The organism is Lentimonas sp. CC4 (assembly GCF_902728235.1).
Classification (GTDB): Bacteria; Verrucomicrobiota; Verrucomicrobiia; order Opitutales; family Coraliomargaritaceae; genus Lentimonas.
On record NZ_CACVBO010000001.1, the window covers coordinates 230,686 to 346,028 of the forward strand.

The 115,343-nt window shown below is 52.6% G+C and carries 102 protein-coding genes (2 of these 102 only partly in view); 53 read left to right on the plus strand and 49 right to left on the minus strand.

Annotated elements, in window-relative coordinates; genetic code table 11:
* The 9 genes from GZZ87_RS01010 to GZZ87_RS01050 form a co-directional block, all read left to right on the plus strand.
* Positions 1–55 carry the end of a ferritin gene (locus GZZ87_RS01010; protein WP_162027135.1) on the plus strand. Its footprint begins 440 nt before the window's first position, so only the last 55 of its 495 coding nucleotides appear in the window; its start codon lies beyond the left edge, outside the window; the stop codon is at positions 53–55.
* A gap of 77 nt (positions 56–132) precedes the next feature.
* The gene (locus GZZ87_RS01015; RefSeq protein WP_162027136.1) at positions 133–441 is read left to right on the plus strand and encodes a (2Fe-2S) ferredoxin domain-containing protein; all 309 of its coding nucleotides are present in this window, start codon (positions 133–135) and stop codon (positions 439–441) included.
* A gap of 133 nt (positions 442–574) precedes the next feature.
* A complete protein-coding gene (locus GZZ87_RS01020; RefSeq protein ID WP_162027137.1) occupies positions 575–1,705 on the plus strand; it encodes a homocitrate synthase in 1,131 nt (376 codons plus the stop codon).
* A gap of 80 nt (positions 1,706–1,785) precedes the next feature.
* The gene (locus tag GZZ87_RS01025) at positions 1,786–3,381 is read left to right on the plus strand and encodes a sigma 54-interacting transcriptional regulator (RefSeq protein WP_244648137.1); all 1,596 of its coding nucleotides are present in this window, start codon (positions 1,786–1,788) and stop codon (positions 3,379–3,381) included.
* On the plus strand, positions 3,381–3,761 hold the full coding sequence (locus GZZ87_RS01030) for a pyridoxamine 5'-phosphate oxidase family protein (RefSeq protein ID WP_162027138.1): 381 nt from the start codon (positions 3,381–3,383) through the stop codon (positions 3,759–3,761). The genes GZZ87_RS01025 and GZZ87_RS01030 overlap by 1 nt, the downstream gene beginning before the upstream one ends.
* Before the next feature lie 18 nt (positions 3,762–3,779).
* Positions 3,780–4,037, plus strand: coding sequence for a YecH family metal-binding protein (locus GZZ87_RS01035; RefSeq protein ID WP_162027139.1), 258 nt, complete (start codon positions 3,780–3,782; stop codon positions 4,035–4,037).
* Between the two features lie 298 nt (positions 4,038–4,335).
* On the plus strand, positions 4,336–5,241 hold the full coding sequence (locus tag GZZ87_RS01040) for a Dyp-type peroxidase (protein ID WP_162027140.1): 906 nt from the start codon (positions 4,336–4,338) through the stop codon (positions 5,239–5,241).
* Between the two features lie 113 nt (positions 5,242–5,354).
* Positions 5,355–6,413, plus strand: coding sequence for a peptidase M42 (locus GZZ87_RS01045; protein ID WP_162027141.1), 1,059 nt, complete (start codon positions 5,355–5,357; stop codon positions 6,411–6,413).
* Positions 6,414–6,489: 76 nt separating this feature from the next.
* The gene (locus tag GZZ87_RS01050) at positions 6,490–7,323 is read left to right on the plus strand and encodes an NAD(P)-dependent oxidoreductase (RefSeq protein ID WP_162027142.1); all 834 of its coding nucleotides are present in this window, start codon (positions 6,490–6,492) and stop codon (positions 7,321–7,323) included.
* 42 nt (positions 7,324–7,365) lie between these two features.
* On the opposite strand, the gene GZZ87_RS01055 is transcribed toward GZZ87_RS01050, so the two are convergent.
* The 3 genes from GZZ87_RS01055 to lpxK form a co-directional block, all read right to left on the minus strand.
* A complete protein-coding gene (locus GZZ87_RS01055; protein WP_244648138.1) occupies positions 7,366–8,490 on the minus strand; it encodes an AI-2E family transporter in 1,125 nt (374 codons plus the stop codon).
* Between the two features lie 264 nt (positions 8,491–8,754).
* The gene (locus GZZ87_RS01060; RefSeq protein WP_162027143.1) at positions 8,755–9,972 is read right to left on the minus strand and encodes a nucleoside monophosphate kinase; all 1,218 of its coding nucleotides are present in this window, start codon (positions 9,970–9,972) and stop codon (positions 8,755–8,757) included.
* A gap of 93 nt (positions 9,973–10,065) precedes the next feature.
* Positions 10,066–11,295: a tetraacyldisaccharide 4'-kinase gene (lpxK, locus tag GZZ87_RS01065; RefSeq protein WP_162027144.1), complete on the minus strand. Its 1,230-nt coding sequence runs from the start codon at positions 11,293–11,295 to the stop codon at positions 10,066–10,068.
* A gap of 387 nt (positions 11,296–11,682) precedes the next feature.
* Here lpxK and topB point away from each other — a divergent pair, with 387 nt between their 5' ends.
* The 4 genes from topB to GZZ87_RS01085 all read left to right on the plus strand — a co-directional run bounded on the left by topB (position 11,683) and on the right by GZZ87_RS01085 (position 17,266).
* Positions 11,683–14,244 carry a DNA topoisomerase III gene (gene topB / locus GZZ87_RS01070; protein WP_162027145.1) on the plus strand — a complete coding sequence of 854 codons (2,562 nt, stop codon included), beginning with the start codon at positions 11,683–11,685 and terminating at the stop codon, positions 14,242–14,244.
* 43 nt (positions 14,245–14,287) lie between these two features.
* Positions 14,288–15,433 carry a phosphoserine transaminase gene (locus GZZ87_RS01075; protein ID WP_162027146.1) on the plus strand — a complete coding sequence of 382 codons (1,146 nt, stop codon included), beginning with the start codon at positions 14,288–14,290 and terminating at the stop codon, positions 15,431–15,433.
* A gap of 304 nt (positions 15,434–15,737) precedes the next feature.
* Positions 15,738–15,977, plus strand: coding sequence for a hypothetical protein (locus tag GZZ87_RS01080; RefSeq protein WP_162027147.1), 240 nt, complete (start codon positions 15,738–15,740; stop codon positions 15,975–15,977).
* A gap of 239 nt (positions 15,978–16,216) precedes the next feature.
* A complete protein-coding gene (locus GZZ87_RS01085; RefSeq protein ID WP_162027148.1) occupies positions 16,217–17,266 on the plus strand; it encodes a mechanosensitive ion channel domain-containing protein in 1,050 nt (349 codons plus the stop codon).
* Positions 17,267–17,437: 171 nt separating this feature from the next.
* On the opposite strand, the gene GZZ87_RS01090 is transcribed toward GZZ87_RS01085, so the two are convergent.
* From GZZ87_RS01090 to GZZ87_RS01140, 11 genes are all read right to left on the minus strand, one after another.
* The gene (locus tag GZZ87_RS01090; RefSeq protein WP_162027149.1) at positions 17,438–17,674 is read right to left on the minus strand and encodes a DUF1059 domain-containing protein; all 237 of its coding nucleotides are present in this window, start codon (positions 17,672–17,674) and stop codon (positions 17,438–17,440) included.
* Positions 17,675–17,964: 290 nt separating this feature from the next.
* Entirely contained in the window at positions 17,965–20,136 is a 2,172-nt protein-coding gene (locus GZZ87_RS01095) for a hypothetical protein (RefSeq protein ID WP_162027150.1), read from the minus strand.
* Between the two features lie 93 nt (positions 20,137–20,229).
* On the minus strand, positions 20,230–20,859 hold the full coding sequence (locus GZZ87_RS01100; protein ID WP_162027151.1) for a hypothetical protein: 630 nt from the start codon (positions 20,857–20,859) through the stop codon (positions 20,230–20,232).
* A gap of 142 nt (positions 20,860–21,001) precedes the next feature.
* Positions 21,002–21,724, minus strand: a complete 723-nt coding sequence (locus GZZ87_RS01105; protein WP_162027152.1) for an NYN domain-containing protein — start codon at positions 21,722–21,724, stop codon at positions 21,002–21,004.
* Between the two features lie 215 nt (positions 21,725–21,939).
* Complete coding sequence (locus GZZ87_RS01110; protein ID WP_162027153.1) at positions 21,940–22,746, minus strand: hypothetical protein; 807 nt, start codon at positions 22,744–22,746, stop codon at positions 21,940–21,942.
* Positions 22,747–22,762: 16 nt separating this feature from the next.
* Complete coding sequence (locus GZZ87_RS01115) at positions 22,763–23,284, minus strand: phosphatidylglycerophosphatase A (protein ID WP_244648139.1); 522 nt, start codon at positions 23,282–23,284, stop codon at positions 22,763–22,765.
* Positions 23,277–23,891, minus strand: coding sequence for a CDP-diacylglycerol--glycerol-3-phosphate 3-phosphatidyltransferase (pgsA, locus tag GZZ87_RS01120; RefSeq protein WP_162027155.1), 615 nt, complete (start codon positions 23,889–23,891; stop codon positions 23,277–23,279). The genes GZZ87_RS01115 and pgsA overlap by 8 nt, the downstream gene beginning before the upstream one ends.
* Positions 23,892–23,972: 81 nt before the next feature.
* A complete protein-coding gene (locus GZZ87_RS01125) occupies positions 23,973–24,686 on the minus strand; it encodes a hypothetical protein (protein WP_162027156.1) in 714 nt (237 codons plus the stop codon).
* A 2-nt stretch (positions 24,687–24,688) separates the two neighbouring features.
* Entirely contained in the window at positions 24,689–26,914 is a 2,226-nt protein-coding gene (locus GZZ87_RS01130; protein ID WP_162027157.1) for a hypothetical protein, read from the minus strand.
* Positions 26,915–26,973: 59 nt separating this feature from the next.
* Entirely contained in the window at positions 26,974–27,678 is a 705-nt protein-coding gene (locus tag GZZ87_RS01135) for a prepilin-type N-terminal cleavage/methylation domain-containing protein (protein ID WP_162027158.1), read from the minus strand.
* A gap of 1 nt (position 27,679) precedes the next feature.
* On the minus strand, positions 27,680–28,276 hold the full coding sequence (locus GZZ87_RS01140; protein ID WP_162027159.1) for a prepilin-type N-terminal cleavage/methylation domain-containing protein: 597 nt from the start codon (positions 28,274–28,276) through the stop codon (positions 27,680–27,682).
* 342 nt (positions 28,277–28,618) lie between these two features.
* On the opposite strand from GZZ87_RS01140, the gene coaD reads away from it, so the two are divergent.
* From coaD to GZZ87_RS01175, 7 genes are all read left to right on the plus strand, one after another.
* Positions 28,619–29,104 carry a pantetheine-phosphate adenylyltransferase gene (gene coaD / locus GZZ87_RS01145; protein ID WP_162027160.1) on the plus strand — a complete coding sequence of 162 codons (486 nt, stop codon included), beginning with the start codon at positions 28,619–28,621 and terminating at the stop codon, positions 29,102–29,104.
* A 156-nt stretch (positions 29,105–29,260) separates the two neighbouring features.
* Positions 29,261–30,613: an MFS transporter gene (locus GZZ87_RS01150; protein WP_162027161.1), complete on the plus strand. Its 1,353-nt coding sequence runs from the start codon at positions 29,261–29,263 to the stop codon at positions 30,611–30,613.
* Positions 30,614–30,766: 153 nt separating this feature from the next.
* Positions 30,767–31,798, plus strand: coding sequence for a class II fructose-bisphosphate aldolase (gene fbaA, locus GZZ87_RS01155; RefSeq protein ID WP_162027162.1), 1,032 nt, complete (start codon positions 30,767–30,769; stop codon positions 31,796–31,798).
* A gap of 554 nt (positions 31,799–32,352) precedes the next feature.
* Positions 32,353–33,492 carry an NAD(P) transhydrogenase subunit alpha gene (locus GZZ87_RS01160; RefSeq protein WP_162027163.1) on the plus strand — a complete coding sequence of 380 codons (1,140 nt, stop codon included), beginning with the start codon at positions 32,353–32,355 and terminating at the stop codon, positions 33,490–33,492.
* 110 nt (positions 33,493–33,602) lie between these two features.
* Positions 33,603–33,881: an NAD(P) transhydrogenase subunit alpha gene (locus tag GZZ87_RS01165; protein WP_162027164.1), complete on the plus strand. Its 279-nt coding sequence runs from the start codon at positions 33,603–33,605 to the stop codon at positions 33,879–33,881.
* Positions 33,882–33,929: 48 nt separating this feature from the next.
* Positions 33,930–35,363: an NAD(P)(+) transhydrogenase (Re/Si-specific) subunit beta gene (locus tag GZZ87_RS01170; protein WP_162027165.1), complete on the plus strand. Its 1,434-nt coding sequence runs from the start codon at positions 33,930–33,932 to the stop codon at positions 35,361–35,363.
* 293 nt (positions 35,364–35,656) lie between these two features.
* Positions 35,657–36,019, plus strand: coding sequence for an energy transducer TonB (locus tag GZZ87_RS01175; RefSeq protein WP_162027166.1), 363 nt, complete (start codon positions 35,657–35,659; stop codon positions 36,017–36,019).
* 129 nt (positions 36,020–36,148) lie between these two features.
* On the opposite strand, the gene GZZ87_RS01180 is transcribed toward GZZ87_RS01175, so the two are convergent.
* The gene (locus GZZ87_RS01180) at positions 36,149–36,715 is read right to left on the minus strand and encodes an iron-sulfur cluster assembly protein (RefSeq protein WP_162027167.1); all 567 of its coding nucleotides are present in this window, start codon (positions 36,713–36,715) and stop codon (positions 36,149–36,151) included.
* Between the two features lie 179 nt (positions 36,716–36,894).
* Here GZZ87_RS01180 and GZZ87_RS01185 point away from each other — a divergent pair, with 179 nt between their 5' ends.
* Positions 36,895–38,184: a hypothetical protein gene (locus tag GZZ87_RS01185; RefSeq protein WP_162027168.1), complete on the plus strand. Its 1,290-nt coding sequence runs from the start codon at positions 36,895–36,897 to the stop codon at positions 38,182–38,184.
* A gap of 68 nt (positions 38,185–38,252) precedes the next feature.
* The gene (locus GZZ87_RS01190) at positions 38,253–39,452 is read left to right on the plus strand and encodes a saccharopine dehydrogenase family protein (RefSeq protein WP_162027169.1); all 1,200 of its coding nucleotides are present in this window, start codon (positions 38,253–38,255) and stop codon (positions 39,450–39,452) included.
* A gap of 181 nt (positions 39,453–39,633) precedes the next feature.
* Here GZZ87_RS01190 and GZZ87_RS01195 read toward each other — a convergent pair whose 3' ends face one another.
* The 10 genes from GZZ87_RS01195 to GZZ87_RS01240 form a co-directional block, all read right to left on the minus strand.
* On the minus strand, positions 39,634–40,914 hold the full coding sequence (locus GZZ87_RS01195; protein WP_162027170.1) for a GTP-binding protein: 1,281 nt from the start codon (positions 40,912–40,914) through the stop codon (positions 39,634–39,636).
* A gap of 94 nt (positions 40,915–41,008) precedes the next feature.
* On the minus strand, positions 41,009–41,917 hold the full coding sequence (cysD, locus tag GZZ87_RS01200) for a sulfate adenylyltransferase subunit CysD (RefSeq protein ID WP_162027171.1): 909 nt from the start codon (positions 41,915–41,917) through the stop codon (positions 41,009–41,011).
* Between the two features lie 33 nt (positions 41,918–41,950).
* Complete coding sequence (gene cysC, locus GZZ87_RS01205; RefSeq protein ID WP_162027172.1) at positions 41,951–42,571, minus strand: adenylyl-sulfate kinase; 621 nt, start codon at positions 42,569–42,571, stop codon at positions 41,951–41,953.
* 121 nt (positions 42,572–42,692) lie between these two features.
* On the minus strand, positions 42,693–44,339 hold the full coding sequence (locus GZZ87_RS01210; protein ID WP_162027173.1) for a TIGR03790 family protein: 1,647 nt from the start codon (positions 44,337–44,339) through the stop codon (positions 42,693–42,695).
* A gap of 4 nt (positions 44,340–44,343) precedes the next feature.
* Complete coding sequence (locus GZZ87_RS01215; RefSeq protein ID WP_162027174.1) at positions 44,344–45,333, minus strand: N-acetylmuramoyl-L-alanine amidase; 990 nt, start codon at positions 45,331–45,333, stop codon at positions 44,344–44,346.
* Between the two features lie 44 nt (positions 45,334–45,377).
* On the minus strand, positions 45,378–46,037 hold the full coding sequence (gene infC, locus GZZ87_RS01220) for a translation initiation factor IF-3 (RefSeq protein WP_162027175.1): 660 nt from the start codon (positions 46,035–46,037) through the stop codon (positions 45,378–45,380).
* Between the two features lie 212 nt (positions 46,038–46,249).
* Entirely contained in the window at positions 46,250–46,627 is a 378-nt protein-coding gene (locus GZZ87_RS01225) for an iron-sulfur cluster assembly accessory protein (protein WP_162027176.1), read from the minus strand.
* A gap of 90 nt (positions 46,628–46,717) precedes the next feature.
* Positions 46,718–47,656, minus strand: a complete 939-nt coding sequence (pdxA, locus tag GZZ87_RS01230; protein WP_162027177.1) for a 4-hydroxythreonine-4-phosphate dehydrogenase PdxA — start codon at positions 47,654–47,656, stop codon at positions 46,718–46,720.
* A gap of 24 nt (positions 47,657–47,680) precedes the next feature.
* Complete coding sequence (gene lpxA / locus GZZ87_RS01235) at positions 47,681–48,475, minus strand: acyl-ACP--UDP-N-acetylglucosamine O-acyltransferase (RefSeq protein ID WP_162027178.1); 795 nt, start codon at positions 48,473–48,475, stop codon at positions 47,681–47,683.
* A gap of 96 nt (positions 48,476–48,571) precedes the next feature.
* Positions 48,572–49,171, minus strand: coding sequence for a hypothetical protein (locus GZZ87_RS01240; protein ID WP_162027179.1), 600 nt, complete (start codon positions 49,169–49,171; stop codon positions 48,572–48,574).
* Between the two features lie 216 nt (positions 49,172–49,387).
* Here GZZ87_RS01240 and GZZ87_RS01245 point away from each other — a divergent pair, with 216 nt between their 5' ends.
* The gene (locus tag GZZ87_RS01245) at positions 49,388–49,900 is read left to right on the plus strand and encodes a hypothetical protein (RefSeq protein ID WP_162027180.1); all 513 of its coding nucleotides are present in this window, start codon (positions 49,388–49,390) and stop codon (positions 49,898–49,900) included.
* Between the two features lie 197 nt (positions 49,901–50,097).
* On the plus strand, positions 50,098–50,325 hold the full coding sequence (locus tag GZZ87_RS01250; RefSeq protein ID WP_162027181.1) for an addiction module antidote protein, HigA family: 228 nt from the start codon (positions 50,098–50,100) through the stop codon (positions 50,323–50,325).
* A gap of 526 nt (positions 50,326–50,851) precedes the next feature.
* On the opposite strand, the gene GZZ87_RS01255 is transcribed toward GZZ87_RS01250, so the two are convergent.
* Positions 50,852–52,039 carry a DUF2851 family protein gene (locus GZZ87_RS01255; protein ID WP_162027182.1) on the minus strand — a complete coding sequence of 396 codons (1,188 nt, stop codon included), beginning with the start codon at positions 52,037–52,039 and terminating at the stop codon, positions 50,852–50,854.
* Positions 52,040–52,344: 305 nt separating this feature from the next.
* Positions 52,345–52,830, minus strand: a complete 486-nt coding sequence (locus GZZ87_RS01260; RefSeq protein ID WP_162027183.1) for an NYN domain-containing protein — start codon at positions 52,828–52,830, stop codon at positions 52,345–52,347.
* Positions 52,831–52,990: 160 nt separating this feature from the next.
* Between GZZ87_RS01260 and GZZ87_RS01265 the strand changes: the two genes are divergently transcribed.
* Both GZZ87_RS01265 and GZZ87_RS01270 read left to right on the plus strand, forming a co-directional pair.
* Positions 52,991–53,824 (plus strand): NAD(+)/NADH kinase, encoded by an 834-nt coding sequence (locus tag GZZ87_RS01265; protein ID WP_162027184.1) that lies wholly within the window; start codon positions 52,991–52,993, stop codon positions 53,822–53,824.
* 208 nt (positions 53,825–54,032) lie between these two features.
* Positions 54,033–55,412: an HD domain-containing protein gene (locus GZZ87_RS01270; RefSeq protein WP_244648141.1), complete on the plus strand. Its 1,380-nt coding sequence runs from the start codon at positions 54,033–54,035 to the stop codon at positions 55,410–55,412.
* Between the two features lie 142 nt (positions 55,413–55,554).
* Here the strand turns inward: GZZ87_RS01270 and GZZ87_RS01275 are convergent, their stop codons facing one another.
* The 4 genes from GZZ87_RS01275 to GZZ87_RS01295 form a co-directional block, all read right to left on the minus strand.
* Positions 55,555–56,046 carry a hypothetical protein gene (locus GZZ87_RS01275; RefSeq protein WP_162027186.1) on the minus strand — a complete coding sequence of 164 codons (492 nt, stop codon included), beginning with the start codon at positions 56,044–56,046 and terminating at the stop codon, positions 55,555–55,557.
* A gap of 222 nt (positions 56,047–56,268) precedes the next feature.
* Positions 56,269–57,450: a lipid-A-disaccharide synthase gene (gene lpxB, locus GZZ87_RS01285; protein ID WP_162027188.1), complete on the minus strand. Its 1,182-nt coding sequence runs from the start codon at positions 57,448–57,450 to the stop codon at positions 56,269–56,271.
* A 179-nt stretch (positions 57,451–57,629) separates the two neighbouring features.
* Entirely contained in the window at positions 57,630–58,559 is a 930-nt protein-coding gene (locus GZZ87_RS01290) for a Gfo/Idh/MocA family oxidoreductase (RefSeq protein ID WP_162027189.1), read from the minus strand.
* Positions 58,560–58,689: 130 nt separating this feature from the next.
* On the minus strand, positions 58,690–59,241 hold the full coding sequence (locus GZZ87_RS01295) for a shikimate kinase (protein ID WP_244648142.1): 552 nt from the start codon (positions 59,239–59,241) through the stop codon (positions 58,690–58,692).
* Between the two features lie 109 nt (positions 59,242–59,350).
* Here GZZ87_RS01295 and GZZ87_RS01300 point away from each other — a divergent pair, with 109 nt between their 5' ends.
* The 10 genes from GZZ87_RS01300 to GZZ87_RS01345 all read left to right on the plus strand — a co-directional run bounded on the left by GZZ87_RS01300 (position 59,351) and on the right by GZZ87_RS01345 (position 72,502).
* Entirely contained in the window at positions 59,351–59,794 is a 444-nt protein-coding gene (locus tag GZZ87_RS01300; protein WP_162027191.1) for a bifunctional nuclease family protein, read from the plus strand.
* A gap of 50 nt (positions 59,795–59,844) precedes the next feature.
* Positions 59,845–60,216 carry a GxxExxY protein gene (locus GZZ87_RS01305; RefSeq protein WP_162027192.1) on the plus strand — a complete coding sequence of 124 codons (372 nt, stop codon included), beginning with the start codon at positions 59,845–59,847 and terminating at the stop codon, positions 60,214–60,216.
* Positions 60,217–60,263: 47 nt separating this feature from the next.
* A complete protein-coding gene (locus GZZ87_RS01310) occupies positions 60,264–61,334 on the plus strand; it encodes a tRNA-dihydrouridine synthase family protein (RefSeq protein ID WP_162027193.1) in 1,071 nt (356 codons plus the stop codon).
* Between the two features lie 224 nt (positions 61,335–61,558).
* Positions 61,559–62,752, plus strand: coding sequence for an ADP-forming succinate--CoA ligase subunit beta (gene sucC / locus GZZ87_RS01315; protein WP_162027194.1), 1,194 nt, complete (start codon positions 61,559–61,561; stop codon positions 62,750–62,752).
* Positions 62,753–62,788: 36 nt separating this feature from the next.
* Complete coding sequence (sucD, locus tag GZZ87_RS01320; protein ID WP_162027195.1) at positions 62,789–63,673, plus strand: succinate--CoA ligase subunit alpha; 885 nt, start codon at positions 62,789–62,791, stop codon at positions 63,671–63,673.
* Positions 63,674–64,517: 844 nt separating this feature from the next.
* Positions 64,518–66,671, plus strand: a complete 2,154-nt coding sequence (locus GZZ87_RS01325; RefSeq protein ID WP_162028126.1) for an ATP-dependent Clp protease ATP-binding subunit — start codon at positions 64,518–64,520, stop codon at positions 66,669–66,671.
* Positions 66,672–66,727: 56 nt separating this feature from the next.
* The gene (locus GZZ87_RS01330; RefSeq protein WP_162028125.1) at positions 66,728–66,898 is read left to right on the plus strand and encodes a hypothetical protein; all 171 of its coding nucleotides are present in this window, start codon (positions 66,728–66,730) and stop codon (positions 66,896–66,898) included.
* Between the two features lie 369 nt (positions 66,899–67,267).
* A complete protein-coding gene (locus GZZ87_RS01335; RefSeq protein WP_162028124.1) occupies positions 67,268–69,451 on the plus strand; it encodes a DUF1549 domain-containing protein in 2,184 nt (727 codons plus the stop codon).
* 149 nt (positions 69,452–69,600) lie between these two features.
* A complete protein-coding gene (locus tag GZZ87_RS01340) occupies positions 69,601–70,881 on the plus strand; it encodes a DUF1501 domain-containing protein (RefSeq protein ID WP_162028123.1) in 1,281 nt (426 codons plus the stop codon).
* Between the two features lie 97 nt (positions 70,882–70,978).
* Positions 70,979–72,502, plus strand: a complete 1,524-nt coding sequence (locus GZZ87_RS01345) for a c-type cytochrome domain-containing protein (RefSeq protein WP_162028122.1) — start codon at positions 70,979–70,981, stop codon at positions 72,500–72,502.
* A 386-nt stretch (positions 72,503–72,888) separates the two neighbouring features.
* Here GZZ87_RS01345 and GZZ87_RS01350 read toward each other — a convergent pair whose 3' ends face one another.
* Both GZZ87_RS01350 and GZZ87_RS01355 read right to left on the minus strand, forming a co-directional pair.
* Positions 72,889–74,013, minus strand: a complete 1,125-nt coding sequence (locus tag GZZ87_RS01350) for a hypothetical protein (RefSeq protein WP_162028121.1) — start codon at positions 74,011–74,013, stop codon at positions 72,889–72,891.
* Between the two features lie 258 nt (positions 74,014–74,271).
* A complete protein-coding gene (locus GZZ87_RS01355; RefSeq protein ID WP_162028120.1) occupies positions 74,272–75,405 on the minus strand; it encodes a substrate-binding domain-containing protein in 1,134 nt (377 codons plus the stop codon).
* A 138-nt stretch (positions 75,406–75,543) separates the two neighbouring features.
* Here GZZ87_RS01355 and xylA point away from each other — a divergent pair, with 138 nt between their 5' ends.
* Both xylA and GZZ87_RS01365 read left to right on the plus strand, forming a co-directional pair.
* A complete protein-coding gene (gene xylA / locus GZZ87_RS01360) occupies positions 75,544–76,848 on the plus strand; it encodes a xylose isomerase (protein ID WP_162028119.1) in 1,305 nt (434 codons plus the stop codon).
* A 150-nt stretch (positions 76,849–76,998) separates the two neighbouring features.
* Positions 76,999–78,543 (plus strand): FGGY family carbohydrate kinase, encoded by a 1,545-nt coding sequence (locus GZZ87_RS01365; RefSeq protein WP_162028118.1) that lies wholly within the window; start codon positions 76,999–77,001, stop codon positions 78,541–78,543.
* 199 nt (positions 78,544–78,742) lie between these two features.
* On the opposite strand, the gene mgtE is transcribed toward GZZ87_RS01365, so the two are convergent.
* The 10 genes from mgtE to GZZ87_RS01415 all read right to left on the minus strand — a co-directional run bounded on the left by mgtE (position 78,743) and on the right by GZZ87_RS01415 (position 88,227).
* A complete protein-coding gene (gene mgtE / locus GZZ87_RS01370) occupies positions 78,743–80,119 on the minus strand; it encodes a magnesium transporter (protein ID WP_162028117.1) in 1,377 nt (458 codons plus the stop codon).
* Positions 80,120–80,209: 90 nt separating this feature from the next.
* Positions 80,210–80,569, minus strand: coding sequence for a hypothetical protein (locus tag GZZ87_RS01375; protein ID WP_162028116.1), 360 nt, complete (start codon positions 80,567–80,569; stop codon positions 80,210–80,212).
* Positions 80,570–80,626: 57 nt separating this feature from the next.
* Positions 80,627–81,286: a GNAT family N-acetyltransferase gene (locus GZZ87_RS01380; protein WP_348534029.1), complete on the minus strand. Its 660-nt coding sequence runs from the start codon at positions 81,284–81,286 to the stop codon at positions 80,627–80,629.
* Positions 81,287–81,460: 174 nt separating this feature from the next.
* Positions 81,461–82,177 (minus strand): adenylate/guanylate cyclase domain-containing protein, encoded by a 717-nt coding sequence (locus GZZ87_RS01385; RefSeq protein ID WP_162028114.1) that lies wholly within the window; start codon positions 82,175–82,177, stop codon positions 81,461–81,463.
* Complete coding sequence (locus GZZ87_RS01390) at positions 82,178–82,654, minus strand: Pycsar system effector family protein (protein ID WP_162028113.1); 477 nt, start codon at positions 82,652–82,654, stop codon at positions 82,178–82,180.
* A 76-nt stretch (positions 82,655–82,730) separates the two neighbouring features.
* Positions 82,731–83,510, minus strand: coding sequence for a hypothetical protein (locus tag GZZ87_RS01395; RefSeq protein ID WP_162028112.1), 780 nt, complete (start codon positions 83,508–83,510; stop codon positions 82,731–82,733).
* 427 nt (positions 83,511–83,937) lie between these two features.
* A complete protein-coding gene (gene trpA, locus GZZ87_RS01400; protein ID WP_162028111.1) occupies positions 83,938–84,750 on the minus strand; it encodes a tryptophan synthase subunit alpha in 813 nt (270 codons plus the stop codon).
* A 116-nt stretch (positions 84,751–84,866) separates the two neighbouring features.
* Positions 84,867–86,225, minus strand: coding sequence for a PTS sugar transporter subunit IIA (locus GZZ87_RS01405; protein ID WP_162028110.1), 1,359 nt, complete (start codon positions 86,223–86,225; stop codon positions 84,867–84,869).
* Positions 86,226–86,364: 139 nt separating this feature from the next.
* Positions 86,365–86,739 (minus strand): NADH-quinone oxidoreductase subunit A, encoded by a 375-nt coding sequence (locus GZZ87_RS01410; protein ID WP_162028109.1) that lies wholly within the window; start codon positions 86,737–86,739, stop codon positions 86,365–86,367.
* Positions 86,740–87,159: 420 nt separating this feature from the next.
* Positions 87,160–88,227 carry a DUF362 domain-containing protein gene (locus GZZ87_RS01415; protein ID WP_162028108.1) on the minus strand — a complete coding sequence of 356 codons (1,068 nt, stop codon included), beginning with the start codon at positions 88,225–88,227 and terminating at the stop codon, positions 87,160–87,162.
* Positions 88,228–88,372: 145 nt separating this feature from the next.
* Here GZZ87_RS01415 and GZZ87_RS01420 point away from each other — a divergent pair, with 145 nt between their 5' ends.
* From GZZ87_RS01420 to GZZ87_RS01440, 5 genes are all read left to right on the plus strand, one after another.
* The gene (locus GZZ87_RS01420) at positions 88,373–90,073 is read left to right on the plus strand and encodes a tetratricopeptide repeat protein (RefSeq protein ID WP_162028107.1); all 1,701 of its coding nucleotides are present in this window, start codon (positions 88,373–88,375) and stop codon (positions 90,071–90,073) included.
* Positions 90,074–90,150: 77 nt separating this feature from the next.
* The gene (gene dnaG, locus GZZ87_RS01425) at positions 90,151–91,983 is read left to right on the plus strand and encodes a DNA primase (protein WP_162028106.1); all 1,833 of its coding nucleotides are present in this window, start codon (positions 90,151–90,153) and stop codon (positions 91,981–91,983) included.
* 37 nt (positions 91,984–92,020) lie between these two features.
* Complete coding sequence (gene rpoD, locus GZZ87_RS01430) at positions 92,021–93,865, plus strand: RNA polymerase sigma factor RpoD (protein ID WP_162028105.1); 1,845 nt, start codon at positions 92,021–92,023, stop codon at positions 93,863–93,865.
* Positions 93,866–93,904: 39 nt separating this feature from the next.
* Entirely contained in the window at positions 93,905–94,309 is a 405-nt protein-coding gene (locus tag GZZ87_RS01435; RefSeq protein ID WP_162028104.1) for a hypothetical protein, read from the plus strand.
* Positions 94,310–94,332: 23 nt separating this feature from the next.
* The gene (locus tag GZZ87_RS01440; RefSeq protein ID WP_162028103.1) at positions 94,333–94,641 is read left to right on the plus strand and encodes a twin-arginine translocase TatA/TatE family subunit; all 309 of its coding nucleotides are present in this window, start codon (positions 94,333–94,335) and stop codon (positions 94,639–94,641) included.
* Between the two features lie 392 nt (positions 94,642–95,033).
* Here the strand turns inward: GZZ87_RS01440 and GZZ87_RS01445 are convergent, their stop codons facing one another.
* Positions 95,034–95,708, minus strand: a complete 675-nt coding sequence (locus GZZ87_RS01445) for a spermine synthase (protein ID WP_162028102.1) — start codon at positions 95,706–95,708, stop codon at positions 95,034–95,036.
* Between the two features lie 57 nt (positions 95,709–95,765).
* Complete coding sequence (locus GZZ87_RS01450) at positions 95,766–96,785, minus strand: pseudouridine synthase (protein ID WP_162028101.1); 1,020 nt, start codon at positions 96,783–96,785, stop codon at positions 95,766–95,768.
* Between the two features lie 169 nt (positions 96,786–96,954).
* Here GZZ87_RS01450 and GZZ87_RS01455 point away from each other — a divergent pair, with 169 nt between their 5' ends.
* The 8 genes from GZZ87_RS01455 (at position 96,955) to GZZ87_RS01490 (ending at position 105,821) form a co-directional block, all read left to right on the plus strand.
* The gene (locus tag GZZ87_RS01455) at positions 96,955–98,208 is read left to right on the plus strand and encodes an NAD(P)/FAD-dependent oxidoreductase (RefSeq protein WP_162028100.1); all 1,254 of its coding nucleotides are present in this window, start codon (positions 96,955–96,957) and stop codon (positions 98,206–98,208) included.
* A gap of 50 nt (positions 98,209–98,258) precedes the next feature.
* Positions 98,259–99,863, plus strand: coding sequence for an adenine deaminase (gene ade / locus GZZ87_RS01460; protein WP_162028099.1), 1,605 nt, complete (start codon positions 98,259–98,261; stop codon positions 99,861–99,863).
* Positions 99,864–99,879: 16 nt separating this feature from the next.
* Entirely contained in the window at positions 99,880–101,274 is a 1,395-nt protein-coding gene (locus GZZ87_RS01465; RefSeq protein WP_162028098.1) for a hypothetical protein, read from the plus strand.
* Positions 101,275–101,323: 49 nt separating this feature from the next.
* Positions 101,324–102,481: a PatB family C-S lyase gene (locus GZZ87_RS01470; RefSeq protein WP_162028097.1), complete on the plus strand. Its 1,158-nt coding sequence runs from the start codon at positions 101,324–101,326 to the stop codon at positions 102,479–102,481.
* A 10-nt stretch (positions 102,482–102,491) separates the two neighbouring features.
* Positions 102,492–102,866, plus strand: coding sequence for a S4 domain-containing protein (locus tag GZZ87_RS01475; protein ID WP_162028096.1), 375 nt, complete (start codon positions 102,492–102,494; stop codon positions 102,864–102,866).
* Between the two features lie 132 nt (positions 102,867–102,998).
* A complete protein-coding gene (locus tag GZZ87_RS01480) occupies positions 102,999–103,664 on the plus strand; it encodes a hypothetical protein (protein ID WP_162086484.1) in 666 nt (221 codons plus the stop codon).
* Between the two features lie 218 nt (positions 103,665–103,882).
* Positions 103,883–105,313: an ATP-binding protein gene (locus GZZ87_RS01485; protein ID WP_162028094.1), complete on the plus strand. Its 1,431-nt coding sequence runs from the start codon at positions 103,883–103,885 to the stop codon at positions 105,311–105,313.
* A 61-nt stretch (positions 105,314–105,374) separates the two neighbouring features.
* Entirely contained in the window at positions 105,375–105,821 is a 447-nt protein-coding gene (locus GZZ87_RS01490; protein WP_162028093.1) for a UPF0158 family protein, read from the plus strand.
* 270 nt (positions 105,822–106,091) lie between these two features.
* Here GZZ87_RS01490 and GZZ87_RS01495 read toward each other — a convergent pair whose 3' ends face one another.
* Positions 106,092–106,589, minus strand: a complete 498-nt coding sequence (locus GZZ87_RS01495; RefSeq protein ID WP_162028092.1) for a PEP-CTERM sorting domain-containing protein — start codon at positions 106,587–106,589, stop codon at positions 106,092–106,094.
* Between the two features lie 1,591 nt (positions 106,590–108,180).
* On the minus strand, positions 108,181–108,822 hold the full coding sequence (locus GZZ87_RS01505) for a DUF1080 domain-containing protein (protein ID WP_162028091.1): 642 nt from the start codon (positions 108,820–108,822) through the stop codon (positions 108,181–108,183).
* Positions 108,823–108,937: 115 nt separating this feature from the next.
* Between GZZ87_RS01505 and GZZ87_RS01510 the strand changes: the two genes are divergently transcribed.
* On the plus strand, positions 108,938–109,978 hold the full coding sequence (locus tag GZZ87_RS01510) for an RHS repeat-associated core domain-containing protein (RefSeq protein ID WP_162028090.1): 1,041 nt from the start codon (positions 108,938–108,940) through the stop codon (positions 109,976–109,978).
* Between the two features lie 1,118 nt (positions 109,979–111,096).
* On the opposite strand, the gene GZZ87_RS01515 is transcribed toward GZZ87_RS01510, so the two are convergent.
* Positions 111,097–112,230, minus strand: coding sequence for a DUF4143 domain-containing protein (locus tag GZZ87_RS01515; protein WP_162028089.1), 1,134 nt, complete (start codon positions 112,228–112,230; stop codon positions 111,097–111,099).
* Between the two features lie 178 nt (positions 112,231–112,408).
* Positions 112,409–113,506 carry a ribosome small subunit-dependent GTPase A gene (gene rsgA / locus GZZ87_RS01520; RefSeq protein ID WP_162028088.1) on the minus strand — a complete coding sequence of 366 codons (1,098 nt, stop codon included), beginning with the start codon at positions 113,504–113,506 and terminating at the stop codon, positions 112,409–112,411.
* A 214-nt stretch (positions 113,507–113,720) separates the two neighbouring features.
* Here rsgA and GZZ87_RS01525 point away from each other — a divergent pair, with 214 nt between their 5' ends.
* A protein-coding gene (locus GZZ87_RS01525) for a hypothetical protein (protein ID WP_162028087.1) crosses the window boundary here: on the plus strand, positions 113,721–115,343 show its 5' portion. Its footprint extends 102 nt past the window's final position; the window shows 1,623 of its 1,725 coding nt (coding positions 1–1,623); its start codon is at positions 113,721–113,723; its stop codon lies off the right edge, out of view.

The following is a 115,343-nucleotide window of genomic DNA, read 5'->3' on the forward strand; positions in this document are numbered from 1 at the left end:
CGGTGCCCTGCTCTACCTCGATCGCCATATCTGTAAGGAACTGGGCGCTGACTGAAAAGCTGAAATTTTGAAACACTGAAAGCGGAAATCATAACAATCTTAATCCTAATTCGTAATTCGTAATTAAACATAATGAACACACCATCACATCATCTATTCGTCTGTGGCAGCTTCCGTGGAAACGGTGAGCCCAATGGCATCTGCCACAAAAAGGAATCCATCGGCCTGCTTTCTTACCTACAAGGCGAGGTGCAAGACCGCATGCTCGAAGGCGTCGAAGTCGCTGCCACTGGCTGCATGAACATGTGCGAGAAAGGCCCCGTCCTGATCGATTATCCAACTGGCACCTGGTATGCCAACGTCACCGAAGACATCATCGACGACATCCTCGACGCCATTGAAGACGGCGACGGGATCGCCGCCGAACATGTCATGGCCTGATGAACTGATCGAACTTCGAACGTCCAACTTCGAACGCTGAAGAAGGGCACACGACAAACGAATAGCAAGTAACTGACTACATCCACAACTCAACATTCGAAGTTCAACGTTCGACGTTCACCCACTCCCGATCATGCATCCAGTCCACCTAATTGATACGACTCTACGCGATGGCGAACAAAGCGCTGGCGTTGTTTTTTCTCGTCAGGAGAAATTAACCATCGCGCATATGCTCTCCGAAGTGGGCATACGTGAGATCGAGGCAGGTATTCCAGCAATGGGAGACAATGAGATCAGCGACATCAAAGCGATCGCCGATCAAAACTTGCCACTGCGTCTACTGACGTGGTCACGTGCCCGCAAAGAAGACATTGACTTGGCAGCTAAATCTGGGGCGGATGCCATTCACATCTCCTTTCCAGTGTCCGACATTCACCTAAACGCATGGGGAAAGACTCGCGGTTGGGTGCTAGATGAGATGGGAACCATCGTCACCCATGCGAAGCAATATTTCAGCAGTATCAGTATTGGAGCTCAAGATGCCTCGCGCACCAAAATCACCGACTTAATGATCTTCGCCGCCCGCGCACGCTCGCTCGGCATCCAACGTATACGATTGGCGGATACGGTTGGCGTATTAACACCACTGAAGACCTATCACATGATATCCGCGTTGCGCGAAGGCCTGCCGACCATGGAATGGGAAATCCATGCACACAACGACTTCGGCATGGCTGTGGGGAATACCGTCGCTGCGATTGAGGCTGGTTGCCAGAACGCAAGTGTCACAGTCAACGGCCTCGGAGAGCGCGCCGGCAATGCCGCGTTGGAAGAAGTCATGATCGCACTACGCTTTGGCCTAGATTCAAAAAACACATGGAACACACATGGCCTTGCCAAATTAAGTGACACCGTAGCACTCGCCTCAGACCGTAGCATTGCGGATTGCAAGCCTGTCGTAGGCGAGCGGGTGTTTAGGCATGAATCGGGGATTCACTGCACGGCTCTGATGCGGGATCGTCGCACCTATGAGGCCTTTAGCCCCGCAGAAGTCGGCAGACCTGAAATGAGTTTTACGATCGGACGCCATAGCAGTCGCCCAGTGGTAGAAGCCTTCCTCAAACAGCATCGCCTCTACCTGCCACACACATTTGAATGGGGGCCTTTCATCGAAGAAATCCGCACCCTCTCCCAAGAGCGCAAACGCCCACTCGATCTAGAAGACATCAAAGGGCTACACAAAAAACACAGCAGCTACTGCTGACTCCTATAAATCCGGCTAATAGTAACGCACAAAAAACACGCATTATCCACAGTAGGAACTCGTTCTGCTGAACATCTAGTATGGATTTTACACCACTGATTGATGATAACATGCGCGGCTGCCAAGGGATCTCCCGCAGCCAGCTGGCACATTGTGGGGTTGAAACGAACTTAAGCATGCTGCTCAACATCTCGCACATGTTGGAGAGTAGCATCAAACTTGAAGATGTGTTACGCCCGGTCATGAACCACGTGTCCGAGACCTTAAAGCTGCGCCGTTGCACGATCAGCATACTCAATCCCAACGATGGTAAGTTACAACTGGAGGAAACCATCAGCCACACCAAAGAGATCAAGAACGACGAATACTTACACCGTCACGCCGCAGTCTTTCAGGAAACGATCCAGAAAGACACCTGCATGATCATCCCAGACATCTCGAACGAGATCGACATGCAGAGTGAAGAACGAGCTCTCAAGGAGAACGAGCGCATTGCCCTTATTTGTATGCCAATAAAGTCAGGCCCCGAGACATTCGGCTTACTGACTGTAGAAAAACGTGCACATCGGAAATCTAGCTTACAATCCTCCACTCAAATCTTAACACTGATCACACGCGTCATTGCGCAAGCACTGAACTTTAGGTTACGCATCTCAGAACGTTTTAATGCACTGGAAGAGGAGAACGAGCGTCTACTGAAACAAATCAGCACGAAGAGCAAGAATCCCGCAGGCATCATTGGTAATTCCAGTGCAATGCACTCGGTCTATTCCAACATTTCACAAGTCGCGCCCACCAATGCGACCGTCCTAATTCGTGGCGAGAGTGGTGTCGGTAAGGAACTCGTTGCCAAAGCGCTGCATCAACAAAGCGAACGCGCCGACAAGCCCTTCATCAAATTCAACTGCGCGGCCCTCTCCGATTCAATCATTGAGAGTGAGTTATTTGGCCACGAGAAAGGGTCCTTCACTGGCGCACACGCATTACGCAAAGGCCGCTTCGAAGAGGCCGATGGCGGCACCATTTTTCTAGACGAAATCGGCGACATCTCACCATCCGTCCAAGTCAAATTGTTGCGCGTCATCCAAGAGCGTGAATTCGAACGAGTCGGCGGAAACTCATCCATCAAAGTCGACGTGCGCATCATCACCGCGACGAGTCGCGACTTGGAGTCTATGGTCGAAGCCCAACGTTTCCGCTCAGATTTATATTACCGACTCAACGTATTCCCTATATATGTGCCCGCCCTACGCGAGCGTCGCTCCGACACCCTTGCACTGGCTGATTTCTTTTTGGAAAGATTCAGCAGTCAAAACGGCAAACATCTCAATCGGATTTCCTCTGCGGCAATCGACCTACTGCACAGCTATCATTGGCCGGGCAACGTGCGTGAGCTAGAAAATGTGATCGAACGAGCGGCTATTCTAGCCGCGGGCAGTTCCATCGAAGCCATGCACTTGCCACCGACATTACAGAAACGTAGCGACCAAGAAACCATCACACAAAATGGATCGCTTCAATCTGCAATCAGCGCGGTCGAACGCGAGATGATCGTCAATACCTTGAAGGAGCATAAGGGCAACCTCGCACGTGCTGCGCGCCAACTCGACATCTCCGAACGCATCATAGGGCTGCGCGTGAAAAAATATCAGATCAATCCAGCACTCTTTAAATAATGAACATTCCAGACACCTTTTGGGCTGCCTTTGAACAACGCAAAGACCCTAGCATTCTTTGCACAGTCGATCGCGACGGCACTCCCAACTCAATTTATGTCGGCGTGATGCGTCGCGTCGATGAACACATCGAGATCGTCGATAGCGCATTTTCTAAAACAAGAGACAATCTGCTGCGTGGATCGAGCTGCTCCTTCCTATTCATCACGGAGGAGTTCGTAGCCTATCAACTCAAATGTCAGCCGATCTACACGGATACCGATGAAGCGCTTACTGCAGCCAAAGAATGGATGCCAACCACCTACACGCCCAAGGCAGTCTTAACACTACAGATCCAGTCCATCTACACGGGTGCCCAATGCATCTATCCCACTCACTAACAATCACTATATAAAACAATGAACTCAACAGCATCAGACATCCACGGACACAAAGTCATCGAAATGATGATTGCCTCAGGCGATCAGTATAGCACCGAGCGCCTACAAGCCGCGATCGACGAAACATTCGGCGCTGAGAGTAAATTCTGCACCTGCGAAGAAGATCATTTATCATCCAAAGAACTCATTGAGTTGCTATGGACAAAAGGGAAATTCATCGGAACGAAAGACGCCTTCACGTTTGATACGGAGCACAAATCCGACTGCCACGGCTGAGGGGCCGCAGTATAATTGGTAAAAAGCGTAGTCGAGCTCAGTTACGACTGATCCGTAATTTACACCATTGGAATTCACAATAATTGTGATGTTTGCTCAACCAATTCGGGAGGGACGAGCTCCGCCTCGTCCTGCGCTGTGTGGGTGCGGAGGTTCTGTGCTGAGGTTCGGCTGACGGCGCAGAGGCCGTCCCTCCCCAAGCAGCCCACGCATTCAACCTCACACCGCACCGACAACCGAATCAAATCGCCGTTTACAAAATCCTCACTCACATCAAATTACGGTTCACCCCACTCCTATGAACATAGAATCCATCCCACAAGCGGCTATTTTCAACCCACGCTGCAGCCACTCTCATAACCTGGAATACCAGGTCGCCCCAGGCACTACGGTAGCGGCTCTTAAAGGTGCACTCAAAGAAGTGCTCTCCAATAAGCCCAAGGAGGTTGAATTACTGATCGCCTTTGGCAAAGCGACATGGACACAGCTCCACCCCAATATCAGCCCCGCGGATTTGCAGGACTTTCAAACCCTTAGCGGAAAAAACAATCACAGTATTCCAAGCACTCAATGTGATCTATATTTGTGGATACAGGCGCACGACCTAACCGTGCTCGCGGAAGCGCTCACAGCCATTCAAGCAGCACTGGAACCGATTGCCACACTCAGCCTAGAAGTCGCAGGGTTCGTAAATGCCGAATGCAGAGATGTCACTGGATTTGTCGACGGCACTGGCAATCCCAAAGAAGACCAAAGAGCTGCAGCCGCCATTATTCCAAACGGCGAACCTGGCGCAGGCGGCTCCTATTTGCTGGCTCAAAAGTGGAACCATAAAATGAAGCGTTTCCATGGCCTCTCGACGCACGAACAAGAGCAAACGATTGGACGAACCAAAGCCACGGACATCGAACTCGAAGGCGAGCAGATGCCACCCAACTCACATGTCAGCCGAACCGACGTCAAAGTGGACGGCAAGGCGATGAAAATTTGGCGACGCAGTTCCCCCTTTGCATCCGCCAAGGAACAAGGGCTGTATTTCCTCGGATTCTCCTGTGAGATCGAGCGATTCGACATTCAGCTCAAACGCATGCTAGGCCTCTCCGAAGACAACATTTCAGATCGCCTCATCGAATTCTCCGTTGCCGTCTCAAGCTCCTATTTGTTTGCCCCATCCATCGGCGACCTCGCGACTGCAATCAGCTGATCAAGCAAAGTCCTAAAAAAACGCCGGCGAACTGAACCAAAAACACATCGAGCGCTTTTCGAGTGCATTCCGGCCCAAAAGCACCACATTGCTGATTTCCACCCATCAGCACTATGACCTCAGCAAGTAAAGACAGCTTAGACGAATTCTTAGAAATATTGCGCCATCTGGTGCGTGAGCCCTCAGTGGTCGGTTCGGAAGATTCCTTTTTTCGCGTATTGCGCCGTGAATTAGACGAAGTGGATGTCAAAATTGAATACCACCTCGGCTTGCTAGTCGCCAAAGGCAGTGCGCCCAACGATTTGATTATTTCAGCGCATGTCGATCGCAACGGCTTGATCTGCACGGGGCCGAACGAATTTCAATACGCCGCATTTATATCCGGCAATCGTGGCGAGCTGACCGGCGACTCGATCTCCGAGCAAATGATCGCCAACGTCGCTGACCGCTTCACCAGCCAACGCGTGCAAGCACACCTCCCGTATGTCGGCACTTACCTCGGACAAGGAACGATCTCCAACGGCTACCTCTGCCCGAAGCGAAAGAATCTGATCTTCGAATTAGATGGCCTCAATTTCCTACAGCCAGGCAGCTGTATTTCCTTCGTTGATCGGCTACAAGTGACCGACACGCACCTCTCTGCTCAGCTTGACAATGTCCTGAGCGTTGCACTCATCATTTATTTATTCCGTAAAGGATTCAAAGGCACCGCTCTGTTTACCGCTCAAGAAGAAGCAGGCCGCAGCTGGCGCTATGCGCTCGCTTGGTTTCAACGGAATAACATCAAAACAAATCGGCTGCTAGTGCTAGACACGAGCCCCTACCCGACTCCACAAGCCGCAGCCGAACAAGACGTCGTGCTACGCAATAAAGATGCCAGCGCAGCATTCGCCCCTTGCTTCACCGCTGAAGTTGCGGACCGCTGTCAGCAATTAGGCATTCGCACCAGCTACAAAGACGCATGGATCGAACAGCAAAACCTCGACAATAACCGCCCGGCCCCCATGTCTCTGGGCCGCACGGAACTAGGCCGTCTCATCGCAGCCACCGAAGGTAACATCAGCGGCACCACCCTACAAATTCCAACCACCGGCTATCACACAGCCAACGAAACTGCATCTCTAAATTCCGTCCGTGCCATCATACAACTTCTGAGCAGCTATATCCATTAGGCGACCGCGTAAACGAAAGCGACAGGAGTGTCGCTTCTACGCTGGAAAACTGTGGGCACTCCGTTACGCTGCAGGCATGAATTCAGAATCACTCGCAGTCATTGGCCTTGGCATCATCGGATCCATCTGGGCGGAACACTATAAAACGGACGGTTGCTTAGTCGCGTCGTGGAATCGCACGCCGAAGCCTGAGCTCGATCTGATGCAGGCAACGCTGGCGGAGTGCGCAGAACGCGCGACGCTGTTACAAATCTGCCTGTATGATGCGGCGTCGGTCGAGTCGGTGCTCGATCAACTGGAACCGTTCCTCACTGACACGCATTGCGTGATTCAGTCTTCGACCATCGACAGCGCGAGCGCGGAGCGCATTGCCGCACGTGTGCGCGCCACCGGTGCGAGCTATGTCGAATCCCCCTTCACAGGTAGCAAGCCAGCCGCCGAAGTGCGCAAGACGGTATTCTTTATGGGCGGCGAACCGGAGGATATCAAACGCGTGCAACCACCCCTGGCACAGATCTCCGCTCAACAATTCCATATCGGCTCGCCCGCTCAAGCGGCGACGATCAAGTTGGCGATGAATCTACAAATCGCAGTGATGACAGAAGCGCTCTGCGAGAGTATCACGATGAGTCGCGATGCAGGCATTGAGGACGACACATTCTTTGAGGTGATGAAGCAGAACGTCGCATGGTCAGGGCTTGCAGAACTCAAGGAGCCGAAACTACGCGACGCAGATTTCGCGCCTCAGTTTTCGGTCAAGAACATGCACAAGGATATGCGTCTGGCGCAGCAAAGTAGCAAGGGTGAGCTGCCGATCCTAAAGCAAGTTTGCGAGTGCCTGAATCAAACCGAAGCCGCCGGCCACGGTGATGACGACTTCATCTCGCTGATTAAAGTGTTGAAGAGCTAAGCAGCAAATAACACCTCTGCGTCATCGTTGGACGCATGCCGATCACGCCTCCTCGGAGGCAGGAACCGATGACGCATGCAGCTCTTCAGCGTGCGGATCTTCGTCGACCCAGCCCATGAAGACTTGATAGCCGACAGCCAATAACACTGCACCGATAAACAAACCGATAAAACCGGCAGTAATCATACCGCCCAAAGCACCAATCAAAATAACTGGCATCGGCGCATCGACACCGCGCCCGAGCAGCATCGGTTTGAGCACATTATCCGCGAGTGCTGCGACGATGAAGAAAATCGTGAAGACCACATTCATCACCGAAGAGGCATCACCGACCATCCACATGTAGGCAATAATTGGAACAGCCAACAGCAGCGCAGGGAGTTGTAAAATACCAAAGATCAGCACGATCAATGTCAGCACACCCGCTGCTGGAATGTCCGCAAAGATAAAGCCCACACCAAAGAGCAGCGACTGAATCACTGCCACACCCAGCACGCCAACTGCAACTGATCGCACCGTCGCGGTGCACAACTTACGCATACTCTCGCCCTTCTCAGGTCCGCAAGCACGACGATAAATCTTTTTCAGTCCCGCGATACCGGAGTCACCAAAGGCCATCATCACTGAGGCCACGACGAAGGCGGCAAAAAGTTTAAGCATCGAACTGGCACCACTCACTGCAAAACCAAGCCCATCCTTACTGTATTTGACCAGTAAGTCGTGGTTACTCTTAATTAACTCAGGTAAATTGGTCGCTGCGGCATCCCATGCTTGATACACACGCTCGCCCACAACTGGCCATTCTGCCACCGATTCCTTGGGAGGATCGATCTCATAGGTCTGAGTGACCAAGGCATTGTGCGCATGCTGCGCACGTGCCAGAACTGCATTGGCAACGAAAAACATCGGCACACCAAAGCCCACCATCAATAGGATCACCATGATTGTCGAAGCTCTGCCTTGCTTGCACTTAAAGGTCTTCACAAACTTCTGGTGCACTGGGTAGAGCGCAACTGCCATAATCAAGGCCCACAACATAATGCCAGTAAACGGTGCAAACACTCTGGCGCACAGCACCACAATAAAGGCAATTAGGCTAAAACGTATCAAGACCTCCATAAAGGTCTTCGCATTGATCATTCGGGTCGATTCGGCAGTATCGCTCATAGTTGTATATGTAAGGGTAGTATTAAGTCAGATGACACATACTAAGCGCACATAACGCAGTAAGTCTAGGGCACAGAGTGGATTTCTTCGACTATGACTTTCACAGCCGTCTGATGCGGAGAATTCCCAAAGTGATAAAGGCGCTACTGAGTTTTAGAGCGCAACGATGATGTAGCGGTGCCTGTGGCAGCTGAAAAACAGACAAGAATGTCTGTATCACTTATCACTCTCTCACTACCACTCTCACTATTCGGCGTAGCCGAATTAGCGCCCGCGACGGATCTCGGAGCCCTTGAACTGCACGCGCACGCGGCAAACACGTTTGATGCGGTTCTTGATCTTAAAGGTCTTCGGATCGATCGACTCAGGCACTTCCTCGCGACGGACGTCTACAATCGCATGGTAACCACGCTCAGAGAAAATATCGATCAACATGGCAAGCGCCACTGTATCATCAAATAACCGATCCTCGGTATTCACCACAGCCATGCCTGAAATCGCATGACGTTGAACGATCGGCATAAAGTCGCGGTTAATCGTATCCACAACATGCGAGAAGAGATCATTCTGGCGCTGCTCATAGGAGTCGAGACGATCAACGAGATCCTGACGTGCATGCTTCGAGAGCGTGCTGGCGATCGGAATCGATGAGAGACGGTCGTAAGTGGCTTCGTCGAGTTCGAGTGAGCCCTGATAGCGCAGCTCCTTATCGATACGTCCACGGACTTCTTCGATCGTGCCATGCGCATTGATAAAGTGGTAGAAGAAGATCTCACGTAGATCCTTGAGTGCGCCGTAAGTCTTTTCCTTAAAAGTGCGGTAGCGATTGAGCGCTGCTTCTGGGTCGAGGTCGGTCGCACGGAGTTCCATCAACTCGCCATCACCGGACTCCTTGACCTTTTCATTATGAATACGAGCCTGCTCTCCACGATAAATTTGACGGCGCACGCTCTCTTTCTCGTCTACGAATAGCACGACGATATGGAAGTGTGGCTTTTTGAAATACTCGGAATAGAGGGTCGCGGCATACTTATTACGCAACGCTACAAGCTTGGTGAACAGTAACTTCACGCACTCCACCTGCACCTTTGTGCGTGGAAAGCCATCGACCACCGCCCCGGATTTATACACCGGCTCCAGCAACTTACGTAGGATAATTTCGATCACCTCGCGGTCACCCACCAACATCCCCGCATCAATCTTCTTACGCGCTTCAGGGCTTTCCAGCAGCGAACTGACGACCACCGGCGGCGCAGTCAAATCGCGGAAGTTCATAATGAAATTGGTATTCGTGCCCTTACCTGCGCCAGGCGCACCATTCAGCCAGAAAATTTCCTTCGGAAAACGTAAGTTCTCTTCGCCGATCTCATCAACGAGCATCGTCCAAACGGATTGGAAGATAATCTGCGCGTCTTTGACCTCGAGGTCTTGTATATCCTTGGATGCGATTTCCGGAGCTGCGCCGGCGGGTGAAGAAGCCATGGTGGTAGTAGGTAATGTTAGTCTAAAAGGAAGCTATTGAGCAGTGGCGAAGAGATGGCTCGGACTCAAGCATCTTCCATGCCTCGACAACACTTAATTAATCGTATTCAACGGCGGACGTGTCATTTGCTCTGGGGTATTGCGCGGCAAGCAAATACGGGCAGCCGCTCCCTCGAAGTCCTCTTCCCCTGATAGAATGTCGATTTCGAGGCGAAGAAAATAGATCGGAATGGTCGGTTTGATGTCCTCAAATAGGCGCACGGCGTCTTTCTCCGTGGTCACAATCATATCGAGTTTCGCCTCGGCTGCCTGATCATAGACATGCTGAATCTCGGCACGCGAAAAACGGTGATGGTCAAGAAAGCGGTGGTTCTCGCGAATCTCCGCTCCATAGCCGCGCAGCATATTCTCGAAGCTCTCTGGCGAAGCGATACCGCTAAAGGCTGAAATGCGTGCGCCCTGGAGTGTCTCGAGCGGTAGTTGCTCACCCGTGTCCACGCATTGCAAAAATTGCGGCTGGTGCGAGCATTCGATGATTTCCGCGTCGGGGTTATGCTCGCGAATCAGCTCCAACAACGCCTCGTCTTGATGACCGTCGGACTTCGTAAGGAAGATATAGCTCGCACGTGACAGATGCTTAATCGGCTCGCGCAAGATACCACGCGGCAACAGGTGCTGATTACCGAACGGGTTGGTCTTATCAACGAGCAACAGGTTTAAACGACCTTTGAGCGGCAAGTATTGAAAGCCATCATCGAGGATCAGCGTATCACAGCCGAAGCGGCGAATGGCAAACGAGCCCGCCTTCACACGGTTTTTATCGCAGAGCACCACCACCCCCGGAAGGTTCGATGCGAGCATAAACGGCTCATCTCCAGCTACTTCCGAGTCAAGCAGGACATTCTTACCATCGCTGACGATCTTCGGCGGATCTTCTTCCCCGTGTGTGAGCTTACGCCACATTTTTTTAAGCAATGGCTCTTTCTTACTCTTATAACCACGGCTGAGAATGGCCACTTTACGGCCGCGCTCCGTCAGCGTGCGCGCAAATTTCTCCACCACAGGCGTCTTCCCCGTGCCACCGACGGTCAAATTCCCCACCACCACAACTAGGCAACCAAGTGGCTTATTGCGGAGAATGCGGTGCTCGTAGAGATACCAGCGTAGTTGCACGACAAAACTAAAGATAAACGAGAGCCCATAGAGGAACGAACCGAAAATCTCCGCGGCACGCCCATGCTGCCGATCGTAGATCACATCCGCAGTGAATTGCGCAAAGTCATTGCCCTTGCGCGCTAGGTCTTCGCGGAATTTACGTAACATGAAAAAGAGTGAAAGTGATGAATGTGATAAGTGAAAGGTCTCTCAAAAATTAGAAACAGGATTGACGCCAGTTTTAATCGCCTGTTTTACCGAAAACCTAGCGATCCCCGTTTAACAAAGTCAAAGTAATGCGGGAAGAGATTGAGATCGCCAAACTCCATTTCCCTCGACACACGATAATTTTACGCCTTTTTCCAACTGATGAATATTCGCATCCTATACATGTTACCCCTCCACAACTGGATTTTCGGTTGCTTAGCGGCATGTATGTGTTTCCCGGATGCGCAAGCGATCAGCCATCGATAACCCCACTATATAGTCCATTTTTCCAGAGCCTTCGTCTTATACGAAGGCTCACCTCTTTAAAGACAGACAGTCACAGATCACATGAAATATTTAATCATTGCCGAAAAACCCTCCGTCGCCACTGACCTCTCCAAAGCACTCGCCAAGCACCTAGGCAAGTTTGAGAAAAAGGGCAAATCCCGCGATGCACAGTATTTCGAGAATGAAAACGCCGCGATCACTTCGGCAGTCGGCCACCTCGTCGAGCTGAAGATGCCAACTGGCCCCAACGGTAAAAACCTGCCCTGGAACTTCAAAGTGCTGCCAGCGATCCCGAAGAAATTCGAACTCCAGCCCATCGAACAGACACATAATCGCCTCAAGCACGTCCTTAGCTTGGCGAAAAAGAAGGAATTCGACGTCATCATCAACGCATGTGACGCCGGCCGTGAAGGTGAGCTCATCTTCCAATACATCATGGACATCGGTAAGATCCAAAAGCCCGTCAAGCGCCTATGGATGCAATCGATGACGACTGGGGCAATTCTCGAAGCATGGGATAACCTACGCGACGGCGCAGAGATGGCCAACCTCGCAGACGCCGCGAAGTGCCGCTCTGAGTCCGACTGGCTCGTCGGCCTCAACTCCACTCGCGCCCTCACCTGCTTCCGCTCACGTCACGGTGGATTCAACATCACAGCGGCAGGCCGTGTGCAAACCCCGACACTCGCCATCCTCGCCAAACGCGAGCGCGAGATCAAAGCCTTCGTCTCCGAAGACTACTGGGAAATCCACGCCGAGTTCGCCGTTGCCAAGGGCGAATACCCCGGCAAATGGATCGACACCACTTTCAAGAAGAACAAGGAGCAGCCGCATGGCCGTGCCGAACGCGTCTGGGACAAAGCCACTGCGCAGACCATCCACGACCGCTGCCAAGGCAAGACCGGCACCGTCACCGAGGAAACTAAGCCGAGCAAACAAATCGCGCCACAGCTCTACGATTTGACCACGCTCCAGCGTGAAGCCCCCTTCACGGCCAAGAACACACTCGGGCTCGCCCAAGCACTTTACGAGCGTCACAAGATGCTCACTTACCCGAGAACGGACTCTCGCTACCTGCCCGAAGACTACATGAGCAAGGTTTACGAGACCCTCCGCGACCTCGCTAGCTCCGGCCACGCCACCGCAAAATGGGCAGCCGATGCGATTGAGAACGACCGCGTGCAATTCACCAAGCGCGTGTTCAACAACGCCAAAGTCTCTGATCACTTTGCGATCATCCCAACTGGCCGTGTTGTTAAGCTCAACGAGCAGGAATCCAAGCTTTACGACATGGTCGTCAAACGCTTCGTCGCCGTGTTCTTCCCACACGCCGAATTCGAAGTCACCAAGCGCCTCACCACCATCAACCATGGTGCCGAAGCCGACACGTTCCTGACCAATGGTAAAACGCTGGTCAAACCTGGCTACCTCGCTGTGTATGGCCGCGTCCCCGGCGTTGCTGCCGAGAAGGACGAGCTCGTCGGTGTCGCTCAAGGCGAAAACGCCCGCACGGAGACGATCGAAGTGCTCGACAAAGAAACCAAGCCACCGGCCCGCTACACGGAGTCGACTCTGTTGGCTGCGATGGAAGGCGCCGGTAAAACAATCGACGACGACGAATTACGCGAAGCCATGTCCGAGCGCGGACTCGGCACTCCCGCCACACGTGCGGCGACGATTGAAGGCCTGCTGCGCCAGAAATACATCGCCCGCGAAGGTCGCGACCTCAACGTCAGCGGCAAAGGCCTGCGATTGATCGAACTCTGCGAAGAGATGGAGATCAAAGCGCTCAGCTCCGCATCGATGACCGGCGACTGGGAAGCCAAGCTTAACAAGATGGAGCGCGGCGAATTCCAACGCGCCGAGTTCATGCAAGAGATTGCCACGTTCACCGAAGACGTCGTCGGCAAAGCCCGCGCTCGCATGGAAATGCTGGTCAACCGCACCTTCCCAGATTTGGAATGCGCCTGCCCTGCCTGTGGAGCTCCGCGCCTCAAGCAAACCGATGCCACTTACGAGTGTCGCGAAGAAGAATGCGACTTCCGTATTTCCAAGCATATCGCTGGCCGCAAGCTCACCGAGGAAGAAGCCATTCAACTCTTCACCACGAAAGCATTGCCAGAGATGGAAGGTTTCGTATCACGCTTCAACAAACCGTTCAGCGCCGCTCTAGAGCTTGTGCAAAACGTCACGAAGACGGGCAAGATCGGCAAGTGGAAGACCAACTTCGTATTCGACGACGATCTCGACTCCGCCGATGAGCTGACCGACGACCAGTTGATCAAGACGCTCACGCTACAAAACGGGCTCGAAGCGAAATTCTACGGCACTGAAAAGGCCTACCACGTGCCCGAGTTCAAGCCAAAGGATTCTCCCGACGGCTTCCGCCTCGGCAAGGTGATCCTACAAAAGGAACTCGATCCTGAAGCAGTGGAAAAGCTCTTCACCGAAGGTAAAACACCCTTGCTCGACGGCTTCATCTCAAAGCGCACCAAGCGCCCCTTCAAAGCGCACCTCACCCTCGACTTCGAAAAGGGTAAGATCGGCTTCGAATTTGCGCCACGTCCTGCGAAGAAGGCAGCTAAAAAGGCTGCTAAGAAAACAGCCAAAGCCGCCGAGTAAGGTAGCAATCAGTCATTATTCATCATTCATTAGCCATTAAACAATGAAACCAACAGTCAAACCAGCACGTCCTTATTTCTCATCCGGCCCTTGCAGCAAGCGCCCCGGTTGGTCGCTTGAAGCGCTCAACGAAGCACTTGTCGGCCGTTCTCACCGCGCAAAGCCAGCGAAGGCGCGCATCGAAGAAGTCATCGACAAGTCCGCATCCATCCTCGGCCTACCCGAAGGTTATGTCTGCGGCATCGTCCCTGCATCCGACACCGGTGCGATGGAAATGGCAATGTGGTCACTCCTCGGCGCTCGTGGCGTTGATATGTGCGCATGGGAGTCCTTCGGCTCCGGTTGGGTGACTGACGTGCTCAAGCAGCTCAAGCTCGACAACGTCAACAAGCACGAAGCCGACTACGGCAAACTGCCAGACTTCAGCAAAGTTGATTTCAACAACGACGTCATCTTCACTTACAACGGCACCACTTCAGGCGTCAAAGTCCCCAACCTCGACTGGATCCCAGCCGACCGTGCAGGCCTCACGATTTGCGACGCGACCTCTGCGGTCTTCGCAATGGACATCGACTACACGAAGTTGGACGTCGTGACATGGTCATGGCAAAAAGTCATGGGTGGCGAAGGGGCACACGGAATGATCGTGCTCAGCCCACGCGCGATTGAGCGTCTCGAAAGCTACACACCCGCATGGCCACTGCCTAAGATCTTCCGCCTGACAAAGGGTGGCAAGCTCATCAAGGGCATCTTCAGCGGTGCAACGATCAACACCGTCTCCATGCTCGCCATCGAAGACGCAGTGGACGGCCTACGCTGGGCAGAAAGCATCGGCGGCCTACCGAAGCTGATCGAACGCTCCGAAGCCAACCTCGCAGCACTGTCTGCATGGGTCGAGAAGACCGATTGGATCGAGTTCCTCGCCGAAGAGCCAGCCACCGTGTCCAACACATCGATCTGCCTCAAGATCACAGCAGACTGGTATCAAGCCCTTCCAGCCGACGAGCAAGCCGCCAAGGCGAAGCAACTCGTCAGCCTGCTCGACAAAGAAGGCGTCGGTTACGATTTCGGCAGCTACCGCGACGCACCCGACGGTCTCCGCATCTGGGGTGGCGCAACGGTGGACACCGCCGACATCGAAGCCCTCCTGCCATGGCTCGACTGGGCCTTCGAAGAGATCCAGGGCTAGTAGATGCCGAAGCGGCATGAACGTTGAACGTCAAACGCTCAACATCGAACGCTGAATCATTTAAAACGAAAGGACGCTCCACATGGAGCGTCCTTTTTTTTGTGTGCGTATGGCCTTCAACTGAGAATTCGGGAGGGATGGCCTCCGCTCTTGCCGCGTTCTACGCTGCCGTCTGCAGAGCCTAAGCACTCAACCAAAGCACCGACACACCGCACGGACGAGGCGGAGCCTGATCTTTACCCATAAGTTTGTGTCTTCTTGTTTTCGCTATGAACCCGGTTCTTTGAGCTCCTCCCAGATACAAATGCATCACTGCCAGCCCATCGAAGGCAAAGATCCCACCGTCAACATCAAGACCCGCAAGCTCTCCCTATCACGTAACTTATCACTCATGTGCCGACAAGCTGGCTATGATTGGACAGTCGAAAACGGCGTCATCATGATAGCCACTCCAGGCAGCGGCGAAGAACTGCAGACTCAGATTATTCCCATTAGCTCAACCACCTCTCGGCGCCTGACTGCGATTCAAGGTGTGATTCGTTAGGACTAAACGCGATGACGCGTAAAATTAAGAGCGTAGCAGTCACATCAGCAATTTACTAGGTCAGTAATATTTATGAGTCAGCCTCCTTGCAAAGTAGCGCCGCGTGGCAATCGAATACGTGCCAGTGTTGTCGCTGCGGCGAGCAAGCTCGCGCCCTACGGTTACCTTTGAACCTTCCCCTTACAATCCACACTGCGATCTAGTCTTGTCGCCACAGCATTCTAAGGCATCCTGTGCGCATGACTTTATTCCTCAAAGTGCTAGAACTGATTGGCCCACTCGCGGCGACGTTCCTCAGCGCAGTGCTGATACTGATTGCCACGGACAAGTTGATGCGTGCCCGTGCCCACTCGCGCCAGGTTCAGAACAACTTCGCGCGGCACATCACAATCATCTCAATAAGCGTCGTGAGTTTAATCGCGGTGATTCTAGCGCTGCCAATCCACGACGAAATGAAGGGGCAGCTCTTCAGCCTAATCAGTGTCGCACTCACCGTGGTCGTCGCCCTCTCGTCTACCACCATTGTGTCCAATGCCATGGCAGGCATCATGTCCCGAACGATTGGCAGTTTTAAGGTTGGGGATTTCGTTAAATCCGAAGAGCACTTTGGCCGTATTACCGAACGTGGCCTATTACACACTGAGATTCAAACTGAAGACCGCGATCTCATGACTGTGCCCAATCTCTATTTAATGACCAATCCCTTCCGAGTCGTGCAGAACTCTGGCACAGTGGTCTCCGCCACTGTTTCGCTTGGCTACGATATCGATCACAGCGAAATCGAACCCAAACTCATCGAAGCTGCCAATGCCGTAGAACTGGAAGAGCCCTTTGTCAGAATACTAGAACTAGGCGACTTCTCCGTCTCTTATCGCGTCGGGGGCTTTTTATCCGAGGTTACCAAGCTCGTCAGCACACGCTCCAAACTGAACAAAGCCGTGCTCGATTCGCTGCACAAGGGGGACATTGAAATCGCCTCTCCGAATATCATGGCGCAGCGTCCAATCACCGATGGGAAAAAATTCATTCCCAAAAGAACCAAAGGTCAGCAGCCCAGAGTCAAAAATATCGACGCGCCCGACGAGCGCATATTCGACAAAGCCGAGCGTGCTGCCGAAAAGGAGCGCCTCAGCGCAGAGCACGACCAGATTAGCCACGAGCTTGAAGTGATGGAGAAAGAAGCCAAAGACGACGAGACCGAGCCACTCGCAGTCACGATGCATCGTCGCCGTTTGAAAGCGATCGAACGCAAGCTAGAGTTGATGGTATCAGTCGAAGCTGAAACGTAGGGGCGTTGGCCTTCGGGAGGGACGGCCTCTGCACTTGCAGCGTTCTACGCTGCCGTCAGCCGCGCCTCAGCACCAGCACACCGCAAGACGAGGCAGAGCTCGTCCCTCCCGAATGGATTGAGCAAAAAATCACAATTCTTGATGCGCGGCTGGTAAACAACCTTCCTCGGCTTAATCTTCGGGCAAAGCTTCGAATTCGACTCGTCGCGCTTCCATCCATTCATTGAGCGCTTCGGGGGACTGCATGAGCTGCATCATCTGACCGATCGCTGCCATGTGGGCAGCATCCTGCTGCTGAAACATTTCCATGCCGTGCGCTTTACTGAGCTCAGTCAGTTCCTCAAAAGAATTTGCGTGAAACGCCACGTCGCACGCGCCACCCAGTTGTTTGCAAGTCATTGTTTTCATGACACTGTCCTTTGTTTGAATCGCGCCATTTGCAAATGAATAATGACCTCGGGTAATGTTGAATCCCTAAACTACGGAATGGCACGAACTTAGGCTTAAATAGAATGAATGTAGCGGTGCTGCTGGCCGTTTCGACAGGCTCAAGGCTCAGAGCTCGTCGAGGGGCGGCACCCGCGGGGGCAGGACGCGTTACAGAACGATGTGTGCTGTTGGCCTTTGCGCGGTCTTCGCAAGCAAAGCCCCTACGCTAGAATAGCGATTCCGCAGTGTCAGCCGCAACACTAGCTCTATTAATTGTGACTACCGAAATGCAGTTTGACTGATCGAGTGCCGACCATGCCATTGGAATCCTTTGCGATCAGATCAAACTGAACCGTGTCCTCTAACCGTGCGGTCGGGACACCACCGAGCACCCAACGTTCTGAATTCGCGGGGTCTTGGCGGATCATCAACCATTCGGGAGCATCCGCAGAGGCTGTGATCGCAGTGATCGGGTCACCTTCAGGATCCCAGAGATCTTTGCCTACTAGCAACTCATGCTGATATTGACGGCCTGCTATTGCATCAGGCAGCACGGTATAGGCTCTCGCCCAATTTGGGGTGCCGGGCGATTCATGCACCGCTAAATAATCGTCGAGCGCTTTTAACAACTCGTATGACCACCCTCGAAGCGTCCAATTCCTATTGTATTTCGAGTTGGCCGAGCCATCCCAAGTCATGATGCCTCCTGCCTGCATGGCTTCTAAATTCCATTGCAAGAAGTCTTCGGTTTCCCAAGCCAACTTTCCGCCAGACTTCCAGCCAGTCGTCGCCAACTTTGAGTGCAGATTGCCAACAATCAGGTCATCCCACTCCCATTGACCACCGGCAAAGACGTAGCCATTGGTCTCAGTCATCTTCTGCACATGTTTATAGTTTCTGCCGAATTGCCCGCCCTTCTTATCGCCATGACTATTATTGCCACCAAAGCCATGCCCGAAGGTGAAGTCATCGTAATGCGTCGGAGTCGCAAAAGGATAGCTCTTAGACTTCACGGTGCTTCGTCCATTATTGAACGCGATCGCGATCTCAGGATTGCCCGCATGCACCGCCTTCGCAAAGGCTTGATAGATCCGTTGCTCTTCAACCACACCGCTACCCGGATTATCACCTGCTTGGTTGATGTCCGTTGCTGAATCAAAAATCCAGGCATCAATGAGATCACCGTAACGCAGCGCATAATCCTTCAGCACAATCTCCGTATAGCAGAACATGTATTTACGATTTGGGAACTTTTCCGACGCATCCACATACTGCTGCTTCTTTCGATCCCAAACCCCGGTATGGAACGGCTGGCTATTTACAAAGGCCACGACCTTTGGGTTTGTATCGCAAAAGTCCTTCCAACGCTGAGCAATGACCTCCCACTCCTTGCTGTTACTGCCATTAAAATTCTCACAATTCGCATACGCCTTCACTTTAAACCCAGCAGCCTTGATCGCTAACATCTTCTCTCGAATCGGGTCGTTTTCAGGCTCAGGTTTGGTTAGATCGCCCCAGCGTGGCACACAGAGATTGATCGGCTTACCTTTCTCATCGAGATCACCTCCCCATAGATATTCGAGTATCCGATGAGGCGCCCAGTGTGAGGCCGACAGCACCGCACCATCAGTCAGCCGCACTTGCACGGTATCCAAGGTCTTCAGATCCTGAATCTTATCTAAGCCCATGCCACCGCTCCATGTGCCTCTTGAAGAAGCGGCGCGTTCACCCTGCGCATACGCGGTTTCCAATTTGATGAATTGAAGGATTTTTCGGTTGCCGGCACCCCCTTGGCCGTAAACTACGACATGATAACTTTGACTCAGATCGATCCCTTCAACCAGCACACCGGAATCTTCGTAGACTCCATCGATACGGTAGCACCAATACCCACCCTTTTCGATTTCCAGAGTGACTGTCGTGGCCGCCCCTCCCACAAATTGAGCTCGTGTGCCTGACTGATCCAATTGCTCGTTACTGGAGCCGTTACTGAAATGAATCCCCTGCCCTGCAGTTCCGCTGTCTGCGATCACATTCAGACCAATGCCATAGACACTGGAGTTTGCCCTGAAGGGATTCAACCCATCATAGCTGGCGAGACCACTGTCGCTACGAATCAATCCGATCGATAGATCATGCCCACCAGCTCCCCTGAGGCTGTCTGTAAAGTAACGAACCGTAAGTTTAAATCCGGTGTCACTTTGAAAGCTATCCTTTGAAAAAAGAATCGCTCGATCGGAATCGCCGACTCCTGTGGACCGATATACCGCATTCCCGTCATCAGCCCAACTATGAGACTGAATAGACCGACTGACAGCACCGCCTCCGACACCTTTATTGGTGGTCAGACCATCCTGATCAAAAGTATCGTGATAAAGAATTTCTGCATTTAGATTAGAAGCTAAAAGCAGGAATACCAAAGCGGAAGTAAAACGAAGCATTGGGTTATATTTGCAGTATTAAAATCAAGAATAGCAAGTAGAGCGCCCTACCAAGACTCACACATACCGAGTCTTCCAAGCGCTCGAGTGCCCCTAGTCATGCTTCACACGTGCTTCGGCAGCTGCCGTATCTTGCTGTGTCACTGAATCGGCTTTAGCCGTATCCAGCATCGTGCCACGCGACGCTCTATGCGCATCTTGATCTGCGGTATCTTCAGACACGCGAGCTTCCGCTGCTGCCGAATCCCGCTGTGTCTCTGCATCCACAGCAGCTGTATCCAGCATCGTGCCAAGCGCTTCCTTATGCGTATCTCGATCTGCCAAAGCCGTATCTTTAGCCACGCGTGCTTCCGCTGCGGCCGAGTCCCGATCTGCCAAAGCCGTATCTTCAGCCACGCGTGCTTCCGCTGCGGCCGAGTCTCGCTGTGTCACTGCATCCACAGCAGCTGTATCCAGCATCGTGCCAAGCGCTTCCTTATGCGTCTCTCGATCTGCCAAGGCGGTATCTTCAGACACGCGTGCCTCCGCTGCTGCCGAATCTCGCTGTGTCGCCGCCTTCGCGGCAGCTGTATCTGCCACAGTGCCACGCGACTCACGAGCAGCTTCAGCCTGCTCAAATGAAGACGAACTCTCCTCAGCAACCAATTTATCAAAATCGTCTTGCTGGGCAACAGCAACAGTCGTGGCCAGCGCAAGGGGGAGTAAAAAAAGAGATCGTTTCATAGAAAAAAGAATTAGGGTGATTAGGGGTCAAAAATGACGTTAAAGAACTTGCACCAAAAACTGTATTCTATGCGAGTCAGAAAATAGTGTTGTTTGAGCAACAGTTAAAAATGGTCGAACGCTGCCCGCAGCAGCAGTCAGTTCAAGTTTTCAAGCGCACGCGGTAGCTGATCTGATTATTCTGCTGCGCCGTCTTGACTTCAAACGTATCAAGAGCGCCAAACAGATCACGCAAACGAGCAAACCCATAAGTGCGATGATCAAAGGGGCCTTGATTAGAGATATGCGACCCCACAGGCGCGAGGTCAGCCCAGCCATCGTGATCCGCTAGAGTCTCGACGGCCGTGATGAGCGTCTGCATCAACTTCGTATTCTCTTTAAGTTCCGCAGCGGAGACCTTATAGCTTTTGCGACGCGCCTTAGCTGCGGCATCTTCGTCGAGATAAAGAAATTTGGTGCATCCGTTGATAAAGGGAGCCGGCGTATTTTGGCCCCCAAAACCAATGACTTTCTTACCCTCAGCTCGTAGCCGCATGATGAGTGGCGTGAAGTCGCAGTCCGACGAAGCAATCGCAAACGTCTGCACCTCTTTCGTGTAGAGTATGTCCATCGCGTCGATCACTAACGCGATGTCGGTTCCGTTTTTACCCTTCACCATGTCGAACAGTTGAATCGGCTGAATCGCATGATCATGCAGCACCTTCTCCCAACCGTGTAATGCACGCTTCGTCCAGTTCCCATACGCACGGCGGATGTTCACAACCCCGTAACTGGCAAGCTCTTCAATGATAAAATTGATCTTTTCCGCCGGCGAATTGTCGGCATCGATCAGTAGGCAAATGGTATCTTTAGTCGTAGAACACATAGCAATCAATGGGGTGAGTCAGATCCTTCACACTGTCATGCACACAATCGCGATGAATAGCAAATACCATACGCACAAAGAAAACACGCTCGGCGCTGCGCGCAGAAGCGCGTGCTACACCCAGAAAACGAAAACAACTGCCCTGCCGGTTGTGGCACATGCGTCTCGTAGAGAGCAGGTTTGCATACGGCTAGCATACCGTAAACACACCCAGACTACGCCCCCCCTCGACAGGTATCGCAGATACAAACGGCAGCACCATCAACGGTCTTATAGCGAAAGTGCCGCTCGGGATGCGTCTGATCAGTGGCACCGCATTCGCTGCAGGTGTGAAAGGCCGTATTGTCGCGCTCGACCTTCTCTTTGGCAAAGGCCTTACGACGCTGACGACTCACCACTGAATTCGACAAGTCCTTCCGGAAGAACAGGTAGAAATTAACCAACGGGCCGAGTATCGCGATACGATCCCCCCATGACGGTGCTCCCAAAAATGAGAATGCCGTCAGCCCGACCGCAAGCCATGCCAACCACTTCACTTTCACTGGTAAGATCAGCATAATCGCAAATTCCACATTCGGATGGTTCACGGCAAAGGCCAGAAACACACTCAAATAGAGAAAATCAGGAAAGATAACAATCGTCGTAGCAGGCGAAACAAATTGCCCAACAAAGGCGGCTAGAATCGTAAAACCGACCCCGCAGAGTAGATACACGTTCAAACGAAACGCCCCCCAGATCTGCTCCAGCGCCGAACTCATCATCCAGAAAAGATACCAGAAAAATGCTAAAAAGAGCGCACTCATTGCCCCTCCCGCAATGTTCGGCGGCGAAATCAAAAAGGAGAATAAGCGCCACACTTCACCTCCCAACACCGCCTTTGGAATCAGCGGCAGCGTCCCAAACGAAACCTGCCCGCCCAACACCAGCGCATACACGACCAATTGGGCGATAATGATATACAGCACCACATTTGGCACCGCCCAATGTCCAAAGCGCTTCTCTAGCTTATCTAAAAACGTCATGAGCAATAAACTACCCTTAGAAAAAGAAGTGCAGGATCAAATGCAGCACGACACAGGACGCAAGACCTGCAGCGAGATCGTCCACCACGCAGCCGAGGCCACCGGGGAGATTCTGCAATTTCGAAATGCCAAAGGGCTTAGCGATATCAAAGATCCGGAAGAGCACGAAGCCAGCGAACAATACTGGCCAGCCACCATGCTCGGCGACTAATCCATCTGGTCCATTCATCCCGAGGAACACCAACGGCACAGCGATCAACTCATCGAGAATAATCATGCCAGGGTCACGCATTTGCAGACGGCGCTCGGCGGTATCACAAATCGCAACTGCCAAATAGGTGAACAGCAGCATCAATACGAGGTAACTCAGCGGCGTGGCATGGTGAAACAGCACGGCATACAGGCCGATACCCGCCACACTACCAACCGTGCCGGGGCCTTTTTTCACCAAGCCCAGCGGGCCCAATGTTGCCAGATTCACCACCACGGGTGTGGAGATAAAGCGCGTCCAAGGAAAATAGCGTTCTATATTATTCACCTTTATTTTCATCCTCCCCGATGAATACCGACCAATACTTGATCATATACTTCGTGCCAGATGAAATCGTCAACCACGCAGCCAACACAAAGCAAAGCACGCCCGCCCAGTGAAGAATCCCATCAAACGTATACCCGAAGATTGCAGGAAATAAATTCGGCATATCTTTGCGGATCGCAATCGCCAGCAACAGCAAGATTGCGGAAGTAATCTGAAAGACCGTCTTATTCTTACCAGACTTCTCTGCGGCCAAAATGATCCCAGAACTGGCTGCCACCAAGCGCAAACCAGTGATCAAAAACTCGCGGCTCAAGATCAGCAGTAATAGAAACAGCGACCATAGCCCCGGCAACTCGCCCATCACCACCATGGTAATAAACAAGCCCACCATGAAGACCTTGTCGGTGAGTGCATCCATGAGCTTGCCGAAATTGGAGACGATGCCCTGTTTACGCGCGTAGTAGCCATCCGCCCAATCGGTAATTGCACCGATCACAAACAGCACAAAGGCCACAGTGCTAGCCCCAGTAACAGGTAAATACAAGAGAGCCACCACCGCAAAGATGATCGGAATACGAGATAGCGTGAGAAGGTTCGGTAAATTCACAGCACGCAGGCTGGCGAATCCGACCGCGGTGGGCTAGCTCAAAATGACGCGGGTTTTCAAACACTCCCCGCCGAATTGCCGCTAATCCTCCTTGGATATATAAAAATCCTTCAGATAGCTCATAAACGATTGATACAAACTAGCGTGATACTGTGTGGGCGCTCGAAAGATAATATGCAGGTCCACAGAATCAAGCTGAAGGAATAACTCATTCACAGTCAACTGAATCTCGTCTTCGGTGCCAGAGTTCTCAGTCATCTCATACTCCACTACATAATAGTGACTCCCCCAAATCGACGGATACACCTCTCTCTTGTTGGAAAAAACCACTTTACCGTTTTCATCCAAAATTTCTCTCCCTTTATTGACTGTGGGCAGTAAAAATTGAATCGAACCATCCTCATTAAACTTGAAGCGCACACCTTCATTCGCAGGGTTCGACTGCGCAGCCACGAGTAACTCTGGAAGCGCATCTACCCACCCAGGAGACTCCCCACCCCTAGGATACACACGAAGATCTCCTCCAATATATCTCTTACGCCCGAGATTAAAATTCGCAACTGCCCCATTTTCAACTCGGGGCAGATACCACATATTATTAATTCCCGAAGAAAGGGAAAAGTCTCGAGTCGACACCACGACTGTCTCAGCCATGAAGCCGTCCATCATTTCACTATCGACTCGAACTGAAACTGGCAACGTTGGCACCTGGCCTGGAATGACCAGCGACTTCAACGGCAGTGCAGAAGCCTCCCCAAAAATGAATAAGGCACAAATAATAGACAAAAATTTCATATCTATAGATCGTCTAAGCTCTGTATGGCTGCATCATATTCTGACTTCGTAATATTCGAAAAATTGATTCTACGAAAATTCCGAATAACAGGAGTGCCTGGAGGAAAACGGCCTTCACTAAATAATGTATTGTAGCCCCAATCGCGAGTGGGCGGCACATAATAGTCATTAAAATTACTAGGCGCTCCGTCTGGGCGCACCTCACTCTCAAACAGCGAAACCAAGGAACCACGAATAGTCACAGTTCGGCTCGAGCCCCAATACTCTAAAAATCGAGGTAAGTTAATGACTCCCAAACTATTCGGCCGACTGGCATCAGTCGTCGGATAAGAAGCACCCGACGGAAGCGCATTCGGAGTCCCAGTCACCAGTGCTGCTGCAATTTCGATGTAAGAACTCGCAGGTCGGTCACTCTCAATATTACTTCGACCGTCAACATTCGAGTTCGCTCGATTTGAAGGCCAATCGTCGGAAAGCAATGTAATCGAATCTGCAAGAATCGCAGCTGGCTGTTCAGAACTGTCATCGGGCTCAGTCGAATCACTCGTATGAGGCGACCCATCCGCATTATAAGAGCCAACCAGATAGGTGGGCGCATTCGTAGCAAGGGTAAATCCTGGCTCTGCAACATTCGTTGGCTCTGGAACTTCCTTCGCATCGATTAACATCAGCGCCATTTCAATCGTATCTGCCTCCGAGTCGACAGCTGGCACGATATGATAATCATTGGTTGCAGTGCCGTAGTCATATACTCCGTCTGTGGTCGATAGCGAAGTGGGAAACTCGACATAAACAACGCCATTCCACTGACTCTCGACATCAAAAGTGCCATCGAAACCAGTTCCCGAATTATCCTTACTGTCAATGTAGTGTTTTAAGCGTTCCATATCTAAAGCGACAGTGTCCACACCTCGATTTTCGCGGTGATCGTAGAGTCCGCCGATTACGCTATCGGTAGTAACCTCTCGAGTGCCAGTAACCGTCTCCTTGTTTTTGCCCTTACCAGTCGTGTAAGTGTAGGTTTCAGTAGTAGTAACGACATCATTATTATAATACTCAGGTCTATTATTCTCAATCGAGGTGAAGCTCGAATCGGGATCGCCAATCAAGTCGGCAGGCAAAGTCACTTCAGTATAGGTAACATCTCCATTACTATCGAGCACCACAGGACTCAATGCATTCGAAGAATTTGAACGAACGGGCGCATATCCTTTCAGAACTCCACCAGGCTCAAGCTTAATCACGAGTCCAGCCTTATAAGCCATCTTCTGATTGCGCACGCTTTCGTTTTTTCGATCCGCATGCCCAGATGGTAATAGAGGCTCAATCAGCGCATACGCACTATTGTCTCTTTCGTTCTCTGCGGTGTTCGGATCATCAGGCGTATACTCATTAAACGCGACAACGCTCTGCGGCTTAACTCCCATCGAAACATCCTGAACAAAGCCATTCCAGCGATCTGTCGAATCCTCCAGCCAATCCGAAGAATCAGAATCAAGCGCACTGCCACCTTGTATCATTTTAGCAAGCGTCAAGGGATCGAAACTACTAGGAAAATAGACATCACCTGAGTTGTCATTACGAAAGATCTCCTGAGCCGAGGTCACTTTCCCCTTGAAAACCAAATCATATCCTGAATTCGCTCCCACTTCAAGGTTACCATTCGTATGAACAGGCCCGACCACATCCGTATCGTAACCGGGATTGAATTCTAAGTCTGAATTATAAAAAATAGCATTCGTAAACAACGGAGCATCTCGGACAACAAAAGTCTCATTTAAATAAACCGTAACATCCCCGCCTCCATTCGCTGCCACGGTTGCTTTACTATAGAGTTCTACCGCACGCGCAAAAACGATTTTTCCCGCCAATTCATCATATTCGTAAAGCAGATCGACCGGGCTAATATATTCCCAATCGCCAGAGGGGAGCACCCCAGCGCGTAACTCCAGAGAGCTAATATCGATGTTAGTATCAGCAAAGAAAGCTGCGGCAGAATCAGGAATCACCAATGGGCTATTACCTGGTTGCAACTCATCATCGGTAAACGATGTTTTCATCTCCAACTGATCTGCCAACTGCGCCACTCCATATTCCAAAAGCGCTTCTGCCGTGGACTCTGCTTGCAATCGAGCCACATGCCGCTCTGTAATTCGAGCCGAATTAGACGTGGTGCTGAGCAATGAAAAAGCAATCATCGCGACTGCAGTCGCGAGGAGCAAAACCATGAGAAGGACTGAACCTCGCTTCGAGTTCCTGTGTGTGTATTTAGTCTGCCTCATAAGAATTAGCCTCGTGGTGATACCGTGAAATTATAAGTTCCGCCTGACGTTTTATTCGGCAGATCGTAAATAATCTCGCTATTTACAATGATGCTCCGCCCCAACAAATTATAAAATAAATCATCCCCAACTAATCCTCGAGCGCTTTGAACTAACACAGCATGATCATCCGCTGCATCTTCAGCCGGAATCAAGTCCTCAACACTTTCCCCCTGCAGACTCACATCGATATCGATATCAAATTTTTTAAACTCTTCTCCTTGACCGTCACTACTGTCATCCAAGTAATAGCCAACTAAGCGCTCAATCGGTGCAGGATTGAGATCTAACGGAGTGGGGTCTTCGCCATTATAGACAAAAACGCATAAACTTCCCGATTCTCCGGCCTGCATGCGGTAATTAGAACTTAAATAGCTACCTGACGGAGCCCTAAAACTCCCATCAATATCATGCCCTTCATCGGAGTAAGTCTTGTAGATGACAAAGCTGTTTGCATTACGCGCATCACTGCTTAGCTCGTTGGTAACCTTGCGAATTGAATTTTCGATATCCAAATTATTCGTGACACCTAGAGAGATCTTAAATGTATCAACGAAAAAGACGATAGCCATACCCATGACTGCAACTCCAATGGACATCGCAATCATAATTTCAACTAAGGTAAATCCCCCTTGCTGCTGACTTTTGTGATCTAACTTCAGTGCTTTCATTTTAGTAGATATTGACCAGCGACTTAACAATGCAGATTTGCCCACTCAGCCAAGCAGCTTCGCTAGAATGGTCGGCTGCGGTTGGCGAGTAACTATAATTAATAGTGACCTCGAGAGCTCGGAGTGCATTTGAACCACTATTTAAACTCTCAGCATCAATCGTAAAGCGCATGGGCATCGTCTTTGTTGCAGCTAGGCTATCACGATCGACATCCATCACAATCAAGCTTTCATTTTCCACACCGAAAGCGAACGAGTCTTCAATAGTAACAACATTGCTATCACCCAGTGATGTTGAATACAGGGAAAACGTGTCACTATCCTCAAGCGCCTCGTTCAGAGTATCATAGGAATAAGCCATAATCTGCTCGGCATACCCGAGTGCAATACTGTGCGCAGTCGATTTACTAATCACACTATCCGAAATCTTTAATGATTGAATTAAAGCGGCCGTGAGGCCCAGCGACATCATCGAAAAGACTACGACCGCAAACATCACTTCCACCAAAGTGAATCCAGAAAGGCCCTGGCCTACCTTCACTTGAAACTCGCGGGCTCTATGGCACGCCCCCTCCTCAATTTCTATTAACGATTTCACAAAAAACTCCTAACGTAAACTTAACATAAAAAAAACAGGCAAAAGGCTTACGCTTTTCCGATAAAGACTTCAAGGAATTTACCTAAAAAATATACTAATACCCTCAAGTAGCAGAGGTTATTAAACATGAGATATAAAGTCACATCGCCTCAAACATGAGCCACTGCGTTGCAGCCGACCAAGATGTCGAATACCGAGAAAAAATTCACATAATCCACGCACCGATCAGGAGGTGGGAGATCCATCCGCGAAGAATGGAGTTGCCCACCCCCTTCGATCGAAACGTGAACACCGTTAAAAGTTGGACTTATTGTAATATATGCACTCAATCCGCCCCTTATCATGAAAATTGCAATCTATCCGGGCTCCTTTGATCCAGTCACCAATGGCCACCTCGATGTCATCAATCGCGGACGCCACATCTTCGACAAGGTCGTAGTCGCAGTCGCGCGAAATGTGGGTAAAGACCCGATGTTTACGCCACAAGAGCGCGTCGATCTGATTAAAGAGAACGTGCAGAATCGCCCGAATATCGAAGTCATCGCCTTTGATGGCCTGATCGTAGATCTAGCCGAAGAACTCAACGCAGTCGCACTCATCCGCGGGATGCGCGCGGTGTCCGACTTTGAGCACGAATTCCAAATGGCACAGATGAACCGTCACTTAGACGATAAGATCGAAACGATCTTCCTCATGCCAAACGAGCGCTACTTCTTCACCAGCTCGAATCTAGTCAAGCAAGTCTTCAAATTTACGGATCGCGAACGACACCTCATACCAGCCAACGTGCACGCCGCCCTCTCCATAAAATGCGGGCACACTAAATAAACTTAAATTCAGAAGAAATAGTCCTTGGTTATAAAGCGCTTCGAGCGTCGCCAGCCATCGCCAATTGCTCGCACTATATATATGCCGCAGAAAGCATTGATACCCAGCCTCTAACTCCTGCCTTCTAGCTTCTAACTACTCTTTTAAAGATAAACTATGTCAGCCGAGACCGAACTACCCACGGATCCCGCTCAAAGTAAACGAACACTCGGAATCATCTTTCTGACCCTGTTCATCGATCTTGTCGGTTTTTCCATCATCTTTCCTCTGTTTCCAGCCATGCTGGACTACTACCTACCCAATGGCGCAGGCGACGGCAGCCTTCTGGGGCAATTAATCGCACCGCTGGCCGCTTGGGCGGAGCGAAGTGGCTCAGGCGATCCGCGCTTTATGACGGCCGTGCTGTTTGGCGGCATCCTTGGTTCGCTCTACTCGATCCTACAATTTATTTGCGCCCCCCTCTGGGGTGCCTACTCCGATCGTGTCGGTCGCCGCAAAGTGCTGCTGATCACGATTGCCGGCCTAGCGCTCAGCTATGCTGCATGGTTCTTCGCCGCATCTTTCTGGGTGCTCGTGCTCGCTCGCGTGCTCGGCGGTGCAATGGGCGGCAACCTCTCCGTGGCGACTGCAGCCGTCGCCGACAGCACCACACGCGAAAAGCGCTCGAGTGGACTCGCAATCATCGGCATCGCATTTGGCCTCGGCTTTATCGTTGGCCCAGGAATCGGCGGCCTATTTGCTAAGATTAATCTAGTGGAGCACTTCCCCGCTCTGGAGCAATTCGGCGTCAATCCATTCTCAGTGCCGGCACTCGTCAGCTTCGCACTCGCGCTGACCAATCTCATCTGGGTCGCACGTAGCTTTAAGGAAACACTGCCCCCAGAAAAGCGCGGAAAAGTCGCCCCCGAGCGCAAAGGCATCCCGATCTTCCGCCTTTTTAAAATCCCATCAGCCGCTACACGCCGCACGAACCTGGTCTATCTGATCTACATGCTGGCCTTCAGCGGCATGGAATTCACCCTCACCTTCCTAGCGGTCGAACGCTTCCAATTCTCTCCAGCACAAAACGGCGGCATGTTCGTATTCATCGGCTTCGTGCTCATCCTCGTGCAAGGCGGCATCGTGCGTCGCCTAGCCGGCCCAGTCGGAGAGAAACGCCTCGCAGTGGCAGGTATCGCCTGCGGCATCGCAGCCTTTCTGGCGCTAGCAATTGCTCTCAACCTTGGCCTATTCTTTGGCGCACTCGCACTCATGGCCTTCTCCATCGGCCTCGCATCGCCAACGCTCAGCGCACTGGTCTCACTCTACACGAAAGAAGAGGAACAAGGCGCAGCAATCGGAGTATTCCGCTCCGCTGGCTCGCTCGCACGCGCAATCGGGCCACTCGTGGCTGCCCTAGTCTACTTCGCATACGGGTCGAAAAGCGCCTATCTATTTGGAGCAGTCGTCGTCATCGTGCCCTTCATCCTCGCACTAAAACTGCCGAAGCCCAATAAGGACAGTCACTAGGCCAAACCGCATTCTTACCGAAATAGGCCGAACTGCATTCTACTGTTGTAAAACTAACGAACAGCATAAAGATGACTGTCTTCTAATAGGAGTCACTCATCTCATTAGCTCTCCTTAAGTTAAAAAGACACAACACAACACACACTAATAATCATGCCAGTAGCAACACCTATACAATACGCAGCAATGCTCGACGCAGCCCAAAAGGGCAACTACGCCTATCCGGCAGTGAACGTCACATCGATCACTACGATCAATGCTGCTCTCAAATCCTTCGCTGACGCAAAGTCCGACGGTATCATCCAAGTTTCCACAGGTGGCGGTCAGTTCGCTTCTGGTCTTGAAGTCAACGACGCCGCATTCGGCGCAATCGTTCTTGCAGAAGCAACACACTTGCTTGCTGAGAAATACGACGTGCTCGTAGCGCTCCACACAGACCACTGCCACCCTGAGAAGGTTGAAGGTTTCCTCAAGCCACTTCTTGCAGCTTCCCGCAAGCGCATCGCAGAAGGCAAGGGCCCCCTCTTCCAATCCCACATGTTCGACGGTTCTGTTGTAGAGCTCGACGAAAACCTTAAGATCTCCAAGGAGCTTCTTAAAGAGTGTGCTGAACTCGACATCATCCTCGAAGTTGAAGCAGGTTGCGTAGGCGGCGAAGAAGACGGCCACGACACATCTGGCCTTCCAGCAGAAAAGCTCTACACCACACCAGAAGACATGGTCGAAGTTTACGAAGCACTCCAGCCACTCGGCCGCTTCCTCTTCGCAGCAACTTTCGGTAACGTGCACGGCGCCTACAAGCCAGGTTCGGTTAAGCTTAAGCCAACCATCCTTCGCGATGGCCAAAAGGCAGTGACAGACAAGCACGGCGAAGCAGCACTCATGGATCTCGTCTTCCACGGCGGTTCCGGCTCTGAGCTCAGCGACATCCGCGAAACTCTCGGCTACGGTGTCGTGAAGATGAACATCGACACAGACACACAGTATGCATTCACACGCCCAATCGTCACTCACATCTGCGGCAACATCGAAGGTGTGCTCAAGATCGACGGCGAAGTTGGCAACAAGAAGAACTACGACCCACGCGGCTACCTGAAGAAGGGTGAAGCAAGCATGGCAGCACGTCTTGTTCAAGCTGCAGAAGATCTTTGCTCCAACGGCAAGACCATCTTCGGCACTGTCTAAGATCGTCTAGATTCTTACTTTTCAAGCCGGATTCCGCTCAGCGGAGTCCGGTTTTTTTTGGTTCATCGTCGATTACCCAGAGCAGACTCGTTGGACAGTGAATCACTGAGATGGAACGAAGCTCAATTGCGTTGTGACACGGGCTTCTCGGAGAGAGCCTGTTTTGCATTGTCGAAGCCATCCTCTGCTGCCATTCGACCAGCACATGGTTACAAAGCAGAAGAAGAAGCTTTATTGTCGCCACACTATGCGGTTCATCCTTAAAAGAGTAGTTAGAAGTCAGCAGGCAGAAGTTAGGAGCTGATGATCAGCGCCTTATGCAGATGTTGCTGTTCGTCAAATTAGCGACGGCATTCTTAATCCTAAGCGACTCACCACCAAAGACTAACTTGCTACGGCAGACCTCCGCCTGACTCCTTGCTTCTCACCCCTAAATATAGGTTCATCCAAAATGCGCTGCGACTTACCCTGTTTAACTTGCACAATACGATTAATTTCACTTAGTCAAAACGCGCACTAAATAAGTATTACTTAACGACATAACATCACGTCCTATGAAGCGAATATTTGCTCCTCTCGAAAAAAAACCGTCCGAAACACGCGCCGCACTCTCGCCGGTGAGCGTAAAAAAACTCTGCGATTTAGGCCTAGAAGTGTCCGTAGAAAAGGGAATTGGATTAAAATCCGACTATTCTGATAAAGAATATGAAATAGCTGGCGCGAAAATCGTGGCCGACATGAGCACAGGTTATGCCGAAGCCGACATCATCGCTCGCGTGCGTAAACCTGAGCCATCCGAAATGGAAGGCATCAAGCCCGGCACACTACACATCAGCTTCCTTGATCCCTTTAACGAAACTGCACTGATCGGCGACCTAGCGAAGCGCAACATCTCGGCCATCAGTATGGAAATGATTCCACGCTCCACACTCGCGCAAAAGATGGATGCCCTCTCCTCTCAAGCGAATCTCGCAGGCTACGCCGCTGTGACGATGGCGACCGACCGCATGACGAAGATCCTGCCGATGATGATGACTCCATCAGGCACGATCTCTCCCGCACGTTTCTTCATCATCGGCGTCGGCGTCGCTGGCCTACAGGCGATCGCAACCGCAAAACGTCTCGGCGCACGTGTCGAAGCCTTTGACACACGCCCCGTCGTGGAAGAGCAGGTTAAATCACTCGGCGCAAAGTTCGTCAAAGTCGACCTCGGTGAAATGGGACAAACCGACCAAGGCTACGCCAAAGAGCTCACCCCCGAGCAACTTGAGAAGCAACGCCAGGAAATGGCAAAAGCCTGCGCCCGTGCCGATGTGGTGATCACCACCGCGAAACTCTTTGGCCGCAAGGCACCGCTGATCCTCAACAACGAAGTGCTCGACCAAATGCAACCCGGCAGCATTTTAATCGACCTCGCAGTCGAGTCTGGCGGCAACGTCGAAGGCTCCAAGGTCGGCGAAGAAGTCGTTACCAAGAACGGCGTCCGTATTATCGGCCCCGAAAACCTCGAAGGTTATTACCCGAAGGATGCCACACTCATGCTGGCCTCGAACTTCTACAACCTCATCGAACACTTCTGGGACGCCGAGGCGAAAGACTTCAAATACGACGCTGAGGACGAAATCCTCAACGGCTGCCTCATCACTAAAGACGGCGCCATCGTGCACGAACGCTTTAAGAACGTCGAACGCTGAACGTCGAACTTTCAACATTGAATCAACCACAATTCGAAGTTCAGCGTTCAACGTTGGATGTTCGAAGTTCCCCATCATTCTTAATTTCTAATTCTTAATTCTTAATTCTCATGGAACTCATCCTTCTCCTCTTCATCTTCGTGCTCTCGGCCTTCCTCGGCTTTGAACTCATTGCGAAAGTCCCCTCGCAGCTCCACACGCCCCTCATGTCCGGCTCGAACGCGATCTCTGGTATCACCGTCGTCGGCGCGATACTGGCCGTCAATACCAGCTCCGACTCACTTTCCGTTTGGCTAGGCTTCGCTGCCATCGTGCTCGCCACAGTCAACGTCGTAGGCGGCTACATGGTCACCGACCGCATGCTCGGCATGTTCAAGAAAAAGAAATAACTGCGCTACGCGAACATCGAATATTGAACATCCAACTTTGAACAACAAATGGAAACTTTAGTAAATCTCTCATACATCGTCGCGGCGATCCTCTTCGTCTTCGGCATCAAAATGCTCGGCAAGGCTGACACCGCTCGCAGCGGCAATCGTCTCTCTGCGATCGGCATGGCACTCGCCGTCATCGTCACCCTACTCTATCAAGGCCTCGACTATAAGCTCGTGCTCGGCGGCATCGCCGTTGGCACCGCTATCGGCTTCGTCGCGGCAAAACGCGTGCAAATGACAGGCATGCCAGAACTCGTCGCCCTCTTCAATGGGTTCGGCGGACTCGCCTCACTCCTCGTGGGTTGGGCAGAATACCAGCGTGAAGCAGCTGTCATCAGCAACGGCGTGCTCAATCAAATCGCAGATGCCGTCAACGCACAGCTCACCACGGTCGACACCTTCACCGCAGCCGTCATTGTGCTCGCGATCTTAATCGGTGGCATCACCTTTACCGGCTCACTCTATGCATGGGGCAAACTCTCCGGGAAACTCGGCGGACGCGCCCTCACCTTTAGCGGCCAAAAAGCATTCAACGCAATCCTGGCCATTGGCATCATCACCACGGGAACGATCTTCACACTGGCACCGACCGCAGAGCTCGCTTACCCGATGCTCATCGCCGTCATCGTGCTGTCACTACTGCTCGGAGTTTTCGCTGTAATGCCTATCGGTGGCGGCGATATGCCCGTCGTCATTTCATTGCTCAACTCTTGCTCGGGACTCGCGGCCTGTGCCGCAGGTTTCGTGATCGCCAACAACGTGCTGATCGTCGCGGGTTGCTTGGTCGGCGCCTCCGGCCTGATCCTGACCATCATTATGTGTAAGGCGATGAACCGCACATTGGTGAACGTGCTCTTCTCTGGTTTCGGCGCAACCGCACAAGCCTCTGGCACTGCAAGCGGCGGCGAGATGAAGCCCATCTCGGTCGAAGACGCTTACTACATTCTCGAAGCGGCTAAAAACGTGATCGTCATCCCTGGTTACGGTATGGCCGTCGCTCAAGCACAGCACGCCGTGAAAGAACTCGGCGAAGTGCTCGAAGCCAATGACTGTGAAGTGCGCTTTGCCATTCACCCAGTCGCCGGACGCATGCCTGGCCACATGAACGTGCTACTCGCCGAAGCGGACGTGCCGTATGAGCAACTCGTTGAAATGGACGACGTCAACCCGACGATTGAAATGGTCGATGTCGCGATCGTCATCGGCGCCAACGACGTGGTCAATCCAGCCGCGGCCGACGATCCAGCCAGCCCGATCTACGGCATGCCGATCATCAACGCCCATAAAGCGAAGACCACCTTCTGCCTCAAGCGCGGCAAGGGAGCAGGCTTCTCGGGCCTAGAGAACGGCCTCTTCACTGCGGAGAACACACGCATGATTTACGGCGATGCGAAGGCGACCGTCACTGGAATGGTCGCACAGTTCAAAGAGAGCTAAATTCACAGATTGGCTCAATTTATGCATTAGGCGCAGTCGAAAGAGGCTGCGCCTTTTTTATTTCTCAGGCAACGAGTGCACTTTCACAACCAACACGAACACCATTCGCATTGTAGAAAGTTAACAAATTAACTCGCAATTCGAAGCAAAACAATGAGCATACACACACATTAGCACACTCTGTGCTACGTTCTTTGAAGCATTTTCAATCCAGTTATACCATCCGTCTGTTACCTTAGACGACTTTGGTCTCTCCCTACCTATAAGGAGACCAAACATAAAATAACTGAATAATGAAAAAACACAGCATAACTACCGTGTTATTAACCATCATCATGCCATGTCTCGCATTTGGCACAGATACTCAGGAAGCATCCCCTATAGATGCACCCGAGCCAATCTATGTCGAAAGTCCACAAGCGTTGGACGCCGATGCGGGTATGTATGTGATGGTTCTCCTCACAGTTAACACCGAAGGTGAAATCGAAAACGCTGAAGTCACACGTGCAGATGCACCCGACTTCGCTAAATCGGTGCTACAAGCAGTGAAGCAATGGCGCTTCACGCCTGCACTCAAGGATGGCGTAGCTGTTCGGAGCCGTGTGCTCGTCCCGTTTCGGGTCGCAGACGACTCCAGCGTCTACGCAATGCGTTAACCGTGAAAACCGAACGAAGTGACTCATGTCGCCTAGTTCCTTAAAATAAAGTCGAATAAAACCCGGCCGCTCTTCCCATCAGGGAGGAGCGGCCATTTTGTTGCTATCATTCGACGAGCGAAACGAGCGCTACTCTAAACCCAGCTTTTGACGACCGGCTTCAGAAATCATATGTGGCGTCCAAGGTGGATCCCATACGATGTCCACTTGAGCAGACGACACACCTTGCAGTGCTTCGACGCGCGTCTTGGCATCATCCGCAATCACAGGCCCCATGCCGCAACCTTGCGCAGTGAGCGTCATCTTCACGCTAATCGCGTGCTTGCCGTCAGCGTCAGGCGCCGCGACCTGCATGTCATAAATGAGCCCCAAATCGACGATATTCACCGGAATCTCAGGATCAAAGCAGCTTTTCATCGCCTCCCATACCTGCTCTTCACTGAAAGGTGCATCCCCTTGCTCGGACTCAGCGGCTTGCGCCACCGCGTTGAGCTCAGACTGAGCCGCCGCTCCTAGGGCATCCCAATCCTTGCTCGAAAGACGAAATAACCCCGAGTCCGTGCGAATGGTGACTGTGCCACCGAGTGCTTGCGAAATCACCGCACGCGTGCCAGCAGGCAGCACTTGCTCTTCCCCTGCAGGAATCACCGTCGCAGTGGTATCGCGAACCAACGTAAATTCTTCATTAAAATTCATAAGCTCAACAACACTCAGATTCGGCACGGTGTCAATCAACGTCATAATCACGCCCATCAGCACCGACTAATAAATTAAATTATCTCGCTAAAATCCTTGGCAATTACCCCGAGAGCTTCACCATCTGTGACTTCCTATTAATTCACCCCGAGGTTATAATCCCCCACGACCTTTATATAATGTTCAAATCGTTTGCCATGGCGCTCAGCCGATTCGCCCTTCTGTTACTATGCACGCTACCACTGACCAGTCAGGGAGCATCCTCGAAAGAGGCACCGCTGGATCTAAGTATCCTAGAACAACGAGATGCCTTGCGGCCCTACATGACAGCCCGGCAACGTATCGCTTACGTCGAAGCGGCCAAGCTAATCAAACAAGGTCAGTCCGACATCCGCAGTGGCCAAACCCTCCAACAGCAAAGGCCGAGTGCGCTCGATCCGAATAAAGACCTAAAACCGATCCACAAACGAGGCGAACGCCTTGCCGAAGAGGGTCAGGCAAAAATAAGACAAGGCCAACAGCAACTCGTCAAACTGCTGAGCGCCGTTCAAGAAGCGAAGATAGCGAATCAAGCCATCGCCGCGCAAAAATTCAACTTCGACCTCGTCGAACAAGACGACTATGCCACCGCCCTCAAAGTGGCCGCCAAACAGACACTTGAGGCATGCCAAACTGCTGGCTATCAAAATGTCTTCTTCGATGGCTTACGTATCGTCACCGCAGAACAAAACGCGAAGGCAGGGCCCAAACTGCACAATGCCGCTTACGACACTTTCATTCAAGCAGACGGCTCACAGTTCCGCGTCGCAGTGCCACTCGGACTCCAACTTGCCAACAGTGACACGTCCCAAGAATACACGTTTCAATACGACAACGCCGCAGCGTTTAAAGGCGAAAAAGCCGCCCTTCTAGCCATCGAATTGATCGCACCAAGCAACGATCAAGAAGCGCTCCTATCAGTGCGCACCTTCGACCTAGCATCGCAACAGCTAATCTCCAGCGTGATGTTCTACATTAAGAATGCAAGCGATGCGCTTCAGCCCGACAGCGAACCTACAGAAACCACTGAACCAACAGAAACTGAAGTCGCGACAACCGAAGCCGTGCGCTCGATCCCCGCAAGCATCACAATCAACAACTCAAATCAGCTGATCGAAAAACTCGCGGGGCTGCCATCGCCCTATTTATTTGAAACGGTAACCACCACGGAGAATCCCGCTCAAGCCGCTTTGATTGACGTGCTAATCAAAGATACGGTCCTAAAAAACTCGGAACTCATCCTAGTTGAGAGTCTTTTCATCCAACGCGCTTATTTACCAGATGGCGTTGAAGCAGAAGCCCTCTCTAGTGCCGCCACTGCAGAGCTCTCAATCACACCAAACGAAGACGACTACACCATCGTTGCCATCGCCTACGAAAGTGGCCGCGAGCTCGAGATCGGCACCATTGCACTGCAATTGCCCGAGTAGTCGCAACACGCATTTAGCGCACTTAATAGTCTTGAAGAATCGCACGCGGTTCGCCTTAAGCTTTCTGCATGTCTAAAGTAATTATTATCGGTGCTGGTGGAGTTGGTAATGTAGTCGCACACAAATGCGCACAACTACCGGAAATTTTCGAAGAGATCGTCCTCGCGTCACGCACGGTTTCTAAGTGCGAAGCCATCGCCAAGGACATCGAAGCCAAACAGGGGCGCACGATTCGCACCGCTGCGATTGATGCCGACGATGTGCCAGCCACCACGGCACTCTTCCTAGCAGAGAAGCCCGACCTCGTCATCAACGTCGCCCTTCCCTACCAAGATTTAACCATCATGGATGCCTGCCTCGCTGCTGGCGTCGATTACCTAGACACCGCCAACTACGAGCCACTCGACGAAGCCAAGTTCGAATACAAATGGCAGTGGGCCTACCAAGATCACTTCAAAGACGCAGGCCGCACCGCGATCCTCGGCTCGGGGTTTGATCCAGGCGTAACGAATATGTTCTGCGCCTACGCGCAAAAGCACCTATTCGACGAGATCGAGACGATCGATATCCTCGACGCCAACGCAGGCGACCACGGCCACCACTTTGCCACCAATTTCAATCCGGAGATCAACATTCGCGAAATCACTGCGAACGGTCGCTACTGGGAAGAAGGCGAATGGAAGGAAGTCGAGCCAATGAGCGTGCACCAAGTTTACGACTTCCCTGTCGTCGGCGAACAAGACGCCTACCTGCTCTACCACGAAGAACTCGAGTCTCTTTGCCAAAACATCAAAGGCCTCAAGCGTATCCGCTTTTGGATGACTTTCTCGCAAAAATACCTGACACACCTACGCGTGTTGGAAAATGTCGGCATGACCTCGATCGAGCCGATCGAAGTCAACGGGGCGAAGATCGCGCCGATCGAATTTCTACGTCACGTATTGCCCGACCCAGGCAGCCTCGGCCCACGCACCAAGGGTAAGACTTGCATCGGTTGCGACATCGTCGGCACCAAAGACGGCCAGAAGAAGCGCATCTTTATCTACAACACCTGCGACCACCAAGAGTGCTACCAGGAAGTGTCTAGCCAAGCAATCAGCTACACCACTGGCGTGCCTGCGATGATTGGCGCGCAAATGATCCTACGTGGCCTCTGGAAAGAGCCCGGCGTCTGGAACATGGAGCAATGCGATCCCGATCCATTCATGGAAGAGCTCAACCTACGCGGCTTGCCATGGCAGGTGATTGATTTGCCGCTGGAAGGGTAATTCCCTCCGTAGGGGCTTTGCTTGCGAAGTCCGCGTAAAGACCGCAAGGGCACGAAACTTCGCGACGTTTCCTGCCTTTGCGGATCGCGCGAGCACGACCCCTACTATGAGTAAATTCAACAAAAAAGGCCGAGGCACTTTACAGTGACCTCGGCCTTTTGCTTAAAAATCGTTCGAGCGATTAGATGATCATGCCCGCCGCAACAGTGGCGTTGGTTAACTCATCGATCAGCACGAAGCTACCAGTAATACGGTTGGACTTGTAGCTATCCGCAATCAACGGAGCCGAAGTGCGCAACTTGATACGGCCGATATCATTCAACTGGAATGTTAGATCATCCTCGATCTTGTGCAGCGTGTTGATGTTCACCTTGTAGCAAACTTCAGTCACGATGGCTTTTACATCCTTCGTCGTATGACGAAGCGCGTATTTACCGCTACCCGACAAAGTCTTATCAGAGGAGAACCAGCAGATCATCGCATCAATATCTTGTGTCGGCTCGGGGCGGTTGTTCGCTTTCACGAGCATATCACCACGAGACATATCGATCTCATCTTCGAGTGTGATCGTCGCAGACATTGGCGCAAAGGCCTCATCCTGCGGACCGTTCATCGACTCAATCGACTTAATCTTCGATGCAAAACCAGAAGGTAGCACGGTGACATCGTCACCTGGCTTAAAGACCCCCCCCGCCACACGACCCGCGAAACCGCGGAAGTCATGATACTTGTCAGATTGTGGACGAATCACCCACTGCACAGGGAAACGTGCCTCAACGTGATTCTCATCGGCACCGATATAAACGGTTTCCAAATGGTAGAGCAGTGTTGGCCCTTGATACCAAGGCATGTTCTCGGACTTATCGACGATGTTATCACCGATCAGCGCGCTGGCTGGAATGAAAGTGACTTCAACGATGTTATCGAGACGAGAGGCAAAGCTCTTAAAGTCTTCGACGATCTTATTGAACACACCCTCGTCCCAATCGACCAAGTCCATCTTATTCACACACACAACAACGTGCTGAATGCGAAGCAAGTTAGCGATGAACGAGTGACGGCATGTTTGCTCGATCACTCCCTTACGCGCATCGATCAACACAATCGCAAGATTAGCGGTGGATGCACCGGTCACCATGTTACGTGTGTATTGAATGTGCCCCGGTGTATCGGCGATGATGAACTTGCGCTTTGGCGTTGCGAAATAGCGGTATGCCACGTCGATAGTAATGCCCTGCTCACGTTCAGCACGGAGGCCGTCAGTCAAGAGTGCGAGATTCACATTCTCGTCGCCACGTGCCTTGGAGCTAACCTCCATTGCCTCCATTTGGTCTTCGAAAATGGCCTTACTATCGTAGAGTAGGCGCCCGATCAATGTGCTCTTACCGTCGTCAACGGAACCCGCAGTCGTGAACCGTAGTAGGTCCATATCGAGGTATCCTGAATTTGTTTCTTCGCTCATGTTATTTTTAAAAGTTTGAAAGTGGAAATGTATAAAAGTGGGAAAGTTAAATGAATTGGAAGTTTTCGTAATTCCTAATTCGTAATTCCTAATTCTAAAAGTATCCCTGTTTCTTACGGTCTTCCATCGCGGTTTCAGAACGCTTGTCATCGGCACGTGTGCCACGCTCGGTCTGACGCGCCGCAGCGACTTCGTCGATGATGTCATCGAGGTTATCCGCAGTGGAGAGACATGCACCCGTGCATGTCGCATCACCAATGGTGCGGAAACGAACAGTCATCTTCTCAACCTTCTCACCGGGGAGGAGCTCGATAAAGTCACAGACGCCCATGATCACACCGTCACGAATGAAGCAGTCACGCTCGTGAGTAAAATAAAGGTGCGGCAGTTCGATTTCCTCGGCCTTGATGTATTGCCAGATGTCCATCTCCGTCCAGTTACTGAGCGGGAAGACACGGAAGTGCTCACCGTGCTGCTTGCGACCGTTGAAAATATTCCACAGCTCTGGGCGTTGGTTCTTCGGATCCCATTGACCGAAGGCATCGCGGTGCGAGAAGAAACGCTCTTTTGCACGCGCCTTTTCTTCATCGCGACGACCACCACCGAGAGCGGCGTCGTATTGACCCTCTTCAAGCGCTTCGAGCAGTGCTACAGTTTGCAGACCATTACGGCTCGCACGTGCGCCCTTCTCTTCGACGACCTTACCTTCGTCGATCGCTTTTTGCACAGAGCCGACAATCAGATCGGCGCCCAACTCTGCGACATACTTATCGCGAAACTCCATGGTTTCCGGGAAGTTATGGCCCGTATCAACGTGCAACAACTGGAATGGCAACTTCGCTGGCCAGAAAGCCTTTCTAGCGAGGTGCGCCATGACGATAGAGTCTTTACCACCGGAAAAGAGCAGGACTGGTTTCTCAAACTGTGCAGCAGTCTCGCGAAGGACGTAGATCGCTTCGGACTCAAGCTGTTTGAGGTGTGTGATTGTGTAGTCGTTGTGCATCGTTCTTATATATAAATGTAGAAGAAAGCGTGTTTAGGAGTGAGCGCTGCTTTGAATGAGCGGCAGGATACGCTCTAAAAGTTCGTTGATCGACTCTTCTTCAGTCTGAGAGTCAGTGGAAATAATCCAGTCATTGTCATCTTCGGCGGGTTCCTCAAAAGAGGAATCTTTCCCGGTAAAGTGCTTCACACCACCCGCTGCGGCTTTGGCATACAGGCCTTTGACATCGCGCTCGGCGCACGTCTCGAAGGATGCCTGCACGTAAACCGGAGTAAAGTCCTCCGCACCGACGATCTCGCCAGCGGTTGCACGCAAGTCGCGTTTCGGAGTAATAAAGGACGTAAACACCACCATACCAGCGTCTAAGAAGAGACGAGCCACTTCGGATATCCGGCGAATATTCTCCTGGCGATCTGCATCAGAGAAACCGAGGTCGCTGTTCAAACCGCTGCGAATATTATCTCCATCCAAAATCTTGGTAAAAATACCACGCTCGGTCAGTTTTCGCTCCACGGCATTCGCGAGTGTGCTCTTGCCCGACCCCGAAAGCCCATAAAACCAGAACACGTGCCCACGTTGACGCAATTGCGCCTCCTTGGCGTCGCGACCAAGCATGCGGTGAAATTCTGTGTGTATGTTTTCGGGTGCGCTCATAAAAATGAAGGATCGGATACAAACAGCATCCTTAAGAAAGTAAACGAGTTATTCTTATTATTAGTTCTTGAGTCAAGAACTAATGATAAGAAATAAAAACACCAACTCCCTAGCCCATTGCTTACTTCTTTTTTGCAGGCGGCACCTTCAACTTCCGCGCAGTCAGCGTCCAGTTTGAGGACAGGCCCGCATCTCCCTGGCTCAACGCAATTTTGGCACCGCCCTCGAGTAAGGAAATCCGTAGCGCCTTCTCCAAACCCTGTTGATCGATCAGTTTTTTATATAAATCGAGCGCCAGCCCGCTCTCGTTGTGCTTATTTAGGAAACTTGCGATTTGTTGCACCAACACCACGTCTTCACGCGAGAACACTGTGATGTAGCGAACCACTCTCAACGCTTCTACCGCCTTCTGATCCTCCCCTGCTGCTGCATACAGCGTTGCCAACTTATAGGCCAAAGGTAACGACGGCTGGCGAACCAACTGTGTCCGCGCAAAGGACAAGGCCTCATCCGTCTTGCCTTCGGCTTCGAGACGATTGATCTGCCGCAGGCAAAGATACGCGCTAAAAGGAGACTTCATCGACTCTTTCAACTGCGCATCCAACCCAACTTTGAATGGACGATACAACGGATCACCGATCGCCACCCCCTGCCAACTCAACGCTGGATTACTAAACATCACCGCCTCACCAAAGGTATGCCCCTCGAGCAACGCCTCCAGCAGCATCTGCGGATGGTGCGTATACTCAAGATACGGCTCATATACATTGCCCACCGTCGCACAGTATCCCTGACTTACAAAAGCCCCGAGCCACCCCTTACTCGTCGAACGCACAGTCGTGCCCGAAAAACTATGAAGGTGAAATCCGATCGCCCCCGGCGGCACCGACCACTTCGCCTCACGCCATGGCCCATACGCATTCTGGCGATACCAGCCCATATAAATCGCAGGCGCATCGTAGCGATCACGACCATCCATCGCTCGTTTTGTCTTCTCAAAATCGGTATCGAAAAATGCCTTCACCGCGAGATCGCCCGCCGCATTCATCCATTCATCTCCCTTCGCATGCGGCCCGCCAATATCGAAATACGCACGCCCGATCAGCCCCTCTGCCTCAGCCTGCATGCTCCGCTCGATCAAGTCGGTGACGGACTCGACGCTCGGCCCATCCAGACGGCTGACTCGAATCACACGCTTCGCGTCCAAGCGGGTCGGTTTGATGTTCGAGAACAATGGATTCGGCACAAATGCAGTCATCGGCAAATTTGCCGGTGACGCTAACAAAGCCAGTTCGCCATCGACCGAACCATTATTCACCTGAAACTGCTTCGGCAACTGTCCCAAGTTCGCCTCCAACAGCGTCGAATCATTCGCGATCCTCAGCGGCACGCCCCGCGTCGTTACGAGATAGCTGATCTTATGCGTCGCAATCGACACACGCTCACGACCGACGATATCCCGCCCTGTCGCCTTCACTGCGGTCATCCAATTCTTGTCAATCAAGGCATTCAGCAGCGGATTGTATATCGCATCCACAAACTCACGCACCGACACCGTTTCCTTCGTCGGCATATCTAGCGCGATAATATTCTCCGACGGTATCCCCCGCTGCTCTGTATAATACTTAGCAATGTCGGCCGAGCCGCTATCGTTGGTATTTACCAGCACCACCACATGATCTGCCTCGTCCGCAGCCAACCGAACAAGAGCGACTGCACCGACACACATAAGACCAACAATAGATAAGGAAATTTTTCTAAAAGACATAAAGTTATTGGATACGTTGAAGTCGTTTTCGATAAGCCACTATGCCGTCACACAGACTTTGGGCAAGTGTTTGCCGAAAAGCCGGCGACCGTAATTTCTTGGCAGTTTCTGCATGCGAGACAAATCCCAGCTCAGTCAGCACGCCCGGGCACTCCAAATCCTTCAACACCGACCAGCGCGCACGCTTCATACCACGATCAGGGCCGCCCAAACGCTGCACCAACGCCCGCTCCACATGATACGTGAGCAGCGCATTCCACGGATCATAATCATTCCCATTATAACGAATCGCATCTTTCGTAGTCGGTCGCGGGTATTTCGAAGAGGCCTGATGCTGAGGCGTCAGCGCATACGATTCGAAACCAGATGCCGCAGTCGATCCCGCAGCATTGAAATGCAAACTCACAAACAAATCCGCCTTCGCTCGATTCGCCACCTGAGGCCTCTGAGCTAGTGGAATATACACATCACTGTCACGTGTCATCACGACCTCAAAGCCAGATCGTTCCAGTAGCGACCTCACCCGCCGCGCCACATCCAGCGTTAAATTCTTCTCCAACAATCCGTAGGCATCATTACGTGCGCCACTATCTTTGCCTCCGTGCCCGGCATCGATCACAATCCGCCGAATTCCAGGGGGATTCTTAAATGCCTGCGGTGTCAGAATCGGCTGCAACACATGCTGATAATCCGCAGTCGCAATAAACAGCTGCCCGTTCGATTCCACCGTCGGAAACCCCAACACCACTGGCAATCGATTGATATATAAAGTGCGCCCATTCTTCCCGACATCGATCGTCGTCCATTTACTGCGAAGACGATAGGTCTTATATCCCTGCAACCAATACGGCTGCATACCGAATCCCTTCCCCACTGTCGCCAAATCCACATACGGCTGCCCACCCACCTGAATCTGGCGCGCCGACAAGGATGCGGGCACAAAAAAGCTTAGCGCCGCAAGCAGCGCTAAGCTTTGTAAAATGTAACGAGACATGCGTCGGCCTACCTTAACTGGAAGGGCTCCGACACACATCGAAACTAGGATTCGACTTCTTCGTCTTCCTCGTCGTCGTGCTCCTCGATCTCACTATCATCACGATCATCATACTCATGATCAGGATGGTTGAACTTCAAGACGCGCTTGCCTTCAGGCAATGGAGACAGAATGAGCGCGACCTGACGACCAACCAAGCGAGGCTCAGAATCTGCAGTGGCGATACCTGCAAGTTCATCTTTAGCAAGATTCACTCGGACAAAGCCTAGATCGCGGTGCTCGTTTTCACGTCCACGGAACTGAAGCGTCAGCTTCACCTTGTGGCCATGGTTGAGGAAACCTTCTGCACGACGCAGCTTTGTTTCAAAGTCATGGTCACCAATACGCACGCGGAATTTGATTTCCTTAAGCTTCGTCGCCTGCTGCTTGGTTTCCTTCTGCTTCTTGCTTTCCTCATAGAGGAACTTACCGAAGTCTAAAATACGACAGACTGGAGGACGCGCTGCTGGCGAAATCTCAATCAAGTCGAGCCCTACCTTTTGTGCGAGCTCAAGCGCCTTACGAGGCGGCATCACACCAAGGTTAGTGCCCTCTGGGCCGATCACGCGCACTTCTGTCGCGCGGATACGATCATTTCTTCTGAGACCTTTAGGTCCACGGTTACGGTTCTGATAGCGACCGCGATTATTCGGGTATTTTGGCATTAACTGATTTTTAGATAAACGTCTTGCATCGGAATTCGATCAGATAACCTATGCGAAAGTGGGAACTGCTTCGTGCCGCTCCGAAAAATCACTTTAGCTCGTCATAGACTTTGGTTGGATAACCATACAAGAAATCCGAGGTTGGCTGGAAGAATCTTGCATTTCAACTCTTTTCGCCCCTTTCCACCAAGCATTTAACACTCGCGCCTCACTTAGATGCTAAAGCTCTCGCCGCAGCTACAGCTGGATTTCGCATTCGGGTTGCTGAATTTGAACCCACCACCGACCATTTTATCGGAAAAGTCCAGATGCGTGCCGCGTAAATACAGCGCACTCTTCGTATCAACCAAGATCTGCGCACCCGATGAACGCACTAGAATGTCACCACGCTTCGTATCCTTCACAAATTTCATCTTATAGCTCAGCCCATTACAGCCGCCACCCGTGATTTTGACGCGTAGATATTCGCCCTTCTGCTCACGCGCGATCAAGGCCTGCAGCTTCGCACCTGCTGGCTCCGTCACTAAAATCAGCGTCTCGTTTCCTTCGCGAACGCCTTCAGGCAGCTCAGTTTTTATATCTTCAGTCATTATCAATATCAGCTCTCTTAACCGCTTCGGCGGGCCTCCAACTCAACCGTTTCAGGTTTTCAGTATTTCAGCTTTTCCCAATTTCAGTAGTCAGCTTTTCGAACCAGTCAACTGCCGAGCGACAGAAAGTGCCGCGGCAAAGCTACCACAGTCTGCCAAACCTTGCCCAGCGAGATCAAAGGCCGTGCCATGATCCGGACTCGTGCGCACATGCGGCAAGCCGAGCGTCACATTCACTGCCGCATCAAATTCCAAAGTCTTCACCGCCGCCAAGCCCTGATCGTGATAGGCCGAAACCACCACATCAAACTCACCACGACGTTGACGAAAAAATACCGTATCGCCCGGCAAACACTTCGACAGTCCAGGCATCTCAGCACGTAAGCGATCCAACGCTGGATCGAGCACATCGCGTTCCTCGATTCCCAATATCCCACCTTCGCCGGCATGCGGATTCACCCCGCAAACTCCGATGCGCGGCATCTCCACACCAAAGGACTTCGCGAGTGCATCTGCACGACGCACAGCCAACTCAAGGCAATCCGCCGTCAACGCATCCGCCACGTCACGCAACGGTATATGCCAAGTCGCCAAAACGACGCGCAATTCATTACCAACGAATCCCATCGTCGGCGCTCCACCCCACGCCTCTGCAAAAAACTCCGTCTGCCCGGGATGCTTAAAACCAACCTGCTGCAACCAATGCTTACTCACCGGCCCCGATACCACACCACGAAAGCGCCCATCCACACAGCCTTGCGCAGCAGTTTGTAAAGCCGCCAATGCCACCTGCGCCCCGTCAAGTGACGGCTGCCCGGCCACCGCCGAAAAGCCCGCCGCGCCAATCGCCTCAAACCCGATGCCAAGTTCCGCGGCCAAAGGCTCCGCCCAACTAGCAGCCCCGATGAGCACACAATCTCGCCCACGCTCCGACTCATTGCGCAGCGCAGTCGCAATCACCTCTGGCCCAATCCCAGCAGGATCACCACAAGTAATCGCCAACGGAAGACTCATCTCCGAATTATTCATCACACATTAGACATCAGCCATCACTTAGGATGCATCCTGAGTGGACTGCACGAAACCGCGCTTGCCATGTTCGAAAAACGCCAAGAAGCGCGCACCCGTGGCAGTAATGCCAAACTCGTGTTCACGCACCGCCTCTGCCGCCTTTTTCTTTAAATTCCCACCACCGAAATAAACCGCACGGTAGCATTTTTTCAGATCCGCAATATCAGGGCGATCAAACCCACCGCGACGCAGGCCAACCAGATTCAGCCCATGCGCGGTATTACGCTCAGCTGCCATGACATACGGTGGCACATCCGCCGCGATCGAAGCATTGCCCGCAATCATCGCATACGTGCCAATACGGCAAAATTGATGAATCCCTGCACCGCCGCCGATAAAGACGTTTGCCCCCACAGTCACATGCCCCGCAAGCATTACATTATTCGCAATCACAACGTCATTACCGACCTGGCAATCGTGGGCCACATGAGCCTGCGCCATTAGAAAACAATTATCACCCACCACCGTATTCGCACCATTGCTGGTCGCGCGACTCACGGTGCACCCCTCTCGGATCACCACATTATTACCAATCACCACGCCACTTTCCGTCGCTGGATCAAACGTCAACGACTGCGGATCACCTCCGATTACAGCGAACGAGTCCACTCGCACAGCATTTCCAAGCACCACCCCGTGCCGCACAATCGCATGCGCAGCAATCACACACCCCTCGCCCAAGACGGCACCGTCTTCGATGATCGCATGAGGCCCAACAACAGAATCTGCCCCAATCACGGCAGTCTCAGAAACAATAGCAGTAGGATGAATCGACATACGCGTAACAAATGCCGCCTTTTCGAAGAACTCAAGAATGGAAGTTGTTCGTTGTTCGTTGAAAAACCTCAGCCCTCAAGTCTCAGCCCTCAAGTCTCAGAAAAGGTTCAGCTGCGGAGCCTGCACCATGTCATAGACCTTCAACACCCGCACCAACTGCAAGAGCTCAGACTTTTGATAGCTGTGATTCACTTCCACATGACGTAGTAAATCCTCCAGAATCGTGCTAAACGCAATCACCCCATCCACGCCCTGCTCCTTAAATAGCGCGATACACTCACTCCGCTGAGGCTCCGCCGTCGGCAACCCAGGCAGCACCAGCACCTTACGATAAGTCGCCGCATCCTCCAACTCGCCCTCCTCCACTGCGAATAATGCGTCAGCTTGGCTCAGCACATCCTTCTTTAAAAAATCAAACAACCGCGCCGAGCTCTTCAATATCGCTGGCGTCACCCGTGTATGTTGCCAACCATGCACCACCACGATCGCCTGCCGAATCGAAGCCATGTCCGAAGAAAACAATTGAAAGTTGGGAGCCACTCCCTCCGTCGGTGCGGATGGATTATAGACCAGTAACTCCACCGTTTCCTCTACTGGTTTCTTGCGCGAACGCACCACATGCTTTCGTAACTGACGGGCAAAAAAGCCATTCAATTCGAAATACTCACGGACAATGTTCTCATCAAAACTCGCCATGGGGCAAAATGCTTACCTAAAGATAAGCAGATCGTCAATGCTGAGGAATCCTCAACATTGAAAACGACTCACCATTAATAAACAGAGGCACATTCCTTTGTCGAAAGCGAACGCGAAGCCATTTGATGGTCCAGCAAACCAATGAAGAAGATGAGTTGAACAAGAACCAAAGAGCGACTAACTTCTAACACCTAACTCCCAACTCCTGTTCTAATTATGCAAGAAGCCCTGAAGAATCTATTCTCACAGCCGATCGTGATCGGCCTATGCATCGGCCTGATCATCGCACTAATCGTATGGATTCGCGCATGGTTCAAAGCACTCGCACAGAAATCCGACGCCGCCGCACGGATGGACAAATTACAAGGCGAGATTTCCGAGCTCAAACGGCACCTACATACACAGATGGAGATCAGCACCAAGGGCAACGAATCACTCAAAAAGGAGCTGGAAGCACTCAAAGCGACCAACCAAAACCTCAAAGACGCCCTCAGCGCACTCAAAGATAAACCCGGACGCGACGTCATCCGCACCCTCCACGTTTACAACAAAGCACTCAGCATGATGAACACCCGTGCCCCAGGTTTCGGCCCAGCCTGGGAGACCTCCATCAAAGACGCCGAAGAGGAAGTCAAAAAAGAGGAGTCCGGCATCATCGGCTGGATCAAAAAGCCGTTTCTACTGAACAAAGCGACCTCCGTCGAAGCGATCACAGACTCGAACCATTAAACGTGGCATCTGAGCTCGGAGACGGTCTCAAAACGATGATCCAGCACTTCTAAAGAGTCCCAGAGTCGCTACGCGAGTCCGCTTAACTACGCTTAATTTTTCAATATAAAGAAAAGAGCATGATTTTGAATGCAGCAGAGTTGTTAAGGACACAGTGTGATAGTTAAGCGCCATTAAGCGGACCAATCACTGAGCCAATGGGGATTTCGCAAAACGCCAGAGCCCATGCCATCAACGAGATCGTGCACGCCAAGCGTTCCATCACTCCACAAATGTCAATCCGCTTCGGTGCCTTCTTCGGGCAATCCGAAGAATTTTGGCATGGCATACAAATCGACTGCGACTTCCGCGCGCTACGCAAAGAAGCCTCCCGCATTACAAAATACGTGCAAACCGCAGAGTCACTCATCCCCTGCGAAGACTAAAACGATACTCACGCGCAAAAGTTCCGCGACTCATGCGGCTCTCACGTATGTATTGGTTGTTTGGGGAGGGATGGCCTCCGCGCTTGCCGCGTTCTACGCGGCCGTCAGCCGAGCCTCAGCACAGAACCTAAGCCGAAGACTTTTGCCCAAAGCGACTAATCACGCAACGACATCAACAGGCGGATCATATACCACGGGGGGGGGAAATGGGGTCAGCCCAATTTTCCATGCATTTAGCTTTAGAGGTCACTGGATGAGGGGAAATCGTGTAAAGAAGCACAAAAACATGGTCAATTGGACTGGTGTAACTCCCAAACAGAACAACAATTCAACCCGTCTAAATTGGAATCAAGATAAAGTTAGTAACGCGAGCCTCAGACCACTGCCTGCTATGCAGGCACGTCGGCGTAAGAAAGCGTTTTTAAAGCCCCACTTCGGTGGGGCTTTTCTTTTTGTGTCTTTGGCTTCGCCCTTCGGTTGAGTGTCGCTGCGCTCGAAACGCGCCTCTTTGTGGCCTAAACACCGCTCACCCGCCCCGCTCCACAAACAAGGCCAGTGCGCCTTGGTTCCAGCCGTTGCTCTGCGGGTTCTGGCGATTGGTCACGTCTGCATGCTTGAGGAATCGCCTCAGCGCATCAGGACTGTCGCCTGGTGACCAATGCATCCAATAGGATTGCCCGTCAATTAAACCAGCTGCGCTTGCCAACGGTAAGATCGCATCGACCACCAGAGTATTGAGGCGCGTATCTGCCAGCACCTCACTAAAAATGGACTCACTCAATTGCCGGCGCAACTGCGGCAGACCAACCGTTTTACGGAACGCTGCGGTCGACAGACTCTCATCCACACGCGGAAACGCTTTCAAGCACTCAGCTAAACGATCTGGCCAGTGCGGCTGCTGCCGCACCATGTCGATATATTGCGCCAGGCGACGGCGCGGGTGATTCGCAGGGCGCAGGCCATTGAGTTTCCAATACTCAGCTTCCTCAGCAAAGCGCTCTTCCGTGCTGACAGCGACTGTGCTCCACTCCGCCAAGGGATACTTCGCCGCCAACCGTAGCATCGGCGCACGGTTACGCGCATAGCCAAACACTTCCAAAGCATAGCTGTGACACGCCCCCTCCCAGCCTTCCGCGTCTAAACGTTGCTGCGCATATTTCAACTTTTGCGACCAACGCCCAGTTGCTCGTTCATCTAAAATCCGCAGACGCTGTTCGAATGGCCGTTCAATAAAGCGAGCCACCCACTCCAACTCATCCTGCTGCTCTAGTTCTAGTAGCGCCTCATCCATCGCGACCGATTCTAGGTCGCGGTTCAGCAACGGCATTAAATACAGACACTCAGGGAAATGCCCTTTAGACGTCACCACTGGATTCGGATTACGACGCTCCGGGTGCAATACGAGATGCAGCACCACGCGGTCAAAATTCCGATCCAGTTCGTGTTGATGGCTGTGCCAATCGGACACATTAAAATGCACCTCGACATCGCCGATCACTTCGACGCCATCAATTAGCAGGCGTGCCTCTTTAAAATCCGGCCCTTCCTGCAGGTTCCAGCGCCCTGGATCTTTCACCACCAGCGACTTACCCGACACAGTCAACAAGCCCGCCGTCGCAAAGTCCTGTCGCAACCAAATCTTCTGCACCACACGTTCGGTTAGAGTGAACGGCCCGTATAAGCCCTGCATTTCTTCGACTTGGTTGGTTTGCATGAGAAAAAAAGTAGTTAGAAGTAAATCACTGCGCTCATGTAATTCTCACGCAAAGACGCTAAGGCGCAAAGCTTTTTATACTGGCGCGCATCATGAATTGTGATTGATCGACACAACACATTCGGGAGGGACGAGCTCCGCCTCGTCTTACGGTGTGCTGGTGCTTTGGTTCTGTGCTTTGGTTCGGATGACGGCAGCGTAGAACGCAGCAGGCAGCGGAGGCCATCCCTCCCCAAGCAACCAACACATACGCCTGAGCCGCGGCACTTTTCACAAATCATGGTGCGCGTGTGTATCTGTCATCTTCACAGCTCAATATCTAAGCCGTTCTTCCACTCGCGGGCGTTCTCCTTACGGCGGCGTTGAGCATCTTGCACTAAGCGCCGATCACACGCAGCGGCCCAGTCGAACAACTCCTCCGGTGTCATCGCCATTGCGCCGTTCGCACGGATCGATTCACGCACCATATTGTCATGACTCACTACGGTCACGCCCGCCGGATTCGACACACGTGCCACGATCCGTTCGATCACACCGTCCGCAGACAACGACGCAGGCGCGTAGATAAATTCAAACGTTTTCTTACCGAACGGATGATCCACTTCCAAAGTGTCATTACGGCTATCAAGGATCAACGCAGTGCGCACTCCCTCCGCATCGTGAATCGACGAAATCATCTCAGTGAGTTGATCGCGGGCGCTGTCAATATTGTCACGCAAAGCACTACGCAGCGTATCGGTCGCACAAATGACATTATACGCATCAATCAGGAGGTAACGTTCTTCAACCACAAGAGGAACAGAGGGGTGCAGTCCGAAAAGGTCAAGACTTCGGCGAGAACGTCTGATTATTATTCCTAAGTGAGACATACATTGCGATGCCATCTGCAAAGACCACAATCGCGAATTGATTTAGCAGCAAAAGCCACACACACTACGCCTCTCCTCTATAATGAAACCAATTCAATCCATCACCTTTGCCATCAACTCATCCAAGCCCGGAGCTGCCGCCGTTGCGGAGAGCCTCGCTGCTCTGGTCGAGCGCGAAGGCGTGACGACACGTATCACACAAGACTACCCACTCCCCGCAGATGCTCTGACAGGGCAAGATCTGTGCTGTGCCATTGGTGGTGATGGCACACTACTTGGCGTCCTCGATGCGGCACTCGAATCTGGCTCCGCGGTGCTTGGTGTGAATCTCGGAAAGCTCGGCTTCCTCGCGACTTTTACCGAAGCCGAAGCCGCCCAAGACCTACCTGCACTCATCCAAGGCAACTACTCCATCGCCGAACGCTCCGTGCTCAGTTGCACCAATGCCAAAGGCGACAGCGTCTATGGACTCAACGACGTGGTGATCAAAGAAACACAGGGCAGCGGACTCATCCGCCTCTGCGTATCTGCCAACGGCAACCCCGTATCAGAGTATCATTGCGACGGCCTCTTATTCTCCACTCCAACGGGATCAACTGCTTACAATCTATCCGCTGGCGGTCCGATCATCGGCCCTAAAGTCAGCGCCATCGTGATGACGCCGATCTGCCCACACACCTTTGGTAATCGCTCGGTGATCTTCGACCACTCCACCAACATTACGATTGAGTGCGGTGAGCAAACCGCCTGCCCGCGTATTACAATTGATGGGCGCGTGCGCTTTGAAGACTGCGGCAATTTCCCGCTCACAGTGACCGTGGCCGACAAGAAATTTCGCCTCATGCAAAACCCCGACCACTCACACTTCGCCATCGTCCGCGACAAACTCAACTGGGGCGGGCCTGCGATTCGATAAGAGAGCTGAAACTTGAGGTGGGAGACCTGAGATGAGAGTTAAAATGAATTCGTCCTCAGCTCTCAAGTCTCCCACCTCAGGCCTCTCCAATCTCAAGTTTCCAACCTCAGGCCTCAGACCTCTCAGTCCTCAAGTCTCCCACCTCAAGTCTCAGCTCTCAACCCTCTCAAGTCTCAAGTCTCCAACCTCAGCTCTCAGACCTCTAATAGTGAACATTCTAGAAAATATCGACCCTCGCCAACGCAGAGCGTGCACCCAAGTCGCTGAGCTACTCAAAGCTGCTGGCGGCCGCGCGTTACTCGTCGGCGGCTGCGTGCGTGACGGCCTGCTGGGCATTCCAGCAAAGGATGTCGACATGGAAGTGTATGGCCTCAGCGCAGACGACGTTGAGAACACGCTTAAAAAAGAATTCCGCCTCGATACTGTTGGACGCGCCTTCGGTGTGTTCATCATCAAAGGGCACGATATCGATCTAGCACTACCCCGCCGCGAATCCACCACCGGCCCGAAGCATACCGACTTCGTCGTTGAAGGTGATCCCACGATGTCGCCCCGAGATGCCGCAGCACGTCGTGATTTCACGATCAACGCCATCAGTATCGACCCACTGACGGAAGAAATCCTCGATCCCTATGACGGCGTGACTGATCTCAAGGCACGCCGCTTACACCATGTATCAGAAGCGTTTTCAGAAGATCCGCTACGCGTGCTACGCGGCATGCAGTTCATCGCCCGCTTTGACTTAGTCGCCGATCCTGAAACAATCGCACTCTGCCGCGAACTCTCCCCCGAGCACTTACCAGCCGAACGTTTATGGGAGGAATGGAAGAAGCTCATTCTCAAAGGCGTGCAGCCCTCCAAGGGCTTACTCTTCTTACAGACTTGCAACTGGTTGCCCTATTTCCCGGAACTCGAAGCACTCGTCGGCTGTGAACAAGAGCCTGAATGGCACCCGGAGGGTGATGTCTGGAAGCATACTTACCACTGCCTCGATGCCTATGCAAAGCATCGTGTTGGCGATGAATGGGAAGACCTCGTCGTCGGCCTCGCAGTGCTCTGCCACGACATGGGTAAGCCCGTCTCCAGTTTCGTTTGCAAGGACACAGGCCGTATCCGTAGCCCACGTCACGACGTCGATGGCGTGCCCATCGCCCGCGCGTTTCTTGATCGCCTCACGCGCCAGAAGAAAATATTCGAAGAAGTGCTACCGCTCGTGGAGCAACACATGCGACCGCTCGCACTGTATCGTGATGGCGCAGGCGACACCGCCATCCGCCGACTCGCCGCACGCGTCAAACGCGTGGACCGTCTCACTCGTGTTGCCTTTGCCGACAAAAGCGGTCGCCCGCCGATCGTCGTCGACGACTTCCCAGAAGGTGAATGGCTGCTCAATAAAGCCACCGAACTTGCCATTCAAGACAGCGCACCGAAGCCGATTCTGCTCGGCCGTCACCTCGTAGAGCTCGGTATCAAGCCCGGCCCCCACTTCGGCAAAATTCTTGACCGCGCCTACGAAGCACAGCTCGAAGGTGAATTTACAGACGAAGAGAGTGGACGCATTTATTTGAAGTCGATCATCCCGGCGTAGACGTTTCGTCGGGGCGTTGCTTGCGACGCCCGAGACAACGCGATTGGCTTATAGCAGATAGAGTTGGCCTCACCCTTGCGCTCTTTCTTTTCGAAGCACATCGAGGCATCGCGGGCTTCGCAAGCAAAGCCCCTACAACAACTCACTCCCCTAAGATCGGCACGTCCTGCATAAACAGGTCTTCGACATCACCGTCATGCACACGGACCGGCACGAACCTGTCGGGCAAATCCAATAAGGGCGCTTCAATAATCAGTGCCTGCTCAATCCCGAGATACGAAAAAACGGTGATCTCCCGCCACTTCGATGAGCGTGCAGTCAGTTCAAACGGATCCTCGATAGGATACTCATCCTCAGCGATACGATAAATTTCTCGAAAACCTGAAACAGGATAGATCGACAGAAAGTGCTCCCCGTCCTTCGTCCCCATATACTTCCACGGCTCATAAAACTTGCGGCCCCACTGCATATTCATTCGCCACAAGTCCGATTTCGTCACCTGCTGCGAATACCACAATTCAAGATCGCTCGCCGCAACCGAACCATCCTGCTTCGATACATCCGAAGACTGGCAACCGCTAAATAAAGCGACCGCACATCCGAGCACGATAAACTGTATCCAAGCCGTCCTCATCTTCAACCTATGCTGTTAATACAAATCGAATCCGACGGGTTGATCGCTTTCAAGCAATCCGGGCACAAGCAGCCGTCATATTGCGAAGCTAAATAGGATCGAGCGTCGGGGCTCAACGCAACGCGTGCACACCAACACTTTCCGCCCTGCTCCACACAGCAGGCAAATGATTGACCGCATTTGGGGCATTTCGTTGATGCATCGTCAGTTGCCATCACAAATCTACTCCGCCATGCCGCGCAGCAGCCACTCCGCGGCGCTGGCATCACTGCCTGGGTTCAACAATTCACGTAACTCCGCTGCACCTGAGGCGGCATCCTGACTCGCCTTCGGATCATCGAGCGCCGTGAGAATTTGCTCCGCTAAACGCTTTGGCTTCGCGGCGCCTTGGATAAATTCCGGATGCAACGGACGCTTGAGCAACAGGTTCGCAATTCCGATATATGGAATCTTTACCAGCATGCGACCGAGCCAATAACTGATCGGATTGAGGCGATACACAATCGCACCAGGGATCGCAGACAAGGCACAGGCGAGCGACATCGTGCCCGAACTCATCAACACCGCACTCGCGGGAAGGCCATTCTCCTCATTGCGCACAAATTCAATCGACGCCTTCAAATCTCCATATTGTTCAAGCACAGTGTCGAGCACATCGCGAATACGTTGGCTCGGATACACCACCTTTGCTTTCAACTCAGGCTTGGATTGTTGCGCCAAACGAAAACCATCGAGCAGCAATGGAAAGATACGCGCCACCGCAGCGGTGCGACTTCCCGGCAACAACAGCACCGGTGCGGTCGCATCGTAACTGAGCGGCATCTCATAGCTTTCACGCACGAACGGATGCCCCACAAATTCAGTCGGCAATTCGGTATCGGCAAAGCACTCCACTTCGAATGGAAAAATTACGCCGAGACGATCCAGTGTGCGTGCCATCTTGAAGCGACGTTTCGCCTTCCAAGCCCAGACCTGCGGACCGATATAAAAACTGATACCGATCTCGCCACCGCCTTTTTTACTGAGGCCACGCTCCATGAGTTGCTCAGCGATCCGCAGGTTAAACCCGGGGTAATCGACAAAACAAATATGCTTCGGCCGATAACGCTCAATCCAATCCAGCGTGCGATCGAACAAGGCCTTAAAGAATCCATAGTGCCGCACGACCTCGGCAAAACCGACAATCGAAACCGCCGTCAGGTCGTAAAGTAATTGCGCACCTTCGGCCTTGAGCTCGACGCCACCGAGGCATGCGACCTTCAGGTCGGGGTGAGTCTCCCGCATATCCGCAACGAGTTGCGCAGCATGCTCATCACCAGAATGCTCTCCGGCAATGATGAGCAGGTCAGGCTGTCCGTTAATCGGCGCAGCGAAATCAGCAGGTGCTGGTAGTTGTTCAGCCATGGTGTCAAAAACGTTGAACGTTAAACGTCCAACACTAAACTTCGAAATGTTGTAGGGGTGCTGCTTGCGGCACCCGCGATACGGCGACCTATTTCAAAAATACCGCCGCCCACCATTCGTCCGCGGGCTTCGCAAGCAAAGCCCCTACGAGGGAAAGCGATCAGCAGCAACGTTCTCATCTATTTCTCTGCGTGGATGAGCTCGGTTATTTGGATGGCGAGTTCGAGCGCAGACTTGCCGAGTTCGGCACCGACCTTCGGTTGACCTGCGTCCTTCACGACTTCGAGGAACGAAGCGAGCTCGAGCTTCAAAGGCTCATCCTTTTCAATTGGAATTTCTTCGCGCACGAGCTCTGGACCTTCTTTACGCAGGAAGTGCCCTGTTTGATTCATGAAATCGAGCGACAGATAGTTGGCCGGCTGGAAGACGCGAATCTCGCGCACCTTCTTCATACTGACACGACTGGTGTTGATGTTCGCCACGCAGCCATTTTCAAAAGTAATACGTGCATTGGCGATGTCTTCGCTGCCAGAAAGCACATTCACGCCCACCGCATCGACCTGCTTAATTGGCGAACGCACCAGTGCCAAAATCACGCCGAGGTCGTGAATCATCAAATCCAACACCACGCCCACTTCGGTGCCACGCGGATTGAACGGCGCGAGGCGGTCAGCGGTAATGAACTGCGGCTTGGTCACCGCATTTTCGAGGTAGCCCATGACTGGGTTGTAGTGCTCAATATGACCGACCTGAATGATACGGCCCGCTTTTTTCGCAGCCGAGAGAATATCCTCCGCCTCTTCGAGACTCGTGCAAAGCGGCTTTTCGATTAGAAGGTGGCAACCACCTTCGAGCAGCGGCACAGCAACATTGCGGTGATGATCGGTCGGCACCACCACGCTCACTGCGTCGCAGGCTTCGGCCAACGCTTCGAGTGATTCAAAGCGCTTGCAGCTGTGCTTTTCACACATTTCAACGGCACGTGCATCGTCGGATTCGACGATACCGACCAGCTCACACGCATCGAGTGCTGCATAGATACGCGCATGATGTTGGCCCAGAGAGCCAGTTCCTACGACGCCACAACGAATTTTTGAGTCTACAGACATGCGGGCATGAAGCGGCAATCCTCAGCAGATGACAAGGCGAGATTCGAAGTGATACAGACATTCCTGTCTGTCAGAACCTAAGAACAGACAAGAATGTCTGTATCACTTCCCCCACTCACACTCGCCTCAGCTATTTCCGCCGATCGCGCTTCGCGCAAGTGCGGTAGGTGCGCAACATATGCTTCACCACTTCGGGAATTGTGCGGCTCTCGGTGGTAATGCAGGCACCTGAATCCATATAGATCGGCTCGCGCTCGGCCAGTAACTCACGGATGCGTGCCTCGGGATTTTCCACATTCAGCAGCGGTCGATTATTATTCCGACTCGTGCGCTCGATGATGCTCTCTACCGATGCAAACAGGCAGATCACGACGCCCTTGGATTTGAGCAGCGACTGCATACCGTCTTGCACGACGAGCCCGCCACCACAGGAGACCACGCAACCTGTTTCCGGATGCCCGGATTCAATGAATTCACGCTCGTAGGCACGAAAACGCGCTTCGCCCTCTGAAGCAAAGATGGCAGGAATTTTTTTACCCGCCTGCTTTTCGATACAATCATCGGAATCCAGAAACTTATAGCCCAGCTCACGCGCGACACGGCGCCCGATCGCGGACTTTCCGACGCCCATAAATCCCACTAAGTAAAGATTTGGCTTGGTTGACTGGCTTTTTTGATTCACTGCCTTGGGTTTTAGGAGAGGTCGCGTTTGGTGCGACATTATTTTCAACACATTTTCAATCAGCCAATACACTTGAAGCCCTTCCGCTTCAAAGCATACTACAAATCATATGGATAACAGCGTCGTTGCAGTCAGCGTTAAAGGAGTCATGCCCACCTCAAATGGATGTGCCGTTTTCTTGGGAAGCGACGCAAAAACCTTCGTCATCTACATGGATCGCGCCATCGGCGAAGCCATCCAACGCGCGGTAGACGGCGAACAAGCCGAGCGCCCGATGACGCACGACCTAATGGTCACGCTACTCGACGGCTTCGGCGCCGAGGTCGAACGCGTGGTGATCAACGATGTCGACAACGGCACCTTCTTTGCACGCCTCATCGTATCCATGGAAAACGAGCTCGGCCATAAAATCGTCGAAGTCGATGCTCGCCCCAGCGATTCCATCGTGCTGGCGCTGAGCAGCGGCAAGCCGCTCTACGTCGCGCATCAAGTGCTCGATTCAGTCGACGACATGACCGAGATCCTCGAGAAGATTCTCAAAGAGGGAGAGTAATTAAACCACCCGCTGCGCTGGAGGACACAGAGACACGGAGGACTCATACGATGCTAGAAGAAGAACTGACAAACTCAATTATTGGAGGTGCGATCGAGGTTCACAAGCATTGGGGACCTGGTCTTTATGAGGAAATTTACGAGAAGAGCCTTTGCCGTGAATTAACACTCAGAGGCCATGCATTCAAACAACAGCTATACCTGCCCCTGACCTACAAGGGCGAAAAAGTCGGCGACGACCTAAAGCTAGACGTCTGGGTCGAACGGCGCGTCATCATCGAAAATAAGCATGTTCGAGAATTACTACCTGTGCATGAAGCACAATTACTGACTTATTTGAAACTCACTGGCTGCCGAGTCGGCCTCTTGATCAACTACAACGTGCCAGTGCTGAAAGATGGCATCAAGCGGATCGTTCTCTAAAACCTCCGTGCCTCCGTGCCCTTCGTGGTTAAATCAACGTCCTTCCCATGCCTCTCAATCCACTTCCAAATCCACTCATTCCCGGCCAGCCTTGGACTGCCCTGGCGCCGATGCAGGACGTCACCAATCTGCCGTTCATGAAGCTGCTGGGGAAATACGGTGCGCCTGACCTGCTGTTTACCGAATTCTTCCGCGTGCACTGCCACTCGCGGCTGGAGAAGCCCATCATCGACTCAATCTGTGAGCACGGCACTGGACGCCCCGTTTTTATTCAGCTGATAGGCGAAAGCCTCCCCGACCTAGCGCGCACCGTGCAGGAAATCGAAACAATGCAGCTACCCGTCGCGGGCATCGACCTGAACATGGGCTGTCCTGCCCCCAAGGTGTATAAGAAGAACGTCGGCGGTGGTCTACTGCGCGAGCCCTCAAAAATCGACGAAGTGCTCGGCTGCCTACGCGCTGCGATTAGCGGCCGCTTCACCGTCAAGATGCGCATCGGCTTCGATGGCGACGAACATTTCGACACCATCCTCGACCTCGTCGAAAAGCACGACGTCGACCTTCTCAGTCTACATGCCCGCACCGTCAAAGAAGCCTATCGCAGCGAGGTGCACTACGAATATATCAAACGCGCCGCCGAGCGACTCGCCTGCCCCGTGCTCGCCAATGGCAACGTCACTTCCGTCGCCAAGGGACAGTGGGTGCTCGACGAAACCAAGAGCGCAGGCCTCATGATCGGTCGCTCTTGTATTCGTAACCCGTGGATTTTCCGCCAACTGCGCGAGCATTTCGCCGGCCAGCCCATCTTCCGCCCCACCCTCGCCGACGTGCGCGACTATGTGGAAGACTTGTTTGACGCCACCAGCCACAAGCAACGCCACGAACTCAGTCATGTAAATCACATGAAGAAGTTCCTCAACTTCGTCGGCCTCGGCGTCGATGTCGACGGGCAGTTTCTACACGACATGCGCCGCATTAAAAGTAAAGACGACCTCGACCGCGTCTGCCAGAACCACCTAATCGACAACGGCCGCGCCGAACAGCTCTTCCCCGAAGAACCGATCAAAGGGCTGATCGCCCGCCCAAATTGCGAAACCCCGCAGGGTTGCAAGTTGTAAGCAACATCCAGAGGACAAGGTTATAATCCTTGGCGACACAAGCAATCAGCACATAACTTGATGTCAAGCAAACACTCCCTCACTACAACTCCCCACCATGAATCGAATTCATCTCAAAGTATTTTTTTCTTCTTCGAAATTCATATAAAATAGATTGCACCGACCGATCAACCTTGGCATCAAGCAAGCTTCCTTTTTGCGTCTAAAACACTAACACCCAACAGATGAACATCCACGAGTATCAGGCAAAACGCCTTCTTCAGGAATACGGAGTGCCCGTCCCACGCGGTTACGCCGCTCAGACCTCCATTGAAGTCGACACAGCAATCTCCCACCTTAGCGACGAAGAAATGATCGTTGTTAAGGCCCAAATCCACGCAGGTGGACGCGGCAAGGGCACATTCACCGACGGCTACCAAGGTGGCGTTAAAGTCGTTAAAGGTCGCGCAGCGGCTAAAGAAGCAGCCAACCACATGTTGGATAACACGCTCGTTACCGCCCAAACTGGCCCAGAAGGCCGCAAGGTGCAGACACTCTACGTCACCGAAGGGTGCGACATCGACCACGAGTATTACCTCGCTATCGTTCTCGACCGCGAAACCGCTCAGTCCGTCATCATCGCTTCGACCGAAGGTGGCATGGACATCGAAGAAGTCGCTGATAAGACTCCCGAGAAGCTGATCCGTGTGCCAATTTCACCGACACTCGGCCTACGTCACCACCAAGCTCGCCAAGTTGCTTATGCACTCGGTTTCGCAGGTGACCAAGTCAAGCAATTCACTCGTATCCTCTCTGGCGTCTACAAGATGTTCTGGGAGAAGAATGCGATGCTGGTCGAAATCAACCCACTGGTCACCGACAAGTCCGGCAACCTCAGCGCACTCGATGCCAAGGTCTCCTTCGACGACAACGCCATTTTCCAACATCCTGAAATTCAGCAGCTCCGCGACCTGAACGAAGAAGACCCGAAGGAAATCGAAGCCTCCAAGCACAACCTCGCTTACATCGCACTCGATGGTAACATCGCATGTATGGTGAACGGCGCAGGTCTAGCCATGGCGACGATGGATATCATCCAAAGCTACGGCGGCTCTCCGGCCAACTTCCTCGACGTCGGTGGCGGCGCGAACGAAGACCAAGTCACTGCGGCTTTCAAAATCATCCTTTCTGATCCAAACGTGAAGGGCATCCTCGTTAACATCTTCGGCGGCATCATGAAATGTGACGTCATCGCTCGCGGCATCGTCGCAGCAGCCAAGAATGTCGACATCACCGTGCCACTCGTTGTGCGCCTCGAAGGCACCAACGTCGAAGCCGGCAAGCAGATCCTCCGCGATAGCGGTGTCGCCCTCACTCCAGCAGACAGCCTTGTGCAAGCCGCCGAGATCATCGTCGAGCAAGTCAAAGCAGAAGCATAATCCTGACAACGATCACAGTTAAACACACATTTCAAAATGAGCGTTCTTGTAAATAAAGACACACGTCTAGTCGTCCAGGGTATCACCGGTAAGACTGGCACATTTCACACACAACAGTGCATCGAATACGGCACCAACGTCGTCGCTGGTGTGACACCAGGCAAAGGCGGTCAACTGTGGGAGGGCAAAGTGCCCGTCTGCAACACCGTCGCCGAAGCGGTTAAAGAATACGGTGCCAATGTATCCGTCATCTACGTCCCACCGGCCTTCGCCGCAGACTCCATCCTCGAAGCGATCGAAGCCGAGATTCCTCTCGTCATCTGCATCACCGAAGGTGTGCCCGTCCGCGACATGGCTGAAGTGCGCCGTCGCCTCTTCTTCCACAACACGAAGACACGCCTGATCGGGCCCAACTGCCCAGGTATCATCACACCAGGTGAGTGTAAGATCGGCATCATGCCGGGCTACATCCACAAGCCAGGTCGCGTCGGTGTGGTCTCTCGCTCCGGCACATTGACTTACGAAGCGGTTTACCAACTCACACAGCGCGGCCACGGCCAATCGACCTGTATCGGTATCGGTGGTGACCCAATCAACGGCACTTCCCAGCTCGACGCAGTGCGACTGCTCAACGAAGACCCTGACACCGATGCGATCATCATGATCGGTGAAATCGGTGGCAGTGCTGAAGAAGAAGCCTGCGCTTACATCAAAGAGCACGTGAAGAAGCCAGTCGCTGGATTCATCGCAGGTGCCTCTGCACCCAAGGGCCGCACCATGGGCCACGCTGGTGCGATCGTATCCGCCAACGGAGCTGGCACAGCCGAAGCCAAGTTCGCAGCCATGGAAGACGCTGGCGTCTCCATCGCCCGCAACCCTTCGGAAATCGCTGACGCGCTGTTGAAGATCTACAAAGGCTAGTTCGCTGCGCGAACCAACGTCGAACACTCAACGTCGAACATCGAACGTTGAATATGCTGATGATTGAGACGCGCAACTGACACACTTCCCACGAAATCCGCCTGCTGCGAACGCACAGGCGGATTTTTTTGTGGGAAGTGATACAGACATTCCTGTCTGTCCACCGAGCCAAAGCACTCATCCCCAATCCTCAGTAGAAGCGTGCTTCCAGCCGCTCTGCGCAAGAAACGACGGGCAGAAAAAAAGGGGCAAACGCAAAATATAAAGATCCTTTACGAAGACCGCCGTTACTACTGAACTTCAGGAACCTACGTAAGCATAATGCCTTCGCGGTCTGCGCGAGCACAGCCCCTACCCTTGTGCCAAGGGACTGAAAATAAAACCAACAGCGTCAGGGATGAATTACTAGGCTGAGCTTTACCCATAAGTTGAGAATGTGTGAAGTTAGTGGTAAAAAAGCTCCTTCCCTGCGAAGGGAAGGTGTCTCGGTCCGCCGAGACGGAAGGGTTTCGCGCAACATGAGCAGATTCTTTGGGCTAACCCGCCGGAAACCCCTCCGACCCCGCAGACGGGGCCACCTCCCCTTCGCTGGGGAGGAGCTCAAAGAATCGCGTTCATCGCGAAAACTAGAAGATACAAACTTATGGGTAAAGATCAGATTACTAGGCTCTCCCTAAAAAGCTCTCGTGATACAGACATTGCTACGCCATCTCCGGACTTCGGCGAGCTCAGTCGTGCCGCAGACCTACGTCCTGTCTGTCCACCGAGCCAAAGCACGACACACAGATACAAATCATCCAGAATCTCGGCTTGAAGCGCTGTCTCCTATCTCCAAGCTGCTCGCGTGCTGAACTTTGATCCCTACGCCCCGCTTGCCCTTGAACTCCTAGAAACTGCTGCCGAATGCGCGCGCCGCCGTAAAGGCGTCGAGCTCACTCTGTTCGACCTCACTGCTGCAATTCTAGAGAAATGCACTGAAGACCCCTATGTCACCTTCTTTGAAGACAATGAGTGGGGGCAAGTCGCCGATGTGCGCGATGAGTTTTTAACAGAGGTCTACCCCGACCTACTCCCCAAGAATAACGTAAAGGTTAAAGCGCGCCCGCTGGAGCTCTCAGAAGATGCCGCCAACCTACTCGCACAAGCGGAAGCTGAAAGCTGCGACAACGAAGATGGCATCGAGCTGATCGAACTCATGATGACGCTCTGGCCCGCCGTCGGCGATCCGATCCTGACGCGCATCAACTGCATCCCCGAAACCGAGATCGATGTAAACTATACCGCCCTCGCCCCCGGCGCACTGCTCCTACGCGAAGACTACGAAGAAGTCTCTACCGCCGAAATCGCCGCGCTACAGAACCTGGCACTGCTCTGCGAGCTGGGCACCGAGATGAACCTCGTCCCCTCGCCCTACGAAATCGTCGGGCGTGAGAAAGAAATCGCCTCGCTGGAGGCGGCGATGCTCAAATATTTTAAGCCCAACCCGCTGATCATCGGCGAAGCAGGTGTAGGCAAGACCGCAGTGGTCGAAGCACTGGCTGACCGCATACACCGCGGCACGTGCAGCGAGGATCTACGCGAGGCCCGGATTTTTGAAATCCGCGTCTCCGACCTCCTCGCTGGCACCACCTATCGCGGCGAACTGGAGGAACGCCTCAAGAATCTGCTACGCGAAGCGGAATCAAACCCCGACGTCATCTTGTTTTTCGACGAGATTCATACGCTCCTGCAGCAGGACAACCAATCGACTAAGATTGCCGACGTCTTTAAGCCCGCTCTGGCACGGGGCAAGATCCGCCTAATCGGTGCCACCACGCGCAAGGAATATCAGAACTACATCACCAAAGACGAAGCCATCGAGCGCCGTTTTGAAGTGATCCACGTCGGCGAGCCCAGCAAGGCCGCCACGCTCGCGATCCTCAAAGCGATTGGCCGCAAACTCGCGGAGCACCACGGCGTGAGCATCGAAGACGAACTCTTGCAGCACACCATCGATGCCGCCGACGAGTTCCTAATCAACCGCAATTTCCCCGACAAAGCGATCGATCTGCTTGATCGTGCAATGACCTCAGCTCGCTACGCCGACCGCGACGCAGTCGATGCCGAGTGGATTCGCCAAAGTGCACAGCGCCTGACCGGTGTTTCTCTGAATGAAACGCTCAACAGTCGCCTCAAAAGCCTCTCAGCCGCGTTACACAACGCCATCATCGGTCAAGATGCCGCCATCGATGCGATCGTCCAAAGTGTTTGCCTGAGTAAAAAGCGCCTCGATATACGCTCCAACCGTCCGGATGGCGTGTTTATGTTCAACGGCCCCTCAGGCGTAGGAAAGTCCTCCATGGCAGCGGCGCTCGCCGTGCACCTAACTGGCAACGCCACGGGTCTGTTTACGATCTCCATGGCCGACTTTGCCGAAGAAAGCGCCGCCGCTCGTCTGATCGGAGTGCCCTCTGGCTATGCCGGCAGCGAAGACGAATCACTACTCACCAAAGCCGCCACCCGCAGTCCCAATGGCGTCTTGCTGCTGGAAGAATTCGAGAAAGCACACCCCTGCCTACATCGCGTATTCCTAGAAATATTCAAGACGGGGCGCTTCACCGATGCGTCGGGGAGCTCCTACAGTTTCGCCAACGTCACGATCATCGCGACCACCAACCTACACGGCGGCAGTAAAGCGAAACTCGGGTTCCATAACTCCATCGTAGCACCCACCAAGCAACACGGCTCGCTCCACCATGATTTCCCGCCCGAACTCCTCGCTCGGTTCGACGAGATCATCACCTTCAACCCACTCACCCGTGAGTTGGCCAAGCAGATCCTCAACAAATCGATCCTGACACTCGGGCAATCCAAATTCGGCAACCGCCGCGAACCGCATCTCACTCAGGAGGAGGAAGATGCGATCCTCGACATGGGATTCTCCGAGACCTCAGGCGTGCGTCATTTAATCCGTGCCTTCGAGCGTATTATTCTACTGCCACTGGCATTGGCAGATTAGGCCAATACCGTAGGGCTTGAGCTCGGAGACTGTCTCACAAATAGAAATCCTATTGCATGTGTTGGTTACTCGGGGAGGGACGGCCTCCGCTGCCTGCTGCGTTCTACGCTGCTTGCCGCGCTCTACACCGCCGTCCGCCGAGCACCAGCACCGGAACCAAAGCACTCAAGCACAGCACCAGCACACCGCAAGACGAGGCGGAGCCTGAGTTCATCCCGCCCCAATAGGTTGAGCTAGAAATCACAATTCTTGATGCGCGCCAGTATTACGATTATGACGTCGATAATCCTTATAGCTCTATTTGTGAGACAGTCTCTAAGCACGCGCCCTACAGGTGCACATTCCCATCAATCCCCTGTAAAAAAACACATTTTTTTGCAACTTACTTGGCGATTTGCTTATATATAGTATTAACAATTGCTAGACCCCGCATTCCAGAATCACCCCGAAGGAAGGACTCACCCATTCGTTTACTACCCAAAACACTGTTCCACATCGCAACTTGTGCGCTTTTAGTCGCTCAATTTACCTCAAGCGCATCTGCTCGGATTTTTACACACGTAGAAGGCAGAACCATTGAGGCCGACCTCGTCTCCATGCGCAATGAGCAGGTTACCTTTCGACGCACGGCAGATCGAAAGACCTTCACGCTTCCGCTCTCGGATTTCTCGCCCAAAGACCGCGCCTACATTCTCGCCCAAAAAGAAGCAGGCCGACTCAGCGCGACAAACTACCTAGGCAGCAACCAACCCGACGTCGCTCGCGTCACGAAACGGCACGACCACTTCGGCGCTAGTGAGCAGATCGACGAACTACTCGCAAACTACTGGAAGGCTCAAGACGTCACTCCAGCCCCTGTGATCGACGATGCCACCTACCTACGCAGAGCCTACCTTAAAATCATTGGTCGCATTCCAAGCTACGCCGAAGCCGTCCACTTCCTCAACGACAGCAACCCACACAAGCGCTCCGAACTCGTTGACAAGCTCTTAGACTCCCCCGGTTACGTCAGCCACAATTTCAATCTCTGGGCCGACATTCTGCGCGCCAAAACCACCGGCCGCGAAGGGAGCCGCTACGGTGGCGTTTATTATATCCCCTGGCTCAAAGACCAGATTCGCCGTAACGTGCCTTACGACGATTTCGTGAAGACACTGCTCACCGCCAACGGCTACCCATGGGACAACCCCGCAGTCGCCTACTACCTGCGCGACTTCGGCATGCCACTCGATAACATGTCGATGACCGCTCAAGTCTTTCTCGGCACACAAATGCAATGCGCCCAATGCCACGACCACCCCACCGATGTCTGGAGCCAAAAAGACTTTTACGAACTCGCCGCTTACACCTACGGGCTAAAGACCGGCGTCAACATACAGAATGACAATCCGGAGCTCAAAGAAGTGATGAATCGGCTTCGCGCAGAAACGAAGAAACAAAACAAAGGCAAAGTGCCGGGCTACCAAAAGGCTTCCCCTCTAAGCGCCGGGCGCGAATTCTTCGATCCGCTACGCTGGGGCGTCATTCACACCGAGCGCCCACTCAAGCTCCCACATGACTATCAATACGACGATGCCGCTCCTAAAGACGTCGTCGAGCCCAAGATCCTCTTCGGCAATCAGTCCGACGCCAAGCTCCACGACTCCACCGACCGCGTGGAAAGCTACGTCGATTGGCTCATCTCCAAAAACAATGAACGTTTCACCCTCGTCATCGCCAACCGCATGTGGAAACACGCCATGGGCAAAGGCCTAATCGAGCCGATTGATGAACTCACCGACGAGTCCGTGGCCGACTCCCCAGAACTCATGGAATACCTCGAGTCCATGATGATCGCGCTCGACTATGACCTAAAGCAATACCTGCGCGTGCTCTACAACACCGAGTATTTCCAGCGCCAAGCGGTGATGGATAACCCCGACCTACCCGACGATTACCACCTCGAAGGCCCGACCTTCCAACGCATGACCTCCGAGCAGATATGGGACTCCTTCGCCACCCTAATGACGCCCGAAATCGACCAATTGCTCACTCCGTCCTACAAGGGTAACAACGGCGGCATCCAATATGTAACTGGTCAGAAACCCGCCGCCGCAGTCTATCTCGACGAATGGTCTCCACAAAAGTTAGCCAGCCACATCATCAAGATGGGCGACGTTTACACCGCCTATTCCGAAGCACGTTCAGCCTATTCCAAAGCCAAAGCAGACCCCGCCCTCAAAGGCACACCTGAGCTGAAAGCGATGCAGCAAGCACTGAACGACAGCAGAAAGGAGTGGAACCAGACGCTCAACCCCGACCTCGGCGAATCAGACTCCCCTCCATCCATGGACATGACGATGATGGCCGCAAACTTCCCGGGCGTCAAAAAAGGCAAGCGGAACAAAGCCGACGAGAAGTGGATCAAAAACATCCGCCGTGCCTCCGAGCTACAATCCCCACAGCAAAACGGCCATCTGCTCGAAGTCTTCGGCCAATCTGATCGCATGCTCATCGAAAATAGCGACGACGGCGGCAACGTGCTACAGGCGCTCTTCTTAATGAACTCCAACCAGACCAACTGGCTCATGGCGCAACGCTCCGCCCCCGTAATGGAAGCACGCCTAGCCGAGAGCCCCGAAGCCAAACTCGAAACCCTCTACATCGGATTCCTAGCTCGTAAACCGACCGCCGACGAAATCGAGGCGCTCCTGCCCTACTTTACCGAAGACCCCGAAAAAGCACGCCAACGCATCATTTGGGCCATGCTCAACACCCAACAATTCCTCTTCATCCAGTAACACAGCCAGCACAGTGTCCGACTCATACTCTCCTCACGAAAAAACGGATTAGGATTAAGAGTAAGATTACGATTAAGAACCCGCCCTCATCAACGTCTCCTGTCCCAGCATCCTAATTCCTAATTCCTAATTCCTAATTCTCCTCTGCTATGTATGACGAACTAAACAAACTGGACGAACTTTCACGCCGCAAGTTCATGCAATACTCAGCCAAAGCGCTCCTCGGCGTCGGCTTATCGGTTGGCACCACCCCGCTCTGGGCTTCGCAGACGATCAAGAAACCGACTGCGCGCAACGTCATCTACATTTATCTAAGTGGTGGCATGAGCCATATCGATACTTTCGATCCCAAGCCGAATTGGAAAGACCAAGGTCCCGTCCAGACGATTGATACCAACGTCGCCGGCATCCAGATTTCCGAATATTTACCAAGTCTCGCCAAGCGCGCCGACAAGCTTGCCATCATCCGCTCCATGTATTCCAACCAAGGTGCCCACGAGCCAGGCACCTACTTCATGCACACCAGCTACACGCAGCGAGGCACCATCAAACACCCCGGCCTCGGCGCATGGCTCAACAGCATGTCAGGTAAGACCAACTCCACCCTCCCCGGTAACGTCCGGATCGGCGGCAGTAACAACGCCCCCGGCGGCGCAGGCTTCCTCGATTCCAAATACGAACCACTCCACCTCGGCAGCCCTGATGACGGCCTGCCTTACGTCGAGCCCCATAAAAGCGTAGACGAAGCCGAACTGCGCGAGCGCATGGCGCTCGCTCAGATGATGGATCTCTCCTTCCATAAAAAATATCCCTCCAAACAAGTGCGAGCATATGGCGACGTCTATGACGAAGCCATCAAGCTGATGAACAGCAAAGACCTCGCCGCATTTGACCTGAGCCAAGAGCCAAAGCTCACTCGCGACATCTACGGTAGTTCCCGCTTTGGCAAAAGTTGCCTACTCGCCCGCCGACTCGTCGAGCACGGCGTGCGCTTTGTCGAGCTCACCCTCGGCGGTTGGGATACCCACAACGACAATCACGACAACGTCGCCGACCTCACCAACCCACTCGATCAATCCGTATCTGCCCTCCTCGACGACCTCCACTATCGTGGTCTGCTCGACGAGACCCTCGTCGTCATCGGCACCGAATTTGGGCGCACACCTGAGATCAATTCCAATGCTGGGCGCAACCACCACCCAACCGCATTTACCTGCGTGCTAGCAGGTGGCGGTATCAAAGGCGGCCAGGTTTACGGCGCCACCGATGCCAGCGGCCACTCGATTGCCGAGAACGGCGTCACCGTGCCCGATTTCAACGCCACCATCGCCTACGCCCTCGGCCTACCGATTGACAAAGTCGTGCACTCCCCAAGCGGCCGCCCCTTCCGCGTCGCAGATAAAGGTCGCCCCGTCACCGCATTGTTCTAAATCTAAAAGTGATACAGACATTCCTGTCTGTCCCATCAGAGTCCGCACCGATCCTACGCAACAGGCAAGAATGCCTGTCTCACTTTCTCTCTTCTTAATGCCTGACTTCTTAATGCCCTTTGGCCCCTTTCACATGGTGGCGCTCCACCTACCAATCGGAGCGCTCACCGCCATATGGTTTCTCGAAATCATGCTCAGCAACAATGGCGAGAAACATAAGAATCCGGCAATTGGCTTACTCCATCTATTCCTACTACTTAGCACGGGACTCACCATTGCACTTGGACTCAGCTACGAAACGCTTGGAAAATATGGAGAAGAAATCGAATCCCACGAACTCTGGGGCTACATTTTTGGCGGCGGCGTTCTCCTCTCCTATTGCCTCTACTGGATTCACCGCCTCGCAGGCAAACGCGGCACCAAGCTTTGCTACATGCTCTCACTAGTCGCCACCACGGTCGCAATGACCGTCGCAGGGCATCTCGGCGGCGAACTCGTCCACGGCAAAGGCTTTCTCACTAAACCATTTAAACCCGAAAGAGTCCGAACCGTCGCTCCCGCTCCAGCCACCGAAGCACCAGTCACCGTCACGCCTGCAGCAGAGCCTGAAATGTCAGTAAGCCCTGACCTAGCAACCACGCCGAAACCGGCTCCGACGCCCGAACCCACCGTAGACAAAGAAATGGAAAGCATGGAGCCAATGATGGACGCAATGTCAGGTGAAATGATGAATTCGATGTCCGGCGAAATGATGGACTCCATGACAGCTGTAGCCCCGATGCCAACGTCCACTAAAGCTGATCCACGCATCGCACTCTTCGAAGACACCCAAGCCATTTTCAAGCGCCATTGCTACAATTGCCACGGCGCGACCAAACAAAAAGGTGACTACCGCTTAGACAGTAAACATTCGATCAACCTCGCAGGTAAAAGCGGATTCGCCGCAATCACTCCAGGCAACGTCGAAGACAGCGAGTTGATGTATCGCATGCTGCTCCCTCGCGATGACGACGACGTCATGCCACCAGAGAAAAAAGATCCCGTCTCCCCCAAAGACATCGAAACCGTGCGCCAATGGATCGAGCAAGGCGCCTACTGGCCTGACGAAGCAGAGCTCAACAGCGCTCCCGGCGAATATATTAAAATCGGCGACACCAATACCGACGAGTGGATCGAGCAAATCAACAGCACCGGAGTGAAAGCCGAATACAATGCATGGGGCGACGACAGTGTCCGCGTCGACCTAGGCGTGGTCGAACCTGGCCAACTCGACCAAGCACTCCAGCAACTCACACAAGTCAGCGACAAACTCACATGGCTCGACTGCAGCCAGCTCACACTCCCCACAGACTTCTTTGATCAACTCGCACAATTCACCAAGCTACAACGCCTCCACCTCGACGGCACCGGAGTGACTGACGCGCAACTCAAACAGCTCAGCCAACTCCCAGAGCTCAGCTACCTGAATCTCTACAACACACAGATCAACGATACAGCACTGGCGACATTGCAAGAATTCCCAAGCCTCAAAAAAGTGTTCGTCAGCCAGACCAAAGTCACCCCAAAGGGAATCAACCAATTAAAGAAAGCCCGCCCCGACTTGGAGCTAATCTATAATTAGGTAGGTAGCGTGCCGCTTCAGCACAATGCCATTGCATATTAATGGCAGCACCACAGGTGCGTTCTATATCAGCCTAGGGCAACGCCCTAGGATTTGAATCAACTACCTCACGAGCCCTGAAAGGGTGACCTAATTCAGTAAGTGCCTAGCCTATCCAATAGAACGCCCTTTCAGGGCTCGATGTTTTTTGGTTTGAATTCCCAGGGCGTTGCCCTGGGCTGATATAGTTTGCCCCGTTGGGGCGAGAAATCGTGCATAAAAATGACACTCTTGTCTTCTGATTAATGCTTGTATCAAGTTTAATATGCAACGGCATAGAGAATCCAGCAAACGTTCCCATGCAAAGTTATGAAAAAACTGTGAAGCGGTTACGATCTGTGCAGAACCTAAGAACATGCGACTGCAATTCCGGGAGCATCAATCATCTGTTGGATCGCCTCTTCTAAATCAATTTGATCGGGGTTCTCACGACTCTGCTCATTGAGTAACTGCATCAATGCCGCCTGCTCGAAGATCTTAGAATCCCCGTCGCTCTGTTGGATATACGCTGCCCACGGCACACACTTCGTCAGCGGAAACAACTGCCCCGGCTTCGGCGAGATATCAATATTCAGACACGAGATAAACAGCAGACGCTTTCCGATATACGCCTTCTCCTTGATGATGCTCCGATACGTGCGGTCAAACTCTGCCTGCGAGTTCACCTGAGCAGCCATTAGTATCGGCGACTTCGCCCGCACAATCCACGGCATCGAATGGATCAAATTATTCTCAAGCACATCCACATCTTCGTTGCCTGCATGAATTGCGCGACGAAACGAAAACAACTCCGACAGCAGATCCCGCCCAATCGCAACACGCTCGCCCTCCGCCGGCCAAAGGACATCCGACAAAAGCGTCCGTAGTGCCTCAGCTGCGATGAAAACACGAGAGGTGCTCTGCGTCCGCAGTAGCACAGGCTCTCCATCCACCATCTTCAGCAATTTACGAAGATCCAGGATCAGCCCTTCCTCACGGCCATCATCTAGTAGCTGATTGTCAATCGTGATCGTGTAGTCCTCCCCCTCGCGCCCTAGGAAGACATTTTTTTGTGCGAATGCATATTCCTCTAAATACCAACTCAACACCATTCCCACTTTGCCACAGGTCGTGCTCATCGTCTGATCCGTGGTCTGCAGACGACAATAGTGACCGAAACTTTCAGTCTCAGGATCATACCCGACATGACTGGCCTGAATAATCACCATATCCTCGCCGTGGTGCGCATGCGGCTCATGTCGCCCAGTTGCGACAATACCGCCTGCCCGACCGTGGTTAAATGGGAACGCACCGAAATGCTTTGTAATCAAAATAATCGGAAAGCCCTGACTCTCATCGGAGCAAAACGCGCGCGAAGGCATCATTTGTCCCGCTCGAAAACCAAAGGATCGGCACAGGTTATACAAGCGCGGCACAAACACGCTGTAGCGCATAGCTTGATCCACCCGAAAATCACGAACGATAGAATGCATTGACACAGTCAACTACAGCAGAGCCCAGAAGGCCAGTCGAATTGATATACTGCCGCGCATCAAGAATTGTGATTCTTGATGGTTCAGAAATCATCGTAGGGGTCGTGCTTGCGCGAACCGCGAAGGCACGAAACGTTGCGAAGCTTCATGAGCTTAAGGCTCTTGCGCGGTCTTCGCAAAGCAAAGCCCCTCCCTCAGGCAGAGAAATCGCTTGAATGCACTTTTCACAAATCATGATGCGCGTGTAGTATAACAGGCTTAACTACCACCCTTTCGAAACGCCGACGGTGACATGCCCTCAACTCGTTTAAAGACCACAGCCATACGCTCGGGATCATTAAACCCACAAAGTTCAGAGATCGTTGAAACCGGATGGTTCGTCTCCGACAACAGCTGCTTCGCACGCGTCACTCGAAGCTGACAGAGCATTTCCCACGGCGTGCAGTGGTAATATTCGCGAAACTTCCGCTCCAATCCGCGACGTGCAATGCGCAAGTCATCACAAAGGATCTCCACCGTAATGGGATCCTGAATACGCTCGGATAGATACGACATCACCCGCCGCAACACCGGATCTTCCACCGCGAGGTGATTAGCAGAATGCCTCAGCACCACGCCGCCTGCTGGCACACGAATCGGCTCTGTCACAGCTGACTCACCGGCAAGTAAGCCACGCATGGCATCCCCCACAGTTTCACCAATCGTATCCCATGGAATCGATACACTCGAAAGCATCGGATAGCTCAAAGCGCAGACCAACTCATCATTATTCGCACCAATCACAGCCACCTCTTCCGGCACGCGAAAGCCCAACTGTCGGCACGCACCACACAAGAAGCGCCCCAACGGATCATGCACCGCAAAAATCCCGATCGGCTTTGGCAACCCCTCCAACCACTCACGCAGCCCCTCCTTAGGCTGAGCAAAATCCTCACTATAACGCGCCTCATCAAAGGCATCTTCTAAGTGCGTCGACACGTGAACGTGTTCGCCGAGCTCACGCTGAAACCCCTCGATCCGCTGCTCTGAGTAAGGCGTCGAATTGCCCAAACACGCAAAGTTCCGATACCCCGCTTGCGCAAAAGCCCGCGCCGCCTCCGCCCCGACCTGCCAATCATCCACATCGATGCTCGTCACCCCCGGATACTGTATATCGGTATCTGCAATCACCGTGGGTAGCCCCAGCTCCAACAGCGCCTCGGTCACGTTCGGCAGCCACTCGGTGATCAATCCACTCGGGTTCAGCTCACTCAACAACGCACGCAGCTCTTCAATCGGACGGTGAATACTCAGAATACGAAAGTCATGCTGACGCCGAACAAACGGCACCAATGAGGGCGTTAAGCGCCTTAGAAACACCTCCGTCATCACAATTGCCACCTGTTTAGCCATGCATCTGAATTAACCAACCTCGCTTGCGCAAATCAACAGAATATATACGCAACATGCGGTTTTCAATTCAGCACCTTTCAGGTATATTCAGACTTTTCTCAATATTAACGACCCCATAGCGACACGCTATTTTTCATTATGCAATATTTCGACTGCGACAAAATTCAATTCGAGGGCACAGGCTCTAAGAATCCACTAGCATTCAAGCACTACAACCCAAGTGAACTGGTCGACGGTAAGTCGATGAAAGATCACCTACGTTTTGCCGCACCATACTGGCACGTCATGCGCAACGAGCTCGCCGATCCGTTCGGTGGAGGCACTGCTCAAATGCCTTGGGACGACGGCACCAACTCCACTGAAAATGCGCTTGCTCGCGTCGATGTCTTCTTCGAATTCCTCGATAAAATCGGCATCGATTATTACTGCTGGCACGACCGCGACATCGCACCTGAGCTCAACGATCTTGCAGCCTCCAACGCAGCGCTCGACGCAGTCGTCGCAAAGCTCAAGCAAAAGCAAAAAGAAACCGGAGTTCAGCTACTCTGGGGCACTGCTTGCCTATTCTCGCACCCTCGCTACTCGCAAGGCGGCGCGACTTCGCCAAACGCACAGGTCTATGCGTATGCTGCCGCACAAGTTAAGAAAGCGCTGGAGTGCACCAAGGAACTCGACGGCCTCGGCTACACATTCTGGGGCGGACGCGAAGGCTACTCAACACTACTCAACACCAACATGAAGCGCGAACTCGATCACCTCGGCGCGTTCTTGCACATGGCAGTCGACCACGCGAAGAAGATCGGCTTCGACGGCCCATTCTACATCGAGCCAAAGCCACGCGAGCCATCGACGCACCAGTATGACTCCGACTCCGCTGCCTGCCTGAACTTCCTCCGCGAATACGGCCTCATGGATCACTTCAAGCTCAACATCGAGACCAACCACGCGACACTCGCGGGTCACACGATGGAGCACGAGCTCACGGTCTGCATGAATGCCGGCATGCTCGGCAGTATCGACGCCAACCGTGGCGACGAGCTCATTGGCTGGGACACCGACCAATTCCCAACAGACGTGTATCTGACCACGCAGGTCATGCTGTGCGTATTGGAAATGGGCGGCTTCACCACAGGTGGTCTCAACTTCGACGCAAAACGTCGTCGCGAGTCCCACGAGCCAATCGACCTCATGCACGCCCACATCGGCGGCATGGATGCCTTTGCACGTGGCCTCAAGGTCGCTTCAGCAATCCGTAAGGACGGCCGCATGGCTGAGTTTGTGCAAACACGCTACAGCACTTTCGACAAAGACATCGGCGCGAAAATCGAAGCCGGCGAAGTCAGCTTCGAAGACCTTGAGAAATACGCACTCGACAACCCAGAGCCTATCGTAGGCAGCGGTCGCCAAGAGCGCATGGAAAATCTGCTCAACGAATTCATCTAAGACTCCCCACTTCGTAGCGCGAAGCTTTAGCGAACGAACGTGTCCAAAGCTTAGGCTCGGGACGCTCGCTGAAGCTTCACGCTACGATTTTACTTTCACTCTTCACTTCTCACTTCTCACTTCTCACTCCGTGCGCAGCACGGCTCCACCATGTCCTACGCACTCGGCCTCGATTCCTCCACGCAAAGTTGCTCCGCACTCATCATCGATGTGGCCCTCGGCACCGTCGTCGCAGAAGCATCTGTCAATTTCGGCGCACAACTCCCGCAGTATAACGCCCCTTCTGGATTCATCCCCGACGGCGAGAATGGTGAAGTGCACTCCGATCCACTCATGTGGCTCGATGCCCTCGAAATGCTGCTCAAGGAGCTCGCAGCGCAATGCGACCTTTCCAAAGTCACCGCCATTTCCGGCGCAGGTCAGCAACACGGCTCGGTCTACCTAAACGACCAGTGGTTCTACGAAATCGACTCGCTCACCACCGACCAAGCACTGTCCCAACAACTCGCGAAGACACTTGCCCGCAAGACCTCTCCGATCTGGATGGATGGCTCAACCGGTGAGGAATGCCGCGAAATTGCCAACGCTGTCGGCGGCGATACCGTCGTCTGCGCAAAGTCAGGCTCCATCGCTATCGAGCGCTTCACCGGCCCACAAATCCGACGCTTTTATAAAAACGACGCGGCTGCTTACGAGCAGACAGACCGCATTCACCTCGTTAGCTCATTCCTCTGCAGTGTCTTAATCGGCGGCGACGCTCCCATCGACACAGGCGATGGCGCAGGTATGAACCTCGTCAACATTGACGCCTGGGATTGGGATACCGACTTGCTCGAAGCCACCGCGCCTGAACTGCTCAAAAAGCTACCTCCGGTCGCTCAAGGCAACACGGTCGCTGGCACACTCAGCAGCTACTTTACGAAGAAATACGGCTTTGCCACCGGCGTGCCTGTCACGATTTTCACAGGCGACAACCCAAGCAGCCTTGTCGGCATGGGCGCCAGCCAACCTGGTAAAGTCGTGATATCACTCGGCACCTCCGACACATTCTTTGCAGCGATGCCAAACGTCGTCGCCGACCCCACAGGCAGTGGTCACGTCTTCGGCAACCCAAGTGCCGGTTCGATGTCACTGCAATGCTTCATCAATGGCTCCCTTGCTCGTGAAGCCGTGAAGGATAAATTCAACTACGATTGGGATCAATTCTCGCAAGCCTTTGCCAATACACCGCTCGGCAACGACGGCAATCTCATGGTGCCCTTCTTTCGCCCGGAAATCAGTCCACGCATCGAGCTTGAAGCACCGATCCTCAAAGGCAGCTCTTCATTTGAAAATTGGGTAGATGCCGACGCCGCGATCCGCGCCTGCGTCGAAGGTCAATTCCTCAACATGAAGCTGCGCACCGATTGGATGCAACTACAGCCCGAAGTGATCTACCTCACCGGCGGCGCATCGAAGAACAACGCGATCGCTCAAGTCATCGCCGACATCTTCGATGCCAAGGTGCAACGCCTCGCCGTAAGCGGCTCTGTCGCCCTAGGAGCCGCCATGCGCGCCGCCTCCAACAGTCTTGGTAAAAGCATTTCGGAGCTGGAAAACACTTTCTGCCAACCCGAAGCGGACAGCACCATCGAACCACAAGCCGATGGCACTATCTACGCAAACGCCACGACTGCATTCGATGCATTGATTTAAGAAACCGTAGGGGCTTTGCTCGCGAAGACCGCACAAAGGCCACAAGCACACAGTGTTCCGTAGCTCAGCAAAGCCTGAAGCGGTTCCGATCTATGCAGTGACGGAGGTTCATGTGATCGAAATGGCTTCAGTCTTCGCTAAAGCTACGCCATGACAAGACGCCAGTCCGCTACGAATCAACGAGCATGTGACGCTTCCTTTAAATTAAATAAGGCAGGCAAAGCGTGGCTAATCCTAGAATGAGGAGAAAGCCACACATGTCTGTGATCGTCGTCAAAATAGGACCAGAGGCGAGTGCAGGGTCTTGTTTCATGGCTTTGAGCAATAGCGGAACGAGTCCGCCGACGCAGACGGCGATGATCGTATTGAGCGCGAGTGCAGCAGCGATCACGAAGCTGAGAACGAGATTGCCCTTCCACAACCACGCCAAAAAACCAATCAACAGTCCGAGGCTCGCACCGTTGATGAGCCCGAGGCTCGACTCTTTGATGAAAACACGGCCGAACTCCTTCGGGCTGATGAGGTCGAGCGAGAGTTCGCGCATGGACACAGCGACTGCTTGATTGCCAGAGCAGCCCGACATGTCGGAAATGATCGGGATGAAGACAGCAAGCGCGATGACGGCTTCGAGTGTATCCTGATAATAAGCGATCACACTGGCGGAAATGAGATTGAGCACAATATTGATACTCAACCAGGAGAGACGTCGCCGGCTTCGGACGCCTAAAGGCATGGAGCGCAGCTCCTCCTTGCCCATCAGACCTTGCAGTTTGAGCAGGTCCTCTGTCGCGGTTTCTTGCAGTGATTCGGTGGATGCATCCCGGTCGACGATGCCGAGCAGGTGATTCTGGCCATCGACGACAGGAAGCCCGAGGAAGTTGTATTGCTCGAATAAACGCTCCAACTCCGGCACGGGTGTGTTCACATCGACCGTGATCGGCTTGGGAATCATGATGTCGCCGGCCGTTTGGTCGGGCTTGGCAAATAAGAGATTACGAACCGGCAGAACGCCGAGCAGCGCATCGCCCACGCCGAGCACGTAGGCATATTGCACACCATACTCGATGTATTTCTCCCGCTTGGACTGAATATCCTGAAGAATTGACGCAACCGTCATGCTGGCCTTGAAGGACACGAACTCGCTATACATGAGCGCGCCCGCGGTGCCATCTTCATAAGCCATGAATTGCCGCGTTTCGGCAGCAACGCCATGCTCCAGCTCATCCAAAATCGCCTCTGAATCGTCATCATCAAGTTCGTTGAGCAGATCGGCGCGGTCGTCACTATCAAGATTAGTGATGATTTGCGCGGCCGCATCGGGCTCCATTTCTTCAATGATGTCAGCACCTTGGAAGTAATAGACATTTTCGAGCACGTCGGCTGCTTGCTCGGGGCTGAGCAGGTTGAAGAGTGCTTTACGCAGATCAGCATCCAGTCGGTCAACAAGCTTGGCGGTATCGTCGACTTCGGCTTGCTTCAGCGTCTCCACCACTGCAGTGGCATCAGACTGCTCGATTGCTTGCGCAAGACGGTCGAGCAGGTCGTCAAAGTTTACGTTAAGGGTCGAGTTGTCCATTGTCGGTGGGTGTGTGTCTTACGCGTAATGCCGAATCGTTTGGCTGGTAAGGTTGCCAGACAGAAATAAACAAAATGCCCGATGGTCAAGTTAAGGTATGTTTGTTGGCTTCAGCACAACACTCCCGTTGAGATCTTCAATGACGTAATAGCCTGCCGTGACAGTCGCTTCGATTTTTATTTCTTTGGCGTTCAAGTCGAGCAGTCCGGGAGTCGTTTGCTTCGAGTAAAGTATGCTAAACTCATGAGTCCCGGGACTGACGATGACATTGGGAATCACCGTATGGAGGTGATGCGTCATCCTTTCAGGTGCTTCTCCATCAACGGCCGTGATCGTATGAATGGACTTGTAGTCTAGAATGATGGCATTCGGTTCAACATCCAGGTTCCGACAAGCGGTGAACACCGTGCAATAGGTAAGGAGGATGAATGCTGTGATCTTAGAGCTCATATTATGACGTCACAGTGAACTGCGGTGTTGATCGCTGCCACGACTGGCATGTTAGATTCAGCTTAGCTTTTTCTCGTAAAACATCGCTCGCCCCATCCTTGGATCTAGTTCGTAGCCATCAAACCCGAATTTTTGATAGACGCTTTTCGCACGTTTGTTCCCTTCCAGCACTTCTAGAGTCAGCTTGCAACATTCAAGCTTTCTGGCGAGTTCTTCAACCTTGGCTAGCAAGGCTTTTGCCAGTCCTATCCCCCTAAACTCCGGTGCTACAAAAAAGTCGTGAACATTGAGTATTGGGCGGCATGCAAAGGTCGAAAAACTTTCAAAATTAATAGCTAGACCAGCAGGCCTTCTATTCGAATAGGCCAACACGACATAACAATTGGGACGCTTTCGGAGTGCCTCAATTAAATGGGTCTTCGTGAACTCAGTGAGTTCAGACCCGCCGCCCATTTCATCCTTCGCATACTCGCTTAGCAGCAGCACGATATCCTTAGAATGCTCTGGTGATGATAAATCAGCTAAAACAATTTCAATGTCGTTCATATTTTTGTTTAACGCCAGAGGATGGAAGAATGAGGATTCGTTCAATTCAATTATTCCCAGAGGCCAGCAGAGCTGGACGGAGCGCGAAAGCGCGTAGATGGCGAACCGCCCCGAAGGGGTGATGAACTGGGTGCCCGCTGGGCAAGAGAAGAACAAACCGCTTATTTCCACTTATGGACGCTTATTTTTTAAGACTTAAATTCTGTGACACGTCGTGCTGGATAAGCGTAAATTAGCGATAATAAGCGGTTAAAAAATCTGGGTTCTTTCTTCTGTATATCGTCAACGTGTAGCACGTATTGAGGCACGAACGGAGTTGGCCACTACTGCCTGGTTCGTCGTCTTTCATGGCTTCCACCAAAAGGTTGATCGATATATAGAAACTTTTTCAGCCAAAAATGTCCAAGATCTATTTTCCCACATATCTTGCTTCGGATCGCCCCCAAGTCTCGCACTTTCGTGAAGCATATTATAAACAGAAGCGGTAATGTATGTCCGGTATTCTCCTGATTCACGAATGTCGCTCAGCTTTGCTGCTAAGTTAGGACCTCGACCTATTGACACTAAATCATTCGTTCCTCTAGCACCTGCTCGAACAATCAGAACCGTTCCTGTGTCTATACCTGTTCCATGTGATATTCTGAAATCAGCATTTTTGACACTATCATATTTAGCCTCGAATTTTGGACGTATGATATACGTGACGACGTAGTTGATTTTTAATGCTGCTTTAGCAGCATTTGTATTCTTCGAGTTACCATGAAACACTGCCATGATTCGGTCACCGTCAAAACTCAGGACTGTTCCATTATGAGCTCTGATTATACGGCAACATGTAGTATGGAAAGATTTGAATATTTTCGCTGCAATCCTTCGATCAAAGGTCTTCGCAATTTGAGATGACTTAGCCAAGTCTGTGTATAAATACGTTGCATCTAATTCTACCGCACCACCAGACAACGCGATATCTTCTGTCGAAGGGACTTTATTGCCCTTTCTCTGGTTCCACTGAGTTGAGATGGTGTTGGAAACGTCAGAAGTGATGTCGTCAAGCAAAGCCATTTAGTTAGCGTATAGTGAATAGACCGAAAAGACCCAAGGGATTATAGACGCAAAGAGGGCTATCATCCCTCTTTTTACCCATGAAAATTTATGCCCTGCAATTTGAGCGTTCCGATGGCATTGATTTGCGAGGTCTTCTTGTAGTGCTTCATCTGAAAGGTCATTTATTGCCTGCGAATACTCTTTGTTATCTCGTGTAACGATGCCTCCAAAGTAAACTACGGATCCCTTTGGTCCAGAAGTGCGAGGAAAGCTTCCTATTGCTGCACAAATTATAGAGGCGAAAAGTAATATAGCAGATATAGCAGATGTTATAGCAGAGAGCATCGTCCAGCTGTCAGCATCAGGTGATAGTGCTGCTAAAACCGAAAGCATGACAGTGCTAAGAGGTAAAATGAGGCCGATTCTGGAGTCGGCCGCTGCTATCCAATTTAGCTGACGGTTTAGTATTTCTTGGAGTAGTTCAGTTTTATTCATTTTCCTGACTAACGTAGACGAGAGCGATAGATGAGCGCCAGCGAAATCTATTGTCCATCCTCGAGGGTTGGACCTGTTATTTTGGTGGTTCGATCTTCTTGGTTAGCTCTTCATCTGAGATGTCAGAAGGAGTATCAATTAGCACTTTCTCTGCGCGCTTCATTCCTTTGTTCTTCGCGAGAGTAAGCTGTGCTTCCTCGTGGCATGTCATCATGCGAACTTTAGCTTCCTTACCGATCTTGATTGCTTCGTAGATAGGTGTCGCGACTGGAACTCCAGTCGCCCCATCGACGACACTCAAACAAAGCCTAATGCTCCAATCTACCCAAACATTGATTTCGTTGATTGAGGATTTTTTTCTCTGTTTTAGGCCGTGGATTATCTTCTGTAGATCCCGATGGGTGCTAGGTGTAAGATAGTCGTCACCTTCATTCAGAATCTGCTCTAGTAGTTCGATCAGTTCCTGAACTAACTCATTCAAGCGCTTATCTTCCTTATACTTTTCGAAGATCTCATCGAATGAGATTTCTTTCTCTGCTTCGACTAGAATCTGGGGTAAGGCTTCTAGTGCTTTAAAGTAACCCGAAAGACGAACGGGATCGATGAGATTACCTTTGAAGTGCTTAAATTTATGGCGTGCCTCCACTAGGTTCGGTGGCTGCATATTCGGCCCATACATCGAAGAAAGTCCTTCGAATTTCAATTCGATTTTCTCCTGTAGTGATTCGAATTGTTGCTTCTGTGACTCGCTGCCTAGGCGATTCTCTTTCGACGTGATAAATGAAACGCCTAGTTTCTGAATCTCGTTGACTTTGCTCTTCAGGTTAGAGTGCCAGGCTTGGTGTTGTGTTTGCATTGTTTCTTTGTCCAACAAGTTATTAGAGCATTTTACGCTATGATTCCGAGGCGCCCCCAGTCAAACGGATTAAAGATAGGATAATTCCATTTCCTAATGCGCTATCATTCTATTTAGGGTAATAGCGCATTTTGCGCTATCATAATTCCCTGACGCCACGATGTGTTCATACAGTGCGTTGCTGCTCCTGTCATGAAAAGTGCGTCCAAGCTGTTTCCCTATTTTGTCGTAGGGGCTTTGCTCGTCTCGTGACCATGAGCTTGTCAAATGGCGAAGACCCGCGCAAAGGCCGTAAGCACACGAAGTTATGTGGTGTCTCCTACGCTCGCGGGTGCCGCAAGCAGCACCCCTACGAAGACTTCTGAACCATCAAGCATCACAATTCTTGATGCGCGGCAGTAGAACTCCCTCCGCTAGCCAAATCAGCCTACGCCAACTTACCCAAGGCATTGCCTTCAAGCAAAGTGTTCATCTTTGCGGTAAGCGCATTTTCAATAGCTGCCGCGTCGCCTAGATTTTCGGCGATGCAATTCACAATCGCGCTGCCGACGACGACGCCGTCTGCGGCTTGAGCGACGGTGCTGACGTGATCGGCATTTGAAATACCAAAGCCTACCACAACGGGTAGATCGGTGTATTGTTTGATCACGTCAACGCGGGCCTTAATACCTTCAGACATCGACGCCTGCTCACCGGTCACACCTTCGCGTGAGACATAATAAACAAAGCCAGTCGTCGCTTTGCAGATAATCTCCAGGCGTGAGTCTGGTGTGGTTGGTGCGACGATAAAGACTGTGCCAAGTCCGTGCTTCTCACACGCAGCGAGGTGATCGGCAGCTTCTTCGGGCGGCAGATCCAAAGTCAAAATTCCATCCGCTCCCGCCGCTTTGGCTTCGGCGGCATAGGCCTCACTCCCCTTTGCGAACACGAGGTTGTAATAGGTATAAAAGACGATCGGCACTTCGCTGAATTCGCGCACGGCTTTGACGAGCTCCAGCACGCGCGCACTGGTGCTACCACTCTCCAGCGCACGTTGCGCTGCCAATTGATTCGTCAGGCCATCTGCGAGCGGGTCGGAAAACGGCACGCCGAGCTCCAACACATCGACGCCCGCATCAATCACTGCGCGGCAGGCCTTCACAGACGTTTCAAGATCGGGATCACCGGCGCAAAGGTAGCCGACAAAGGCGGCGCGATTTTCGGCACGGGCAGTAGCAAAGGCTTGTTGGATACGGGACATGGGAACGTGTTGTTTGTTGAAAGTTGTTCGTTAAAGCACTGAAAAATAGTTTCTCAGACAAGACATCTCAGGAAACTCGGTGGCAACCATCAACGATCAAGCAGCAACGATCAACGTTAACTATTCCGCACCAGTGCTTTTTCGATCAGAGGCAGCATCTCGCCGCGCCGGAAGAGTGTGACCTGCCCTGTGCTCCCGGAAACCACAACGCAGAGGCAATCTTCTACCTGTGTGATCGAAGCGGCCGCGGCATGGCGACTGCCGAGTCCGCTCGGCAAGTTGTGTGTATAGTCGGGCGCATGGATCAGTGATCCTGCCGAAATTAACACGCCATCGCCACGAATGATAAAGGCTCCATCAATCGAGGAGAGCTCTTTGACGGTTTCATCCATGAATGGATTCAAAATATTACGATCCTCATCCTTGTATCCGTAAAAAGGATTCAAAATGAGTGGCTTGGTGTATTCAGAAATTTTCTCGGCATTTCCAAGCACGAACAAACAACCGACAGGGTGCCCTTCGCGCCCTTCGACAGCGAGCTCCGTGGCAATTGCCAAGACACGCTCGACCACTTCTGGCTTCACACCAGTGGGTAGCATATTGGATTTCTGGATCAACATGGTTTCGAATTCACGCTCCACATCGACCACCGTGATACTATCAAATTGATTGCTTTTCGGCAGTCCACCGACACAGCAAAGGCGCTCATTACTCGCAAAAATCCCACGCGTGAGACCGATCAATACCGCACTGCGCAATTGGGAAAAGCGGTGATTACTAAACGAACGAATCGGCAGCACCTCATCGATGCCGTTGTGCTCGTTCACTAAGTCTGAAGTGCCATGCGCGATCAGCACGGTCTTGAAATCCTTAAACACTGCACCCACCTCGGCACCGCCACCAAAGGTATCGCCAAACACAAGCACGGACGTGCAATTCGCACCTTTCGCAATTTTCGCGGCTTCCTTCAGGATTAGGTTGTTAAATCGATCATGGCTACGCTTTGGCTTGGCACCATCGCCCCCGAAGACCGTTTTCAACTCGCGGCGAAAGTCCGGTAACGATTCCGCGGAAGCAAGTCGCTCCATGTGGGTTTTGTCCTGAAAGACACGCGCCAGCGATGCTAGGCCATAGAGATAATTGCGGGCTTTTTCGGATGCCAGTAACAAAAATACGTAGCGAATCTCTTGATACTCTGACTGCCCATCATAGACCAGACCCGCCGGGCAACGCCCCACTGCGATCATGTAATTGCGCTTCATCGGCACACGTGCGTGCGGCAGGCAAACACCACTGCCGAGGTAGGTCGTCATTTGCTTCTCCCGATCTAACAGGTCACTCAGCAAGCGTTTCTTCGTCAGGCCTTTTTCTTTTGAGATATCGCAAACATCTAATAGCTCCGACAGAGCACCCTTGAAGTCGGTGCTCTCGAGATCGATCACACGGGTTTGAGCGATGTAGCGGTCAATGCGCATAGCTTATAAGGGAAACCTCAGCGTCGAATGTCAAAAGATTTTAAAAATACCACGAAAAATAAATACAGCACACAGCACCCGCAAGTTCCATGTAATCAACCGACTTGAAAAATAAAGAGATCAGGCACTGCCTGACATTTTACTGTTCCCACTCAATCGCGCCCTTCTTCAACTCGTAGAATAGTCCAAGGACTAGAACAAAGAGGAAGAAGAAAATCGGCAATAGAATCGGCAGGTTCGCAGCAAGAAACTCGCGAAAGACCAGCACCCAAGGCACCAGGAAGATCACCTCGATATCAAATAGGATGAACAGCATCGCAGTGACATAGAACTTCACGGCGAAACGCGCGTGGCTAGAACCTTGAGCCAACATGCCACACTCATACGGAGTATCTTTAAGTCCAACCGAAGTGCCGCGCTGTCCGAAGATGTGCGACGCCACAAGAACAACCGCACCGATACTGGCTGCGATGGTAAATTGAATAAGAATCGGATAATAGTCCGCGATCTGCATAGGAAGCAAAGAATGAGGCTTTTCGCCCTAGTTCAAGGCGTTTCTTCAAGCTTCGGCAATTATTCTGCTTATAGTAGCTGATTTCAGGAAAAAGCACGACTCTCGTAGTCGAGTTCCTTGCCTGACATGAGCTTGTCGAATGTAGCTGCTCGACCGACAAGGCCATCGAGACGATACTCACGCGCATCAAGTATTGTGATTTGTGAAATCGAAGCATCTGGCGTAGGGGTGCTGCTTGCGGCACCCGCGAAGGCAGCTAAAGTTTTACAACTTCCTATGCGTGTCGCCTTTGCGCGGGCTTCGCAAGCAAAGCCCCTACAGCAAGATAGCGAAATAGCATGAATGCACTTTTCACAAATCATGATGCCATCGAGACTATCTCCTCCTGGCGGGTGTCCTCCTACTTAAAACCGACTTGCCTTATTCGGAGCCAGCATCCTCGGAGCCAGCATCCGCACTTTCAGGCGCCACAAACGACAAATGCTGCAGACGGATCTGCGACTTATCATAGACTCCCAAGCCAAGGCTTGCCGCAAAGGGCAACTGACGCGGCAGCGGTGATATCTCCGGAAAACCATCCAGCAGCCGATACTTATTCATCCGATCATACAGCATGCGGTCAATCGCCACTGGATCTGAGCTCATCCATAGCAACGGCTCCGAGCGTGTGTAGCGCGATTTAAACCGAGGCCCGCCGATATACTGGTAGCGCTCCAAAGAGACGAAGTGCAACACCATGCGCTCATGTAACTCGGGGATCGCAGCGATTTCAGCCACTGCAGCCGAGGCGGTCGCCTCATTACCGAGAAAGCGCTGACTATTACTCACATTCCACAAGGTCGCATTGGCTAGCGCACCATCCACGCCCAAAGCCTTATCATCCACACCAACCGCCAAGTTCACCCAAAAATCCACATCAAATAATAGCGGTGCGGCCAAAAAGCTCTTACGCTCGATCGCGCCCTCTTCCAATGCACTACTCCCTCGCCCGAGGCCGCCCAACAACTGCGGCTCCTGATTCATACTTGGTGGCAACGGGCTGTCATAAAACCAATCCGGATCATAATAGCGCTCACTGTCCAACGCATACACTGGGCACCCCTCGAAATGGGCCAGATCCGAACTCAAAGAAGGCATAATGCCCGCCTGCCTCAACTGATGCTCGGAATAATCCACGATCACAATTGATTCCCGCTCAAAACCACGCGCCTCCAGCACCTCGATCATCGCTCGAAGTAGCTGTAACGGGGTGCTCAACCCACGGCCACTGCGCGAATTGACCTTGATACCAACCTTGCCGCGCTCCCCCGGGGCCAAGCGAGCGCCCACCTGTGCTTCATACGCCTCGACCAAAGCCGCCACCTCGGTGTAATAAAGTTTTCCTTCCGCAAGAGGCGCCTCCCAAACTAAACCCAACGGCGCACGCGGCGCCAACCCTTCCTGCGCACGCACCATCGATGGCATCAGCAAACCACCAATCAGGAGCAATACGCTACAAATGCAGCGACATAGCCTCAAATCAAGGCGCAACGCCCGCCTATCCACTTGACACCCAAACAAGGGAAACGAAAGTGACGACAACGCTGTGGTCTTATCTCCAGAAATACACACCCTACGCAACAAATTGCTGCTTATGCTAAAAGCAAACACCAAAAACCTAATCTCCATTCTTATTCCTCTGACAGCCCTGATTTTATCAGGTTGCAGCGGCCCTGAAGAAAAAAGAGCCAACAGCCTCAACGCAGTCGCAGAACTACGTGCAATTGGAGACGACACCGCCGCACTCGCCACACTCGACGCCCTTTCAAACGAGTTCCCCAACGACACCGAAATTTTACGTCAGATCGGCAGCATCCACGAAGCACTCGGCAACACCGCCGAAGCCGCCTTCTACCTCAGCGCCGCTTACAATCAAGCGCCGGACGACGTCGAACTACTCTACCAAACTTACCGCGCACAGGAAAACGCCAACCAAACACAAGCCGCACACGAGCTACTCGAAGCACTCGCCCAAACCGAGCCCGACGCCATCACTGACGAGCTCTGGCTACGTCTGGGCAAATATCGCGCCGACGCTCAACAAACACAATCAGCCCTCGATGCCTATCTAAAAGGGGTCGATCCGGAAAACAGCACCCCCACACCGGAAACCGCAGTCGCCATCGGAACACTCTTTAAGCAACTCGACAACCTGCCACAAGCCGAACGCTGGTTTAACATCGCAGCCAACAGCGACGATCCCAACGCACTTCCCGCACTCTTCGGCCTACTCGACATCAACCTTCGCAATAAGAACTGGACCGAGGCCGAAGCAGTGATCGCCCAGCTCGACAAACAATTCCCGGGCGCAGTCGATGCCAGCGAATGGGCAACCTACCGCAGCGAACTCGAAGGCTGGCGCACCGCCCAGACGAAACTAAAAGCCGACCTAGCCAAAAAGCTGGCTGCCAAAGAAGCGGCCGCAAAAGCAGCCGCTGAGGCACAAGCAAAAGCAAAAGCCGCCGAGCAAGTCGCCACCATCACACCAGTTGAATCCATCGATGACGCCGACGTAACCAGCGCAGACACGGAAACCGTTGGCGGCAAAGCACAAATCATCGCAGACCTCGAGCACGCCGAGGCCATGGCCGACACGCCCGCAGTCGAATCCGAAGAGCTACCAGCGATCGCCTTCAACCCAGCCATCGCAATTGAGCCCGCAGAGCCAGAGTTCGCACTGGGCGTGACTTACGACCAACAAGCTGAAGGCGCAGCCATTGATTACTCGATCGGCACCTCCGATCTCAACGACTCCTTCGCAACCGACGTGACCATCGAAGCCGACGCCCCAGCCACCGAGCCATCCTCCGCAATTAGCGCCACGCTGCCTCCACGTAGTCTCGACCACATTCTCGCTGATGCCGAAACCGCCACCTTTGAGCATGACTATAAGCAAGCCATCCAACTTTACTGGCAAGCACTCGGCCGCGCGAACAATCGCGCCGACATTTGGAACATGCTCTCACGCGCCTACCGATTCGACGGGCAGACCAAGAACGCCGAAACCACTGCGCTCGAAGCGACCCGTCTCGCCCCCGCGGAAATCGACTATACACTCGACTATTTGCGTGTCATCCAACGCACGAAGAAGCCCGAAGACTTCCTAGCCGAGCTACAAACCGCTTACGACCGCTTCCCGCGCAGCCCAGAAATCACACTGTCACTCGCTCGTGGTTATGAGCGAATTGATGGGAACAATTCTACCGCGATCATACTCTACGAACGCTTCATCCAACTCGCACCGAATCATTCACTCCGTCCAGAAGCCGAAGCAGCCCTCTCCCGACTCCGCTAAGCCCCTTCAAGTCTCAGCTCTCAAGTCTCAAGTCTCTGCCCTCAGGTCTCCCTCCTCAGCTCTCTCAAAAAAAATACGTGGCCCGCATTGCGCAAAAATCAGTCGAAGCGATCAAGCATCAGGTAAATCTGGTGGATATCGTGTCTCCCTATGTAGAGCTCAAACGAGCTGGCAGCTCATGGAAAGGGCTCAGCCCGTTCACCCAAGAGAAAACGCCCTCGTTTTACGTCCATCCCGACCGCGGCTTCTATAAATGCTTTAGCACCGGCGAAGGCGGCGACTGCTTCACCTTCATTATGAAGGTCGAGAACCTCGAATTCCCCGAAGCAATCGAGTATATCGCCAAGAAATTCAATATCACCCTCGAATACGAAGCAGGCGGCCCGTCCCGCGAGGAAGTCTCACTGCGCAAGCAGATCTTCGAGATTCACGAACTCGCCACCACCTGGTTTCACCAACAATTAGTCGAGTCCGAAGAAGCCGCGCCCGTCCGCACCTACTGGCAGGAGCAACGCGGCTTCACCATGGAGACCGCCGACGAGGTAAAAATCGGCTACGCGCCCGCCGCTCGCAATGCACTCGCCCTCTACTTCAAAGAGCGCGGCATTCCGACCGCGGCCATGCGTCAATGCGGTCTCTTCTTCGCGCGCGACAACGAGAACTATCACGAAAATTTCAAATCGCGCTTCCGCGGCCGCCTCATGGTGCCAATTCGTGATGTGCAGGGGCGCGTCGTCGCCTTCACCGCACGGCAACTCGAACAGACGCCCGCAGACGACCCCGCCCGCGAAGCCAAATACGTCAATTCCCCAGAGACACAAATTTTCCACAAAGGGCGCATTCTTTTCGGCATGGATCATGCCCGCACCCACCTCAAAGAAGGCGGCAGCTTCCTACTAGTCGAAGGCCAACTCGACGCCATCCGCTGTTGGTCTGTCGGCCTGCACACTGCAGTCGCCCCACAAGGCACCGCGATTACCGACGATCAACTACACTTGATGCGCCGCTACCAGCCAAATTGCGTAGAATGCTTACTCGATGGAGACAAGGCCGGCCGCAAAGCCGCGCTGCGCGCACTCCCACTCGCCTTCAAAGCCGGGCTCGAATTCCGCTACTTACTCCTACCAGAAAAAGCTGACCCCGACGATTTGCTGCGCCAACACGGAGCCGAAGCCCTGGAGCCACTACGCAAAGCCTCAAAAAGCGCGATCCAGCTGGCCATTTCAGAAAGCCTCCCCGATGACCGTCCGCCCAGCACCAACGAAAAAACCACTGCCCTACGCAGCGTCTTCGACCTACTACAACACGTGCCCTCGGAGGTCGCCCGCGAAGACTACATTCAGACCGCCTCAAAGCTACTGAATGTCGACGCACATGCCGCACTGGTTGATTTCAAAAAAGCGCCCAAGCCTCAGACTTACAATAAGGGACAGGAAAATCCAAAACCTACCAATAAAGTCAGTAAAGACGCACTATTGACAGATGGAACATGGGAGCTACTTTGGCTCGTTTTACACTTTCCCGAACATAGCGCAGCAATCTCAGAAATAATTGATTACGATTGGATTAATAACACATCACCAGCCGGCCGTTTTCTAAAGCGCATCCTCGCCGAATTACGCGAAGGCCTGATTGAAGACGCCTCAAATATTGAAAATCTCATCGAAACGATTGAAGACCGTCAACTTATGGCCGACCTTCACTCTAGAGATTTAGAAATGGATGCTGACCTTGCCCACATGGAAATCAACAATCAGCTTAACTACATCTACAACAACTACTTAAAAATCCGACTACAAACACTCAAGCAACGAGTCGCCAATGCCACACCAGAGGAACAGCAAGACCTCATGCGCAAAGTTATAAAAGCCCGCAACGAACTCGCCGCACCACACAAACTCGAAATTTAAATAAGTAGTCCTTCCAGACAGCACCACCACACACATTATGCCCGCAGCGAAAAAGACCACCGCAAAGAAAACAGTGACCAAGAAAGCCCCGGCAAAAAAAGTCGCAAAGAAGACCGCCGCCAAAAAAGCAGTCTCCGAAGAAGAAATTGAAAAGGAGCTCGAAAAGGTCGCACCTAAAAAACGCAAATTGACTGCGAAAGCACAGGAAAAGCTCAACGAGCGCATCCGCAGCCTCATCCGACTTTCTAAAGAGCAAAGCTTCCTTACTTATAAGGACATCAACAAAGCCCTGCCCGAGAGCGTCAGCAATCCGGACGAAATCGAGAACATCATCTCTATCCTTCAAAATCTCGAAGTTGAGATTCTAGACGACACCGAAGTCGAAGCCTACAAGGCGCGTCAGGAAGAGACCGAAGAGAAAGAAGTCCGCACCTCTCAAAACGACATCCTCGACGATCCTGTTCGGATGTATCTCAAGCAAATGGGTCAAGTGCCCTTGCTGACACGCGAAGAAGAAGTCGCCATTTCCAAACGTATCGAGAAGGCCGAGTTGCGCGCACAAGACGCGCTTTTCTCCACTGCGCTGACACTCGAATTCCAAAACAACATCGTCCAGAAGCTGCTGAACCGCGAAGAACGCTTCGACCGTGTCGTGCTCGATAAAAAAATCGAGAGCCGCGAAATCTATTTCAACAGCCTACCAAAACTACTCGAGCAAGCACACAAACTCGGCGAGCGCATCTACGCCGCTTGGGACAGCCAACTCAAAGCAGCTGAAGAAGGTAACGGCCCCAATGAGAAACGCTCTCGCACTCGTATGAAAAAATACGAAGGTGAGCTACGCCTGACCCTTCGTAAATATTGTCTCAAGCTGAAGGTATTCGAAGATTTCCTCAACAACCTGACTCCCGTCTATCGCGAGCTCAACGATCACTACGACGATCTCGACTCTGCGGATAAGGTATCCACACGCCGTAAGACAAAGGTGGATGTGAAAGCCATTGAGGCACGCCTCAACGAACTCACCCTTGAGTTCAAAATGGATTCGCGTGAGTTCATGGAAATCATCCGCGAAGTTCGCACAGGCATGCGCCAAGCGCACAAAGCCAAGACTGAGATGGTCGAAGCCAACCTTCGCCTCGTGATCTCGATCGCTAAGAAATACACCAACCGTGGCCTCTCCTTCCTCGACTTGATTCAAGAAGGCAACATGGGCCTAATGAAAGCGGTTGAGAAATTCGAATACCGTCGCGGTTACAAATTCTCCACTTACGCAACATGGTGGATTCGCCAAGCGATCACCCGCTCGATTGCCGATCAGGCCCGCACCATTCGTATTCCGGTGCACATGATCGAGACCCTCAACAAGGTCATGCAAGTGCAGAAGCAACTCCTCCAGGAACTCGGCCATGAGCCGACCGCTGAGGAAGTCGCAGACGAAATGAACCTTCCGATCGAGCGTGTGCAGTCCATCATGAAGATGGCACAGCAACCGATCTCTCTGCAAAGCCCCGTGGGCGACTCGGACGACACCAACTTCGGTGATTTCATTGAAGATAAGGGAGCCGAAAATCCTTACGACATGACAGCCTACAGCCTGTTGCGCGAAAAGATTACCGACGTCCTGGACAGTTTGACCGAGCGTGAGCGCAAAGTGCTCTCACTCCGCTTCGGCCTCGCAGACGGTTACTCCCGCACACTCGAAGAAGTCGGCCGCCAGTTCAAGGTGACCCGTGAGCGTATTCGTCAAATCGAAGCGAAAGCACTTCGTAAGATGCGCCACCCAACTCGTATCCGCCAGCTCCACGGTTTCTTCGAAGGCGATATCAACTTAGAGAAGCCAGGCATGGACAGCCTCAAACGCGAAAACGCAAAAGACTAAGCGGAACACTCCTCCAGCGAAACAGTCAAAAGCAATACTATGCGTTTACATCCCCTAACTCTCATCACCTGCGCTAGCTTGCTCGCCCTAACCTTCACTGGTTGTGGCGGAAAAGGCGTGCGCGTAACCGAAGGCAACCAAAACTTCACCGCCCCCCCGGTGGTCAATCGCAATGCGCCGATGATTGTGCACCTCGATCTATTCGAGCGCTTGGTCACCATTCGCAATGGCGCAGCGCTCGGCGATCAATTCCTGATCGCCACCAACTATGCTGGTGCTGAAACAGGCGTGCTTAAAGCACGCCCACTGCGTATTGGTAGCCCTCTACTGACTGCAGACATCCTCGAAGGTGCCCCACAGATCAACGACACGATCAGCACAGCGGACGCAGCTCGCAGCGTCGAGCTGAGTAAAGTCTATCGCGATCTCGGCGAAGACAACTAATACACATTCAACCAAATTCGCTCATGAATATCCAACACTTAGCATTCCTACAAAACCTCAGCGCACCTGAGCTCATCATCATCTTTTTGATCGTGCTGCTTCTATTTGGTGCAAAACGTCTCCCGGGTCTCTTCAAGTCCCTTGGACAATCGGTCAAGGAATTCAAGAAAGCCACGTCGGGCATCGAAGAGGACATTCGCACCGCAATGGACACCGAAGACGAGCCAACACCGAAAGCACCACGTGCCGAAAGCAAAAAAGCCAGCCCCACCACTCCGGTCGCCGAAGCTCCTAAGAGCGAGGTAACCGAGAGCAAAAAGGAAGACGCTTAACCGCAATCACAGTTTATAAAAACCAAGCGGGCGTATCAGAACTGATGCGCCCGCTTTTTTGTGGCTGAAGTCAGCCGAGCCCCAGCACAGAACCAAAGCACAAAAGTGTAGTCGGCTCATGCGATGGTTGCTTGGGGAGGGATTCCGCTGCCTGCTGCGTTCTACGCTGCCGTCAGCAGAGCCACAGCACTCAACCACAGCACCAGCACACCGCAAGACGAGGCGGAACTCGTCCCTCCCTAATCTGTTGAGCGAAAAAAAATAGCAATACTTGATGCGCGGCAGTATCAAGAGCGCATTAATAACACAACCTGGACGATACAAAGAGATGTATAAGGATATGCTTCACAAGGAAGGAGCAATTTCTAACGCGAGCTTAACGCCCCGCCCACCTACTTGTAGTTCGCGACGTAAAGTAAATAGGCCGCACGCTTCGCTCCAGCATGCACTTTCGCAGGCACCTTCGACACGCGAAACCCTGCACGTTTAAGGCGATCCTCAAACCTAAGATCAGGCCCTGCGGACCAAAATACAGCACGCCCCTCAGGCGTCAATGAACCACGCAACCAGCGCAGCCCGCTATTAGAATAGAGCGAGGCATTGGTTTCCGACACCATGGCAACAGGGCCATTGTCGACATCTAGTAGAATAACATCATAGCGCTCACGCTCGGCCTTACGCACATACCCGACCACATCCGTGACGTGGATTTCGACACGCGGGTCGTCTAGTAGCGCACCGTTCAGATCCTTTAAATACTCACGGTTCCATTCAACGATGCCTGGCAAGAGCTCAACGAGTTCCACCGTGACAGCAGGCCCCACGTTCTCAAGCACACTACGTAAGGTAAAACCAAGCCCCAGCCCACCGATCAACACGCGCGCCTCCGCATCAGGTTCCAACAGCTCAACGCCGATCTCCCCCAACAAGACCTCCGAGGCGCTCGCCCCGGAATGCATTAGCTCCTGCCCACTATAACTGATGCAATACGCCCCATCATGCTCGTAGAGCGTCATCGCTCCCCCATCAGTCGTCGTCGATTCAGCTAGTTTAACGCGTGGTTTCATAAATTTTAAAAGAGTCGTTAGACGGAGGTCTGCCGTAGATGGCGAAGCAAGTCAGACTTACTGCCCCTTAGACTTCGCTTTCAGCATTTGCTCCAGGTCCGCTAGATCGCGCGTAAACTTACAAGTAAACCGGCGTAGCTTACCAGTCTCTGGATGCAAAAGTCCCAAGCTCGACGCATGCAGCGCTTGGCGTTGCACATCATAAGGCATGCCAGCGTTGTTTTCCAAAGCAGACCGATAATCAGGGTGATAATGCCGATCCCCAAGCAAGGGCACGCCAGCATTTGCCGAATGAATTCTCAATTGATGCTTCAACCCAGTCTCCAAGCGAAGCCGCAGCTTACTCACCACATGTCGCTGCCCTTTCACCGCAGTCGGCCACGAATATTCTTCCAACACCTCATACTGACTGATCGCTTCCGTCGTGCCCTCTTCTTCAGTATCAAACACAGTTTGATACATCCCTTCTTCATCTAAGCGAAACCAAGAGCGCCACTCGCCACGCTTCTTCTCCAACTGGCCATCACCGATCGCAAGATACTCGCGCAAGAAGGTGTGGTCTCGCACTTGGCGCACTAGCGATTCACGTGCTTTCGGGTTCATCGCAAAACAAATCACCCCACTAGTAAACTGGTCTAATCGGTGCACCGGCAACGGAGTCAAACGCTTGCGCTGCACCCCCTTTTGACGATCCAGCTCGGAAGCGCCCTTCCCTTGCAGAAACTTCTCTAGCACGCTCAACACTGACACCTGATTACTGCCAGGCACAGGAACCGACAATAACCCAGCCCCCTTGTTCACGATTGCGAATGAGCTATCAATATAGAGCAAGTTCGCCTGCGCATGGATACGCGTCGGCATATTACGGAAAAAGACCGGTGCCACTGCCTCGCCCATATTCAGACGCTCGCCAGGATCCGTCATCTGCTCATGCGGCTTCTTCAGGACTGCGCCATCGAGCTGGATTCGACCTTTAGCAAACCACTCCTTTAAGCGCTTACGTGGGCTATCTGGGTATCGCTCGCTAAGCCACTCCAACGCTGGTTTTACCTCTGATTGATCTTCACTATCTGACATAGCGCACACTCTCTGCGCGCAAAGGGCGAAGATCAATCCCCAAGCGACTCCCAGAACAAGGAATTAAGCCCGAATATTCAAATACAGCAAATTGACGCTCTCCCCGAATCCCATACACTAAAGAAAAGCGCAAAAGCACAGCTACATCCACCCCAACCACCATACGATCATGTTTAACCACAAAAGAACCGACATCGTAGTCCTAGGCGCTGGCCCCGTCGGACTCACCGCAGCACATGCCCTAGCAAACAAAAAACTAGACTACGTCCTGCTCGATCGCGAACAGCGCACCAATACACATAGCTACGCGCTCGCGCTACACCCAGAAACACTCGAGATACTCGACTCACTCGGCCTCGCCGATCCAGTCCTCGAGCGCTCCCTCCATCTCCCTAAGATTCGTATTTATGAAGACGACAAAGAGAAAGCCGTGCTCGACTACAGCATGCTCCCTCTCAAATACCCCTTCTTGACCGTCATCAGCCAGGGCGAACTCGAACACATCCTTGTCGATAGCCTGCGAAAGAAACCACTTTGGAACCATCGCGTGCGCTTCATTGAGAACAGCGACAACGCACTCAACGTCTCAGTCGATCGACTCATGGAAGGCATGACTGGCTACGCCGTCGCCCACATCGATATGCAAATCGACAAGATTCTCGACTACGAAGCCAACTACCTCATCGGAGCCGATGGTCATGAGTCGGCCGCGCGCCGCATCGCAGGCATCGACTTCCCTGAAGTCACTCCGAGCGCAGACTATGCCGTCTTCGAATTCAAAACCGATGCGGAGCTACCCAACGAAATGCGCATCATCATTCAGGATAAGATGACACACGTCTTCTGGCCGCTACCGAATGGCCACTGTCGCTGGAGTTTTCAAGTAAACTCAGGCGAAGCCCCCGACCACTCGCTCAACAAAGACCACAACCTGCTGCAATTCGGCGACCACGGCCACGCACAACTCGACCGCGAGCACCTCGATCAATTCCTAGCAGACAACGCACCGTGGTTCAAAGGCTCCATTGAAGAGCTCAACTGGCGCATGCTCGTCAAATTCGAACATCGCCTCGCCAACGCCTTCGGTAAAGACCGCATCTGGCTCGCAGGTGACTCAGCTCACATGACGCCGCAGGCCGGCATCCTCAGTATGAACGTCGGCATGCGCGAAGCCATTGACCTAGCAGAAATACTCGGCGACCACCACAACGACGCTCAACGCCAAGCTGCCCTCGCCCAATACAATCAAAACCGCCTCGCCGAGTGGGAACACCTCCTCGACCTCGACCACCACATCAGCGCCGTTGATAAAACCGCCCGCTGGGCGCTTGGGCACCGAAGCAGCCTCATAGGCAACATCCCTGCCAGCGGTGAAACACTCACCGAATTACTCGCCCAGCTGCATCTCATTGATGCCGCATAAAGCGGCGATTCAACTTGAGCAGATCCGATGAGACGACAGCATACATCGGCATGAGCAAAACACAGCGCCTATGTGGGAATATTGTAAACGTCATCCAAGGCACGATCACTGCAGGCACCGTCACCATCAGTGATGGCATCATCCATGCGATTGAAGAGACCCCCGACGCGACCTACGACACCTACCTGTGCCCGGGGCTTGTCGACGCGCATGTCCATGTTGAGAGCTCCCTGCTCTCTCCGTCTGAGTTTGGCCGTGCAGCCCTCATCCACGGCACAATTGCATCTATCAGCGATCCACACGAGATTGCCAACGTCCTCGGCATCCCAGGTGTTGAATGGATGCTCGAAGACGCCAAGCGCACCCCGTTCCACATCCACTTTGGAGCCCCTTCCTGCGTGCCAGCCACTCCCTTCGAAACCGCAGGCGCTCGCTTCGGACCAGACGAAATCGACCGCTTACTCTCCAAGCCCGAAATCGGTTACCTCGCCGAGGTAATGAACTTCCCAGCAGTCATCACCCGCGACCCCGAAATGATGGCGATCATTGAAACTGCCAAACGCCACGGCAAACGGATCGACGGCCACGCCCCCGCACTCATCGGCAAAGCACTCCGCGACTACGCAGCCGCCGGCATAGAAACCGACCACGAAAGCATCACACTTGAAGAAGCCCGCCAAAAATGTCAGCTCGGCATGAAAATCGCGATCCGCGAAGGCTCCGCTGCTCGCAACTTCGAAGCACTCTGGCCCCTCCTCAACGAATTCCCCGAGCAATGCTTCCTATGCAGCGACGACAAACATCCTGACGACCTCGTCATCTCCCATATAAATGCACTCGTCGCACGCGCCATCCGCCTCGGGGTCGACCCACTCAACGCACTTCGAGCCGCAACACTTAACCCCATCCGCCACTACGGCCTACAAGTGGGCTGCCTTCAAGTCGGTGACTCCGCCGATTTTGCCGAGTTCGACTCACTCACTGACATGCGTTGCTTACGCAGCTGGAAATCTGGTCAACTCGTGGCAGCGAACGGCACCTCGACACTCAGCCATAAAGCCGTCACACCAATCAACCGATTCGACGCACACGCCAAACAACCTACAGACTTCCAACTTCCACCCACAGAAGGAACACGGCGGATCATCGTCGCACTCGACGGCCAAATCATCACCGAAGAAACAGAGGCGGACGCACAAACCGCCTGCCCCGAGCAAGACCTCTGCTACATCGCTGTCGTCAACCGCTATGCTGACACCCCACCAGCCGTCGCCCTCATCAAAGGTTTCGGCCTACGCAATGCCGCCATCGCCTCTAGTGTCGCTCACGACAGCCATAATATCGTAGTCGTCGGCTCCAGCCCCGAACTACTCTGTAAGGCGACCAACCTCATCATCCACAACAAGGGCGGGCTCAGCTTCGCATCCGAAGCCATCGAAGAAACGCTACCTCTACCAATTGCCGGCCTCATGAGCGGCGGTTCCTACAAAGAAGTCGCCCAAGCATTTACCACACTCTCACGCACCGCCAAACAACATGGCAGCTCCCTCGAATCCCCCTACATGGCCCTCTCCTTTATGGCTCTACTCGTTATCCCAAAACTCAAGATTTCAGACAAAGGTCTATTCGACGTCAGCACGTTCTCCCTCATTTAATTAAACAGATACCCAAATGAAACACTTTTCCCCGCGCTGCCTACTCCTCGGATTCCTCATCGCCTGCCTGCCACTCAGCGGCACCACACTGACCAACCAAGCAGGCAACTCCATCGAAGTTGAAATCCTCAACATCGAGCCAGAGCGCATTCAAATCCGCCTAGAAAATGGCAACGCTATCTGGTATGGCCGCGAGCAGCTCTCAACAGAGAGCCAACAACTCATCTCCCAAATCCAAAGCGAGGAGCAGTCCAAATTCGCCATCATCAACGAACTCCTAGGCGTCCCACTCTTGCAGGACAACCTCCTATGGGATGACGCACCGGACACAGTCGCACAACGTCTTAAATGGCGCCTAGAATCACAGACTGCCACCCAGTCCAGCTATCGCTACTACCCGCCTGCTGACTTTCGTATTCTCAACTCACGCCCCTATGCCTGTGTTCTCTACGGTGCGGACGATCACGCCGAACGAATCAGCATCGTCTTTGCCAATAAGGGCGACTTCAAATTCAGCGATCCTCCTACCGAAGACGAAATCGAGGCCATGCAAGAAGCGATCGAGGACGATGAAGAGACCCTAGTGCAGCGCCTAAGTGACACCTTAGGCGAACCCGAAAAACAATCCTTCGGCACAGGGCGCGGCATCAAAGAACGCCTCCAACGCTGGGATTGGAAAGGCCACGCCTTCCTGCTCGCCTCACAAGAAGACGAATACGTCAGCCTACGCATCATGAGCACCGAAGCAGCTGACAACAAAGGCCGCAGTGAAAAACTCTCCGACGCCAAGCTCCGCAAACTCACCACTGAAAATATCATCACACGCCCCAACGGCGATGTCCTCATTGGCAATATCCCTATGGTCAATCAGGGGCCAAAAGGCTATTGCGTGCCAGCCACCTTCGAGCGCTATCTGCGCTACATGCAAATTCCCGCCGACATGTATCTGCTCGCCATGGCAGGTCAGACCGAGATCGGCGGTGGCACCTCGCTCAGCAGCATTATCAACTCAGTCGACAGCTACATCTCCTCGCAAAGCCGCTCAATGAAGCAGCTGAACGAACCGATCAAAGTCCGCACCATTCAGAAATACATCGACAAAGGCCTCCCCATTATTTGGGTCATGTTCTCCTCCAAGGAATACAACCAATACGCCAACCAACGCAGCAAAGAGCGACAAGCCGTCACCGATTGGACCGCATGGGCGAAGGCCAGCAAATCAAATGCGCGCAGCACCGAATTGAGAAAAGACATCATGAGCGCACACGCCTGCCTCATCACCGGCTACAACAAAGACACCGGCGAAATCGCCGTAAGCGACTCATGGGGGCCTTCTTTCAACGAACGCTGGATCTCCGCCGAACAAGCCGAACAAGTCTCCCAAGGCTCTATTTATCTCATCAGTTTTTAGCGAATTGAGTTTGCAGGCATACGACACTCGGTTGATCGTGCTCCCGCATATGACAGACACGCACTACAATTTCGACACCTGCCCAGATCGCACCGGCTACGGCTCCCTCAAATGGGACAAATATAAAGGCCGCGACATCCTACCGCTGTGGGTGGCCGACATGGATTTCACCACCGCGCCCGAGATCACCGCCGCCCTACAGCAACGCCTCGACCACGGTATTTTCGGCTACACCATCCCCTACGAAGCCCCCGTCAACGCCGTCCTCAACTACTTGGATCGCCAACACGGCTATAGCGCCAAAGCACACTGGCTCAACTTCCTTCCCGGCCTCGTGCCAGCGATCAACCTGTGCTGCCATGCCTTCGTCGCATCCGACGAATCCGTCATGACCGCCACGCCGGTTTACCCGCCCTTCCTTGGCGCGCCCGACTACGCGAACCGCGAACTCATCAAAGTCCCGCTCTGCCTCGATGCCTCCGACCAATGGACGCTCGACTTCGACGCAATGGAAGCCGCGGTCAAGCCGAACACCAAGCTCTTCATCCTCTGCAGCCCGCACAATCCCGTCGGCCGTGTTTACACAGAAGCAGAGCTCACTCGCCTCGGCGACTTCTGCGAAAAGCACGACCTCATTCTGATCTCCGACGAAATCCACTGCGACTTGGTCTTTGATGCCAACGCACAGCACATCGTCACCGCCAAGCTCAGCGAAACCCTCGCCGCACGCACCGTCACCCTCATGGCACCCAGCAAGACCTACAACTTGCCTGGCCTCGCATGCGCGTTCTCGGTCATCGAAGATTCGAAGCTACGCCTGCAATTCCAGAAAACCATCCGCGGCATCATCACCGAAGTGAACTGCTTCGGCTATGCCGGTTGCGAAGCCGCCTACAACCACGGCGAAGCATGGCGCCAGGAACTGATCACTTATCTGCGCGGCAACTACGAGCTCATCTCTAAATTCCTCAAAGAGCAAATCCCAGGCATCACCTTCCGCCCAATGGAATCGACCTACCTGGCGTGGTTCGACGTCACAAAGCTCGAGCTAGAAAACCCAGTCAAATTCTTCGAGGACAACGGCGTCGGCCTATCCGACGGCACACCGTTCGACGGCATTCAACACGTGCGCCTCAACTTCGGTTGTCCACGCAGCCGACTCCAAGAAGGACTCGAGAAGATGGCAGCCGCGCTAAGCGGACGCTAACTATACGCAAATGGATTCCGTTCGCTTAGACAAATGGCTCTGGGGCACACGCGTGTATAAAACACGCGGTGATGCTGCCGAAGCCTGCCGCGGTTCCGCGATCCGCCACAACGGCAAGATCGCCAAGGCCTCGGCAAAGATACGCATTGGCGACATCATCGTCGCACGCACCAAAGCACTCACCCGCACCTTGCATGTCGTCGGCCTCACCGAGAAACGCGTCGGCGCGGCACTGCTCCCCGAGTATTTCGAAGACCACACACCCGAATCCGAATATGAAGCCGCCCGCGAAAAACGCGAAAACGCCAAAGTCTTCAGCCACAAAGGAGCCGGTCGCCCGACCAAGAAAAACCGCCGCGACATCGAACGTCTCTTAGGCGAGTAGAAGCGACACTCTTGTCGCTTTCCTGACCTAAAGAATGATTAGGATTAAGAGTAAGATTACGATTAAGACTTCTCGAGCTTTCCACTCCTAACTCTAACTCTCACTCCTCACTTTCACTCTCACTCTCACTCCGTGCGCAGCACGTCACTACCCGTGTCCTACGAAGAAATCCCATACACCGTCGAAACATACGACCTGCCGCCCGACGTAAAAGCCTTCATCGACGAGGCTGACCGCCGCTGCGACGCGTTCTACGACCAGAAGCTCAACAAGCGCTTCCCACGCTACGTGCCCAGCGAGCCCGCTCAGGTTTACGCCGCCTTGCGCCACGTCACCGAACAAGGGCTCCCGCTCGGCGAAACTTTTATTGAATGGGGCAGCGGCTTCGGAGTCGGCACCGGTTTTGCATCCATCCTCGGGTATGATGCATATGGCATCGAGATTGAAGAAACACTCGTCGATAAAGCCGAGTCGCTGCTCGACGACCATGCGCTCGACGCCGAATTCCTCCCGATCAGTTATATCCCCGACGGCTTCATCAGCTACGACGCGCTCAGTGGACACGACATCGTGCGCGATGACAGTTTCGGTAATCAGCTCGATCACCCGCCCCGCTACGAAGGCATGGATCTAGATATCGAAGAAGTGGATCTTTTCTTCGTTTACCCCTGGCCTGGCGAGCAAGAGATGATGCTCAAACTCTTCGATGCCGTCGCCGGCGAAGGCGCCATCCTAGTCGCCTACTTCGGCGACCGCGACATCTGCCTCTACCGTAAACTCGACGACGACGAGTATTAAGAAAGTGAAACAGGCATTTGCTGCGCCATCTTCGGCAGACCTACGTCTGCCTGTCTCTGGAAGCCCTCCGTCCTGCCTGTTCAGAAAGCCAGCGGAGACAGCAACGTGCTGATTGAGCACTCTATAGAGAACAAGTTAGCTCATAAAAATATCGAGTTCGCTAAATTTATAAGTGGCCAAATCTCTCTTTTTAGAGCACATTTGGCCACTTATAGATTATGTCATTGATCGGACGCCACGCAGAAATCAAAGAACTCAACCGCTTACTCAGCAGTCAAGAAGCGGAGTTCCTCGCACTTTACGGACGGCGACGCGTAGGAAAAACCTTTCTCATTCGAGAGCACTTCAAGAAGCAGATGTGCTTTGAACTCACGGGGCTCAAAGACGGACTACTCAAAGAGCAGCTGACAAACTTCCATCACGAACTCGGGCAACGCAGCCGCAAACAACGCAATTGCCCCGACTCATGGCAGGCCGCATTTCAACAACTCGGCTCTCATCTCCAGACACTACGCGGATCTGGTAAACGGGTCATCTTCCTCGACGAACTTCCATGGCTCGCCAGCGCACGCTCACGCTTCCTCCCCGCGCTTGATTATTTCTGGAATACAGTGCTCTCCCGAGACCCACGGTTCATTCTAGTCATCTGTGGCTCAGCGGCATCGTGGATGATTGCCAAAATAATCGACCACAAAGGAGGGCTACACAACCGCGTGACAGCCCGTATGAAGCTCGAACCGTTCAGCCTGGCCGAGAGTGAACAATTCCTGAAATCGCGAGGCGTGAAGCTAACTCGATACGACCAGCTCACCCTCGCCATGGCAACGGGAGGCGTGCCCCACTACTTGAAAGAGGCTCAACCAGGCAAATCCGCGGCTCAGACCATCGACCGCAGCTGCTTCGAAAAGACCGGCTTACTACGACAAGAGTTCGACCGACTTTACGCATCGCTCTTCGACCATTCAGATCGGCATGTCGAGATTGTCCGCGAGCTGGCGAAACACCCGCAAGGTCTCACACGCTCAAGACTCACCAAAGCCTATACCACTGGCGGCCGTCTCACTCAAACCCTTCGGGAACTCGAAGAAGCAGGATTCATTAGCACCCACGGCCAATTCGGAAAGAAGAGCAAAGACACCATCTACCGGGTCGCCGACGAATACTCGCTCTTCTATATGAAATGGATCGAGCGCAAACAAAGCACCGGAGCTGGCAGCTTCCTAAAAAAGTTCAACACTCCGGCATGGCGTGCGTGGAGCGGCTACGCACTCGAAGCACTCGCACACAAACATATCCCTCAAATCAAGGCAGCACTCGGCATCGCACAAGTCGACACGGAGCATTGCAGTTGGGTGCATCGCCCCAATAAGACATGGCCCACAGGCGCTCAAGTAGACCTACTACTGGACAGAGCAGATCACAGCATCAATCTCATCGAAATCAAATTTTCACAAGGCCCCTTCACCATCACCAAAAGCTACGCAGCAGAACTGCGCCGAAAAGTAGAAGTCTTCCAACAAGTGACAAAAACAAAGAAGAATGTCTTTCTCACCTTTATCACCAGCCAAGGACTCACGGAAAACGCCTACGCCACAGAGCTCGTCAATGAGTCCATCACCACTGAAGTTCTCTTTTCTGAAATCCTATAAGTGGCCAAAAGTGCCCAAAAAACAGAGATTTGGCCACTTATAGAAAAAAACTAAAGAAACCATGAGCACCCCACAAAAAACAAAAATCGACGAATTGGAATGGGCTTTCGATTTGCAACCAGATCCCGATTTCTGCGATGACACCCATTGCTACATCTCGAAAGTGACCGGCGAGCTTGTCTACAGTGCCGAGGCAGCCACAGGCCAACCCTGCCCCGTCGAAGACATCGAGGAGCACCCCGACTACATTCACTTGCCCGACAAGCATGACCTCGATCTGGGACAACGCTTGGTATGGCGCTTTGTCGGCATAGAGATCCCCGGCCTCGAACAAAAGGTGCGTAAAATCTTCAGCCGCCGCGGCGCCTATCGCAGATGGAAAGATTTCCTAGACCGGAATTACTTGCTCGATAAATGGCATACCTTCGAGAACGAATCCAAGCGTGAAGCACTCGTTGATTGGTGCAAGGCGCATGGGGTGCCGATTGAAGATTCAACGGCAGACTAAGCTTGTCACAACAGCGATTGTGTAGGTCGTCTCAAAAGACTGAAAAAGGGGTCGTTCCGTAGGTCTCAAAAGACTGAAAAAGGGGTCGTTCCGTAGGTTTCAAGGTCTTTCTTTTAGCCGCCTTACGATCAACTCGACAACGAAGACTACTAAGCCAAGGAGGTTTCGACCGTCTTGGGTGCTCAGCGCCTATCTCGTTTAGGACAGCTCGAGGTGTGGAGGCTGCGCGAACTCGTAATTTGTTTCGAGGTGCTCAACTACCAGAAAATGTCAAACATTGGCATGACGCCGGCGTCGACTCATAACTAACATCAAAGTGCTGCCTCCGATAAGCAGCGCATAGCTGGTTGGTTCAGGAACCGCGGTAAAAACAAAGTCACCTACGATCGTCGAAGAATCCGTGTAGACATTCGTAAAAGAGTAATTAATGGCACGACCACCGGTTAGAGCTGCAGTGATAGTGCCGACTTCATTACCATCAAATACGGTGGGGGGGTCTTGGTTCGCCTGTTGAACATATTCAACGAGTGTCGAACTGACCGACGGACTAAACTCCACAAATAGATCCATGAATGCTGAACTGCTGCCGTCCAAGCCAAAAGAATTAAGCTCTGCCATGGCAATACCGAGCTGACTCTCCCCACTACCCAGGTCCACTTGAAAATCGCCAGACAATTGATCAGAATTGTTTATTGTCAGATTTATTGCAGCATTCGAAGTCGCAGTAGCAGCTCCTAAGAGCACCATCACCATAATTAAATTCTTCATAACAACATAGACAGCTTCAAATCAGACAAAGTCAAATAAGTGCGGCACAATTATTTTCATTAGCTGGTCGTTGATAGTAACAACGACACTATAGCCACGAACGATCACCCGCATCGTATTCCATGCACCAATAGGTTTCTCAGCGTCTAAAAATGTGACGCGCAATAAATAGCTTCTCTGTCGTTCGTTCTGGATCCACTTCAATCCTCTCCCCATTCTTTCGGAAGTTCCCTGCTTTGCCGTGCATCAGCTGCACCTCCAAACATTGGGGCCATGCCGCGCGAGTAATTTCAGGATCACAGTGCAGCAAAAGGCCACCATTCCCAGGCTCACTCGGCCAGCGCCACTGCAGGCTCAATTCATAATTCGAATAAGTAGATTGGGTGCGAAGGACTGAAACAGGGGTCGTTCCGTAGGTTTTAAGGTATTTCTTTTAGCCGCCTCTCGTATCCGCTGATCAACTGCGCAACCCCGGCTTCGCAGGGCATGGCAGGCACCCCGCAAGTCGTGGTTCCAATCGACCGCCCCGCCCGAAGCACTGCGCCGAGGAAGCCCCCCTGGCTATAGACGTCTCGCCGTCCTCCTCGCCCAGCAAGTCAGCAGGGGCACGATCATTCTACGCCGTCGCCTCTATCGACTGGCCGATCACGCCACACGGACCAGCGACTGGTCTGTGTGATAAAGCGGCAGGAGTGCCGCTTCTACGTCAACGCCGTTCTACTTGATTTGCACTCCCCCTCGCCTGTTGAGTTCCACTCACGGAGGAAATAGCCTGAGACTAGATATTGCCCGACGACGACGACGACGAGTATTAAGAAAGTGAAATAGGCATTTGCTGCGCCATCTTCGGCAGACCTACGTCTGCCTGTCTCCGCAGAAGCTCCGTCCTGCCTGATCAAAAAGGCAGCGAAACAATAAAACCCAGAGGCCAGCAAAGCTGGATCCGCTTAACTTCGCTTAATTTTCGCTTAAAATCAGATCTCTGACTTCGTGCTGGTTAAGCGGGAATCATGACCATCTGTTGATCCAGACTCCTGATGCGAATCTTGTGGATGCGATGGCTACAAAGCACACTCCCGAAATCGTTTCAATCGATTTCGGGAGTGTTCATAGTCATGTGCTTCAAGGGCGTTACAAGGCGATAGTATTAGACGACGATGCCATTGACCCTGTGGCCCCCTCCCACGCAGGTTTACACCGAAGTGAGCATTAAGCAGCTCAGGAAGTCCACGCGCGGACACATCCGGTGGTGCCGAAAGGTGCTTGATGTAACTACAAATGATCGTATCTCACAGATGAAATCCGCATTAAAGCAGTCGCGGATCTTCGCCGTAAGCCTTACTTCTGCTTCGCTCGCTGAGTTTGCTGTTTTCCTTTCTTTAGCTGCCTTGCGTGTCTATCGACTGACCGATCTAGCCACGTAAATCGGACACTGATCCATGCAGTAAAGCGGCAGGAGTGCCGCTTCTACGTGAACGCCGTTTTGCTTTTTTTTTGCACGCCCCCTCGCCTGTTGAGTTCAACTCTCGGAGGAGTCCTACTGATAGCCTGACACTAGATGTTGTCCTGACACTAGATGTTGTCCCCTTCCTCAATCAGACAAAGGCTTCAACGTAAGCCCTCGAAACTGGATATCGGCTAACTCGAGCTGCAGAGCAATAAACCCACTGCTGGCACTGGCATGGTCTCCCTGATTCACCAATTGGTCGTTGAGATAAACAACGACACTATCGCCACGAACGATCACCCGCATCGTATTCCATGCACCAGCTGGTTTTTCAGCATCTAAAATGAGGCGCTCAATAAATGGCTTCGTCGTCGTTCTATCAGGCTCCACTTCGATCGTTTCACCATTCTTTCGAAAGTTCCCGGCTCTGCCGTGCTTCAGTTGCACCTCTAGGCATTTAGGCCAAGCAGCTCTAGTAACCGCAGGGTCACAGTGTAGCATGACCCCACCATTCCCAGGCTCATTCGGCCAGCGCCACTGCAGACTCAATTCATAATTCGAATAAGCAGATTGGGTGCGGTAAATGCCCTTTGGATGGGCATTCCCATACAGACTCAGGACCCCATCCTCAAATCTCACAAGCTGATCGGCCGGAACGCTATCGTCAGCCATAACAAGCGCCCAATCACTCGAGTTAAAGCCCTCTAGCGCCGCGCCGACTTCAGGCTCTGCCCGAATCGAGTGAAGGAGGCTAAAAACCAAAAATAGAGGTAGAAAACGAATCATACGAGAGACTACGGAGCACTCTACCTGCGCTTGCAATAGGTATTTAACATGCCGCAGCATTCTCTAAATTGTATGCTTGTTCCAACACACGTTATTCATAGGGTAATCAGACACTATGGGATATCACATACAGGCTCAACCTTTCGGAAAAAAAGCCCCAACGACTTATGCCTACGACGCCCCTCAAATCGTAGACATAGATCGACGAATACGGGCAAAAAACCAACCAACATCAACCTACGACACCCCCAGCATCGTAGACACAAACCACCTCCCGACCACAGTAAAAACGGGAGCTCCAGCGCAACAACAGAATCCAACCTCCATCCGCTCCCAGCACTACGACAGCAACAGCAAACAATCCCCCGCATACGTATACGGCCCGTTCGGTGAACTCATCAGAGCGACTGACAGTAAGAAGGACGACTTTAACTTCAGGTTCTCTACGAAATACGAAGACGCTGAAACGGGGCTGCTATATTACGGCTTTAGATATTATGATCCAGTAACGGGCAGGTGGCCATCAAGAGATCCCATTCAGGAGTTTGGAGGATACAATATATACGGGATGGTTGGCAATAATCATCTATGCCATACGGATTATCTCGGACAAGGCCCTTGGGAGTCATTCGCTCAAGGAGTTGTGCAGGCAGCAGTTGCAGTCGGAACTGCCGTAGCAGTCTCTGCAGCAGTTGTAGCACTTGTTGGCACTGCCCCAATAACCGTGACTGGACTAGTTGCTATAGGTGTTGTAGCTGGAGTGACAGGCATGATACAAGGCGCTCAGACTGATAGTGTTGTAGATGCACTGGGACATGGTGTTACTAATGGGCTGATCCAGGGGACCGTTGGTGGTGCTGGGGCAGCGTTTTCAGCAGCAAAAGTTACAGTCAACTCAACAGTGAGTGTTACGCGACTCGCTACTGCAAACGGAGTGGTTAACGTTACAGCGGCTAACATTTCTGTTGCAATGAGTGATTCAAGAGATCGGCCGGGCGTATATGTATTCGCGTCAGTGACTGCACTTGCTTTTAGTTCGGTTTCGTTCTGGGGAGGCGACTCCATAAATAGTGTCGCCCATGTTATGCTAAATTTGGATGCGGAAATAATTGTTACCGCAGGGTGCGTAGGTGGGGATGAGTGGCGCAATGAATGATGACTAAACTTACTCCCGATTTCAAAAGTCTGTGGCAGTGTTATGTATTATTGAATGCCATCTTTATACCTATTTTAGGGGGCTTACTTTATATACTCGGCAGATTGGAGTATGAGGCATTTACATTCATACAAACATACGTTTTGTTTAATATTCCACTGTTTGCTTTACTTTTTATTGGGGCTACGCAGCGTTTGTATCGATTTGATGGATACATTGTTTATAGCGTCCTAGGTGCAAGGAATAAAATAAAGGATGAAGAATTGAAGTCTGTTGCGTTGAGAAGTTATCGAGGGCTCTATAGTTGGGTTGAGCTAGAATATATTACTCGGAATAAGTGTATTGGCAGTATTCAGCTCATATTTTTTGGGAGGAGTTCTAGTTATAATTTTTTGAAAGATATTAAGAAGGCCCGGATTCAACTTTGAAGGGACTGAAACAGGTCGGAGTGAAAAAGGGGACATTCCGTTATTGTTATAATCGCTAATTTACCATCGTTTGTTGTTCTTCCTTTTTAGCCGCTTCTCCGATCAACTCGACAACATGGCAACGGGCAATCCGCCAGTCCAACTTCCAATCGACCGCCCCGCCCGAATCGCTCCACCGAGGAAGCCCCCTAGCTATAGACGTCTCGCCGTTCTCCTCGCCCAACTGACGTTATGTCCAATTGCTGCGCCATCTCCGGCAGACCTACGTCCTGCTTCACGGTCGACTCGTTCGCACACTCACTCAAACACTCTCCCTACAGGAACTGGACATAACGTCCTGTTGGGCGATCGTCCAGCAAGTCAGCAGGGGGCACGATCATTCTACGCCGAAATTCGGCTCTATCGACTGGCCGATCTAGCCACGTAGATCGGTCACTGATCCATGCAGCAAAGCGGCAGGAGTGCCGCTTTGCTGCTAACGCCGTTTTTCCTTACGTGGCTTTTTGCTGTATTTCTCGCCCTTTGAGCTTAGTTCGCGGCTCAAAGAGCCTCCTTCAACCTAAATAAATGAGTTGAACCACGAATGGACACGACGGAGGTCTGCCGGAGACCTACGTCGTGGTTTCTAAAACTGAACCAAAGCCTACTGCCGTATTTAGGTTCAATTGCAGGTGATATTTCAAGCGGCGGCTAGCAGAGGAAGTCCATGAAGTTTTTTGGGTGAACGAATTGGACGGGAGTTTCTGGATAGGCTTTTTTCCATGCACCAGGAGTGCGATGCTTCTTGTCCTGCCATTTACATTCGAAGGCTTCTAGGCTGCCGGCTGAGCCGACTTCGATGAGATCGATTTCTTGCTGATCGTAGGTGCGCCAAAAATAGTCCTGCGTGCCCGTATTTTGATAGGCATGGCGTCGCCGCCTCTCGTTAACGAAGAAATTCTCCCATAGTGCACCTCGATCAGATCGTTGCTCGATTGGCTGGAAATTGTTGATGACGGCATTTCGAATACCATTGTCCACAAAGTAATAACGCATGGTCTTACTGACTTCTTTACGCAAATTCCTAGAAAACCCTCCGATACGAAAGAGCACAAAGCTCTTTTCTAGTAAGTCGAGGTAACGCTCGACCGTAGCTTTGTTGATCTGCAAAGAATTGGCGAGTTCGTTGAGCGATAGTTCGCTGCCCACTTGATGAGCCACGAGCGTGGTAAGGTCACGTAGCTTGCGTGCGTTACGGAGTTGCTCAAAGGCGAGGATGTCTTGAAACAGATAATCCTCGACCAGCTGACGCAGGTAAGATTGACGCTCGTTGGGCTGCCCGATTTGCAACACCTCGGGATAGCTTCCGTAAGTTAACAGATCGGGCAGGAGTCCCACTGGGGCTAAGGGATCTTTCCATGCTGCGATTTCAGCGACTGTAACCGGGTGTAGGTAATGGACGGAGCGACGCCCAGTGAGGGGCTGCCCGAGCATCTGGTCGAGGCGAAAAGCCGAAGATCCTGTAACGATGACTTTTAATTTTGGGAAAAGATCGACGATCAGCTTAAGTGTAGCTCCTACGTTGGTCACTGATTGCGCTTCATCGAGAAAGAATCCGTCGCAACCATCGAGTAGCTGTCGCAGGCGAGAGACCGAGCGAGCCTCTAATAGTTCGGCCAAATCACGATCCTCTCCATGGCCTTTATACCATTTCTGTTCTAAGTGAGTGGACAAGTAGTCATCGACCAGCCGAGTTTTACCTACGCGACGTGCCCCAAACAGCATCCAGACACGCCCTGGCTTGAGTGTCGTTTCGAGTGATTCGTTGAGGGATCTGGGAATCATGCCTCCAATTAAATGTAAATTTGGACAGTTGTCTATCTGAATTAATGCAAATTCAGACAGTTAAACGGCTAAATTAATGTAAATACAGGTAGTCAATGGAAACGACGGAGGGATCACACCTAAACCTAAGCGAAGCTGCTATCCTCAAATCAAAACCTAGGTTAACCAACGACGACCGCTAACGTCGTTTTTCCTTACGTGGCTTCTTGCTATATTTCTCACCCTTTGAGTTGAGCTCGCGGCGGGTGCGGCGACTGATGGTGAGTTCGCGAGTCTTTTTACGCTGACTCAGTTTTTCCAATTCAAAGTCGAGCTTGAGGTAATTGATAAATCGCTCACGGCTCAGGATACCATCTTCGATCGCGGCGTGAATGGCACAGCCCTTATCCGAGCGGTGCTTACAGTCGTGGAATTTACAATACTTGGCCACCTCATCGAAATCTCGGAAACTCTCCTTCAGCGTTTTCGCATCCGTCCACACTTGAATTTCGCGAATGCCGGGGTTGTCGATTAACATTCCGCCTGCCTTGAGTGGCAACAACTCGCGCGCCGTCGTGGTATGCGTGCCCTTGCCGGTCACGCCGTTCACCTCGCCCGTCCAGAGCCAGTCTTGGCCAATCAGTTGATTAATCAGAGAGGACTTCCCCACTCCACTGGAGCCGATCAACGCGATCGTCACACCAGGCTCCAGGTAGCTCCGCACTGCGTCGACACCAGAACTCTCAATTGCGGAAGTCAGCACCACCTCCACGTCTGGGTTCAATTGCTCCAATGCCTCTTGAGCCATCTCGTTGATCTCATCCGAATACAGGTCGCTCTTATTTAATAAGACGACAGGCCGCGCACCGCTACGTAGCATTACAGTGAAATAACGCTCCATGCGGCGCAGATTAAAATCCTGTCCGGCCTCGGTCACCACAAAGACCACGTCTACATTCGCAGCCATGACTTGCTCTTCGGTGCCTTTACCCGGCGCCTTACGAGAGAGGCAGGTCTGACGTTCTAAGCGCGCGCGAATTACGGCCTCATATTCATTGCCATCCGCGCCCATTTCCAACGCGACCCAATCACCGACTGCGGGCAAGTCCGCATCTGTTTGAGCCTCATGATAGACTGCACCACCGAGGGCGACTTCCATCTCTTCGCGATCTTCCAAGACTGCACCATAGGAGATTTTGTTATCGCGAATCAGGCGCGCGGGCACCCAGCCTTTTTCGCGGTATTCTGCAAATTCGGCCTCAAAGCGCTCGTTCCATCCTAAGTCGTTCAATGTCATGTGCGGAGCATGCTAGTGCGTTCAGTCCATGGCACAAGCCTCTGCGCGAAAGAAAATGCACCCGGATGTAACAATTAGGAAAACACCACGACCCACACTTGATTCATTGCCAAGCTCAACTACAAGCAAGCCATCAAATCAGAAGTTAGAAGTTAGAAGTTAGAAGTTAGAAACAAAAGAACAGTAGCCAGTCACTGATACCAATACTTAAACCATGTCAGCTAATCTATTTCTGATTGATGCCATTGGCCCTTTTTTTCGCGGCATCCAAAGCAGCCGTATTAATTGGTCAAAAATCCACTTTAATACATTGAGCGTCGAAGGCGAAGCGCGCACTCAGCAGTGGCAGCAAATCCGCGCCGATCTCGCCCACTTCGCCCACGAAGTCACGACACTCGGGTATAATGCGGTCACACTCGACGACCTAGCGCACTTGACGACGCACCCTGCGCATGAACCAGAGATCGCAGCGCGCAATGCCGTTTTCCGTCAGGAATTCACCGTGCTGTTCGACCAACTACAGCAATCCAAGCTGCGCATCTTCCTCACTTCCGATGTGCTGCCACTCACACCCGCTGTGGAGGAAGCGATCGGACACAAACGTAAAGATTTAGCCAATTATTACTGTGCGCTCGTCGAACAGGCACTCGATGACTTCCCGCAACTTGAAGGCATTATCATTCGGATTGGCGAGAGCGACGGTATCGATGTCAAAGACCAACCGCGCACCCATCTCTACCTGCGCTCGGCCCCAGAGACCAATGCACTGCTCAAGCAACTGCTCCCCATTTTTGAGGCCAGAAATAAAAAGCTGATCCTGCGCACCTGGACAGTCGGCGCGCACCACATCGGCGACTTAATCTGGCACCGCGAGACGCTGGCTCGCACCGTGCGCGGCATCGACTCAGACGCCTTCATCCTCTCAATGAAGCATGGTGAAAGTGACTTCTTTCGCCACCTACCGCTCAACAAATCCCTGCTCCACTACCCGCATAAAAAGATCATCGAGCTCCAAGCACGCCGCGAATATGAAGGCGCAGGAGAGATCCCCAGCTATATCGGGCAGCAGTGCGAGGACTTTGCCAAGGCGCTCAACGGAGATCCCAACCTGATTGGTGTCTCAGTATGGTGCCAAACTGGCGGCTGGCATCGGTTCCGCCGCTTAACCTTCCTGCCTGATGCAGGCGACGACACATGGATTCGCCTCAATTGCGCGGCAGCCATTGCGACCTTCCGCGACCAGCAACCAGCAAGCGCAGCCATCCAAAGGGTCTTCCCCGATGCCAATGAAGCCGACGTCACCGAGTTCCTGCAACGCGCCGATAGCGTGCTCAACGAGTTACTCTATATACAGCCCTTTGCCTCGCAGAAGCTATTTTTCCGCCGAGTGCGCATTCCCCCGCTGCTCCACTTATATTGGGATAGCCTGTTTATTAACCACGCGGTGCGCAAAGTCCTGCGCCACTTTGTGCCAGACCCTGAACTCGCACTGCAACAAGGCGAACAAGCTTTTCAGAACCTTCAGCCAATGATCGAGCTGGCGGAGCGCAACCACCTACCAGTCGACGACGTGCGCCATCTGCGCGACTTCTGCGAGCTAGTGCGCCTCGCCCGGCGCTACTACTTCGAGCCTTTCGATGAAGCGATCATCACTGAGATTCGCACGGCTAAGAAAACCTATAAACGCAATTGGCCGAGCAGTCGCCGACAGCGCTATCGGATCAAAGTATCCTTCGAACCATTCAAAGTGAAACGCCACACCCTGCGCTGGCTCTCCCACATTCTACTGCGGAAGCGGCGCGGCTACCGTCTCATTGATCAAATTTTCACGCTGCAC

What these genes read in the sequence shown, in the direction of transcription:
- GZZ87_RS01015 (WP_162027136.1), top strand. Translation starts at nt 133, where the DNA reads ATGAACACACCATCACATCATCTATTCGTCTGTGGCAGCTTCCGTGGA.
- GZZ87_RS01020 (WP_162027137.1), top strand. Translation starts at nt 575, where the DNA reads ATGCATCCAGTCCACCTAATTGATACGACTCTACGCGATGGCGAACAA.
- GZZ87_RS01025 (WP_244648137.1), top strand. Translation starts at nt 1,786, where the DNA reads ATGGATTTTACACCACTGATTGATGATAACATGCGCGGCTGCCAAGGG.
- GZZ87_RS01030 (WP_162027138.1), top strand. Translation starts at nt 3,381, where the DNA reads ATGAACATTCCAGACACCTTTTGGGCTGCCTTTGAACAACGCAAAGAC.
- GZZ87_RS01035 (WP_162027139.1), top strand. Translation starts at nt 3,780, where the DNA reads ATGAACTCAACAGCATCAGACATCCACGGACACAAAGTCATCGAAATG.
- GZZ87_RS01040 (WP_162027140.1), top strand. Translation starts at nt 4,336, where the DNA reads ATGAACATAGAATCCATCCCACAAGCGGCTATTTTCAACCCACGCTGC.
- GZZ87_RS01045 (WP_162027141.1), top strand. Translation starts at nt 5,355, where the DNA reads ATGACCTCAGCAAGTAAAGACAGCTTAGACGAATTCTTAGAAATATTG.
- GZZ87_RS01050 (WP_162027142.1), top strand. Translation starts at nt 6,490, where the DNA reads ATGAATTCAGAATCACTCGCAGTCATTGGCCTTGGCATCATCGGATCC.
- GZZ87_RS01055 (WP_244648138.1), bottom strand. Translation starts at nt 8,490, where the DNA reads ATGAGCGATACTGCCGAATCGACCCGAATGATCAATGCGAAGACCTTT.
- GZZ87_RS01060 (WP_162027143.1), bottom strand. Translation starts at nt 9,972, where the DNA reads ATGGCTTCTTCACCCGCCGGCGCAGCTCCGGAAATCGCATCCAAGGAT.
- lpxK (WP_162027144.1), bottom strand. Translation starts at nt 11,295, where the DNA reads ATGTTACGTAAATTCCGCGAAGACCTAGCGCGCAAGGGCAATGACTTT.
- topB (WP_162027145.1), top strand. Translation starts at nt 11,683, where the DNA reads ATGAAATATTTAATCATTGCCGAAAAACCCTCCGTCGCCACTGACCTC.
- GZZ87_RS01075 (WP_162027146.1), top strand. Translation starts at nt 14,288, where the DNA reads ATGAAACCAACAGTCAAACCAGCACGTCCTTATTTCTCATCCGGCCCT.
- GZZ87_RS01080 (WP_162027147.1), top strand. Translation starts at nt 15,738, where the DNA reads ATGCATCACTGCCAGCCCATCGAAGGCAAAGATCCCACCGTCAACATC.
- GZZ87_RS01085 (WP_162027148.1), top strand. Translation starts at nt 16,217, where the DNA reads ATGACTTTATTCCTCAAAGTGCTAGAACTGATTGGCCCACTCGCGGCG.
- GZZ87_RS01090 (WP_162027149.1), bottom strand. Translation starts at nt 17,674, where the DNA reads ATGAAAACAATGACTTGCAAACAACTGGGTGGCGCGTGCGACGTGGCG.
- GZZ87_RS01095 (WP_162027150.1), bottom strand. Translation starts at nt 20,136, where the DNA reads ATGCTTCGTTTTACTTCCGCTTTGGTATTCCTGCTTTTAGCTTCTAAT.
- GZZ87_RS01100 (WP_162027151.1), bottom strand. Translation starts at nt 20,859, where the DNA reads ATGAAACGATCTCTTTTTTTACTCCCCCTTGCGCTGGCCACGACTGTT.
- GZZ87_RS01105 (WP_162027152.1), bottom strand. Translation starts at nt 21,724, where the DNA reads ATGTGTTCTACGACTAAAGATACCATTTGCCTACTGATCGATGCCGAC.
- GZZ87_RS01110 (WP_162027153.1), bottom strand. Translation starts at nt 22,746, where the DNA reads ATGACGTTTTTAGATAAGCTAGAGAAGCGCTTTGGACATTGGGCGGTG.
- GZZ87_RS01125 (WP_162027156.1), bottom strand. Translation starts at nt 24,686, where the DNA reads ATGAAATTTTTGTCTATTATTTGTGCCTTATTCATTTTTGGGGAGGCT.
- GZZ87_RS01130 (WP_162027157.1), bottom strand. Translation starts at nt 26,914, where the DNA reads ATGGTTTTGCTCCTCGCGACTGCAGTCGCGATGATTGCTTTTTCATTG.
- GZZ87_RS01135 (WP_162027158.1), bottom strand. Translation starts at nt 27,678, where the DNA reads ATGAAAGCACTGAAGTTAGATCACAAAAGTCAGCAGCAAGGGGGATTT.
- coaD (WP_162027160.1), top strand. Translation starts at nt 28,619, where the DNA reads ATGAAAATTGCAATCTATCCGGGCTCCTTTGATCCAGTCACCAATGGC.
- GZZ87_RS01150 (WP_162027161.1), top strand. Translation starts at nt 29,261, where the DNA reads ATGTCAGCCGAGACCGAACTACCCACGGATCCCGCTCAAAGTAAACGA.
- fbaA (WP_162027162.1), top strand. Translation starts at nt 30,767, where the DNA reads ATGCCAGTAGCAACACCTATACAATACGCAGCAATGCTCGACGCAGCC.
- GZZ87_RS01160 (WP_162027163.1), top strand. Translation starts at nt 32,353, where the DNA reads ATGAAGCGAATATTTGCTCCTCTCGAAAAAAAACCGTCCGAAACACGC.
- GZZ87_RS01165 (WP_162027164.1), top strand. Translation starts at nt 33,603, where the DNA reads ATGGAACTCATCCTTCTCCTCTTCATCTTCGTGCTCTCGGCCTTCCTC.
- GZZ87_RS01170 (WP_162027165.1), top strand. Translation starts at nt 33,930, where the DNA reads ATGGAAACTTTAGTAAATCTCTCATACATCGTCGCGGCGATCCTCTTC.
- GZZ87_RS01175 (WP_162027166.1), top strand. Translation starts at nt 35,657, where the DNA reads ATGAAAAAACACAGCATAACTACCGTGTTATTAACCATCATCATGCCA.
- GZZ87_RS01180 (WP_162027167.1), bottom strand. Translation starts at nt 36,715, where the DNA reads ATGAATTTTAATGAAGAATTTACGTTGGTTCGCGATACCACTGCGACG.
- GZZ87_RS01185 (WP_162027168.1), top strand. Translation starts at nt 36,895, where the DNA reads ATGTTCAAATCGTTTGCCATGGCGCTCAGCCGATTCGCCCTTCTGTTA.
- GZZ87_RS01190 (WP_162027169.1), top strand. Translation starts at nt 38,253, where the DNA reads ATGTCTAAAGTAATTATTATCGGTGCTGGTGGAGTTGGTAATGTAGTC.
- GZZ87_RS01195 (WP_162027170.1), bottom strand. Translation starts at nt 40,914, where the DNA reads ATGAGCGAAGAAACAAATTCAGGATACCTCGATATGGACCTACTACGG.
- cysD (WP_162027171.1), bottom strand. Translation starts at nt 41,917, where the DNA reads ATGCACAACGACTACACAATCACACACCTCAAACAGCTTGAGTCCGAA.
- cysC (WP_162027172.1), bottom strand. Translation starts at nt 42,571, where the DNA reads ATGAGCGCACCCGAAAACATACACACAGAATTTCACCGCATGCTTGGT.
- GZZ87_RS01210 (WP_162027173.1), bottom strand. Translation starts at nt 44,339, where the DNA reads ATGTCTTTTAGAAAAATTTCCTTATCTATTGTTGGTCTTATGTGTGTC.
- GZZ87_RS01215 (WP_162027174.1), bottom strand. Translation starts at nt 45,333, where the DNA reads ATGTCTCGTTACATTTTACAAAGCTTAGCGCTGCTTGCGGCGCTAAGC.
- infC (WP_162027175.1), bottom strand. Translation starts at nt 46,037, where the DNA reads ATGCCAAAATACCCGAATAATCGCGGTCGCTATCAGAACCGTAACCGT.
- GZZ87_RS01225 (WP_162027176.1), bottom strand. Translation starts at nt 46,627, where the DNA reads ATGACTGAAGATATAAAAACTGAGCTGCCTGAAGGCGTTCGCGAAGGA.
- pdxA (WP_162027177.1), bottom strand. Translation starts at nt 47,656, where the DNA reads ATGAATAATTCGGAGATGAGTCTTCCGTTGGCGATTACTTGTGGTGAT.
- lpxA (WP_162027178.1), bottom strand. Translation starts at nt 48,475, where the DNA reads ATGTCGATTCATCCTACTGCTATTGTTTCTGAGACTGCCGTGATTGGG.
- GZZ87_RS01240 (WP_162027179.1), bottom strand. Translation starts at nt 49,171, where the DNA reads ATGGCGAGTTTTGATGAGAACATTGTCCGTGAGTATTTCGAATTGAAT.
- GZZ87_RS01245 (WP_162027180.1), top strand. Translation starts at nt 49,388, where the DNA reads ATGCAAGAAGCCCTGAAGAATCTATTCTCACAGCCGATCGTGATCGGC.
- GZZ87_RS01250 (WP_162027181.1), top strand. Translation starts at nt 50,098, where the DNA reads ATGGGGATTTCGCAAAACGCCAGAGCCCATGCCATCAACGAGATCGTG.
- GZZ87_RS01255 (WP_162027182.1), bottom strand. Translation starts at nt 52,039, where the DNA reads ATGCAAACCAACCAAGTCGAAGAAATGCAGGGCTTATACGGGCCGTTC.
- GZZ87_RS01265 (WP_162027184.1), top strand. Translation starts at nt 52,991, where the DNA reads ATGAAACCAATTCAATCCATCACCTTTGCCATCAACTCATCCAAGCCC.
- GZZ87_RS01275 (WP_162027186.1), bottom strand. Translation starts at nt 56,046, where the DNA reads ATGAGGACGGCTTGGATACAGTTTATCGTGCTCGGATGTGCGGTCGCT.
- lpxB (WP_162027188.1), bottom strand. Translation starts at nt 57,450, where the DNA reads ATGGCTGAACAACTACCAGCACCTGCTGATTTCGCTGCGCCGATTAAC.
- GZZ87_RS01290 (WP_162027189.1), bottom strand. Translation starts at nt 58,559, where the DNA reads ATGTCTGTAGACTCAAAAATTCGTTGTGGCGTCGTAGGAACTGGCTCT.
- GZZ87_RS01300 (WP_162027191.1), top strand. Translation starts at nt 59,351, where the DNA reads ATGGATAACAGCGTCGTTGCAGTCAGCGTTAAAGGAGTCATGCCCACC.
- GZZ87_RS01305 (WP_162027192.1), top strand. Translation starts at nt 59,845, where the DNA reads ATGCTAGAAGAAGAACTGACAAACTCAATTATTGGAGGTGCGATCGAG.
- GZZ87_RS01310 (WP_162027193.1), top strand. Translation starts at nt 60,264, where the DNA reads ATGCCTCTCAATCCACTTCCAAATCCACTCATTCCCGGCCAGCCTTGG.
- sucC (WP_162027194.1), top strand. Translation starts at nt 61,559, where the DNA reads ATGAACATCCACGAGTATCAGGCAAAACGCCTTCTTCAGGAATACGGA.
- sucD (WP_162027195.1), top strand. Translation starts at nt 62,789, where the DNA reads ATGAGCGTTCTTGTAAATAAAGACACACGTCTAGTCGTCCAGGGTATC.
- GZZ87_RS01330 (WP_162028125.1), top strand. Translation starts at nt 66,728, where the DNA reads ATGTGTTGGTTACTCGGGGAGGGACGGCCTCCGCTGCCTGCTGCGTTC.
- GZZ87_RS01335 (WP_162028124.1), top strand. Translation starts at nt 67,268, where the DNA reads ATGCGCAATGAGCAGGTTACCTTTCGACGCACGGCAGATCGAAAGACC.
- GZZ87_RS01340 (WP_162028123.1), top strand. Translation starts at nt 69,601, where the DNA reads ATGTATGACGAACTAAACAAACTGGACGAACTTTCACGCCGCAAGTTC.
- GZZ87_RS01345 (WP_162028122.1), top strand. Translation starts at nt 70,979, where the DNA reads ATGCCTGACTTCTTAATGCCCTTTGGCCCCTTTCACATGGTGGCGCTC.
- GZZ87_RS01350 (WP_162028121.1), bottom strand. Translation starts at nt 74,013, where the DNA reads ATGCATTCTATCGTTCGTGATTTTCGGGTGGATCAAGCTATGCGCTAC.
- GZZ87_RS01355 (WP_162028120.1), bottom strand. Translation starts at nt 75,405, where the DNA reads ATGGCTAAACAGGTGGCAATTGTGATGACGGAGGTGTTTCTAAGGCGC.
- xylA (WP_162028119.1), top strand. Translation starts at nt 75,544, where the DNA reads ATGCAATATTTCGACTGCGACAAAATTCAATTCGAGGGCACAGGCTCT.
- GZZ87_RS01365 (WP_162028118.1), top strand. Translation starts at nt 76,999, where the DNA reads ATGTCCTACGCACTCGGCCTCGATTCCTCCACGCAAAGTTGCTCCGCA.
- mgtE (WP_162028117.1), bottom strand. Translation starts at nt 80,119, where the DNA reads ATGGACAACTCGACCCTTAACGTAAACTTTGACGACCTGCTCGACCGT.
- GZZ87_RS01375 (WP_162028116.1), bottom strand. Translation starts at nt 80,569, where the DNA reads ATGAGCTCTAAGATCACAGCATTCATCCTCCTTACCTATTGCACGGTG.
- GZZ87_RS01385 (WP_162028114.1), bottom strand. Translation starts at nt 82,177, where the DNA reads ATGGCTTTGCTTGACGACATCACTTCTGACGTTTCCAACACCATCTCA.
- GZZ87_RS01390 (WP_162028113.1), bottom strand. Translation starts at nt 82,654, where the DNA reads ATGAATAAAACTGAACTACTCCAAGAAATACTAAACCGTCAGCTAAAT.
- GZZ87_RS01395 (WP_162028112.1), bottom strand. Translation starts at nt 83,510, where the DNA reads ATGCAAACACAACACCAAGCCTGGCACTCTAACCTGAAGAGCAAAGTC.
- trpA (WP_162028111.1), bottom strand. Translation starts at nt 84,750, where the DNA reads ATGTCCCGTATCCAACAAGCCTTTGCTACTGCCCGTGCCGAAAATCGC.
- GZZ87_RS01405 (WP_162028110.1), bottom strand. Translation starts at nt 86,225, where the DNA reads ATGCGCATTGACCGCTACATCGCTCAAACCCGTGTGATCGATCTCGAG.
- GZZ87_RS01410 (WP_162028109.1), bottom strand. Translation starts at nt 86,739, where the DNA reads ATGCAGATCGCGGACTATTATCCGATTCTTATTCAATTTACCATCGCA.
- GZZ87_RS01420 (WP_162028107.1), top strand. Translation starts at nt 88,373, where the DNA reads ATGCTAAAAGCAAACACCAAAAACCTAATCTCCATTCTTATTCCTCTG.
- rpoD (WP_162028105.1), top strand. Translation starts at nt 92,021, where the DNA reads ATGCCCGCAGCGAAAAAGACCACCGCAAAGAAAACAGTGACCAAGAAA.
- GZZ87_RS01435 (WP_162028104.1), top strand. Translation starts at nt 93,905, where the DNA reads ATGCGTTTACATCCCCTAACTCTCATCACCTGCGCTAGCTTGCTCGCC.
- GZZ87_RS01440 (WP_162028103.1), top strand. Translation starts at nt 94,333, where the DNA reads ATGAATATCCAACACTTAGCATTCCTACAAAACCTCAGCGCACCTGAG.
- GZZ87_RS01445 (WP_162028102.1), bottom strand. Translation starts at nt 95,708, where the DNA reads ATGAAACCACGCGTTAAACTAGCTGAATCGACGACGACTGATGGGGGA.
- GZZ87_RS01450 (WP_162028101.1), bottom strand. Translation starts at nt 96,785, where the DNA reads ATGTCAGATAGTGAAGATCAATCAGAGGTAAAACCAGCGTTGGAGTGG.
- GZZ87_RS01455 (WP_162028100.1), top strand. Translation starts at nt 96,955, where the DNA reads ATGTTTAACCACAAAAGAACCGACATCGTAGTCCTAGGCGCTGGCCCC.
- ade (WP_162028099.1), top strand. Translation starts at nt 98,259, where the DNA reads ATGAGCAAAACACAGCGCCTATGTGGGAATATTGTAAACGTCATCCAA.
- GZZ87_RS01465 (WP_162028098.1), top strand. Translation starts at nt 99,880, where the DNA reads ATGAAACACTTTTCCCCGCGCTGCCTACTCCTCGGATTCCTCATCGCC.
- GZZ87_RS01470 (WP_162028097.1), top strand. Translation starts at nt 101,324, where the DNA reads ATGACAGACACGCACTACAATTTCGACACCTGCCCAGATCGCACCGGC.
- GZZ87_RS01475 (WP_162028096.1), top strand. Translation starts at nt 102,492, where the DNA reads ATGGATTCCGTTCGCTTAGACAAATGGCTCTGGGGCACACGCGTGTAT.
- GZZ87_RS01485 (WP_162028094.1), top strand. Translation starts at nt 103,883, where the DNA reads ATGTCATTGATCGGACGCCACGCAGAAATCAAAGAACTCAACCGCTTA.
- GZZ87_RS01490 (WP_162028093.1), top strand. Translation starts at nt 105,375, where the DNA reads ATGAGCACCCCACAAAAAACAAAAATCGACGAATTGGAATGGGCTTTC.
- GZZ87_RS01495 (WP_162028092.1), bottom strand. Translation starts at nt 106,589, where the DNA reads ATGAAGAATTTAATTATGGTGATGGTGCTCTTAGGAGCTGCTACTGCG.
- GZZ87_RS01505 (WP_162028091.1), bottom strand. Translation starts at nt 108,822, where the DNA reads ATGATTCGTTTTCTACCTCTATTTTTGGTTTTTAGCCTCCTTCACTCG.
- GZZ87_RS01510 (WP_162028090.1), top strand. Translation starts at nt 108,938, where the DNA reads ATGGGATATCACATACAGGCTCAACCTTTCGGAAAAAAAGCCCCAACG.
- GZZ87_RS01515 (WP_162028089.1), bottom strand. Translation starts at nt 112,230, where the DNA reads ATGATTCCCAGATCCCTCAACGAATCACTCGAAACGACACTCAAGCCA.
- rsgA (WP_162028088.1), bottom strand. Translation starts at nt 113,506, where the DNA reads ATGACATTGAACGACTTAGGATGGAACGAGCGCTTTGAGGCCGAATTT.